Below are 95,990 nucleotides of genomic sequence, written 5' to 3'. Positions count from 1 at the left end.
AGGACATCACCCTTTCACGGTGGCGACCGGGGTTCGAATCCCCGTGGGGACGCCAATACAACGCAGAAAGCCCCGGCAATGCCGGGGCTTTTTGTTTGTATCAGCTGGCGACCGAATGACCCAGCGCAGCGCTCAGCGCTTCGTTCAATTCGGAGGTCAGGTAAGGCTTGGTCAGCACGCCTCCAGCGCGGAACGCCCCTGGCAGCTGAAAGCGCGCCATGCCCGTGGACACGACAAACGGAATACCGCGCGCGGTCAGCGCCTCGGCGACCGGGTCGCTGGTCTCGTGGTGGGCCAACCGGTAGTCGAGCAGCACGATCTGCGGTGCCCCCTCTTCCAGCAGACGCAGCGCCTCGGCCACCGATGCGGCCGGCCCGACCACTACCGCGCCCGACTGCGTCAGCTGCATCTCCAGCAACGATGCGCTCATCTCGTCGTTCTCGACTATCAGTATCCGCAGACCCTGCAACGCGCTCATCACCGTTCCCTGTATGGTTCAGCGCAATGAGTATAGCGTCGCGGCGGAATGAAGGTCCGGGCCGACGTGAACGATTCAGACCTCCCCAATCCGGCCCGGTTTGTATACACTACGCGGCCAGCCAGCCGAAGTGGCGGAATCGGTAGACGCAGCGGACTCAAAATCCGCCGCCTTTAAAAGCGTGAGGGTTCGAGTCCCTCCTTCGGCACCAGTTAAAATTGCAATAAAAACAAAGGGTTAGGCTTATCAGCCTAGCCCTTTTTGTTTTGCCCGGCCCTAGACGGTGTTGCGGCGTGGCCGAACTGTGGCCGAATGCTGCGGAGTGGCCAGCGGCAGGTGGGGCAGTGTCCATGCGACGCTAGAGTGCTTCCGGCACGCCGGGCGTGTACTGGCGCTTCTGCTGCTGGTGGACACGAAACCTTACGTGCATGCTGGCGCCTGCACCATATGGACCGGGGGAATCCACGATGAATAAAGCTATGTGCCATTTCTTCGCAGGTTCGGTAGCCGAGTGGCTCATGCTCGTAGTCACACTGTTCACGGGCATCGCTGTAGCAGTCCTGGCATATCAAGCAAACAACTTCACGAAGCGCACTAAAGCGGAGGTTGACGCATCTAACGCACGTCGTGCCCGGGTATTTGGATACATGATTAGCACAGAAGTTGGTGGTGCGCAGTCCGCCTTTTACAACATACGCAAAGCGCTTGAAATCGAGGTGGACAATGCGCGGATTCCCAACTTGGACAACATCCGACTTGCCGCTCGAAACGTGAGCAAATCCTTTCTCCCTAGCGTGACGCAGAGTATTGGTAACGTCGACTTGCTACCAGAGTCGTGCGCGGTACCACTTCTAGGTGCTGTGGCGAGTATCGAGAACGCACGCCGCTGCCTTGAAATAACGCTGGAAGCTCCGGTTAACGTTGAGGGAAACATCCTTACACCTGTCGGGATGAACAATATTGACCGGGTAGTAAGCCTGCTGATGTCTGCAGAGATTCGCTTTCAGAAAGCACATCGCGCCCTCTGGCAGTTCAACTTCCCCACCGAGCCGATTACCGAATGGCAGTACCCTGCGGATGCCATTTTGCCACCCCCTAGAGGCGCCGACGCCTCCGGGGGGAGTCCTTCTCGCCCTAGGGGCCTAGGGCCGTAGCGCCTCCCAAAGTAGACGCACTTCGGGATGCAGACATCCGGTCAAGCGATACCCAGTAGATCAGTAGAGGGGGAGGCACACCTGCCTCTAGGGGTCACTCCAAAAACCCTTGTTCGGAAGCGAGGCCATGCCCACTATTCACCCATCGACCAGCGGTGACGTGACATGACTGACGCGAAGATCAAGCCCCAGAACGAAACCTCCGAGGTAGAGAAGAAGTGGTCCAAGTCGCTTACCGAAGCAGGCTGGACCGCAATCCCTTCGGTCATCTTCGAACGCCAGCATGCGCTGGGGCTCGATCCGCTGGACGTAAACATCATCCTCCACCTGGCCGGCTACTGGTGGAAGGCTGAGAACGCTCCCCATCCGTCGAAGGCGACAATTGCGGCAGCCATCGGGGTTGACCCCCGTACCGTCCAACGCCGAATCGCAAGGCTTGAGGGCGCAGGATTCATCACCCGCATCGCGCGGCGCTCCAAGAAAGGCGGCACGACGACAAATCAATACTCGTTTGCCGGCCTGATTAAGGCTGCGACTCCCTACGCGCTGGAGCGGATCGAAGAGAAGAAGAAGCGCATCAACGAAGCGACCGAGCGGGCGAAGCGGAAAAAACCGCAGCTCACTGTGGTCAAGTGAACTATGCGGTGTAGCTCAATTGGATAGAGCGGTCACGCAATGGCAACCGCGAAGGCTGCCTAGGACTGGATCGGCAAGTTCATCCTAAAGCGTGACAGGTCCCGGTTCAAATCCGGGCACCGTCCCCAACAAAACAGGGCTGGCAACCTTTCAGGTTGCCAGCCTTGCCGCCCGCCAGCTCGGGCTAGTGCCGGATCGGGAAGGAGGAACCGCCCGGCGACTTCTCATCTGCGCCACTCGACCTTGATATCGCTGGCCCAGTCGATTCGGTGCGCCGTAGCGCATGGCATCCAGCGCGTGGTCTACCCCGCTGCTGTCCACGTCCTCCGGGCGCTTTATGTCACGCCCCGCATAAGGCGCTGTCAGCCACCAGTAGCGACATGCCCGGCTCACATACAGGCCGCGGTGATCGGGTTTGCCGGCATCGGACAGCAGGCGGCGCATTCGCTGCCATCCACTCACTCGGTCGCCCTTCTGCGCAGGGTAAAAATAGATGCCCTCACGCGCGAACTCGTCCGCGATGCAGCCGGCACCGCTGCCGGTTCTGGCGAATATGGCGTCGTCGGCCACACCGTGCGGACCGATCTTCCAGCGCGCGCACATGGCCTTGATCGCGTCGGCCAGTACCGGCACCGTCCAGCCGATGCCTTCGTTTAGCCGGTCGTCGCTGCGGTTCGTCGCCAGTTCGTCAATGGCCACAATGCTTCCGCGCGGATACCAACGACCATCCGGCCCCGTGTCTCCCGGCGACTCCGCCAGGAGATAGGTAACGGAAGGCGCGGCGCTGCCGAAGTCGTGCGCAAGCCACACCGACCATTCGTCGGGTATGTAGCGCCACGGCTCCACTGCGACGCGGCTCTCGTCCAGCACATCCGCGAAGTACGCGCCACGGCACACCGACCAATCGCCGTCCACCCAAGCCCGCAGCAGCTCCGGGTCGTCGGCGCATGCCGCGCCCAATTGGTCGCGGTACTGCGAACACGTCAAGGAACGGGTTGGCTTCAAACGTGCTGGGCGCGTACACACACAGGCGCTTGGACTTGTCCTCGATGAAAGGCGTCCACGGCGTGGCCTGTGTAAAGACGAACCGCTTGGCTAGCCACATGTGGCCAACGCCGCCGGGGTTCGCCGCGTACACGGTGCGAATCGGCATGTCCTTGGGGCCGCGCAAGTTGCTTCGCAGCATGTCGAGCAGGAAGGCGTCGCCGTACTGGCCGCATTCGGCCGCCATCAACAGCGTGAACTATCGGCCCTGATATTTGGCGTGGATGCAGGGCCGGCGATAGCCACAAGCTAGGCCGGCTGCGCCCCAAGGTTAGTCTCAACCTGTGAGATTGGACAATGCTTCACTTGGATAACTGCTGATAGGGGGTAATCCGTGACTACTTTTTGCGTCTCGTACGACCTGAATAAATCTGGCCAGAATTACAGCGCGCTTTACGAAGAACTGAAGAAGTCGCCGAACTGGTGGCATCACTTGGATTCCACGTGGCTCATCGTGACCAGCGAAACGGCCGAGCAACTGCGCGACCGCATTCGCAAGCACTTGGACGATAACGACACCTTGCTCATCATCAAGGTCGTTCGCCCTTATTCTGGCTGGCTCAGCAAGGAAGCTTGGGAGTGGCTGGACAAGAACATTCCATACTCTTGATCTAGCGCAACCCGAACTGTACGGCAGGCGCGTCGGCCGGCTTGGCTTTGTCGGCCGGCGTGTAACCCGCGCCGTTCGTTGACGTCGCGCCGCTGCCCGAAGCACGTGTGCCCACAAGCACATGCGCCCATCGCTTTGTGTCCACTGTGTGCAACTTCGTGTCGCGCGGGCACAGGTATTCGACAATCGCCTTGCCGTCGAACGACAGCGAGCTTTCGTTGCCGTCCGCACCCTTCACCATCACCGGCTTACCGTCCAGCGTTTGGAAACAAGGGCGGCCCTGTTCGTCCAGCGCAAACTTGTGCGCCTCCGCCCACAGGGCTTTGAACAGCTTGGGATCGATGCTGATGCTTTCCACCAACGCATCCGCCGGGCCTTCCAGTTGCAGCCGTTGCAGCGTGGCTGCGGCCGCCGCGTGGTCATCCTGGAGCGTCGCGTAGTCCTATCCACAGGCGCTAGGTGTGCACTAGCCGCAAGCCGTTACCCCGTTACCCTTCGACCAATTGATGAAGGCTAAGCCGTTGAAGCGCCTCCGCTTTCTCGCTCAAAAATGGGGTAACAAAAAGGGTAACGGTGAGGTAACGCGGGTAATAGCGGCCACGTGCCCCGGCTGCCCTTAAGCCGCCGGCTCTCCCAGCGCCTTCCCGCCAGCCGCCTTGCCCTGTCCGCTGCGTACCGCTCGGTAAGTTTGACCTGTGCCATGGTGTGCTCCTGTGGCCGAACTGTGGCCGTTTTTAGTTGGTACTGGGCTGTACCCCAGTTGCACACCAATGTATTGACGATTCTCGATAAAAGGCAACTAAATCAGTGACTTGAGATAGATAATTGCAACAATTGGCTGCGTTCTCAATGACCTACAAATGCTCAAAAGGCAGACTCAAAATCCGCCGCCCTTAAAAGCGTGTGGGTTCGAGTCCCACCTTCGGCACCATGGAATCCAAAAGGCCAGATCGAGAGATCTGGCCTTTTGCTTTTGGCAATCTTTACACCAGTCGCGGTACCGCCGGCCCGCCCTGCACCCCCGACTGCGGGGAAACCCTGGGTGGCAAGGCAGGGTCTACTCTGCGTCACGTGAGGACGTGCGTGCACCGCTGTCCACGTCCATGTCGCCGTCGCCGTCGCCGCCATCCAGCGGGTCGGGCCCGCCATGCACTGGTGCTTCGACCTGCACGTTGTTCTTGCCCAATGCCTTGGCCCGGTAGCACTGCGCGTCGGCGGCGGCGACCGCCACATCCACGCTCATGTGGCCGGCGATCGCCGCGATACCGATGCTGGTGCCGACCGCCAGGCGCTCCACGCGCCACGGCACGCTGAGGTTGCGCACCGATTCGAGCAGGTCGCTGGCGATGCGCCGCGCGCGCCGGAGCGTGCAGCCGGCCAGGATGACCGCGAACTCATCCCCGCCCAGGCGCGCCACGATGTCCGAATCGCGCACGCCGTGGCGCAGCACATTGGCCACCGCCCACAGCATGGCGTCGCCGGCCAGGTGGCCGTGGTTGTCGTTGATCGGCTTGAAGTTGTCCAGGTCGATGAACATCAGCGAGGCCGATTGCCCGGTACGCGCCACCCGGGTGATGGCCTCCTGCAGGTGCGCCTCGAAGCCACGCCGGTTGCTCAGCTCGGTCAACGGGTCGACCTCGGCCAGGTGGCGCGCCTCGCGCTGGCGGGCACGCTGCTGGGTGACGTCGCGGATCACCCAGACCGCGCCACTGACCTGACCGTCCTCGCCCTGCAGCCAGGCCCGGGTCAGGTCCACCGGCACCCGTTGCGCCCCCACCGACAGCAGCAGATCCGAATGCAGGTCCACTGCGTTGCTCTCCGCATCCAGCAGCACCGCCATGTCCAGCGGCGAGCGTGGCGCGTACTCGGTGGTAAGTTCCATCACGTCCTGGACCTGGCTGCCGGTCACCGGTGTCGCGCCCTCCCCGGCCAGCGCCCGCGTGGCCGCCGCGTTGGCGTACTGGATGTTCCCTTCGAGATCGAGGGTGAGCACCATGTCGGCCACCGCATCGAGGGTGACCCGGGTGCGCTGCTCGGATTCGCGCAGCTGCTGGCCACTGAGCCGCTGGGCGGTGACGTCCTGGATCTGCGAGACGAAATGCAGCGGTTCGCCGTGCGGCGCGCGCACCAGCGATACCGACAACCGGCCCCAGACGACGTTGCCGCCCTTGCCAAGGTAACGCTTGTCCATGTGGTAGTGGTCACGGCGGCCGGCCAGCAGGTCGCCGACCAGGGCCAGGTCGGCGTTGAGGTCGTCGGGATGGGTCAAGGTCTGGAAATCGATCTCGAGCAGTTCGGCGCGCGTGTAACCGAGAATGCCGCACAGCGCGTCGTTGACGTCCAGCCAGCGCCCTTCCAGCGAGACCAGCGCCATGCCCAGCGCGGCCGAAGAAAAAGCGCCCGCGAATTTTTCCGCGGCCACATGCGCCTGCTCGCGCACTTCCAGCAACGGTGTGATGTCCATCGCCATGCCGACGTAGCCCAGGCGCTGGCCGTTGCCCGAATCGAGCGGGCTGATCGACAGCCGCACCTGGCGGTGTTCGCCATCCTTGCGCACGAAGGTCCACTGGTGCGACCAGGTACCGTGCGCGGCGCGCGCGGTCAGCGCCTCGAAGATGGTCGGCACCCGGCCATGGGCATCGGCCTGCGGGCGCAGATACTCCTCCATCTCGTGCACTTCATGGAACAGCCCCGGATTGACCCGCCCGATCACTTCGTTCGGGTGATAGCCCAGCAGCTTCTGCGCGCCGCTGTTGAACAGATTGACTACGCCATCAGGATCGGTGGCGATCACCGCGACTTCGTCCGAGGCATCCACCACCGCCTGCAGCCGCTGGCGCATGTTGGCCGCATCTTCAAGCGCGTTCTGCAGGTCGCTGACATCGGCATGCGCGCCCGCCATCCACACCGGTTGACCCTGCGCATCCCATTCGTACACGCGGCCGCGGTCCTGCACCCAGATCCAATGCCCGTCTTTGTGGCGCATCCGGCACAGGCTGTCGTAGTGCGGCGAGCGCCCTTCCAGGTGCTCGCGCAGCAGCGCGTTGGACTGCGCGAGGTCGTCGGGATGGACCAGCCGGAAGAACGTCTCCGGCGTGATCGGCGCCAGTTCCTCGCGGGTATGGCCCACGATCTGCGCCCAGCGCTCGTTGACCCGCATCTGGCCGCTCTGGCAGTTCCACTCCCAGGTGCCCATGGCGGTGCCGTCGATGATCATTTCCAGGCGGCGGCGCTGCTCGGCCGTTTCCTGCAGCGCGCGGGCCAGCTCGGCCGGTTCGTCGCTGTGCGGCGGGGCAGCGTTGCGTTTCATGCGGGCACCGCGTCGCTGCCATGGCTGGCAATGTCGCACTGGCACGGACCCCACTGCCCCGCCTGGTGATCTGTCATCTGGCCTCCCGCCGCCGCCGGTACAGCGTACCGGCATTCAACGGGAAACGGGATCAAGCCATCGTCAATCCCGTGACGACGGCGGTCTCAACCGCCGCGCTTGGCCCGGGCGAAGGCGTCGGCCAAGGCATTGTTGGCTGGCGGCGCGCTGCTGCCCGGGCGCGGGCCGGAGGGCGCACCACGGCCGCCGGGGCGGGCACCGCCGCCATCGCGCCGGCCAGCACCGGCCGGGCGCTGGTCGCGCTCGCCGGGCGCCTTGGCCGGGGCCGGGCTGTCGTCCAGGCGACGAGTCAGCGCAATGCGCTTGCGCGCCACGTCGACCTCCAGCACTTTCACCTTGACGATGTCGCCGGCCTTGACCACGTCGCGCGGGTCCTTCACGTAGGTATCGGACAGCGCCGAGATGTGGATCAGGCCATCCTGGTGCACGCCGATGTCCACGAACGCACCGAAGGCGGCCACGTTGCTGACCACGCCCTCCAGCACCATGCCGGGCTTGAGGTCCTTGATCTCCTCCACGCCCTCGGCAAAGCGCGCGGCCTTGAACTCCGGGCGCGGGTCGCGGCCGGGCTTTTCCAGTTCCTTCAGGATGTCGCGCACGGTCGGCACCCCGAAGGTGGCATCGGTGAACTGTTCGGCCTTCAGCCCGCGCAGGAAGCTGCCATCGCCGATCAGCGTCTTGATCGGGCGCGCGGTGGCAGCCACGATGCGCTCCACCACCGGGTAGGCCTCCGGGTGTACCGAGGAGGCGTCCAGCGGCTGGTCGCCGTCGGCAATGCGCAGGAAGCCGGCGCACTGTTCAAAGGTCTTGTCGCCCAGGCGCGCCACCTTGAGCAGGTCCTTGCGGCGCTTGAACGGACCGTTCTCGTCGCGGTGACGCACGATGTTCTCGGCCACGGTGGAGGACAGCCCCGACACCCTCGCCAACAGTGCCGCCGAAGCGGTATTGACGTGCACGCCGACCGCGTTCACGCAGTCTTCCACGCGCGCGTCCAGCGCGCGCGCCAGGCGGTACTGATCCACGTCGTGCTGGTACTGGCCCACGCCGATGGCCTTGGGTTCGATCTTGACCAGCTCGGCCAGCGGATCCTGCAGACGGCGGGCGATGGAGACCGCACCACGGATCGACACGTCCAGGTCCGGGAACTCCTTGGCCGCAAATTCCGAGGCCGAATACACCGATGCGCCGGCTTCGCTGACCACGATCTTCTGCAGCTTGGCGTCGCCCAGGGCCTGGATCACTTCACCGGCCAGCTTGTCGGTCTCGCGGCTGGCGGTGCCGTTGCCGATCGCGATCAGCTCCACGTTGTGCTTCATGCACAGCTGCCTGATGGTCTGCAGCGACTGCTCCCACTGGCGGCGGGGTTCGTGCGGGTAAATGGTGTCGGTGGCGACCAGCTTGCCGGTGGCATCGACCACGGCGATCTTGCAGCCGGTGCGGATGCCCGGGTCCAGCCCGAGCACGGTCTTGGGCCCGGCCGGCGCAGCCAGCAGCAGGTCCTTGAGGTTGTCGCCGAACACCGCGATGGCCTCGGCTTCGGCCTTTTCACGGGCCTGGTTGAACAGGTCCAGCAGCAGGTGCATGTGCAGCTTGGCGCGCCAGGTCAGGCGGCAGGCGTCGAGCAGCCAGCGGTCGCCCGGGCGCCCGGCATCCCGGATCCCGGCCTTGAACGCCACGCGGCCCTCGGCATACACGTGGCCGGCCTCGGCGTCACTGCCCGGGTCCAGTTCCAGGAACAGGATGTCCTCGCGGCGCGCACGGAACAGCGCCAGCAGGCGGTGCGAGGGAATCTTCGCCAGCCCTTCGGCATGCTCGAAGTAATCGCGGTACTTGGCGCCCTGCTCTTCCTTGCCTTCGGCCACGCGCGCGCGGATCACGCCATGCTCGCCCAGCCAGGCGCGCAGCTCACCGACCAGCGCGGCATCTTCACCCCAGCGCTCCATCAGGATCGCGCGTGCGCCTTCCAGTGCGGCCTTGGTATCGGCCACGCCCTTGTCGGTGTCGACATAGCCGGCGGCGAACACCTGCGGGTCCAGCCCCGGATCGGCCAGCAAACCGTCGGCCAGCGGTTCCAGCCCCGCTTCGCGGGCGATCTGCGCGCGGGTGCGGCGCTTGGGTTTGTAGGGCAGGTACAGGTCTTCCAGGCGCGACTTGGTATCGGCGCCAAGGATGTCGTTGCGCAGTTCGTCGCTGAGCTTGCCCTGTTCGTCGATGCTGGCCAGCACCGCCGCGCGACGCTCTTCCAGCTCGCGCAGGTAGGTCAGGCGGCTTTCCAGGTTGCGCAGCTGGGTATCGTCCAGGCCACCGGTGACTTCCTTGCGGTAGCGGGCGATGAACGGAACGCTGGCACCTTCGTCGAGCAGTGCGATGGCGGCGTGCGCCTGGGCCGTCTGGGCACCGATTTCATCGGCGATGGTCTGGGCAATCTGCTGGGCGAGCTTGAGGTCTGGCATTGCGTCCGGCCGAAGCCACTATGCGGAAAACACCGATTGTGGCAACGCACGGCGGTGGGGGGAACCCATTGACATTTCGCTGCGCCTGTAGTGCCGCACTGGCCTCCAGTTCACCAGAACTTCACCTGTCGCAGGGTATTCACTCCGCCTGACGCGTGCCGACGGGGATTCCGCAAGGAATGACGGCACGTCAGTTTTCATCCGCCTTTGCACGCTGTCCTTCCGTTCCCCGATGGAGACACGCTCATGTCCATACGCGCATCGCGATTCCCGCCGCATTTCCTTCCCGCCCTGCGCCCGTCCCTGCTGGCGGCGCTGATTTCCGCCGCAATGGCAGCCCCGGCCGGCGCCGGCACGGTGCCCCCGTCGGGCAGCCATACCGTCAACCCGGGCGATCCTGTGGAAGCCTGGGACGTGGGTACCGATGCGACGCTCACTGTGAGCCCGGGAGCGGAAACGTTGGGTATCACCGCCAACACTGGCCTTGCCCTGCTTCGCATTACCGGTGGCACCGTCACTGGCGGCACCAATCTCAACGTGATCCAAGTACGCGGCATCGGATTTGTCGAGATCACCGACAGCCTGCTTTCCGGCGACTCCGGCATCACTTACGGATTGGGAGCTTCTGACGATCCTGCCGCCGCCGGGCTTCTGATCCGCGATTCGCGGGTGCTGGTAGGCGACCGCCAAACTCGCCATGCCTTGTCCCTGGAAAGGGGGAATGCCCAGCTGATCGGCAGCGAGCTCGTTGGCAGTTCCGACGGTGTGAGATTGCATAACGATCCCTTTTTGACCGTCGACAGTTCCACCATCCGCGGTAAGACTGGAGCGATGCGCGTCTTTCGCGATGCCCGGATACTCGTGCGCAATGGCAGCCAGCTGTTCAGTGACGACGGGACGATACTCGCCGTGACCGGGCAGGCCGGGAGCGATTCGAAGGCAACCTTCGTCGTGGATGACAGCGATCTGGTCGGAAACATCGACGTCGCCACCCGCGCGACCGCCGACGTCACCCTCCGCAACAACGCAACGCTGCTCGGCCGCATGTTCAATGTCACCGCACTGACCCTGCAGGATGGCGGCCGCTGGACCCTCAACGGCGCCTCCAATGTGGGCACGCTGACACTGGGCAGCGGCAGCAGCGTGCACCTGGGCAATGGCGCCGGCTTCAATACCCTGACCGTGCAGGGCGACCTGATCGGAAACGGCGGGACACTGGTGTTCAATACGGAGCTCGGCAACGACGCCTCGCCCACCGACCGCATCATTGTGGAAGGCACCACACAGGGCCAGGCCCATGTGGCGGTCAACCATGTGGGCGGCACGGGCGCACCGACCGTGAACGGCATCGCACTGATCCAGATCGCCGCCCCGTCCGCCGGGACGTTCGTTCTGGACGGACGCGTCGTCGCAGGCATCCACGAGTATGTCCTGGTCCAGGGCACACCGGTCAATCCCGACGATGGCAGCTGGTACCTGCGCTCCAGCGTGACCGCGCCGCCCGGCGACCCCTGCGTTGGCGACCCTTCGCTGCCGGGATGCACGCCGACCGATCCGGAGGATCCGGTCGACCCCGAGGACCCTGTTGACCCCGAAGATCCCAGTGTGCCGCTGCTGCGCCCCGAACCCGGCGCCTATCTGGCCAACCAGCTGGCCAGCCTGCAGATGTTCAACGTGCGTTTCCACGATCGCCGCGGCGGCACCATGGGTCCAGGCGGACGCTCAGGCTGGGCACGGTTTGCCAGCTACCAGACCGCATTCCGGGCCGTGGCCGGGCAGCTAGATGCGAGGGGCGACACCGAGGTGCTGCAACTGGGTGCGGACGTTCTTGCGTGGGGAGACGGTGACCGTGGCCGGGTCGGGCTGACGGTCGGCAGCGGGCGCTTCCACAACCAGTCCACCTCGCGCGGCAGCGGCTACCACGCCACCGGCCGCGTGCGCGGCAGCGCCGCCGGCGTGTATGCCAGTTGGCAGCAGACGCCGGGGGAGGCCACCGGCCCGTACCTGGACGCGATTGCCCAGTACGCGCGCTTCAACAACCGGGTACGCGGCGACATGCTGGTTGAAGAGCGGTACCGCAGCCGCGCCACGCTGGGGTCGCTGGAAGCCGGTTACGGTCTGGCCGTCGTGGATACCCCGCACACGGAAATCACTCTCCAGCCACAGGTGCAGCTGACCTATTCCAACCTGCGCCAATCACGCCATGTGGAGCAGAACAGCACCTGGATCGATGCCGTCGATTCGGACGGTATGGGTGGGCGCCTTGGCCTGCGCCTGTCCGGCCAGGGCCGCTCGGCGTCTGTCAACCAGGTGCGCCCGCATCTTGAAGTCAACTGGATCCGGGGTGCCGCGATGCAAGCGCTGCGCTTCGACGACGAGGCGTTGGAGGGCGGGCTGCCGCGCAACCGGCACGAAGTGCGCGGCGGGGTCGAGCTGGCGTTCGGCCCACGCTGGAATGCCTGGGGCAGCCTGACCGTGCAGCGCGGCGATGCCCATTACCGCGACACCTCGGCACAGATGGGGGTGAGCGCCAATTGGTAGCAGGCCCGGATTCACAGATGCCGGGCCGGGAAGCGTACCGACCCACGGTCGGTACCTACCGGTAATGCTGCGCTGCGCGCTGCTGCACGACTTCGTCGTGCATCGATTCCAGCGCCATCACCCGGACCTTGCCCAGGCCCTGCAGCTCCATGAAGCGCTCGGTGTAGATCTCCGGGCCCGTGTCGGTATCGGCGCGGGACTTGCTGAATCCGTGGGGCACCAGGCCCTTGTCGCCATCCTTGCTACCACCGACATAAAGAACGATTGCCATGTGATGTGTTCCTCCCGAAACGTCATGCATGTACTACGGGTCACAGCTTAGCGCGCCCAACCTGACTGGTTCGTCAGGAGGCTAATAATGTTTGTTTGCATGCAGATGACGTCGCGTTGTGGATGCGTTTCTTACCGTTTTTTTAACGGCCACCAGCCGTGCCCATGCAGCGCGTACAGATCGGCGGCGCGCTCGAACGGATTGCGTGCGCTCACCCCACCGCACAACAGGTACACCGGCAGGTACAGCGGCCCCAGCACCAGGTACTGGTAGACATGCGCGCGTTCGTGGTCGTGCAGGCCGATCACCGGCTCGGTGCAGTGCCCGGCCTGATGTGCGTAGGTACGGCACGGCACGTCCAGGCGGGCGCCGGTATGCAGGATGACGTTGCCCAGGGTGATCGCCCCACCCGGCCCCCACGGGTACTCGCCGAACACCAGCGCGCAGTCGCGCCGGCTCCAGTACGGACGCGCCCCGGCCAGCATGCCCGCAAGACCACCGAGCACGCCGATCAGGGTGTTGGGCGCGGTCCATACCGCCCCCAGTCCCTGCAGCGCGCGCAGCGCCAGCGGCGGCAGGCTCAATCGGCCTCGTTGGGAATCAGCAGCCACAGCACCAGGTACACCAGGATGCCCGGGAACGCGGCCGAGGCCAGCGACACCAGCACGAACAGGACCCGCAGCAGGGTCGGGCTCCAGCCGAAACGGTGGGCGATGCCGCCCATCACCCCGGCAATCATGCGGTCGTTGAGCGAGCGCGACAGCGTGCGGGGGGCGGTGGTGTTCATGGCGAGGTCCTCCTGCGGTGATGGCGGCACATTAGCGCAACCGGTGTGTAGCCGATGCGTTGACGACGGCGGGGCCCAGGTCGGGGGTCAGCGCGACCGCCGCAGTGCCTGCAGGCGTGCACCGAACCACGCCGCGGCGGTCTGCTCGGGCTGGCCCGGACAGGCGATCCGGTAGGGCTTGCCGCTCATGCTGCTCTGGCTGGCGGCCCGCTCGATGAACTGCTCGGCGGTATCCACCTTGTCCTTCTTGAGCAGGTAGTCGTATTTTCGCTGCAGGTGCGCACGCGCCTCGGCGGCATCGTGCCAGCTGCCGTTGCGCTGGAAGCGGCAGGACGAACCGTCCAGCGCACCGATCAATGAGGCGATCTCGCGGCGCGCGGCCTCACTGGGCGCGGCCGTCACGCTGCCGGCAACTGCGGTGAGTGCCACCACCACGGCCAGGATCGATCGCGTGTCCATCAGGTGCGTTCCGCCAGCCATGCCGAAATGGTACCGGGGACTTCGCGCTGCGCGCGACCAGAGACATAGATGCCGATATGGCCGCCGCGGAAACTGCTCTCGGTGTAGTCGCTGCTGCCGATCCGCCCGCCCATCGCGCGCGACGCATCCGGCGGCACCAGGTGGTCCTGTTCGGCATAGATGTTCAACACCGGCAGCGTCACCTGGCGCAGGTCGACATGTTCCTCGCCGATCCGAACACCGTCATGCATCAGGCCATTGCCCTGGTAGAACTGCTTGATGAAATCACGGAACGCTTCGCCGGCCAGGTCGGGCGAATCGAAGATCCACTTCTCCATGCGCAGGAAATCCTGCAGCGCGGCCTTGTCGTCGAGAATGTCCAGCAGCCCCACGTACTTCTGGATGTTGAGCCGGAACGGCTTGAGCATCAGGTAGCTGGCATTCATCAGGTCGGCCGGGATGTTGCCCAGCGTGTCGACCAGCAGGTCCACATCCACCTGCCGGGCCCAGTGCGAGAGCATGTTGTCTGGGGTCTGGAAATCCACCGGGGTCACCATGGTGATCAGGTTGGCCAGCTTGGGCTGGCGCAGCGCGGCGTAACACAGCGCGAACACCCCGCCCTGGCAGACGCCGAGCATGTTGACCGGCTTGCCGTCGTTGGCGGCGACCAGATGGTCGACGGCGCCGTCGACAAAGCGCAGCAGGTAGTCTTCCAGCGTCTGGTAACGCTCGGAGCGGTCCGGGTAACCCCAGTCCAGCACGTATACGTCATGCCCCAGCGCGAGCAGGCGCTGGACCAGTGAACGGTCGGCCTGCAGGTCGACCATGTACGGGCGGTTGACCAGCGCGTAGACGATCAGCAGCGGCGTGCGCTGCACCGGCGCCTGCCCCCCGACGAAGCGATACAGGGTGACCTTGCCATCGCGCCACACTTCCTCGCGCGCGGTGGCGCCGTAATCCACGTCTTCCACCGATGGCAGCAGCTTCAGCCCGTCCATCAGCTTGCGCTGCATGGACAGGGTTTCCTGCAGCAGGTCTTCGGCATTGAAGCCCAGCGGTCCCTTCATGGGGCCGCCTTGCGCGCACGCGGCTTGGGCGCGGCCTTCTTTGTTGTCTTCTTCGCCGGCCTGGCGGCGGCTGCGGGCGCCGGTGCGGGTTTCGCCGCCGCAGCCATGCGCCGTACCAGCCGTTCCAGTTCGGTGATGCGCCGGTGCGCGGCATCCATTTCCGTGCGGGTCGGCAGGCCTAACGCCTCGCAGATGCGCTCCACCTCCTGTTGCGCGGCGCTGCGCAGGCGCATCTGGGCATTGCCCAGTGACGCGTAGACCTGCTGGAACGGCTCGGACAGCGCGACCTTGGCATAGGCCTCTTCGGCCGCCTCGATCCACAGGTCGAACATGGCGCGCGCGCTGGTCAGCTGGTTGCCCGGCTGCTCATGCTCGGCAAGGCGCTGCTCGAACAGGGCAAACGCATCGTCCAGCGCCTGCTTGATCTGGTCCACATAGGCACGCGCGTGGCCCTGGTACTCCTGCTGGGCGCGCAGCAGCGCCTGCCAGCGTGCCTGGTGTTCGCGGGCCGGGCCAAAGGCCGGACTCTGCAGCCACGGGCCGAGGTCCTGCTGCAGGCGTTCAAGCAGTGCCAGCAGGTCGGGGCCGCCGGCCTGGGTGTGGCCGCGCGCGCCCTGCAGCATCCACTTCAGCAGCCCATCGCCCTGCCCCTCGACGGCCTCGCGCCAGGCCTGGGCGATATCGGCGCTGCTGCTGTCCTGGCCGGCGAAGCGCGCGGCCACCTGCTGCATGGTGCCGTACCAGCCGCCGGCCTGGTCGCGGAAGCGATGCACGGCGTCTTCGGACTGCCGGTTGCCCGGGTTGGACATCAATTGTGCCCAGCCTTCGATGGCCTGCTGCCAGGTGCCCGGCACGCCGCCGGCGGTTTCTCCCCCCGGGGGCACGGCCGCATGCCGCAGGGCGTCGCCCCAGGCGCTGAAGTACTGCCGGGCCAGCGCCTCGAAATCGCCCGCGTCGTGGCCGCCGCCTGCGGTACTCACGGTTCGGCTCCAACGCAGTGGTGCGAGAACGGCAACATCGACAGTCTCCGGGTCACGGCTTGGGAATGCGCAGGGTCTTGCTGATCATCAGGGAGCCGGACAACGCGAACAGCAGCACCAGCGGGTGCAACTGCCACGGCCCCAGCTGCCAACGGCCCAGCCACAGGTCGTGACCGATCGCGCCAACGCTGGCCGCCACCGCAAGCACCACCACCAGCGCCAGGCTGGTGGGAATGGGCGTGCCCTCGAAGTACGGCACCTTGTCGCCTTCGCCAGCCAGCGCCTCGGCGGTCACGTTGTAACGGGCCAGGCGGCTCACCCCGCAGCACACGAAGTAGCTCAGCACCAGCCAGTCCCAGCCGCCCTGCATGCCGCAGGCATAGGCCAGCGCGGCCGGGGCCACACCGAAGGAGATCACGTCCGACAGCGAGTCCAGCTCGCGCCCCAGCGTCGAGCTGGACTTGCGCCAACGTGCGATACGCCCGTCCAGCGCGTCGAAGATGAAGGCCAGCGGGATCAAGGCCATGCCGAACAGCAGGTACCTGCGATCGCCATCCTGCAGGAAGCGCATGGCCGCAAACACCGCACCGGTACCGCAGAACGCGTTGGCCAGGGTGAACCAGTCGGCCAGCTGGAACTCGCGCAGCATCGTGAAGTGACGTTTCATGGAAGCTCGGTGGGCGGCAATGCCGAGAGAGTACCGCGACGGGGCCGAACCGCGACAGCCTTCACGGACGCCGACCTTCTCGCCGTGCTCACGGGACCATGACAAACGGTGAATTTTTCGCCACCCATCTTGACAGCCATGGAGGCTGGTCGCTGCCGTGCGTTATCCACAAACTTACGCACCGGTCATCCACACCCCCTGTGGATAAGCAGGCTCTATCGGAAACGCCGGCATCCCCTGGGTCGGCCAACGGCCGGCACTACCGGTCACCGGGTGTACGACCAGGACTGCATGGCGCCGTCGCGGTACGGCATCACCCCGTGGAAGGGGCGCGGGTCGTCGTCGAACACCAGCGGCAGGAACTGGCGGTCGCCCTCCCACAGCGGCAACGTCTCCAGCTTGTCCACGTCCACCCATTCCAGGGTGCCTTCGGGGTTGGCGGTCAATGGGGTGCCGGTGTAGTCGTCGATGACGAACACGAAGCCGAACCAGTCCTCGCCGTGTTTGCCGAACCCCGGCCAGCTGAGGGTGCCGCGCATGCGCATGCTGCCGCACTCGATCCCGGCTTCCTCACGGATCTCCCGGCGCATGCCGGCGGCCACGTCCTCATCGCGCTCAACCTTTCCGCCCAACCCGTTGTACTTGCCCAGGTGGAGGTCACCGGGTCGTGCGTTGCGGTGGATCATCAAGGCCTGGCGGCCATCGGGTGAGAGCACGTAGCCCAGCGTGGCCACGATCGGGGTATAGGGCATGTCGCACAGGCTCGAAGGACGCAATGGCCGATTATGCGGGAAAGCGTTGCCGGGCGAAGCCCGGCACTACGTCGGTCAGTTGGTGCCCGGGCGCGTGGCGACGCGTTCTTCCATGCGGTCCGTCATTGCCACTGGGGCGTGGCGCAGGGTCGCCACGCCATGGCCGCGCTCGGCCAGGTACTCCAGCCATTTGCCCAGGAAGGTGTTCATCCGCATGCGGTGGCTGATCAGCTCGGCCGGCGGCGGGTACATGCCCACCACATCCTGCCAGCGCCGGCCCACATAGCAATGGGTGGTCTCGACCTGGCGCGCGTCGCGGTACAGGCGCACGTAGGCCGACGGGTCGGGCTGGCCGGTCACCGGATCGGCGAAATCGTAGGTCAGGCGCAGCTCGACCGTGTACGGGTGGCATGCGATCACGTCCAGCCGCACATCCAGGCCATCCCCCACCGAGGACACATAACTGCCCGGTTTCAGCCCCGCCGGCTCGAACAGCCGCACCAGATGACGGTAATTCTCGGCGTACAGGCCCATCAGCCAGCTCAGGCGGCTGAGCCGGGGAATGCGTTCGATACGGGGCGATGCCTGGGCCATGTCTGGATCCTACACGTTGGTCTTCCAAACGTGGGGGTGCGAGTGCAGCGGACAAGGATTGTGGCTGAACACCCCACGGTGGATTGATCTCGATCCCGATGGGCCCGTAACGGTTCGTAGCGCCGGCCGTTGGCCGGCCCACGCATCAATACAATTCTCGTTGCAACCCCAGCGTGGTCAACACCTTGCTCGAAATCTCCTCGATCGAGGTATGGGTGGTGCTCAGGGTCGGGATGCGCTCCATCCGGAACATGGTCTCGGCGGCGGCGACCTCGCGGCGACAGGTCTCCAGGTTGGCGTAGCGCGAATTGGGGCGGCGCTCCTGGCGGATCTGCTGCAGCCGGTCCGGGTCGATGGTGAGCCCGAACAGCTTCTTGCGGTAGGGCCGCAGCCGGGCCGGCAGGCGGTCCTGCTCCAGGTCCTCGTCGGTCAGCGGGTAGTTGGCCGCGCGCACCCCGTAATGCAGGGCCAGGTAGATGCAGGTCGGGGTCTTGCCAGCCCGCGACACCGCCACCAGGATCACGTCGGCATCGTCGTAGTTGATCGCGATGCCGTCATCATGGGTCAGCGCGAAGTTCATGGCGTTGATGCGCCGGTGGTAGGTCTCGAAGTCCACCATGCCGTGCGCCTGGCCCACCCGGGAATGGCGGTTCACGGCCAGCTCGCGCTCCAGCGGCTCGATGAAGGGGGCGAATACGTCCAGCATCAGCCCGCCGCTCTCGGCCAGAATGATGCTCAGGCCGCTGTCCACGCAGGAACTGACCACGATGGGCCGGACCTGGTAGCGCTCCCCTGCCGCCCGGATCCGTTCACAGGCTTCGCGGGCCTTTTCCGGGTCGTCGATGAACGACATTCGATCGGTAATGAAGCTGAATCCGGAGAACTGGGTCAACAGGCTATGCCCAATGGTTTCAGCGGTGATACCGGTTCCATCGGAGACGTAGAACACCGGACGAATCGTCGACATGCGTCTTTTTACCCCTCTGAAGCTTAAAAAGGCCGTCGATACAAGCTTGTGCCAACGGCGGTCTGCCCGGCATCATATCGGCTTCTTCCTACGGACGTGGCCATCCAAGCCCGCCTCGGGCGATGGCCAAACGGAGCATCGCGCTTGAACGAGAATATCCTGTGGTTGCACGAACTGCGCTTGGCCGACCTGGCCCGCGTAGGCGGCAAGAATTCGTCGCTGGGCGAAATGATCGGCAATCTTGCCGGTCTGGGGGTTTCTGTCCCCGGCGGTTACGCAACCACCGCTGAAGCCTTCAAGGACTTCATCGCGCACAACGATCTGTCCAAGCGCATTTTCGACAAGCTGGCCACGCTGGACGTGGAAGATGTCGCCGCGCTCACCGTCGCCGGCAAGGAAATCCGCAGCTGGGTGATCGACGCCCCGCTGCAGCCGCAGCTGGACCAGGACATCCGCAGCGCCTACAAGCAGCTGTGTGACGAGAACGGCGGCGGCGACGTGGCCGTGGCCGTGCGCTCCTCGGCCACCGCCGAAGACCTGCCCGATGCCTCCTTCGCCGGCCAGCAGGAAACCTTCCTCAACGTGACCGGCGCCGACGATGTCGTGCACAAGGTCAAGGAAGTGTTCGCTTCGCTGTACAACGACCGTGCCATCGCCTATCGCGTGCACCACGGTTTCAAGCACGAAGACGTGTTCCTGTCCTCCGGCGTGCAGTTGATGGTGCGCTCGGGCGTGGGTTCGTCCGGCGTGCTGTTCACGCTGGACACCGAATCGGGCTTCCGCGACGTGGTGTTCGTGACCTCCAGCTTCGGCCTGGGCGAAATGGTCGTGCAGGGCGCGGTCAATCCCGACGAGTTCTACGTCTACAAGCCCACGCTGAACGCCGGCAAGCCGGCCATCCTGCGCCGCGCGCTCGGCAGCAAGGCGATCCGCATGGTGTATTCGGATGTCCCCGGTGAGCGCGTGCGCATCGAAGACACCCCGGTCGAGATCCGCAACACCTTCTCGATCAGCGACGAGGACGTGCAGGAACTGTCCAAACAGGCGCTGATCATCGAAAAGCACTATGGCCGCCCGATGGATATCGAGTGGGCCAAGGATGGCGTGAGCGGCAAGCTGTTCATCGTGCAGGCGCGCCCGGAAACGGTGAAGTCGCGTGGGCATGCCACCCAGATCGAACGCTTCGCGCTGAACCAGAAGGATGGCAAGGTGCTGGCCGAAGGCCGTGCCGTGGGTGCCAAGATCGGGGCCGGCGTGGCCCGCGTGGTCAAGTCGCTGGAAGACATGGCCCGCGTGCAGCCGGGCGATGTGCTGATCGCCGACATGACCGATCCCGATTGGGAGCCGGTGATGAAACGCGCCTCGGCCATCGTCACCAACCGTGGTGGCCGTACCTGCCATGCCGCGATCATCGCGCGTGAGCTGGGCGTGCCGGCCGTGGTCGGTTCCGGCAACGCCACCCAGGTGCTGCGGGACGGCCAGGAAGTGACCGTCAGCTGCGCCGAAGGCGATACGGGTTTCATCTACGAAGGCAAGCTGGACTTCGAGCGCACCACCACGGACCTGGGCAACATGCCGCCGGCGCCGCTGAAGATCATGATGAACGTGGCCAACCCGGAACGTGCCTTCGACTTCGGCCAGCTGCCGAACGCCGGCATCGGCCTGGCGCGCCTGGAGATGATCATCGCCAGCCACATCGGCATCCATCCCAACGCGCTGCTGGAATACGACCGCCAGGATGCGGCCACGAAGAAGAAGATCGACGAGAAGATCGCCGGTTACGCCGATCCGGTCAGCTTCTACGTCAACCGCCTGGCTGAAGGCATCGCCACGCTGACCGCGTCGGTGGCGCCGAACCCGGTGATCGTGCGCCTGTCGGACTTCAAGTCCAACGAATACGCCAACCTGATCGGCGGCAGCAGCTACGAGCCGCACGAAGAGAACCCGATGATCGGCTTCCGCGGCGCCAGTCGTTATGTCGACCCGAGCTTCTCGGCCGCCTTCGCGCTGGAATGCAAGGCGGTGCTGCGCGTGCGCAACGACATGGGCCTGGACAACCTGTGGGTCATGATTCCGTTCGTGCGCACGCTGGAAGAAGGCCGCAAGGTCGTCGAGGTGCTGGAACAGAACGGGCTCAAGCAGGGCGAGAACGGCCTGAAGATCATCATGATGTGCGAAGTGCCGTCCAACGCGCTGCTCGCCGATGAGTTCCTGGAGATCTTCGACGGCTTCTCGATCGGCTCCAACGACCTGACCCAGCTGACCCTGGGCCTGGACCGCGATTCGTCCATCGTGGCGCACCTGTTCGACGAACGTAACCCGGCAGTGAAGAAGCTGCTTTCGATGGCGATCAAGTCGGCACGCGCCAAGGGCAAGTACGTGGGCATCTGCGGCCAGGGCCCGTCCGACCATCCGGACCTGGCCGAATGGCTGATGCAGGAAGGCATCGAGTCGGTGTCGTTGAACCCGGACACCGTGGTCGACACCTGGCTGCGGTTGGCCAAGTTGAAGGCCAAGGGCTGATCACGAAAAACCCCGCTTCGACGGGGTTTTTCGTGCCGAACTACCGGGCCACCTGGACGTAGAGCCACGCCCTGCGTGGCTGCTCTTCGTTCGGGCACCGCGAAGCCACGCAGGGCGTGGCTCTACGCTTCGATTGTCTCGGCGGTCGGGTAATCGGTGAACCCGGCTTCGGCTCCGCCAAAGAAGGTGGCCTTGTCGGGCGCGTTCAATTCCAGACCCTGCTGCAGGCGCAGCGGAAGATCCGGGTTGGCGATGAACGGTCGGCCGAAGCCGATCAGGTCCGCCCAGCCCTTCGCCAACGCTTCCTCGGCGCGTTCAACGGTGTACTTGCCTGCGTAGATCAACGTGCCGCGATAGATCATCCGCAACGCTTCCTTGAACGCAACGGGCATCACCGGGGCGTCTTCCCAGTCCGCTTCGGCAATGTGCAGATAGGCCACGCCGATGCTGTCGAGGATGTGCGCGGCGGCCAGGTAGGTCGCCTGCGGGGTGTCGTCCACTGCGCCCTGCAGGGTGGTGAGCGGGGCCAGACGCACGCCGACGCGGTCGGCGCCGACTTCATCGGCGACCGCGTCGGCCACCTCGCGCAGGAAGCGCAGGCGGTTCTGCAGCGAGCCGCCGTAGCCGTCGGTGCGCTGGTTGGCCTGCGAATCGATGAACTGGTTGATCAGGTAGCCGTTGGCGCCGTGCAGTTCCACGCCGTCGAAACCGGCATCGATGGCGCGGCGGGCAGCCAGCGCGTAGTCGCGCACGATCTGCGGGATTTCGGTGACATCCAGCGCACGCGGCATGGAGTGCTGGACCATCTCGCCTACCCCGCCCTGCGGGCCGGTGCCGGCCACGTCGACGAACACCTTGACGCCGTCGGCCTGCAGGGCCGAGGACGACACCGGTTCCGCGCCATTGGGCTGCAGGTCCACGTGCGAGACCCGGCCCACGTGCCACAGCTGGGCGAAGATGCGCCCGCCGGCGGCGTGCACGGCATCGGTCACGCCGCGCCAGCCGGCGACCTGGGCATCGTCGTGGATACCCGGGGTCCAGGCGTAACCCTGCCCCTGCGGGCTGATCTGGGTGCCCTCGCTGACGATCAGGCCAGCCGAAGCGCGCTGGGCGTAGTACTGCGCCATCAGCGGGGTGGCCACGTTGCCGGTGGCGGCGCGCGAGCGGGTCATCGGCGGCATGACGATGCGGTTGGGCAGGGTCAGCGGGCCGAGGCGGTAGGGGGAGAACAGCATGGGGGAGGTCCTTGGTAAACGACTGAGCCAAGGATGGGGACGGCCGGACGTGGCAAAAAGCGCCATGGAGGCAAAACTGTTGTGCCGTGGGTGCAATGATCGCCGTTTGGGACGCCACCTCTCACGTAGAGCCACGCCCTGCGTGGCTGAGGCTGTTCCCGTTCCAATACAGCCACGCAGGGCGTGGCTCTACGGGCGACTGTCCGCGATCAGGGCATACGCCGCACGCACCGTTTCGTAGCCGTACTGGCGCTCCAGGCGGCGCACGATGAAGTGGCCCCGGGCCATGTCCTGGTAGTAGTCGGTGAACATGGTGTTCAGGGTGGCGCCGGCGACGGCGCCGATGATCGGCACGGCCTGGGCGGCGAACTTCTCGGTGACCACCACCCCGAAGCGCGCGGCGACCTTCTCCACGATCTTGGCCAACCACTTGCCGGCTTCCTTCGGGGTCAGCCCGATCATCACCCCGCCGCCACCGACCGCCGCACCCGCCAGTTCGGCCGACAGGTGGCGCATCACTTCGGCGGTGAAGCCGCGGGTGATGTAGTAGCCGGTCTCGCTGGCATCGTCCTGGCCGGAGTTGCCGCCCAGCGCGAACACTTCCAGGCAGGCGTGGCGTGTGCCCATTTCGCTCAGGTCGAAGCCCTCGCTGCGCGCCACGTCGGCCACCGAACGCATCATGATCGTGGTCGAGACCGGCAGTTCGAGGAACAGCGCGGTGAAGCCGAACGCGCCACCCAGCGCCCCCGAGGTAGCGGCCGCGACCTTGTGCCAGCGCGTGGATGCGGCCTTGCCGGGGGTATTGTCCATGCTCCACAGCGCGGCCTGTGCGGACTTGAACAACGCCGCCTCCACCGCCCCGTGGATGCGCCGCGACACCGACTGCGGCAGCTTCTTCACCGCAAACTCCAGCGGCGACCCGATCAGGTTGGCCATCTTGGCGGTGAGCGTGGGCGATTCAAGCAATGCCACCGCCCGCTGCAGATCGGCCCAGTCCTGCGAGGTCGGCAGGATCTGCGTTTCCAGCGGCGGCGGCACGATGCGGACGATATGGCTCATCCCCGGATCATACCGCCGCCGTGTTGAACAAACGTTGTGCCGGCGCTTGCGCACGGGGACTTCCGACAAGAAGCCCCCTTTGTAAGGGGGCGGCCGCGAAGCGGCGGGGGTGTGGATGCTGGTAAGAGGGGCCCGCGGTTTGCGCAGCGAACCGTGGGGCGGCAGCGCGCATGCGGTGACGCGTACCCCGGCCAACGGCCGGCGCTACCGTCACGCTGCCGGAAGCCCTGAAAGTGCGCCCATGAACTGGCGGTAATGGCGCAGTTCGGCGATCGAATCGTGCACGTCGCTCAGTGCGGTGTGGCTGGCGGTCTTGCCCACGCCGGCCGCGACCGATGGCGCCCAGCGCCTGGCCAGTTCCTTGACCGTGGATACATCCAGGTTGCGGTAATGGAAGTACTTTTCCAGGCGCGGCATTTCACGGTGCAGGAAGCGACGGTCCTGGCAGATCGAATTGCCGCACATCGGCGAGGCGCCGGCCTGGATCCACTGCGCCAGGAAGTTCACCGTCTGCGCTTCGGCCTGCCCCAGCGTGACCTGGCTGTCCACCACCCGCTGCCACAGCCCCGAACGCCGGTGCTGGTTGCGGTTCCACTCATCCATCGCCTCCAGGCGCTCCACGGGGTGGTGGATGGCGAACTCCGGGCCTTCGGCCAGCACGTTCAACTGCGCGTCGGTGACGACGGTGGCAATCTCGATGATCGCATCGTTGTCGGTATCCAGACCGGTCATTTCCAGGTCGATCCAGATCAGTCGTTCGCCTTCTGCGCCGTTGTCCGCCATGTCCTGCCCTTGTGCAATGGCCCGCGTCGCGACGCAGGCCGGGTGTGTAAGGCGGCATGATACCGCCTTCGCGGTGTGCCCCTGTCGTGGAGTTACTCCAGCAGCAGCGGCGGCTTGCCGCGTTTGGTCCGGAAATAGTTGGTCAACCGCGTGCTGGCTTCCTTCGCGAGCACCCCGCCGTGCAGCTCCACGCGATGGTTGTGGCGCGCATCGCCGAGCAGATCGAACACACTGCCGCACGCACCGGTCTTGGGATCGGTGGCGGCGTATACCAACCGCGCCACCCGCGCATGCACCACCGCCATCGCGCACATCGCGCACGGCTCCAACGTCACGTACAGGGTGCTGCCAAGCAGACGATGATTGGCCAGCGCCTTCCCCGCCCGCCGCATCGCCACGATTTCAGCGTGGGCACTGGGGTCGTGGTCGGCGATGTTGAGGTTCCAGCCCTCGCCCAGTACCGCGCCGTCGGCGCCGACCAGTACGGCCCCGACCGGAATTTCGTTGAACTCGCGTTCGGCGCGTTCGGCCAGGCGCAGTGCGTACTGCATCCAGTACTCGTCCTGGTCGTGCACCGGCACACCCAGCGGCGGCGGTGGTGGCAGACGCTCAACCATGGCCATCGGCCTTGCGCACGAACGCCTCGAACGCGGCCAGGGTGGCCTCGCTGACGTGGTGCTCGATGCCCTCCGCATCGCGGCGGGCCGAATCGGCATCCACGCCCAGTGCCAGCAGGAAGCGTTCCACGGTCTGGTGGCGGGCGCGCATCTCCCCGGCCAGCTGCTCGCCGGCCGGGGTGAGGAACACGCCCCGATACGGGCGCTGGATAGCCCAGCCTTCCTTGACCAGGCGCTTGAGGGCCTTGGCCACGGTCGGCTGCGCAACGCCCAGGCGTGTGGCGATATCGACCTGGCGGGCCTCGCGGCCGTCGGCGATCAGGTCGGCGATCAGCTCCACATAGTCTTCCACCAGCTCCGAGCGCCGTGCCTCGCGCACCTGCACGAACCCCTCCACATGCACCTGGGCATCGATCAGCGGGGTGGGCGTCTTGGCTCTGGTAGGCGACATGCAGGCTCCAGCAGGCGGCCGCCGGTGGCGGGGCACACAGTTTACCGTAGTGACGGGCCATGCCCGTCACGTGTATGCGAGGCAGCATGAGATCGACACCCCGTCCAAGGCGCAGTACAGCAGCAGCGGCCTGCATCGCTGCCATAATGCGATCCTTCCGACGCATGCATGCCCCATGTCCGATCTGCCTCCCCTGCCCGTCCTTGCCCCAGGTCACTACCGCCACTTCAAGGGCGGCAACTACCGGGTGATCGACGTGGTACGCCACAGCGAGACCTTGTTGCCGATGGTGTTGTATCGCCCGTTGGATGACGACCTTGGGCTGTGGGTGCGGCCGTATGAGATGTTCACCGCGCAGGTCGAGGTGGGCGGTGTGCTGCGGCCACGGTTCGCGCCGGTGGATGAAAGCTGAGCTGGCGCAGACGCTGCCGCTGACACGAAAAAGCGCCCCGTAGGGCGCTTTCTTGTTGACCGGCCAATGCCAAGAACTCAAGGCGTCGCGGTCACCCCCTGTGCCGATGCGCCCGCCACGATGAACGGATCGCGCCCGGCGTCGGCATAGCCGCCACAGCTGGGGTCGCCCGGTGCGACCGGATCGCACGGCCACACCACGCGCGGCACGGTATCGCGCGGCTCGAAGCGCTCGCCATTCCAGACGGCAAAGCCCAGGTGCAGCCGGCCCCATTCGCCATAGCTGCGCGGCTCGGGCTTGTCGGGGGTGCCGACATCCACGTACCAGCGTACGGCCGGACCATACTGCAGCTTGGCCGCGTCCAGCTGCACGCGCGCGCCGTTGGCGGCGTAACGCTTCTGATCGGATTCGGAAAGCAAGGGCTCGGCCGGAAGGGCCTGCTGGGTGATGTCCACCGGCGCGACGCCGGCACTCACGCGGTACACACGCTGCTGTACCAGCCCTTCGCGGCAGCTGCCGGCAGGCAGGCGCACGGTCTCGACCGGTTCAGCGTCGGGGCTGCGGTCATCGGCACAGGCAAACGGGCCGGACACCAGATACACCGTACTGCTCGGATCGGCGCTTTCAAATGAACGCACCCATACATCGCCCTGCACCGCCAGGAAGTCCGGGCGCAGCCCGTACCCGGGCACCGCCTTGAACCAACCCTTCTGCCCAACCTGGCGCTCGCGCCAGGCGCGCGGCAGCAGCAGCTGCTGCTCCGGAATGGCGACCAGCAGCGCCGACAGGTGCGCCGGCAGCGTTCCCTGGCAGGCGCCGATCAGCAGGTCTGCCTGGGTGGCCAGCCGCGCGGCCAGGTCATTCGGGCATCGCGCACCGAGCTGGCGCTCGATCTGGTTGTTGTCGTTGGCAAGTGTGGGAATGAGCAGCGGGCGCGGCGCGACCGGCGCCAGCCCGGCTGAAGCTGCTCGTTCGCTTGGCGAGGTGGCCGTTGCGGGTGTGGCCGCAGCTACGGCTGACGCATCCACGTTCACGGCGGCGGACGAGGTCACCGGCAGCTGGGCCGCCGCAGGTGCCGCCCCGGCGGACGCGGCATGGATCGTCGCCGCAGGCACCACTGCCGGCGCTTCAGAAGTTGTCTCGGCACCCGTCGTCGGCTTCACACCTTCAGCCTCCTCAACCGCAGTGGGTGGTTCCGAGGGCGTCGCTTCAATCGGCCTGGGCGCGATCCCCGGGGTGACAGTTGCAGGCAGATTGACCAGGGCAGGCGGAGAGACAGTCGCCGCTTCCTGCCCGCTGGTCGGCGCAGCGGTTGCGGGCACATCGACCGGGCTCGCAGCACCAGCCGCCTCGTTTACCGCTGGCGCAGCGACCACAACCTCCGGCGCGGCCTGAGCCTGGGCAATGGAAATCCCAAACGGCAACATCAGCAGCAGGGATGCCGGCCACCGAGCAGTCGAACACCGGGAGATAACCGAAGTATTTCGCATCATGTCGTCCTTGAACCAAAAATAAGCAGCAGGAGCCGCGCACCAACCTCCGCGTGCGCGTTCCCAGCATTGTCACGACACTCAAAGCCGCCTTTGGGTGTCAAATTGAGGTGGGGCTATATTCCCTGCGCGAACAAACTACAGCGGCGTTAGGACCTGCAGATTGCGAGAAACCAACATTCAGAAAGACTCAAGCCGGCGGCTGACCCTGTGGGCCGGCAGCTGCCGATCCCCCTATCTGGGAATATGCCATGAAGCTGCACAAAGTTCCCTGGAAGACGCCGAGCAGCCGTGCGCCAGAAATATCGAAGTCTTTCTCATCATGTCGTCCTTGGACAAATAATGGAACTACGAGAGCACGCTGATCCCGTACGGATCCAAGACAGCCAGCTCGTGGTCGACCACGCGTTGCGACCACATCGTCCAGACGCCTAAAGCCAATCTCCCCGTGACGCCGCCGGCGTTCATGAAACCGGCGCAGACAAGCGCTCGGCACCAAGCGCGGAAAATCAACGATATGCCTTGTACTCAGACATGCTGCAGGCAGAGTAGACAATCTCGCAGGTCTGGCCATTCTCGGCGCCTTGGCATTTGGAGAGCGCAGTTTCCTTCGCCTTCTCAACCGTCTCGGCTGAGACCACCATTGACTTCCCACCACCGCTGGCGAGCTGACCGGCGTCTGGATCAGCGATTGCAATGCACTGATTGAAGTACGCCAAGCGAAGCTTGCACTTCTTGCCACCGAGCCTCTTGCATTCCGCGTCGGCCGCCGCAACGGCAAGGCGCTTTGACTTCATTGATATGGATGCGCCGGTCGCCATGCTTTCCGTATCTTCCGACACGGCGCCCCACCTGGTTTCCCATTTCCCATCCGCAACCATTCTCCTCTCGGAGGTACCCGAGCCACCACCCGGTATTGGTGCACAACCCTGAACACCCTGCCCGCCTATGGGATAGGATCCAGGCGGGCAAGCGCCCTCAGCAAATGCGATTTGCGAAACCGCCAGAAGGAAAATGGCTGCTATTAGCTTTCTCATGATTGATTCCAAAAACCACTCAAGGTAGGCGCCTCGGAAGAACTTCAACGACCGTCTGCATTGCCATACTTACCGGAACCGCTAGCAGTATCAGGGGCTGACTGGGAAACTGATCTTCCAACGTGCTGCTGTCCAACCGTGTCTCCCATATTGGTTTCAGGATTCTTGGTCTGCGGCGGCGTATACGAACCCGGCGGCTGGCCTTGCGGGCCTGCGGCTGCCGAGCCACCTATCTGGGAATATGCCATGAAGCTGCCCAGGGTGCCCTGGAAGAACATCGCCGCCATTGGGGGCGCAGTCAGGATCAGCGTCGTGAGGATCAGGCCCATGCCGCCCTGCTGCATGGCCTGGCTGGTCATGCCGTCGCTCATCGCGTCCTTGAGGAAGAAGCTGTTGATCAGCGACGAGGTCCAGAACGCGGCGGAGACGCGTATGACCATGTCCAGCGCGATCGACACCATCGCCGACAGCACCGCCATCGAGAACATGGTGCCTATGCCGTAGAACAACCACTTCTGGAAGAACTGCTTGGTCTGGTCGAACAGTAGACACAATATGAAAAGTGGACCGAATCCGATGAACAGTGCGATGGCCACCTGGTAAAGCAGCAGCATGGCGCCAGCCGTCACCGCCGGGCCACCGGTGCCGATGCCGATGAACCACATGGCGCGGGTCTTTTCCTCGCGCAGGCCGCCGTCGTCGAGCACCTTGATCGCATCGATGCTGGACAACGCCACCTGCATCCAGGCCAGGCTCTTGTCGATCTGGTCCTCGGCCGTGCCACCGTTGCCGGTGACAACGCGGGTAATCAGGCCGCCAACGTCCTTGGTCAGGAAGTCGCTGACACTGCTGCCGAACATCGCCATGGACGTTGCCACGCTGATGATCAGCGCCGCACGGGCCATGTTGGTGACCAGCACCATCATCGAATCGCGGCTCTGGCCGGTCACGATGCGGTAGCCCTGCACCAGCACCCACAACGTCATCAATACCAGGGCAATGCCGCCAACCCAGGCCATCATGCGGCCCATCATCTCGATACCGAAATCGTTGATGCGATCGCGCAGGTAATCAAGAATCAGCTTGAAGAAGACGAAATCACCGATCGACTGGACACGCACCGCGTAGCCCAGAAGATCCTGCAATCCGCCCGAGAAATCAAAAACGTTGGCAATCGACCTGATCGACATTTCCACAATCCCTTGGTGATGCTGCTACTGCATTGGGCCCGGCACTACCTTGCAGGCCCGCTGAACCTGCGTGGGCGCTTACTTGACGCTGAGTGCGCCCTTGAGCGCCGCGGTCTTGACCAGCGTCCCGATGACCTGGTTGGTGGTGTCGCCCTTCAGTGCGTTCTGGGCCACCACCTTCTGGTTGCCTTCCATCACTTCGATGTAGGCGTCATAGGAGCGCATCCGCGACTGCCAGATCTGCGACTGCACGGCCAGGTCATTGGCCATGCGAAGCGATTCGCTATCGGCGCCCTGTACAGTGCCCTGGTTGTTGTTCAGGATGCGCAGCTTGAAGATGCGGTTGAGCGAGGATTCCATCTTAGGCACCGAGTAGGTCATGAACATCACCGCCTCGTTGTACTTGCGGTTCTGCATCATGCGGATGTTCACGCAGATCTGGGTCTGCTGTTCCTTGAAGTCGTCCTGCGGATTGAACACGAAGGTCTTGAACAGACCCGTCGGGCTGAAATCGGTCTTGCTGCCGCAGGTCTCCCTGACCAGGTAGTTCTCGCCCACCGGAGTCAGGGCGATGCCCTGCGGCATCCCGAAGTCATTCAGCACCGCCTGTACTTCAACCAACGCCTGCCTGTATTGCTCCAGGGTGCGAATCCAGTTCAAGCGCTGCTCGACATATTCGGCGGCATCCTGCGCCTTGGCCTGGACGGCCGTGATCTCGGCCTTGTAGGTATTGATCTGGTTCATGATCGACTGGAAGACATTCGGGCCCACTTCCACGACCGGCATGGTATAGGCCGGTGCCGGTGCATTGCACATCAGCACGGTCACCAGCGACAACGCCGCCAGGCGGAAGCTGAAATGACTACGGCGAGTCTTCTTCGGGTTCATAGCGGTATCCATCATTGTCTCCATCGAATGCGGCGAATGCCGGCCCTTGATCGGTCGGCGGACCGTCAGGCAACGGCGTCCTGTCGGGTCCCGGCGGGCTTTCCAGAGCCCTTGCGCTTTTTGTAGAACTCACCAAGCCACTGCTCCGGGGTCAGATCGGCCTGCGATACCTTCTCGCGCTGGGCGGCGTCGAGCAGTACGCGGTGCATTACGTCGATATTGTCGGTGGAGGCCGAAATCACCGACAGGATGTCGTCCATGCCGCGCAGGTTGAGCTGGCATACGCTGGCGGCATGCCCCTGCTTGACCAGGAAGCACCGCGAGCGTTCGTCCAGGGCGGTAACCACCTTGAACTCGGACTCGGTCAGCTTCAGCCCGTCGATGTAATCCGAACGGCTGGCATTGGGGTTGGGCAGCAGGATCAGCGTGGCGGTCTGTTCGATCAGGGCCGCGGCGATGTCGCTCTTGAGCGCGTCCTCCGGGCTCTGGGTGGCGAAGATGCCCAGGCCGTTCTGCTTACGGATGGTCTTCTGCTTGTTCTTGGCAAATTCCTTCAGGCCGCCCTCGCCGTCCAGGATCTTCCAGAACTCGTCCATCACGTAGATCAGCGGACGGCCGTCGATCAGTGATTCCAGGCGGTGCAGCAGGTAGTTGATCACCGGCACGCGCACTTCGGGGTTGTCGATGATGTCGGTGTAGTCGAAGCCGATGATGTTGGCACGGCTCAGGTCGACGGTATCGACCGGGTTGTCGAACACCCAGCCCAGCGAGTTACCCGAGGTCCACTTGCGCAGGCGCGCATACAGACCGTCGTCGCCCATGTTGGGCAGGCTTTTCTGGAAATTGGTCATGCTGCGCAGGTGCATGGGGGTGTCGAGCATGTTCTCGACACCGCGGAAGATGTCCTCTTCTTCGCGGGCGCTGTACTCGTTCTTGTTCGCCAGTACCTTGATCAAGTCCGCCAGGAACTGCACGTTGGCTTCGTTGTTCTCGCACTGGAACGGGTTGAAGCCGGTGGCCTGCCCATTTTCCAGCGCCAGGTAGTTGCCGCCGCAGGCGCGCACGAAGATCTCCGCGCCGCGATCCTTGTCGAAGAAGAAGATGGTTGGCGACGGGTCGTACTTCTGCACCTGGCTGAGCAGGAAGTTGATCAACGCGGTCTTGCCCGTACCGGACTTGCCGATCACCATGGTGTTGGCGATCGCCTTCTCGCCCAGCGAGTTCTCCGACGGATGGGTGGCGTGGAAGTTGAAGTAGTACGGCTGGCCGTTGGTGGTCTGCAGCGTGGTCACGCAGTCGCCCCACGGGTTGTTGTGCTGCTTGCCGGTGGCGAAGTTGTGCAGCGGCGACAGGCCCAGGAAGTTCAGCGAACTGATGTTGGCCAAGCGGGTGCGGTAGCGCCAGTTGGCCGGGAACTGCGAATAGAACGACGCGGTGACGGCCAGGTCTTCCTTGGTCGACACGAACCCGGCGTTGGACAGCTCGGCGCGGGTGGTGGCGATGTTCTGCGACAGCTTTTCCTGGCTGTCGGCATACACGGCCATGATGAAGTGGTACTCACCCAGGACGAAGTTGCCCGAGGACAACTGGTCCATGGCCTGGTCGAGCTCCACGATCTGGCTGACCGCCTTGTCGCCGGAAGAGATCATCATGCCCTTGGTGCGGTCCAGCACCTTGAGCGCGTCCTGGCGGCCCATCGGGCTGAACGAATGGGTGATGACGTACTCGAAATCAAGATACTTCAACCCATTGAGGACGCCGGGATAAGTGCCCTCGGCGTATTCCTTGATGTTGAGGATGGCGCCGAAGTGATTGACGCCATTGGGCGTGCTGATCACGAAATCGCCGGTCTTGGCCGAAAACATGTGGCGGCTGATCGGCAGGTAATCCTTGACCGGTGCGGACAGCACCGGCACCGGCTCGTCCACCCGGTTGAGCAGGTAGCCGAAGAATTCCAGGGTCTCGGAGAACACCATGCCGTTCTTGGCTTCGTACATGCCCATGCGGTACGGCGAGTAGTCGCGGATCACGGCTTCAACGTTGCCGGCCAGTTCCAGCAGCTTGGACACGGCCTGGTCCTGCTCGGCCTGCAGCTGGGTGATGCTGGAAGACTTGTCCATGAAGCGCTTGCCCGACACCACCGGGCGATAGAGCATGGTCAGGTACAGCTCGTTCTGCATGATGCGTTGCGAAGACAGCATGCCCATGTACTGGTCGGACACGTCCTGATTGAAGCGCTGACCGAAGGTGCTGCTGCCCTTGAGCTGGCGGCGACGGCGGATGTCATGCACCCAGAAGGCGACATTGACGAAATCCGGTGCGCGCAGGGTCTGCAGCAGTCGATTGAAGGTGTTGTGGCGGTGTTCAAGCTCCCAATCCTCGCGGCCCACGAACGGCAGGCCTTCCAGATGCCAGGTCAGCAGGAAATCCCCACCCGTGGTCTTGACGACCGTCGGCGCCACATGGGACGACAGGGGGATGAATTCGCTGATCGAGGTATCGGGACTGAACATGACGGCTTCCAATGGGTGCTGCGGGGATGGTGCGGTCCTTGCACCGGGCAGGCGATGTGATCGCCTGCCCGGCCTGTAGCGTGCCGAGGTCAGGCCGACGGCGGCGGCTTGTCGCGGTAATGGTTGGGCGTGAACACCCACATGCCGTCGTGCTGCTGCAGGTTGCGCGCACGGAACTTGAACTGCAGGCGCAAGCCGATCAGGCGGAAGATCATTTCATCGCGCTTGGCCATGTGACGAAGAATGAAGATGGCAATCGGGATGGTGATCAGCAGCCGCATGTCGATGTACATGCTCAGCAACAACAAGCCGCCCGCGACCAGGAAGAACGGGACGTACGGAACGCCCAGAAACATCGCTGGCCGCGTGCAACCGCGAAACAGGACGTTCTTATGCACTGTAGTACTGGACGGCGTTCATGATGGCGCCGGTGGCACTGCCGGCGCAGGAGCTGGCGTTGCCGTCACCGAGCAGCATCTTGGCGATCTGGCCGGCAGCACCGATCAGCAGGCCGCCGATCAGGATCGGCGCCACATCGGCGATGCGCTTGTGGGCAAATGCGATCTGGTAACCGGCGAAGATGACGGCAATGGTGACCACGGCAATCGAGGCGATGTTCAGCAGGCCGTTGATGTTGGAGAAGAAGCCGCAGACCTTGGTGTCGGTGCCACCGAAGTTGGTGGCCTGGGCGAACACGTCCGGCACGAACACGGCAGCGGCGAAGGCAACGGCCATCAGCACGGTCTTCAGCGAGCGCTGGGCTTGGGCGATATCGAGGTTGTTACGCTTCATTGGGGTTTCCTTGTTGATGGTCTAACACGACTGGATCGGTCCTTCAGAACACGAAGGCTTCATCCCCTGCGGGGATGTTCTGTACCGGCATTGCCTGTGCAGGTGCGGCCTGCGCGGGCAATGCCACCGGTGCATTGCGTTCACTCCACGCGCGCACCATGACCGGACCGGCGCTGTTCTGCGCTGGCATGGGTTGCGGTGCAACCGGTTGTTGCACGATGGGCGGCGGCGCGAATGCCTGGGCGGCCTGTGGCTGCGGCACGATCTGGTCCATGGCACCCATGACCACCCGCGACAGCGCCGCGTCCGCGGTGCGCACCAGGCCACCGCGCACCATTGCGGCAGTGGAGGGATATACCTCGTAAGCGCGCGCCGGATCCACCGGCACTGCGGCCTGCGCGTAGGTAGGCGCCAGCGCCTGCATCGCCTGCACGCGGGCTTCGGCCACACCCTGCGGCTGGCCACTGAACTGCGGGTGATGGGCCACGTCGACCACGCGGCGCTGCGCACGGCTGACCACGTCGATCGGCGCCGCGCCGTTGGCGGCGACCATGCTGCCGCGCTGGCGCGAGATGGACGCGAACACCTTCTGCACGTAGCCGTGGCGGAAGCCGGTGGTGAAGTTGCCCGAGTAGTAGCAGCTGAAGGACTTGCCCCAGTCATTGCCCGAGCGGCCATAGCACTCGGCCAGGATGCGCGACGCTGCCTGCAGGTTCGGGCACTGCTGGAAGGCCTTCTCGTACGAGTCCAATCCGTACTTGGCCAGGTTGTAGCGGTTGACCTGGGCCAGGCCCACCGAGAAGTTGTAGCCCTTCTCTTCCAGCATGCGCACCGTGGCCAAGGCCTCGTCCAGCTGCTTGGGCTGGCGCACCAGGGCGCCGCCGACCACGCCGATGGCGTAGGGGTTGCGCGAGGATTCGACGTTGATCACATGCTGCATCACGTCCATGGACACCGCCATTTCCGGACACGCCATGGCTTCCAGGCCGGGCAGCATCAGGCGTCACTCCCTGCGGCGGCCAGGGCACGTTCGGGGCTGAAATCGATGCCGGTGATATAGCGGCTGCCGGCATGCGCCTTGATGTGAACGACCACGTCGATGGTCATCATCAACAGGCGCTTGATGACCGAGAACTCCAGGCCCGAGCCTTCGGCCGATGCCTTCACCATCAGGCCGAGCTGGTCCCAGGTCTGCTCCGGGCTGCCGGCGTGGCAGCTGGTGATCGAGCCGGGGTGGCCGGACGCGCAGTTGCGGATGAAGTAGAACGCTTCGTCGCCACGCAGCTCGGCCAGGATGATCCGGTCCGGTTTCATGCGCAGGCACGCCTCCATGCAGGTCTTGGCGGTAACGTTGCTGGCGCTCTGCCCGCCCTTGGAATACAGCAGGTGCACCACGTTGGGCTGGCTGATGAACAGCTCGCGGGCGTCCTCGATGGTGACCAGGCGCTCGTTGGCCGGAATGTGGTTGACCAGCGATTTCATGAAGGTGGTCTTGCCGCTGCCGGTGGCGCCGGAAACCACGATGTTCTTGCGGTACTGCACCGCCTTGCGGAAGAACTCGGCGTAATCGCGGCTCTGGCGCAGGGCCAACAGTTCCTGGTCCTGCTCACTCAGTGCGGCCCCCTGCTCCAGGATCTGGTTGAAGAACCCGTCGCTCTGGTATTGCTCCAGGGTCTTGGTGTGCTTGGACGGCAGGCGGATGGTGATCGATACCTTGCCGGCATCGCAGGCCGGCGGGATCACGAACTGTGCGCGCTGGCCGGTCGGGAAGGTCAGCGACACCACCGGATCGACGTCGGTGATGCGCTGGCCGGTGTTGCTCTCGTTGACCACGGCGGTACAGAACTGACGCGCACGCTCGAAGGTCAGCGTGGGAACCTCCACACGCTGCCATCCATCGCGCGTTTCCAGGTACACCTCGCCCGGACGGTTGATGCAGATTTCCGTCACATCGGGCGAAGTCATGTACTGGTGAATGCCCAGGACCTCGTATTGGTACCTGAGGAACTCACTGGAAACGTCGGCTACAGGGGCCACTTCGGCGTCCATGTTCTGTCCAGGCGATCAGCGTCGGTGCGGCAGCACGTCGCTGAAATCGACGTCCTTTGCCACGTAGACACTGACCACGGTGCCTTGGTTGATGGTGACGGTGGGCGGGCGACGCTCGCTCATCGCTTCATTGGCCAGGCGCTCCATGCTGCGCGCGGTGGCGCTTTCATAGGGCGACTGCACGGCGAAACCGCTGCTGCTGATGGTGGTGGATTCCGGGCCATGTTCAGCCGCGGCGTACTTGAAGGCGTCGGCGATCAGGCTGATCATCAGCGCCGAGGCGATGCGGCTACCCCAATGCGCGCTGTAATCGCCAGGATGGCCAGCGCCACCGAGCTGGTCGATGCCCGGGCTGGACATGGCCACGTCGATGCCGTTGGGCGTGGTGATGCGATCCCAGATCACTTCCACACGCTTGCCGGTCGGGCCGCCACCGTAGGCGCCGTAGATCTTCGAACCCTTGGGCAGCAGCAGGCTGCGCCCGTTGATGGAATACACCGGTTCGGTCAGCAGGCACGAGGTGAAGCCGGAGACGTCGGTGATGATGCGGGTTTCCAGCACGCAGCGCAGGTAGGTGCCGCGCACCAGCAACGCATCCGGGCTGCGGATGAAGCTCGCGCTGGACACGTCTTCCACATCCGGGCCGCGGCGGACCTTGGCCGGTGCGGCCTGCTGGGCGCCAGGCAGCTGCGCGAGCATGGCGCGGGTGTACTCGTCGGTTGGACGCCCGGCCGGATCGGTCAGCTGACCGCCGCCGCCACCGCCACCGCCGCCCACGCCATTACCCGAGGCCATGCGGCGATCGAGCAGCGAGGGTTCGCGCGGTCCGGTATTCTGATTTGCGTAGTCGCTGACCTGGGCCGGCGGCGTGACGTAAGGATTGTTCTGCGGCGGCGGCGGCAACGGCGGCAGCATTTCAATCGGCTGGGCAGCCTCGGCAGGCGGCGCCTGCGGCGGCGGCTGAGCAGTCGGCAGTTCCGGGGTGGAGACGCGCGCCTGCTCATTGAGCTTGACCGGACCGTCCTGGTCACTGCTCTTGCGCAGCAACAGGAAACCCATGGCGATGACCAGCACCAGGATGCCGCCCAGGAACGCCAACGCCTTGCGGTTCAGGCGCTGTTCCTCGGCCGAACGCAGCTGCGGGGCGGCGGCGTCAAGATTGGGATTGTTATCGGCCACGTTCTGGCCGTAATACGGGTTGCGTGGCGTGTCGCCGTCGTCGCGGCCCTGGTTCGGCTCGTTGCCGGGAGTGTTGTGCTGGCTCATTTCTTCACGTTCCTTCGCAGACCGACGACGTTGTCACCGTGGCGGATGACCAGGTAGGGATAGGTGCCATGCACGATGAGCGAGTTGCCCTCCACTGTCGTGTTGACCACGAAATCCTCACCATATTCACTCTCACGCCCGAACACCGCCGGGAAAATACCCGTCTTGTACTCCGGCGACGCGGGCAGTTTCAGATAGGTGAAACGGCCGTCGTCGTAGGCATTGACCGGGATCAGCCAGCCCATCTTCTTGGCACGGCGGGTCGAGTACGAATAGTCGAAGTTGTACTGACGGTCCTTGGCCAGCTCCGAGCTGAGCAGCGGCTTGACTTCTTCATCCACCGCCTGCTGGGCGGTACCGAACTCGGTATCGCTGGGGTAACTGAAGGCGATCTTGTACTGCACGCCGGCACGGCGCGCCTGCTCGAGCTGGCGCCAGTCGGTCGCCACCACCTTCAGTTCGAAGATGTACGAATGGGTCTCGGTGCGCACCATCATGTTGGTGTCCACGTCGACGTTCTTCGGCTTGAGATAGAACACATTCTCCCGACGGGTCAGCTCCCAGCCACTGCTGAAACCGGTGCTGTAGTCCAGGATCTTCTCGTTCGGGCTCAGTTCGATCTGGGTAGTCAGGCCCAGGCCGGTGCGCACCGGATAGATGCGGTCCTGTTCATATTCGTAGTGGTCGACCACCTGGGCCTTCGCAGGCGCGCAGGCCAGGGACATCATCGGCACCAAGGCCAATGCGGCCCACCAAATTTTGCTACTACTCATCGGTTGCTTGCTCCCTCAGCAGTTCCGGTGGAAATGTTCTGTGCCGGCACGGTGGCCGGTTGCCGCGGCGCGACTTGTCCTGGTATCGCCTGGCCCGGCACTGCCTGCCCGGGGACCTGCTGCTGCATCGGCTGGCCCGGCACCTGGCCAGGCACCGTCATCTGACCCGGCACCGGCTGGCCCGGCTCCACCATCTGGCCGGGTACTGCCTGGGCCGGAACGGCCACCGGCTGGCCGGTGGCCGGATCGATCATCGTGGCGGCGGTCGGATTGTTCGGGTCGTATACCGGCGCCGCAGCGGCTGCAGCCGTCGCCTGTGCTGCCTGTGCCGCAGCGGCCTGGCTTGCCTGCTTGGCCATGTCCGCATCGTCGGGCACCGGCACGCCACGGGCGTAGTCGTTGTCGACGCGGTACTCGGTGACCTGGAAGGCCAGCGGATTGAGGATGCGATCCTGTTCGCTCAACGCCAGGTCGGTGCGGTAGTCAAAACGCAGGGTGACCAGCTTGTTGTCCAGGAACTGCGCGGCACCGGTGGTCTTGTCGAGCAGGCTGCGCTGGATACGCACCGACGCACCACGGAAGCTGCCGTTACCTTCCGAGGCCAGCGGCGTAATGCTCAGGATCTTGATCCGGATCGCCTTGTTGGTACCGTACACGTACACCGGGTTCTGCGGATTGTTGTTCGCATAGCGCTGGCGCTGCGTGGCGGCCACCGGCTCGGCGGACATCGTGAACACCAGGTCCCAGTCGCGCAGGCCCATCACCGCCGAGTCGAACGACTCACGCGCCATTACATACTGGGCGACGTTGCTGCGGTTGATCGCTTCGTTGGCGGTAATCGATTCGGCGCCGTAAGTACCACCCAGGCGGGCCACGGTCGCGTTGCCGGTGTAGGCATCGGCCATCACCAGGAACGGCACCTTCTCCTTCAGCGGCAGCATGTAGTAGTAGCCGCCGGCCAACGCCAACGACATCACCAGCGAACCGGTCGCCACCCACCAGGCGCGGCGCTCGCTGCGGCGCGCCATGTCGGCAACGGTCAACTCATAGCTCACCGCCTTGGCGACCGCCTGGTCGACCTTGGGGTTGTTGCCTGTTTCCTTCTTTCGGAACATGGGTTCATCCGTACTGCTGGAACATCAAGGGGCGCAGCACCCGACGCGTCGCGTGGGCAGCTTCACGTTCGCTGATACCGGCGCGGACTCAGCTTCCGCTGGACGCGTCGACACTGCCGGCGGCAGCGGTCGGCGAGGAAGCGGAAGTGGACTGCACGACGATCTGGTTGCCGACGATGGATACCGACACGCTCTGCCCTGCATAGGCAGCCGTGAGATCGATCATCGCCTGCTGCGGATTGGTGGTACCGATCGTGGAGACCGCGCCGTACAGCGTGTAATCGGAGCTGATGCGGTAATCCAGCGTCATCCCCGAATCCTTGGCCCAGCGTTCGAGCATGGTCTTCAACGTGCCGTCCATGGGCGAGGCCTGGTACACGTAGCTGGTGTACAGCGGAATTTCCATGGTGGTGCTGGCGAAGCGGTTCACAGGCTTCCAGCGACCGCCGAAATCCGGTGCCGGAGGAGTGGCGCAGCCGGCGAGCAGCAGCACGGCGAGCGCGGTGGCAACGCTGATGGATCCCTTTGACAGAAACGCTTGCTTCATACGGACTTCCCTATGACGTACGGAATAGCGGCTTTTAACCCGGAAAAAACGGCAATGCGTCGGCACATCGCGGCCTGTTGTCAGGCCCGATGACGCAACGTTGGATGCAAGCAGCAACACCTTTCACCGGTGCAACCGGGCCCCCGCCCGTCTGGTGTGTAAACGCCCCGAACGCCTGTCCGGCCCCTGCGCCTGCACACCCCAACCCGAGAAAAGCCATCCATGTTCCTCTTGACTACTTCAGTGCATGTCTTCCAGCACTGGTCTCAACGACAAATTCATGACGCACAGAACGTCCATCACAAATACGATGCCACACATTCGCGTCAATTTAACGTCAAAGGCGACAATTTTTTTGCCTTCAACCGTTGATTTCTTGACGAACGTCACACGCCTTCACATGAAACGCCTATAGATCCAGCATCGGCACCGACGTCTTCGGCAACAGACGCGAGGTGAAATAACGATCCTGGTAGTACTTGATCTTTTCGCATTTGACCGGGTGCGGAATGCCCTCGTACAGGAACACTTCGTGGTCGTTGCCCATTGCCTTGAGCTCCTGCGGCAGCATCAGCGCGCGCCGCTCTTCAGTGAAGCTGTGGGTCTTCTCACGGGCGTGGGTAACGTTCTTCCTGCGCACGGTGGTGTAACCGAGCATCTCCGAATAATCGTTCGCGTCCTGCTGCTCACGCGGCGCGTAGAGGATCTGCAGCGCGTGGTTGGTGATGATGGTGCGTGAAACGTCCTTGCCGTAGGTGGCGTCCAGCTGGGCCATGCTCTGGATGATGGGCAGCAGCCGTACGTTGTAACCGGCCATGTAGGACACCGCCGAGGCAATGATGTCCACTTTGCCGATCGCGGTGAATTCGTCCATCAACAACAGGCACTGGTACTTCAGGTCCGGGTTGGACTTGGGCAGTTCCTTGGTGTTGAGGTTGATGATCTGGCTGAAGAACAGGTTGATGATCAATCGGCTTTCGGCCAGCTTGTTGGGCTGGATGCCGATGTAGATGGTCATCTTCTTTTTGCGCAGGTCCGTCAGCAGGAAGTCGTTGGCGCTGGTGGCCTTGTCCAGCACCGGGTTGATCCAGGCGTTCAACGGCTCCTTGAAGGTGCCCATGATCGAAGCGAAGGTCTCGTCGGCCTGCGACAGCAGGTTGGCGAACGCCGAGCGCGCGTTGCCGCTCAGGAACTTCTGCTCGGACAGCGCCTTGAGGTACTTCTTCAGGTCGCTGCCATCGCCGGTGGACAGGCGGAACACCGCGCCCAGCGTCGGCGTTCCCTGCCCGCCGGGGAAGCCCTGGCGGCGCTCGTCGTCCCAGTTCTCGAACAGGTACAGGGTGAAGGCCATGAACGCATTCCGCGCCTGGCTGATCCAGAATTTCTGCTCGTCCGAGCCATCCGGATACAGCATCGCGGCGATGCTCATCAGTTCCGACACGCGGAATGCCTGGTCGTCGGAGACGTAGCTGAGCGGATTCCAGCGATGGGTGCGGCGGTCTTCGGCGAAGGGATTGAACAGGAACACCTCATGGCCCTGGCTGGCGCGCCAGCCGCTGGTGAGGTCGAAGTTCTCCTGCTTGATGTCCAGCACCACCACCGACTCGCCGTATTCGAGCAGGTTGGGAATGACCACGCCCACGCCCTTGCCGGAACGCGTGGGTGCAGCCAGGATCACGAACTGCTGTCCGCTCAGGCGCACCAGCTTTCCGCCGAAGCTGCCGACCACGATGCCGTTGTCGGACTTCTTGAACAGACCGTGTTTGGCCAGGTCTGCGGCAGCGGCGAAGCGCGCATCGCCATGCAGGGATTTTTTCTTCGGCTTCAGCACGAAGAACAGCGCGACCAGGCAGACCACGATCGGCAGGCCGAAACCCACCACGCCCGCGGCTTTTATTCTGGTCAGGTACGGGGCAACCGCCGGCTGGTCCATCGCCTGGACGTATTGGTAATAGGTGTTCCACTTGAACAGCCCGGTATCCAGGCCAAGGAACAACAGCGTGAGGTAGCCGGCAAGGCAGTAGCCAACAAGTGCGGTCAAGAGGATGACGACAGCGGTGACAACGATCTTCTGCGTGGACAAACCCAATCCTCCATGACGCGCCCCAAGGCGCTACGACTGACGCCGGCGCCTGCGTGGCACCGTGCGCGTTTCTTTCGCTTCTTCGCACAACTGCGACCAGTGCAAGTGCGCCTGATCGAGCGACACCACATCGGTCAGCCGCGCGCCGTCGGAAGTTAAAACGGCGAAGCCAAACACATCGGCCGGACTGTAGACCGGCGAATATGTCAGCGCCACCAGCTGAAACCTGCCATCGACCCGCAATGCGTGAGGGAATTCCACCATCGCGCATGCTCCCTCGGCTCGATGCCAATGCGCGCATCCTAATGCACGTTTACATCGCTGCCAATCAGAAATTACTTACAATACAACTGTGTAGACACATGTACCGCGTGAATGGTGCGTGTAGTGGGACAATGGAACGAGATCGCGTCCATCACGTCATGGCAGACCCTGCACATAGCGCGTGCGCCCATCGCGCCGCACGGCCGTCAGCTGTTGTCGTCGATGCTGAGGCCCATAAGACACGTGCACCCATTGCCCGAATTCTTCGATGAGCTGATCGAACGGCAAGCCCAGCGCGGCAATGCGCTGCGCCAGCGCCATCGAGCTCATGCCTTCAACGCGGATGTCGGCCGCCTGTCCCTTGCGATGTTGGCTGGAGGGCACACCACCCACTGCGCGATTCACCGCGGCCGAGCGGAACGCGGAGCTGATGTACACCGGTTTACCCAGGGCATCGCGCAATGGCTGCAGCACGTGCTCTGCCAAGGCAAGCAGCGCGGCGCGTTCGGTGCGATTGGGCACGTTCGGCAAACCCGTCGCGGTGGCGCTCATTTCTTCAAGTGTGAAGTTGGGGGTCAGCCGCATCCGCACGGCGCTCGCAGTGATATGGCTTCAGCGTGCACGCACCGGGCTTGCGCACCGTGAAGATCATGTGAAGAAAGTGCGACGGCGCTCCGCCGCAGGCCAGATATATATGCGTGCCTTGGATCGACCCACAGCTTTCCAGTGGCGAATGCGCCTGTTTCAGGCGCATGTTGCGCCGCAGCAGTACAATGGCCGACCACGTTCTCCGCTTTTCTGGACCCATGAGCCCCACATCCCTTCCCCTGGCCGCGCGGCTGTCTTCACGCCAGCGGGCGCTGATCATCCTGGCGTTGTCGCTGGGCGGCTTTGCCATCGGCACCAGCGAATTCGCCAGCATGGGCCTGATGCTGGAAATCAGCCGCGGGCTGTCGATCAGTGAAACCCAGGTGGGCCACCTGATCAGCGCCTACGCCGTCGGCGTGGTGGTTGGCGCGCCACTGTTGGCCTTCGCGGGCGCCGGTTATGCACGCCGCACGTTGCTGCTCGGCCTGATGGGCTTCTATGCCGTGGGCAACCTGGCCAGCGCATTGGCCCCGGATTACGCCACCATGCTGGTCGCGCGCTTCGTGGCCGGCCTGCCGCACGGCGCCTACTTCGGCGTGGCGATGCTGGTGGCCGCGGCGATCAGCCCGCCGGCACAACGGGGTGCGGCGGTGTCGAAGGTACTGCTCGGCCTGTCGATTGCGATTCTGGTCGGCAACCCACTCACCACCTGGCTGGGCCAGCAGTTGAGCTGGCGCACCGCGTTCGCACTGGTCAGTGTGCTGGCCATTGCCACGGTGGCGATGATCGCGCGCTTCCTGCTGCCCGATCCGGATGAAGTGCGCACCTCGCCGATGCGCGAGCTGCGCGCATTCAACCGCCCGCAGGTGTGGTTGGCGCTGGCGATCGGTTCGGTCGGCTTCGCCGGCATGTTCTGTGTGTTCACCTACCTGGCACCGACACTGGTGCAGGTAACCGGCCTGGCCGAATCGTGGATGCCGGTGGCCGTAGGCATCTTCGGTGTCGGCGCGATCATCGGCAACGTGGCCGGCGGCTGGCTGGTGGACCGCTTCCAGTTCCGTGCGGCGGCCGTGGTGCTGCTGTGGTCGATCGTGGTGCTGCTGGCCTACCCGCTGGCGGCCAACTCGGTATGGACGATCTTCCCGATGATCATCGCCGTGGGCACCATGGGCGCACTGGCCGCCGTGCTGCAGACCCGCCTGATGGACGTGGCCGGCGAAGCGCAGACGCTGGCGGCGGCCTCCAACCACGCAGCGTTCAATACCGCCAACGCACTGGGCCCGTGGTTCGGCGGCATGGCCATCGGCGCAGGCTTCAGCCCGGCGGTGACCGGTTATGTCGGCGCGGCTACCGCACTGGGCGGCCTGCTGCTGTGGGGCGTTGCGGTGCTGGTGGAGCGTCAGTCGCGTGCGAATGAGGCGGTTGCCTGCGAACGCTGACCCGCAAGGTGGCGCGCTGCTGAAAAACCCCGCCCCGGCGGGGTTTTTTCCTCTGGATTTTTCTATCATGGCCGGCCCACTCCTTCGCTGATGCACCGATGACGCACGACTGGTCCCCTTCCCCATGGGGCCGACGCCTCTCGCGCTCGCCCGACTGGCGGCTGCGCCGGATTGATGACCGTTTCGAGCTGACCGTCGACGCGCAGCCATATTCGCTCGCAGTCGCGGCGTCGCAGGCATGGCGCGTGCAGCGCGGGCCGGTCTGGAGCACGCTGTTTTTCGCCACCGAAGATGGCGACCTTGCGCTCGGCGGGCTTGCCAATGCGCAGGCGGCCGGGCTGCAGGCGCTGTGGTCGGCCAGTGCGCACGCCCACCAGCAGGATCAACGGCTCGCCGATGCGAACGACGCGCTGGAACGACTGCGCGGGTGGCTGGACCAGGCTGACGCGGTGCTCGAAGGTGCTGCTCGCTGGATTACCCTGGAACAGCAGCAGACGCTGCTGCAACGCCGCCCCAGCCTGCCGCTGGATGACGAGGGGCTGTGGGCCGTATTTGACGACCCCACGTTGCGCCCACAGCTGACCGGGAGTGCTGCGCAGATCGAGGACGATCTGCTGCGCTGGTCCGAGAACTGGACGGCACGCTGGGCGTCACACAATGAGGCGCACCTGCAGGTCGAGCGCGAGCAGGCTTCCGACCTGCTGGCGCGCGTCGAGCGCCGGCCCCTGAGCGGGGAACAGGTGCGCGCGGTGTTGTGCTTCGACAGCCGCGTACTGCTGGTGGCTGCCGCCGGGTCGGGCAAGACCTCGACCATGGTGGCCAAGGCCGCCTACGCCGTCGAGCGAGGGCTGATGGCACCGGACCAGATCGTGATGCTGGCCTTCAACAAGGAAGCGGCCAGCGAACTGCAGCAGCGCACCGCTGCCGCCTTCCAGCGGCTGGGGCTGCATGGCGCCGAGGTCACGGCCTGCACCTTCCATGCGCTGGGCCGGCAGATCATCGGCAAGGTGACCGGGCGCCTGCCCGAGGTGCCGTCATGGGCCGTAGATGCCACGCAGGGGTTCAGCCACCTGGCCGACATCATCGACCGGCTCAAGGACCGCTCGCTGCATTTCCGCACGCAGTGGGACATGTTCCGGCTGGTGTTCGCGCGCGACCTGCCACCGCAGGGTGAAACCGCGCCGGCCGACGGCTGGGATGGCGACGGCAACCGCTATGTGCGCACGCTGCGCGGCGAACGCGTGGGCAACATCGAAGAATGCGTGATCGCCGACTGGCTGTTCTACAACGGTGTGGATTACACCTACGAACCGCACCCGGTACTGGATACCGCCACCGATACCTGGCAGCCGGGCCGCGCCGATTTCTTCTATGCGGGCACGACGCTTTACCACGTGCACCGGTTGGAAGGCGCTCCGGGCGCGCATGCACGCGGCAACGATGCGGTGCGACTGGAAACCACGGCCGCGCAGTTGCGCAGCGGCGGATTGTTCGAGGCGCTGACCGAAGCGCTGACCGCGCACGGCCTGGAGCTTGACCCCAACCCGGATCGTGAACTGCCCGACGACGGCGCCAAGCCCATGCCGGACAGTGAGCTGATCGGCCTGCTGCGCACGTTCATCAGCCACGCCAAGAGCAACGGGCTTTCCATGGCGGACCTGGCCGAGCGCCTGCGCCAGTTGCCCGAAGACCGTTTCAAGCACCGCTATCGGCTGTTCCTGGAACTGGCCACGCCCATCCTGCATGCGTGGGACGACGCACTTTCGGCCGAGAACGCCATCGATTTCGAGGACATGCTCAACCAGGCCGCAGCGTACCTGGAACAGGGCCGTTACCAGGCGCCCTACCTGCTGGTGATGGCCGATGAGTTCCAGGACGCCTCGCGCGCCCGCGCGCGGCTGTGCCGGGCACTGGTGCAGGCGCCGGGCCGGCACCTGTTCGCGGTGGGCGACGACTGGCAATCGATCAACCGCTTCGCCGGTGCGGATGTGAGCGTGATGACCAGCTTCAGCGACACCTTCGGGCCGTCGCAGGTGCTGCAGCTCACGCAGACCTTCCGCTGCCCGCAGGCGCTGTGCGATGCGTCCAGCCGCTTTGTTTCCAGGAACCCGGCACAGATCACCAAGCAGGTGCGCTCGTCCACGCCGGCGCAGGGCGCAGTGCTGCAGGCGTTCCAGGTCGCCTCGCGCGACAGGCTGCAGGATGCGATCTACCAGTACCTGCAGCGGTTGCAGCAACAGCTGCAGAGCGGCACCCTCGCGCCCGGACGCGATGGGCGGTTGACGGTGTTCGTCCTGGGCCGCTACAACGCCGAGCGTTCCTACCTGCCCGCACATTGGGCGGCACGCTTCGGTGCGCACCTTGAGCTCAGCTTCCTCACCGCGCACCGCGTCAAAGGCGCCGAGGCCGATATCGTGATCCTGCCGGCGATGCTGGAGCGCAGCTTCCCCAGCGCGCGCGCCGATGATCCGGTGCTGGGGTTGGCGATGCCGCATGCTGATGCCTATCCGTTGAGCGAGGAGCGCCGCCTGTTCTACGTGGCGTTGACCCGGGCACGGCGCTCGGTGGTGATGTTCACGGTGCAGGGCAAGCGCTCGGCGTTCCTCGATGAACTGGTGCAAGACGGCGCGGTGGAGATCACCGCGATGAGCGGTGAGCCGGTCCGCGAACAAGCCTGCCCGGTCTGCGATCGCGGGGTGATCGTGCAGCGCTCCGGGCCGTACGGCGAGTTCGCATCATGTTCGAGCTACCCGCGATGCCAGTTCAAGCCGCAGCAGACGGCGGCGGCGACCGCGCTGCGGTAGAGCCACGCCCTGCGTCACGCACATGGGCGCCCGTCGTCAGTCTTCTATCGTGCATGGCGGATTTTCTCCGTCTTCCCTGCCAGCCGACTGAGGGAATCGTAGGCCTCCAAATGAGAGCCATAGCCCATCATCAGCTTTTCAAGATCAAACGGGCTGGCCAGCCGCTGAAGGGCTCGCTGTTCGATGTCCTCAAGAGCGAACCTTGGCTTGGCACCTAAAGACGCTTGCGCGCGAATCAGTGCATGCCATTGCTCTCGAAGATCCTCGGATTTCCGCTGGTCTCCCCGCGCAGCCAGCAGATCCGCTTGGGCGAAGAGAGCACCGGCGACAACTTGAAGAACTTGCCTGTCTCTGTTGGACCGATGAACAAAGAACACGATCGAACCGATCACGAGAATCGCTAGCGGCAGATATCCTTCCATGGTGGCAGACTCCTTCCTGAGAACAGAGAACATTGTCTCAGCTGGGGCATTGGCGAACAATCGGTCGACGCGGGCGTGGAGCTCCTCCTACAGGACCGACGCTTTACTTGCTCTGCGCCAAGCACCGGTCCACCCGTTGCCGCATGGCCTCACCCAGCGTTATTCCTGCATTCCACGCGTCGTCGACCGGGCGCTCGGTGTTTGCTTCAGGGAAAGTAACACTTGAGCAGGAAATCAGTGGACCATTACGCAGGCGCGTCGCCTACGGATACAGAGACGACACGCGTTTCTTCCAGGCAGGTAGCCTTACCCCGTCTTACCAGTTGTCGTCCGCTTTGGCCTTGCCTAGAGCCGCTTGAATTCCCGGGCCGAACAAGAGCAGGGCTGCGCTGATTTTTTCGCGATCCTTCTTGCTATGGATTGGGCCATCATGCGCCGGGGTGGCGATGCCGCTACCATATGCAGCAGGCCATGTCAGGTTGATGTTTGAAAATGTGAGCCTGAATTTGTCATCTTTGGTATCGATGCGAAGCGTGAACCGGACTTTCCAATCGGGTTTGCCCATGCATTCGAATGCGCCTTTGCAGGGATACGCTATCAGTCCGTTACCAATCAGCGTCCCCTCATCCTTGTTTTCGTACTCCATGACTGCTTTCGCTGAACGGAAGTTCTCGGCGATCCAGACCTTTGCCGCGTCGTAAATCTGCGCCTTGTTGTAGCCGGGCACTTCAAAGACTTGTTCAACCGGCTTTTGAACTTCGGCAAGCTGCGCAGGCGTTGCGGCGTTGGCTGCCCCGGTGGCTACTGCAAAGAACGCGATGATGCTGACGATAAGGTGCTTCACAGTTTTCCCCTGTCCATGACTGCCGAGACAGCTTATCCAACTACCCGCCTGAGTGGCTAGTGGACGCGGGCCCGGTCGCACACCCCACCGCAGTCCAGGCGCGAGGACTCCAACTGCGGCAGCAGGTGTTCGGCAAGGAAGTCGATGAACACCCGCACTGCCGGCAGCAGGCCGCGGTGGGAGGCAAACACGGCGTGGCAGATGTCTTGCGGCAGCGACCCTCCCGGGGCAGTATCGGGTCGAGGCTCTTACCCGCCGTCTTGCCCCCAGCTGCGCCATCTGGATTTGTTAGCCGGGGTAGCAGGAGGCGGGTTGAGCGCGGGGGCAGAAGTCGGCTCTCTTGCTGCCGGAAGACTGGCCGGCGCGGGAGACTGAGGCTCTGAAGCAGGATCTTTTGGTGTGGCGGTCGAATTGGCGGGCACGTAGATGGCAACAGCTCGTCCCACCTTGCTGAACTGGGCGGCGGAGTACCCAACGCCGGTTCCGTAGGCCGAGTTTCCATAAGTATTCGCTGTGGCATAGCCGCTGTTAACGGAACCGGTGTATTGAGTACCTATTCCCTGTAGCAGGATTCCATTTGCGCCCAGCTCGGCGGCTTCGGCTTTCAGGCGATTCATGACTTTATTTATACGACTTTGTGCGGAAAATCCGTTTGCCCCCAAATCGGACGCTTCGAGCAGTGCCACAGTTTCATAGCCTGCAGGAGGCTCCAAATACACTTTGACCTGTTCTTCCGGAATTGGCGGCCGGGCGTTACCAACCAAAACCGAAGACGACGCGCATGCCGTTAACGCCAGCGCGGTGAACGCAAAAATCGTCGCCCGAATTGTTCTGACGTTCATTCCTTCCCCCTGGTAGTGTTCTTCCTGAGAATTTACTTTCCAACAGCACTCGAATTCCAACTCATCGCCGCTAGTTCACCTTGATGCAACCAAGCTGACGCTTGGTCACGGCTGACCGGCCAGCGGCCAGCGCTACCGAGCACAGGCGTATGCCTGCTATGCGTCGGAGAGTGTCCCACTTGCCACCTGTTGGGCAGCGGGCTTCTCCTGCTTTCCGACATTTGAACGAAGCGAATTCTTGGCGGCGCGCACAATCTTCTTGCGTGCCTCATCCGCCTTCTCACCCTCCATCACCTCTCGCTTCATAACCTCGTTAACCAGAACTTCCCTGATCTGATCCGCATCGATCCGCACATCCGGGGATACCCTGCGAAGCTCCCTTCGTATGACGTCCAGCACAGGTTGAGTCTGGAGCATCGCCCCTACAAAGAAGCGCGACAACGCCTGTCGCTGAATGTGATATTCGCCCAGCACAGAACGCTGCCAGCCCTCCTTGCACCAAAGGAAAAGCAAGTCTACATCCCCTTCGGAACGAGGGCTCAGCGCGCAGAAATCGATTTCCAGAACCAGTTCCTGATCTATCGGCTTGGCGAAAATAAGGTGATAGACACGCCAGACGATGCCATTGGTGAGCAACACCCAATCGACGCCTTGATTTGCCGCGTAGTCAATCGCCTGCTTCACGTGCTGATCCTTGAGGTCGAGCCCGATGGCCTTGACTTCGATCAGTGTCTGAAGCTGTCCCTCCGCCTTGATGGCAAGATCGCAATAGGTTCCTCGAATAGCATGCTCAGACGTGACATCTGAGTACTTGTCGTACCCGAATACATCAGCAAGCATGTCTTTGATGATCGTAACGGTATCGGCTTCGCCGACATCGCGAGCCTTTGCCGCAGCGAGTACAGGCTGATATCGCTTGATCCCTGCAACCAACCGCTCAGCGACCTTCTTTGGAACTGGCGCCATTTCCTTCCCCTGGATAATCTGCGTGTAGCTGACTGTAGCCCGGGTCATGAGCGCTTACAATCAGACTGTTTGCAGAACCCGTGCAACGCCCCGGAAGGGGCGTTCTCTTTCTGAGAGTGGGTCGGCGGCCCGGGATTGTTGGGCGCATCCACGCGCCCAACCCCTCCGCGCTGCTCCGGGGCCAGCCATTCGGCTGTCCGGATTCGCTCCGCGCCGCAGTGAATACGATGCGCCCGACCTTGAAACGCGTCGCCACGCGTCCGAAAACTGCCGCGCCACCACGTAGCATCTCCGCCAGATACGCAAAACGCCCCGAAAGGGGCGCTTTGCGTATCTGGCGGAGAGAGTGGGATTCGAACCCACGGAAGGTTTGACCCTTCGCCGGTTTTCAAGACCGGTGCCTTAAACCGCTCGGCCATCTCTCCGGAATGTCCCGCGCCGGCCGGGGCCGGGCGCGTATTCTCGCATGGTCGGCCGGGTTTGCCAAAGGCCGTCCCCGCCAACCCCGCCGGCGTTTCAGGCGTCAACCGCCAACGCGCCCAGCCCGCTGACCTGGATCTTCTCCTTGGCCCGCTCGCACGCCCAACCGCAGGCCAGCCGCCAGGCCTCCAGCTGCGGCGGCAGGTGCTCGGCCGGGAAGTCGTTGAGAACCCGGACTGCCGGCAGCAGGCCGCGGCGGGGAGAAACACGACGTGGCAGATGCCCTGCGGCAGCGACCATTCCGGCAGCACGACTCCCAGTTCGCCGCTGCGCACGGCATCTCAGGGTGGTTTTAAGCTGCAGCACTTGGGCCGCTAACGTCGGGCCCAGCTAACGGTGCAGGGCTCATCGGGTCACCAGTATGAACCCGGAGCGGCTTCGCGTGTATTCGCGGCGCGCACACGGCAGAGATGCTGCCGCGCATTTCAATCGCGCACGCGAGTCGGCATGGTCCCGCCTGCCACAGTAAAGGGTGTCCAGGTTGTGGGCGCGCGATGGTGGGCACGCCGTTAGCGACACTGCAAGGAAAGAATTCAAGGCAATCGGGTCCGTGGATCGCCTTTAAGTTGGTGCGACTACGTCGCTCAAATGCCTTTGATTGCAAGTGATTCCAGATGGAATGGATTGGATGATAGAGAACACCAATCGATGATGGATCGATTGCTTGACGTAGGGCACGGATTTGAATCCGAGGCGCAGGAAAAGTCGGCTCTCCAATCCAACAAGGTGCAAGATGATGAAGTTTCTACCCTATCTATTACTGACCTCTTCCTTTGCAGTGAGTGCGAGTGACGTTACCTCCTACCGGGATCGGACTGAAATGGACTCTCTGGGCAACCGGCTCGTGGTCAGGACGAGTTCAATGGTGAGTCCGAGTGGTGACGTGACGTACGTGGAGCAGCGCTTGGATCAAATCGATGAAACGACTTACGTCTACGATCACAACGCGCAGACCGAAGCGACAAAGAGATTCCATGAAGAGTTTTGCGCCCAACGTGGTCTGTTGCCGTCCATCGATGGGGAATCCATTCTCTCTGGACCGGCCGCGGTATCTGGATGGAGCTGTCACCTATCCAAAGATCGGCTAGACGAGCGCTCCGCGACCTGATGGTGCCGGACCATTTGCGCGGAGACCGGTCGTCAGACTACGTCATCACCAGAGCACCTTCAGGCTCCGCAGCCTCCGGAGCGAACTTCCAACTCTACGGAACTGTCCATGCCATCCCGGCCGGCCTCAGCCGGCGTCCACCGCCAGCGCACCCAGGGCGCTGGCCCGGATCTTTTCCTTGGCGCGCTCGCACGCCCCACCACAGTCCAGGCGCGAGGCCTCCAGCTGCGGCGGCAGGTGCTCGGCCAGGAAGTCGATGAATACCCGCACCGCCGGCAGCAGGCCGCGGCGCGAGGCGAACACGGCGTGGCAGATGCCCTGCGGCAGCGACCATTCGGGCAGCACCACTTCCAGTTCGCCGCTGCGCACGGCGTCGGCGCAGACGGTTTCGGGCAGCATGGTGATGCCGAAGCCGTCCTTGACCATGCTCTGCAGCAACGGGAAATCGAAGCCGGCCACACGCGGCTGCAGGTCGACGCGGCGAACGGCGCCTTCCGGGCCGTGCAGCTCCCAGCGCTGACGGGCTTCGTCTTCACTGATGCTCAGGGTGACGTGGTTGGCCAGTTCGTCCGGATCTTTCGGGCGGCCGGCACGGTCCAGGTATTTCGGGCTGGCTACCAGCAGTTCCTGCACCTGGCCGAAGCTGCGCATCACCAGGCTGCCGTCATCGTCCAGCCGCGAGCGCACGCGCAGCGCGACGTCATAGCCTTCGTTGATGATGTCGACGCGGCGGTTGCTGATGTTCAGCTGCAGGCGCACTTTGGGGTACTGCGCCAGGAACTTCGGCAGCAGTTTGGGCAACTGCATCTGCGCCAGGGAGACCGGCACGCTGGCACGGACCAGGCCCCGTGGCTCGGCGCTCAGGCGGTCCACCACTTCGCGGGCGGCCTGCGCCTCGGCCAACATTGTCTGGGCGTGGCGATGCACGCTGGTGCCAACGTCGGTGACGGCAAATCTGCGCGTGGAGCGTTGCAGCAGGCGCACGCCCAGGTCGGTTTCCAGCTGGCTGATGCGGCGGCTCAGGCGGGATTTGGGGATGCCCAGGGCGCGTTCGGCCGCGGCAAAGCCGCCGTGGTCCACCACCATGGCAAAGTAGTACAGGTCGTTGAGGTCGTGCATACCGAAGTTCCAGATATAGAACAATACGTGGTATTCAACCACCTTTATCCCAGCGGCGCAACAACCTAACCTGTTTTCCGTCGGCGGCGCCTTGCCCGCCCCTCCCCCGGATACAGGTGATTGCCATGAAGCTTCTTCACATTGATGCCAGCGTGCTGGGCGACAACTCGGTCTCCCGCCAGCTGTCGGCGGCCGTGGTCGCGCGCTTTAATGAGACCGTCGAGAACCTCGACGTAAGCTACCGCGATTTCGATCGTAATCCCATTCCCCATTTGAGTAGTGGTTCGCTGGCCCAGGTCGATGCGGCCGAAGCGACCGATGCCGAAGCGGTGATGCAGCAGTTCCTGGCGGCGGATGTGATTGTCATCGGCGCGCCGATGTACAACTTCAGCATTCCCTCGACGCTGAAGGCCTGGATTGACCGCGTGGCAGTGGCCGGGCGCACCTTCAAGTACACCGAGAACGGCCCGGTGGGCCTGGCCGGTGGCAAGCGGGTGATCATCGCCAGCTCGCGCGGCGGTATCTACACCGATTCGCCGGCTGACTTCCAGGAACCGTTCCTGCGCCAGGTGTTTGCCTTCATGGGCATCACCAACGTGGAGTTCGTGCGTGCCGAAGGTATTGCCTACTCGCCGAAGCACCGCGAAGAGGCGATTGCCGCCGCGCTGGCGAGCCTGCCGGCTGCGGAATTCGAAGAGCTGGCCGAAGCCTGAGTGTTCCAGGGCAGGCGTTGAGTCCTCGTCGGACGCCCTGCCCGGGCCGGAGTTCCCCTCCCCCTTCCGGCCCACTCGGCGGCCCCGCATCTGCGGGGCCGCTTCTTTTCTGGTGCAGCCACGCAGGGCGTGGCTCTACGGTGGTGGGTTGCCCCTTGCTGGTGCAGCCACGCAGGACGTGGCTCTACGGTGGTGGGTTGCCCCTTGCTGGTGCAGCCACGCAGGGCGTGGCTCTACGGTGGTGGGTTGCCCCTTGGGGGTAGAGCCACGCCCTGCGTGGCTGCGCAGATTCCGGCAACACGTACAAAAAACCCGCCTTTCGGCGGATTCTTTGATTACGCGATGGTGTCCAGGCCGCCCATGTAGGGCTTGAGCGCATCGGGCACGGTGATGCTGCCGTCGGCGTTCTGGTAGTTCTCCATCACCGCGATCATCGCGCGGCCCACGGCTACGCCCGAGCCGTTGAGGGTGTGCAGCAGTTCGGGCTTGCCGGTTTCGGCGTTGCGCCAGCGGGCCTGCATGCGGCGGGCCTGGAAGTCGCCGCAGTTGGAGCAGGAGGAGATTTCGCGGTAGGTGTCCTGCGAGGGCAACCACACTTCCAGGTCGTAGGTCTTCACCGCCGAGAAGCCCATGTCGCCGGTGCACAGCAGCACCTTGCGGTACGGCAGGCCCAGCTTTTCCAGCACCACTTCGGCGCAGCGGGTCATGCGCTGGTGTTCGCTCTCGCTGTCGGCCGGGGCGCACACGGTGACCAGCTCGACCTTCTCGAACTGGTGCTGGCGGATCATGCCGCGCACGTCGCGACCACCACTGCCGGCTTCGGCGCGGAAGCACAGCGAGTGGGCGGTCATGCTCAGCGGCAGGCGCTCGGCGTCGACGATCTCATCGCGCACGATGTTGGTCAGCGACACTTCAGAGGTCGGAATCAGGTAGCGGGTGGATTCGCCGACGGCCGTCTTGAACAGGTCGTCTTCGAACTTCGGCAGCTGGCTGGTGCCGCGCAGCGATTCGGGATTGACCAGAACCGGTACGTTGGTTTCCTGGTAGCCATGCTCTCCGGTGTGCAGGTCGAGCATGAACTGCGCGAGCGCGCGGTGCAGGCGCGCGACCGGGCCACGCAACACGGTGAAGCGCGAACCCGACAGCTTGGCGCCAGCTTCGCCGTCCAGGCCCTGGTTGCGGGCACCGAGCTCGACGTGGTCCAGCACCGGGAAGTCGAAGCGGCGCGGGGTGCCCCAGCGCTTCTGTTCGACGTTCTCCGATTCGTCCTTGCCGTACGGAACATCTTCTGCCGGTACGTTCGGGATGCCCATCGCGATGGTTTCGATCTTTTCGCGAAGCTCGTCAAGGGCCACTTCCGAGGCCTTCAGCTCATCGGCGAAGGCGGCCACCTCGGCCATGATCGCCGAGACGTCTTCACCCTTGGCCTTGGCCTGGCCGATGGCCTTGGAGCGGCTGTTGCGCAGGCTCTGCAGCTCCTGGGTGCGGATCTGGATGCGCTTGCGGTCCGCTTCCAGCGACTCCAGCCCGGAGACGTCCAGCTCGAAACCGCGCGAGGCGCGCAGGCGTTCGGCAAGTTCGGCGGGGTGTTGGCGGAGCAGGGCTGGATCAAGCATGGCGTTTGGACGGTAGCTGCGGGTCTGGAAGGGGATTATCGCCTGTAATCGCCTTTTCTGCCGCCCGGTTCATTCCCGGCGTGGCAGAATCGGGGAGTTCACCATGGTATGGCTCATGTCCGCTTCCCGTTCCTCGTCTGGCAAGAACATCACCTTCCAGCTGCCCCGCCGCAGCCTCATGATCGCCGGGATCGCCTTCGGCGTGGGCGTGCTGCTGTTCCTTGCGGTGTGGCTGGGCAACCGCAACAACGACTTCTACAAGGCCGGCCCCGCCCAGACCCCGCAAGCGGTGGCCGAGGTAGAACCCCTGCCCGAGCCCCTGCCCGCTGCAGCCGGCTCCAGCGACATGCCCGATGCCAAGCCACTGCCGGTGGCGGAAGAGAAGCCGCAGCTGGTCGAAACCACTCCGCCACCGGCGCCCGCCGCCCCGGCCGCGGCCGCGCCGGAATCGGCCCCGGTGGCCCTGGCTGCCGGCGACCGCCCGCAGCCGATCGCTGGCCAGTCGCCGCCGCCGACCTACCCGCCGGCCGCCCTGCGCAATGGCGTGGAAGGCAGCGTGGTGGTGCGCGTGGATGTCGATGCGACCGGTTATCCGATGAACGTCACCATCATCCAGCGCAGTGGCTCGCGTGACCTGGATCGGGCCGCGTCCGACGCCGTGCGTCGTTGGCGGTTCCAGCCGGCGCAGAGCAATGGGGTTGCGGTGCCGGGAAGCATCGAAGTCCCGTTTGATTTCAAAGCGCAATGAAATTGCGCGGGTAGGTACCCACCCGTGGTGGGTACACATTTGAAACAAACGCCGTAGGTCGCCCACCGTTGGTGGGCACACATTTGAAAAACGCGGGTAGATGCCCACCGTGGGTGGGCATTCCGTTTGAAGGCGGCGTCAGCCCCGCGTAAAGGTTCGGCTCATCATGCTGAACCTCGGCGGGAATGCAGTCATCGCGTTGACGGATCGGTGACACACCTGCAACCCACCTCAGGCAAGACTGGCGTCGTCAACTCGACACCAGGAGTCCGCCATGAGTGTTACCCATGCACACGAGATCCCTACGTCGCCGCAGCAGCAGCGCGACATCACTGATGCACCGGGCCACCGCCGTCATACGTCCCCGCTGCTGTGGATCGCGCTGATTGTGGCGATGTTCGCTGCTGCGCTGGTGTGGTTGCGCTACGCCAATCCCGATGAGAGCGCCAGCGCGCCGGTCGGCGAGCGCATGCTGCCGGCCACCGAAACCCCGGTTGCTGCGACGCCGGCGCCGGCCAACCGTGAAGCCACGCGTGCAACCACGCAGCGCCGTGCAGCTCCCGCTGTCCGCGACCGCGATGCACGCCCGCTGGGCAGCAACGCCAAGCCGGTGTATCCGCGCACTGCGCTGCGCAGTGGCGTGGAAGGCAGCGTGATTGCCAGCCTCAACGTGGACCCGCGTGGCCAGGTTACCGACGCCAGCATCGTGCAGCGTACCGGCAGCCGTGACCGCGACCTGGATCGCGCGGTGCTGAGCACCGTACGCAATTGGAAGTTCGAGCCGGCGAGGCATGACGGTCGCGCGGTGGCCAGTGTGGTGCGCGTGCCGGTGGATTTCCGTACGGAACGGTAACTGCCCGATCGAAAAAGGCGAGGGAGCCAGGAGCCGACCGGTGGGTCGGCTCTTTTTTTCTTCGGGCCTGTGCGCAGCCACGCAGGGCGTGGCTCTACCGGGGATTTACCCGAGCGGGTCAGGCGAGGTTGAAGCCTGCGTTGCGGGCGATGCCGTCGAAGTTGGGGAACGAGGTGGCAACGTTGGCGATGTCGTTGATGCGCACGTCGCCGCTGCTGAGCTGGCCGGCGATGGCGAAGGCCATCGCGATACGGTGATCGCCGTGGCTTTCGATGGTGCCGCCGCCCAATGTGTGGCCGCCGTGGATGGTGGCGCCGTCTTCGGTTTCGTCCACCTGCACGCCGAGGCTGCGCAGGCCGGTAGCCATGGCGGCGAGGCGGTCCGATTCCTTGACCCGCAGTTCGGCGGCGCCGCGCACGACCGTGTTGCCCTGGGCCGCCGCCGCCGCAACGAACAGCGCCGGGAACTCGTCGATCATGTCCGGCACCAGCGCTTCGGGAATCTCGGCGCCGTGCAGCGGCGCATGGCGCACAACAAGGTCGGCGACGGCCTCCCCGCCCTGCTCTGCGTGATTCTCCTCGCCGATGTCAGCTCCCATCAGACGCAGCGCGGCCAGCAGGCCGGTGCGGCGCGGGTTGAGGCCTACCTGGCGCAGGGTGAGCACCGATCCCGGAATGATGCTGGCAGCAACAAGGAAGAACGCGGCCGAGGAAAAATCGGCCGGCACCGCGATGTCGGTCGCGCGCAGGCGCTGGCCGCCGCGCAGGCGGGCCTTGCCGGGTGAGAACGCAATCTCAACGCCGAACGCACGCAGCATGCGCTCGCTGTAGTCGCGGGTCGGGTGCGGTTCGGTCACCACGGTTTCGCCCTGCGCATACAGGCCGGCAAGCAGCACCGCCGATTTGACCTGTGCACTGGCCACCGGCGAAGAAAAGTCGATGCCGTGCAGCGGTTGCCCGCCATGCACGTGCAACGGCGGGGTGCCGTCGGCCTCGGTGTCGATCTTCGCGCCCATCTGCGCCAACGGGCCGGTCACCCGGCGCATCGGACGCCGCGACAGCGATTCATCGCCCACCATGACCGAATCGAACGGCTGCGCGGCGAGCAGGCCGGCCAGCAGGCGCATGCCGGTGCCGGCGTTGCCGCAATCCAGCGGGCCACTCGGCGCCTGCAGGCCGTCCACGCCCACGCCGTGGACGATGCGCTGCGACGGCGAGGGGGTGTCGATGCGCACGCCAAGCTGGGAGAAGATCGCGGCGGTGGCGCGGGTGTCCTCGCCTTCCAGGAAACCCTCGATGTGCGAAACGCCATCGGCCAGGGCGGCGAACATCACCGCACGGTGCGAGACGGACTTGTCGCCGGGAATGGTCAGGCTGCCCTGCAGGGGCTGGCCCTTGCGGGCGGTCCAGGAAGCGGAAGCGGTCATCGGTGAATCCTGTAGAAAGCCGCCCGCGAAGGCAGCGATGGTGCGGAATGACGGTAAGCGGCGCCGCGCGCAGTGCGGTGGCGCCGGGGTCTCAGGGCACGGCCACCGGGTAGGAGCCCAGCACCTTGATCTGCGCCGAATGGGCCTTCAGTTCGGCCAACGCGGCCTGCATGGTCGCATCGTCGATGTGGCCAGCCAGGTCGATGAAGAAGCCGTATTCCCACTTGGCGTTGTGCGAGGGGCGCGATTCGATGCGGTTCATGCTGATGCCATGCCGCGCGAACGGGCTGAGCACGTCGAACAGCGCACCCGGCTTGTCGTGGATGAACACCAGCACCGAGGTGCGGTCGTGGCCGGAGGTCGGGAAGAACTGGCGGCCCACCACCAGGAACCGGGTGGTGTTGTCGGCATCGTTCTGGATCGGCTTGGTGACGACCTTCTTCAGGCCGTACACGTGCCCGGCGCTCTCGCCGCCAATGGCGGCGGCATCGTCGGCATTGCGGGCGCGGCGCGCGCCTTCGGCATTGCTCGACACCGGGATCTTTTCGGCCTTGGGCAGGTTCGCGCGCAGCCACGAGGAGGTCTGCATGAACGATTGCGGGTGGCCATACACGCGTTCGACATCTTCCAGCCGGCCGCTGCGCGACATCAGGTACTGCTGCACGCGCAGCTCGACCTCACCACAGATCTTCAGGTTGGAGGTGAGGAACATGTCCAGGGTGATCTGGATGGTGCCCTGCCCCGAGTTTTCCACCGGCACCACGCCGAAATCGGCGTTGCCCGCTTCCACTTCCTGGAACACTTCTTCGATGCTGGCCAGCGGCAGGCCCAGCGCCGAGCGGCCGAAGTGCTTGAGCACGGCCTGCTGGCTGAAGGTGCCTTCCGGGCCGAGATAGCCGATCTTCAGCGGCTCCTGCTGGGCCAGGCAGGCCGACATGATCTCGCGGAACACATGCACCAGCACTTCATCGCTGAGCGGGCCTTCATTGCGGTCCACCACCATGCGCAGCACCTGGGCCTCGCGTTCGGGGCGGTAGTAATCCACGGCGGCGGCAAGCTTGCCCTTGGCCTTGCCGACCTGGTGGGCGAACTGCGCGCGCTCGGCGATCAGCGCCTGGATGCTGCGGTCGATGTGGTCGATCTTGGCGCGCACATCCGACAGCACCGGGGCGGCGACGGCAGGTACGGCGTCGGCCTTGGTCTTGGCGGATTTGGCGGCGGGTGCCTTGGGATTGGCGGGTTTGGTGGCCATCAGGGGTATCCAGTTGCAGTGGGGCGGCGGGCGCCCCGGTAAATTCGGAAGCGTCAGCCGTTGCGCTGCTGGAAATCGCGCATGAAGGCGGTCAGCGCGTGTGCGCCCTCCACCGGCAACGCGTTGTACAGCGAGGCGCGGATACCGCCGACGGCCTTGTGGCCCTTCAGCGCCAGCAGCCCGGCGGCCTTGGACTCGCTGACGAAGCGCGCGGTGAGCGTGTCGTCGGGCAGGAAGAACGGGATGTTCATGCGCGAACGTGCAGCCGGCACCACCTCGTTGCGGTAGAAGCCGCCGGAGGCATCGATGGCGCCATAGACCAGCGCCGACTTGGCCGCGTTGCGGCGGGCGAATTCTTCCACCCCACCCTCAGCCAGCATCCACTGGAACACCAGCCCGGCCAGGTACCAGTTCCAGGTCGGCGGGGTATTGAGCATCGAGTCGCGGGCGACGTGCGAGCGGTAATCGAAGATGTCCGCGCGCGGCTGGCCGCTGCGCTCGAGCAGGTCGCGGCGCACGATCACCACCGACACGCCAACCGGGCCCAGGTTCTTCTGCGCACCGGCGTAGATCAGCCCATAGCGCGAGACATCCAGGGGTTCGCTGGCGATGGACGAGCTGAAATCGGCGAACAACGGCGTGTTGCCGACCTCCGGGGTGTCACGGAACTCCACGCCATGGATGGTTTCGTTGGCGGTGATGTGCACATAGGCGGCATCGTCGGACAGCTGCCACTGGCTGCGCGGGGGGATGTCGTGGAAACCACCGGCCTCGCTGCTGGCAGCCACGTTGACCCGCACGTAGGGGCTGACCTGCTTGATCGCGGTCTTGCCCCAGTGCCCGGTGAGCACGTAATCCGCGGTCTGGCCGGGGGCGGCGAAGTTCAGCGCGAGCAGGGCCTGCTGGGTGGTCGCCCCGCCGGCCAGGAACATCACCGCGTAGTCGTCCGGTACGCCGAGCAGGCGGCGCAGGTCCGCTTCGGCCTGGGCGGCAACGGCCATGAACTCCGGGCCGCGGTGGCTCATTTCAACAATGGAGGCGCCAGCGCCGTTCCATTCCAACATTTCTTCCTGCGCCTGGCGCAGGACCGATTCCGGCAGGGTTGCAGGGCCGGCACTGAAATTGAACGCGCGCGTCATGTCACACCTATGGGGCAAGACCCCTAGTATGCCGCAGCGCACCAGCCTTTAGGCCTTGCAGGACAAGGCAAAATTGGTTGCGTTTGAATCTATCGCCTCAGCGCGCGCCGAACCACAGAAGTAGACTGATCAGGCCTGCCAGCAACAAGGCGCTGCCGAGCAGCCACGGCCAGCGACTCACCCGCTTGGGCGTGGGCTGGGTTTCCACCGGCGTAGGCAGGTCCAGCAGCGCGTCTTCTTCATCGCTGACCACGCGTTTGCGCCCGTCGTGCGGCACTTCCAGCACGAACCGGTGCTGGGCGTCGAACACCAGCTGGTCGCCGGGCTGCAGCCAGCAGTGGCGAACGCTGACGCCGTTGACCCGGGTCGACTCACCCGCGCCCAGATCACGCAGCAGCAGGCGTTCGCCGTGACGTTCCAGGCGCGCGTGCTGTTCGGCGAAGGCCGGATCGTCGATGACGATGTCCGAGTCAGCCCCGCGGCCGATCACGCGTGGGCGGTCCACGGTGAAACTGCGCCCGTGGTGCTGCCCACCGACACCGCGTAGCAGACGCTGATCCTCGCCGCTGTCGTCGCTGCGCGACGGGGCGTGGTTGAGGGCATAGCATTCGCCCTGGATCAGCATTTCCACGCCATCGGCGTAGACCGCGTCACCGGCGCGCAGCAGCGCCATGCGCCGCACCGGCCGGCCGTTGACATGGATGCCGCGCATGCCGGTGGCAACCTGCAGCCACAGGCCGCGATCGTCCAGGCAGAACTGGGCCAGCAGCAGGGTGCCGGCCGCGTCGCCGCCAAGGCGGACGCTGCCCGAGGCATGGCGCACGATGCGCTGTACCCCCGGCTTCAACGGCTGGTCGGGGTGTTGGCGGTGAGTGAAGTGAACAAGCAGGTTCTGCACGCGGCGCAGCCTAGCAGGTTGGATGTCAGGGAAGATAGAACTGTGCACAATGCACGCCCCTTTCCGCTACCGCCCGCCAGGAGCCCGCATGTCCCGCATCGATATCCACCACGCCCACGCCCAGCCCGATGACGCGGCCCGCAAGGTGATCGAAGATATGACGGCAAGCCTCAAGCAGAAGTTCGGTGTAAAGGCCGACTGGGTGGACAATGCACTGAAGTTCAGCGGGTCCGGCGTTGAGGGCCTGATCGAGCTGTTGCCTGGCAAGGTACATGTCGCGGCCGAGCTGGGATTCCCGGTTTCCATGATGAAGAGTCTGGTGGAGGGCGAAATCCGCCGCGTGTTGCAGGAAAAGCTCGCCTGAACCGCCGGCGCGGCGGCGGCAAGCCATCACGCCGCGCAATCGAAGCGCTGGGTAGGATCGGGGGGTGGCCACTCACAGGATCGCCCCATGAACGCACACGACGACGATGACCGCACCCCGGGCGACAAGCCCTCGCTGCAGGACCAGGCCGAGCGCTTCTCACGGAAGCTGACCGATTCGGCCCAGCAGATCTGGCTGGCCGGTGTGGGCGTGTTCGCACGCGCCCAGGCTGAGGGCACCCGCGTGTTCGACGATCTCGTGAAAGAAGGCGAGGCAGTCGATGCGCGCAACCGCGAGCAGGCCGGCGGCACCCCGCGTTGGCGCGACAATGTCGAAGAGCACCTGGGCGAGGCACGCGAAAAGGCCACCGGTACCTGGGACAAGGTCGAAAAGGCCTTTGACGACCAGGTCCAGGGCGTGCTCAAACGCCTGCATATCCCCACGGCCGAGGACGTGGCCGCGCTCAACGCGCGGATCGATGCCCTGAACGCGCGGGTCAACCGTGCTGAAGCCCGCAATGCCTCGCCGAACGCAGACCCGCGCCCGGGTACCCATCAGTCCCCCGGTTCTGACCCCTGACCGGCGACCACACCGCCCTGTACTGCGATTGTTGCAAAGCAGCACAACTTTGTTGACAATCCAGACCGACCCGCCAATTGCTTCTGCGCCGTTTGTTCCCTCCCCTCACGGCTAAGGATTGGCGGGTTTTTCGTATCTGCGATTTGACCAACCGAAACTGAGACTTCTGTCACCAACGACGGCACGTACAGGGCCATACAAACGAAAACGACATCCCGCAGACAGGCGCGGGCGCATATAAACTGTCGTCTGCACTTCCGTGTTCATCTCTAGGCCTCATGTTCTCCTGGATTCTGGCTCTTCTGCTGGCCCTCGTTGTCTGGTCCCTCGCCGCTGCCTACTTCTGGCTGGTGAAACGCCGCCGCAAGGAGACCCGACTGGGACTCAACGCCTTGGCCGGCATGCACTGGCGGGACTTCTCCGAAATCGTCCGGCGCGCCCTGCGCGAGCAGCGCGGGCTGCAGGACGTGACCGGCGAGGCCGATGACAGCCGTGAGCCCAGCAGCGACTTCCTCATGAAGGATGCCCAACACCAGCGGTTCCTGGTGTCCTGCAAGCATGGGCGCGCCTACCGGATCGGTACGGCCGCGGTGAACGAGCTGGGTGCTGCAGCGCGGTTGGCCGGCGCCCGCGGCGGCATCCTCATTACCGAAGGCGTGGTCGAGCGCGACGGCCGCGCCGCCGCCGACAAGCAGAGCGTGGAAGTGCTGGACGGAACCCTGCTGTGGCCAATACTGCAACCCTACCTGGCCGGTGACGTGGAAGCCCGGGTCAAGCACGAGGCCCGCCGCGAAGCCGTGCGGCGTATCTCGATCGCCGCGCTCGGCTCGTTGACGCTGGGCCTGCTGGTGGGCATGGGGTACCTGACCTCACGCCTGGACCAGACCGCGCGCGCGTCGGTGGATGCTCCCGTTGCAGCTGCCCAGGCACCGGCGCCGGCCCCAATGGTGGCCTCCCCGCAGGCCGCCCCCGCACCATCGCAACTGCCCGGCCCCGGGCCGGCTGCAGCGGATGCGCTCCGCCCTGCCCCGCGCAGCACCGACCCGAATCACGTCCTCGGCACGGTGGCCGATCCCGATGCGGCCACGCTGGCCCGCTACCAACGTGAGCTGGCGACGCTGCTGGGCCAGCAGAATGGCGTGCTCAGCGCGTTCTGGCAGACCCGCCAGACACTGGCGATCAACCGTTCGGCCGAGATCGACGAGGTCTGGCCGCAGATCTGCAGCCAGGTCAAACGCTACCCGGCGCTGCGCACGGTGCGCATCCAGCTCAATCCGCGCATCGGCACCGACGAGCCGGTGCGGTGGCGCCAGTGCGCCACCTCGTAACAGGTTGCCGGGCGGGGCCCGGCACTACCGCGCGCCGGGCGCGAACCGGGCGATCAGGTCCCAGGCATCGCCCAGGAACACCTGCCGCACGCAGGTGATGGGTTGTTCGCCGCGCCAGGTGAGGCGGTCGATCACCAGGCACGCAGTGCCCAGCGGCACTTCCAGCAGTGCGGCAGCAGCGGCATCGGCACCCCAGGCACTGATGCGGTGCTGGGCACGGGTCCACGACACGTTCTGCAGCAGCCAGCTGCCCGGTGCGGTCGTGTCGAAATCGATCTCCAGCACCTCGGGTACTCCGACGGGGCTGATCAACCGGTGCTCCAGTGCCAGCGGCTTGCCATCGGCCCGGTGCAGGCAGCGGATGGCCAGCAGCTTCTCGCCGCCAGACAGCGCCACTTCCTCGTCGACCTGCGCGTTCGGGACCCGATAGGCGCGATCGAGCAGCTGGTAACCGTACACGTGGCCCCGCGCGCCCACCGCCATGGCGATATCCGGAATCTCCAGCGCCACCTGCTCCAGGTGCGGCGGCTGGCGCGCCACGAACGACCCGGCGCGGCGGCGACGTTCGATCATGCCGCTCTCGGCCAGCGCAGTCAGCACCTTGTTGACCGTCATCCGCGAGCAGCCATACAGCTCCATCAGCTCGTGCTCATAGGGAATGCGAAACCCCGGGGCCCACTCCCCACTCAGGATGCGGCTCTCGAGGTCGACGCGGATGCGCTGGTTGAGGGTTGCCGCTTTCTTGCCCGTCACTCGGGAATCCTGGAATGGGGTCGGTCGAGCACGCCGCGAAGGGCTTGCGCAAATCGCGCTGCCACGGCATCGCGCTGCAGGTGGCGACCGTGCCGGACCAGCTCGCGCCCCCCGCGCCACACCGACCGGACGGCGCCATTACGGGCGGCGAACACCCAGCTGTCAAGCCAGGCATCGCCCTGGCGGGCGATCAGCGCGGGGTGTTGGGGATCCAGTTCCACGACATCGGCGGGCGCGCCGGGCACCAGGCCAGTACGTACCCCCAACGCCTGCGCCGCACCGTGCAGCGATTGCTCGAACAGCCAGCGGCCGCTGGAAACGGCTTCCTGCGGGGCCAGCACATTGCGCCCACGAAGTTGCAGGCGTTGCCCATATTCGAGCAGGCGCAGCTCCTCGGCCGCATCGATCAGCACGTTGGAATCCGACCCCACCCCGAACCGGCCGCCGCCGCGCGCGAATGCCTGCATCGGGAAGAGCCCGTCGCCCAGGTTCGCTTCGGTGATCGGGCACAACCCGACCACCGCGCGGCTGGCCAGCATGCGCTGCACCTCGTCGGCATCCACATGGGTGGCATGCACCAGGCACCAGTGTTCATCAACCGCCGCATGTTCGTAGAGCCAGCGCACCGGGCGCAGCCCGCTCCAGGCCACGCACGCATCTACCTCACGGGTCTGTTCGGCGATATGGATGTGTACTGGCCCGCTGTTGAGCGGCAGCAGCGCCGCCAGCTCCTCGCCGGTCACGGCGCGCAGGCTGTGCGGCGCGATGCCCAGCACCGCGTCGTCCTGCCCGCGCAGCGCCCGACGGCAGCCATCGAGCAGCGCGGCGAACCCGTCCACGTCATGCAGCAGCCGGCGCTGGGCCGGGTTCGGCGGTGCACCACCGAAATCGGCGTGCGCGTAGAACACCGGCAGCAGGGTCAGGCCGATGCCACTGCCCTGCGCTGCCGCGGCGATGCGCGCGGCCATTTCCGCGCGGTCCGCATACGGCGTGCCCGCCGGATCATGGTGCAGGTAGTGGAACTCGCCGACACGGGTAAAGCCCGATTCGAGCATCTCCACGTACGCCTGTTCGGCAATGGCCTGCACCGCGTCGGGCTGCAGGTGGGCCAGGAACCGGTACATCAGTTCGCGCCAGCTCCAGAAACTGTCGCCGCTGCGCCCGCCGATTTCGGTCAGGCCGGCCATGCCGCGCTGGAAGGCGTGGCTGTGCAGGTTGCCCAGCCCGGGCAGCACGATCGCCAGCGGGGTGTCGCCGGGCTGCGCGGGCACGCCTGCCGTCACCGACTGCAGCGTGCCGCCGGCGCAGACGATGCGCACATCGCGCGCCCAGCCCTGCGGCAACAGGGCGTGTTCGGCATGGAAAGCGAGGGCGGAAGCGGGGTTGGCTGGCATAACTGGACATCCCGGAAGTGGCGCCTATATTGTATAGACATATAAGCCGCCGTGGTTGCTGCCATGCACTGTGACACCCTCTGGACCCATGCCCACCTGATCACCGTCGATGGCCCCGGCCTGGGCGTGATCCGTGATGGGGTGATCGCCGCCAGCGAAGGCCGCATCGTGCATGTCGGGCCCGCCGGTTCCGACGCGCACCTGCAGCCGGCCCGGCGTGTGGACTGCGGGGGGCGCTGGATCAGCCCGGGCCTGGTCGACTGCCACACCCACCTGGTCTACGCCGGCAACCGCGCCAATGAATTCGAGCAGCGCCTGCAGGGCGTGAGCTATGCCGACATCGCCCGCGCCGGCGGCGGCATCGTCGCCACCGTGCGCGCCACCCGCGCCGCCAGCGAAGCCGAACTGCTCGCCGCCAGCCTGCCGCGGCTGGACGCGATGCTGGCCGAAGGACTTACCACCGTCGAAATCAAATCCGGCTACGGCCTCACTCCGGAAGATGAAACCAAGCAGCTGCGCGTGGCCCGCGAACTGGCGCGGCAGCGTGCGGTCGAGGTCGTGCCTACCTTCCTTGGCGCGCATGCAGTGCCACCGGGGCGACAGGCACAGGAATACATCGACGAGGTGTGCAACGTGATGATCCCGGCGGTGGCCGCGCAAGGGCTGGCCGAAGCGGTCGATGTGTTCTGCGAGAACATCGCCTTCAGCACCGCACAGGCCGAACAGGTGTTCGTGGCCGCGCAGGCACACGGATTGGCGGTGAAGATCCACGCCGAACAGCTCAGCAACCAGCATGGCGCCGCATTGGCCGCACGGCATGGCGCGCTGTCGGCCGACCATATCGAACACCTTGATGCCGACGGCATCGCCGCGATGCGTGCGGCCGGCACCGTGGCGGTACTGCTGCCCGGCGCGTTCTACTTCACCCGCGACACCACCCTGCCCCCGATCGAGGCGCTGCGCGCGGCCGGCGTGCCGCTGGCGCTGGCCACCGACAGCAATCCCGGCACTTCGCCACTGACCAGCCCGCTGCTGGCCATGAACATGGCCGCCACGCTGTTCCGCATGACCGTGGAGGAGTGCATTGCCGGCTTCACCCGTGAAGCGGCGCGTGCGCTGGGCCGGCAGTCGCGCATCGGCCGCCTGGCGGTCGGCCTGGACTGCAATCTTGCCGTGTGGGACATCGAGGCGCCTGCCGACCTTGTCTACCGCATGGGCTTCAACCCCCTGCACGCGCGCGTGATGCGCGGCGCATCCGTCTGAACCTTGAGATGTCTGGAGATTCCATGAGCACTACCCTGACCCTGCAGCCCGGTGCGGTGACGCTCGCCCAGTGGCGCGCGATCTTCGACGGCGCGCAGGTCCGCCTGGACCCGGCGTCGGCCGCGGCCGTACAGCGCAGCGCGCAGACCGTGGCCGACATCGTGGCCAAGGGCGAGCCGGTGTACGGCATCAACACCGGCTTCGGCAAGCTGGCCAGCGTGCGCATCGAGCGCGAGGACCTGGAAACCCTGCAACGCAATATCGTGCTGTCGCACGCGGCCGGCGTCGGTGAGCCGATGCCCGCTTCCGTAGTGCGGCTGATGATGGCGCTCAAGCTGACCAGCCTGGCCCAGGGCGCCTCGGGCATCCGCCCGGAAACGCTGGCGTTGCTGGAAGCCTTCCTGCAGCACGACCTGGTGCCCGTGATTCCGTGCCAGGGCTCGGTGGGCGCTTCGGGCGACCTGGCGCCGCTGTCGCACCTGGCCAGCGTGATGATCGGTGTTGGCGAAGCATTCGTCGGCGGTGCACGCCTGCCGGCCGCCGATGCACTGGCGCGGTTCGGCCTGGCACCGCTGGTGCTGGGTGCCAAGGAAGGCCTGGCCCTGCTCAACGGCACCCAGTACTCCACCGCCTATGCATTGGCCGGCCTGTTCGAGATCACCACGGTGTTCCAGGCCGCGCTGGTCACCGGCGCGCTGTCGGTGGAAGCGGCCAAGGGCTCGGACACCCCGTTCGATCCGCGCATCCACCAGATCCGCGGCCAGCGTGGCCAGATCGCCACCGCCGCCGCGCTGCGCACGCTGATGCAGGGTTCGGCGATCCGCGAATCACATCGCGACAACGACGTGCGCGTACAGGACCCGTACTGCCTGCGCTGCCAGCCGCAGGTGATGGGCGCGGCCTTCGATGTGATGCGCCAGGCGGCCACTACGCTGGCGATCGAAGCCAATGGTGTGTCCGACAACCCGCTGGTGTTCACCGACACCAACGAGGCGCTGTCGGGCGGCAACTTCCACGCCGAACCGGTGGCGTTCGCCGCCGACATGCTGGCGATGGCGGTGTGCGAAATCGGTTCGATCAGCGAACGCCGCACTGCCATGCTCGTCGACCCGGCACTGTCGGGCCTGCCGGCGTTCCTGACCCCGAAGCCGGGCCTGAACTCCGGTTTCATGATTCCGCAGGTGACCGCCGCCGCGCTGGTCTCGGAGAACAAGCAGCGCGCCTATCCGGCCAGCGTGGACTCGATTCCCACCTCAGCCAACCAGGAAGACCACGTTTCCATGGCCGCGCACGGCGCACGCCGGCTGCTGCAGATGGCCGAGAACGCGGCCAACGTGGTGGGCATCGAACTGTTGGCGGCTGCGCAGGGCTGCGACTTCCACGGCGGCCTGCGTTCCAGCGATGCACTGGAAGCCGTGCGTCAGCGCCTGCGTGCACAGGTGCCGACGCTGCAGGACGACCGCTACTTCCACCCGGACATGCTGGCCGCCACCGCACTGGTGCGCAGCGGCGCGCTGGCCGAAGGCCTGGCCGGGATCCTGCCGCAGGTGGAACCGCTGGCATGAACACCCGTCCAGAGTGGCTGCAGGTGCACGAGGGTGACGCGCCGCTGATCGTCAGCTTCCCGCACACCGGCAGCGAGCTGCCCGACGCGCTGGTCAATGATTTCGTGTCGCCGTGGCTGGCACGGCGGGATGCCGACTGGTGGGTGCACGATCTGTATGACTTCGCCCAGCGCATCGGCGCCACCACGGTGCGGTCGGCGATCTCGCGTTCGGTGATCGACCTCAACCGCGACCCCAGCGGGGTGTCGCTGTATCCCGGGCAGAACACCACCGGGCTGTGCCCGCTGACCACCTTCGACAACCAACCGCTGTACCACCCTGGCCGCGAGCCGGACGCCGATGCGATCGCGCAGCGCCGCGACACGTATTTCGCGCCCTATCACGACGCCCTGGGTGCGCAGATTGCACGCCTGCGCCAACGTCATGGCACGGTGGTGGTGTACGACGCCCATTCGATCCGCTCGCACATCCCCCACCTGTTCGATGGCGAGCTGCCGCAGTTCAACCTCGGCACCGCCGGCCCGTCCGGTGCGCCGGACACGTCCTGCGACAACGCGCTCAGCGATGTCGTCGAGAACCTGTGCCGGATCAGCGGCCTGCCCCACGTGCGCAACGGCCGCTTCAAGGGCGGCTGGATCACCCGCCATTACAGCGACATTGCCAGTGGCGTGCACAGCCTGCAGATGGAGCTGGCCTGCCGCGGCTACATGCACGAACCGGAGCTTGTCGACATGCACAGCTGGCCCACCCCGCTCGACCCCGACCACGCCGCGCCGCTGCGCCACACGCTGCAGCAGGTGCTCACCGCCTGCCTTGAATTCGCGAACTCCCGGAGTGCTGCATGAGCCGTCACGATTCCACCCGCACCATCATCGCCCCCACCGGCAGCACGCTCACCGCCAAAAGCTGGCTGACCGAAGCGCCGCTGCGCATGCTGATGAACAACCTGCACCCGGACGTGGCCGAGCGCCCGCAGGAGCTGGTGGTGTACGGCGGCATCGGCCGCGCCGCGCGCGACTGGGAAAGCTATGACGCGATCATCGAGACCCTCACCCGCCTGGAAGACGACCAGACCCTGCTGGTGCAGTCGGGCAAGCCGGTGGGCGTGTTCCGCACCCATGTCGATGCACCGCGCGTGCTGATCGCCAATTCCAACCTGGTGCCGCGCTGGGCCAACTGGGACCACTTCAACGAACTGGATAAGAAGGGGCTGGCCATGTACGGCCAGATGACCGCCGGCAGCTGGATCTACATCGGCGCGCAGGGCATCGTGCAGGGCACCTACGAAACCTTCGTGGAAATGGGCCGCCAGCATTACAACGGCAGCCTGGCGGGCAAGTGGTTGTTCACCGGCGGCCTGGGTGGCATGGGCGGCGCGCAGCCGCTGGCCGCGGTGATGGCCGGGGCCTCGTGCCTGGCGGTGGAATGCCGCAAGAGCAGCATCGAGATGCGCCTGCGCACCGGCTACCTGGACACCTGGACCGACAATCTGGATGAAGCGCTGCGCCTGATCGAGGAATCGTGCACGGCGAAAAAGCCGCTGTCGGTCGGCCTGCTCGGCAATGTCGCCGACGTGCTGGACGAACTGCTGGTGCGCGGGGTCAAGCCGGACCTGCTGACCGACCAGACCTCCGCGCACGACCCGGTCAACGGCTACCTGCCGCAGGACTGGACGGTGGAGCAATGGGACGAACAGCGCGTGACCGCGCCGAAGGTGGTGGAGAAAGCTGCGCGCGCGTCGATGGCCAACCACGTCCAGGCCATGCTCGCCTTCCATGCGCTGGGCGTGCCAACCGTGGATTACGGCAACAACCTGCGCCAGATGGCGCTGGAAGAAGGCGTGGAAAACGCGTTCGATTTCCCCGGCTTCGTGCCGGCCTACATCCGCCCGCTGTTCTGCCGTGGTATCGGCCCGTTCCGCTGGGCCGCGCTGAGCGGCGATCCGCAGGACATCGCCAAGACCGATGCCAAGGTCAAGGAGCTGATTCCGGACAACCCGCACCTGCACCGCTGGCTGGACATGGCCGCCGAGAAGATCAAGTTCCAGGGGCTGCCGGCACGCATCTGCTGGGTGGGACTGGGCGACCGCGACCGCTTGGGGCTGGCGTTCAACGAGATGGTCGCCAATGGCGAGCTGAAGGCCCCGGTGGTGATTGGTCGCGATCACCTGGACAGCGGCAGCGTGGCCTCGCCCAACCGCGAAACCGAAGCGATGGCCGACGGTTCGGATGCGGTCTCGGACTGGCCGCTGCTCAACGCCCTGCTCAACACCGCCAGTGGCGCGACGTGGGTTTCGCTGCACCACGGCGGCGGCGTGGGCATGGGCTTCTCGCAGCACGCCGGCATGGTGATCGTGTGCGACGGCACCGAGGCGGCAGCCAAGCGCATCGCGCGCGTGCTGTGGAACGACCCGGCCACCGGGGTGATGCGGCATGCGGATGCGGGATATGAGATCGCGATTGAGTGTGCCAAAGAGAAGGGATTGGATCTGCCGGGGATTCTTCGCTGATCCAGCCACGATCGCCGTGAACCGAGGTAGCGCCGGCCGTTGGCCGGCCCAGGCGGTGCTTGGGCCGGCCAACAGCCGGCGCTACCGATCAGCGCGCCGCCATACGCGGCCGCCGGGTGACGGAATGCGGGCAACCTGTTAACTTTCGCGGCCGCTGTACGGTTTACAGGCATCCGCCTATCTACCGTGTGTCCTGTCCGCATTGATCCCAGACGCATGCCACTCCTTCTTTCGCTGCACCGCCCCACCCTGTCCGCATTGACCCTGGCCCTCTCGGCTGCGCTTTCCGCCACCGTCTCTGCCGCCCCGGCCGACACGCCCACCACGCTCAACGCGGTCAACGTCACCGCCGCCAACGCCACCGAGCAGGCCCGCGCCGCGCTCAAACGCGTGCCCGGCGCCGGCAACGTGATCGACCTGGCCCAGGCCGACGGCCGCCTGGCCGGTACCGCCGATGTGCTGGCTTACCAGCCCGGCATCAGTGCGCAGTCGCCCGGCAATGAAGGCACCAAGGTGTCCATCCGTGGCTCCGGCATTAACCGGGGCCCGGGCGCGCACGCCTCCGGCATTTCGGTGTCGCTGGATGGCCTGCCGCTGACCGGCCCGGGGGGCACGCCCTACGAACTGCTGGAGCCGCTGTGGTTGAGCCGCGTGGACGTGCTGCGCGGAGCCAATGGCTTCGAACGCGGCGCGCTGGCGCTGGGCGGTGCGATCAACCATGTCAGCCGCAGCGGTCGTGACGCCGCCGGCCTGGAGCTGCAGTACGAAGCTGGCAGCCGCGGGTACCAGAAACGCAGCCTGGGTTACGGCGGCATCGCCGGCGACGTGGACTACTACCTCGCCTACACCGACACCGAGTACGACGGCTACCAGCAACACGCGGCCGGCGACGGCAAGGGCGCAATGGCCAATGTCGGCTGGCAGATCACCCCGCAGCTGGAAACGCGCTTCTTCCTGCGCTACCGCGAAACCAACCACGAAACACCCGGGCGCCTGACCCGCGACCAGATCCGCAACGATCCACGCGCGGCCAATCCGGCCAACCTGGCCATCGATGCGCGACGCCCGCAGCCGGGCAGCACCTGGTTTGGCAACATGACCACGCTGCAGATCGATGCCGATTCTTCGCTGCAGGCCGGGCTGGTCTACCACCACTACCCGATGGATCTCAACGAGAGCCTGTACCGCCAGCAGTTGGACTACACCAACCTCAATGCCACGCTCGATTACCGGCGGCAGCACCTGCTGTTCGGGCGCGACAGCGTGACCACGCTCGGCCTGCGCATCACCCACGACCTGGACGCGGACGTGCGCGAAACCCTGCGTTTTCCCAGCAATGGGTATCCCGTCGGCACCCACACCCGCGACTTCTCGCACCACGGCACCAACAGCACGCTGCACGTGGGCAACGACCTGGCGCTGAGCGACACGCTGCGCGTGCAGACGGGACTGGCGCTGATCAACACGCGCCACGACGTGCGCGTGACCTGGCCGAGCACGCCGGAACGGCTGTCAGGCAGCGACTGGGACTACGCGCCCCGGCTGGGCTTCACCTGGCAGCAGACGCCCGGCACGCAGTGGTTCGGCAACCTGAGCCGCTCGGTGGAACCGGCGCACCCGTGGTCGATGATCTGGGGCTCGAACCTGTATTTCGCGCCCGGCAACGGCGCTTCCAGCGGCCGCCAACGCGCACCGGTGGCGCTGGACAACCAGACCGCCACCACGCTGGAACTGGGCGCTCGCGGCGACAGCGTGCTCGGTCGCTGGGAGCTGACCGGCTACTACGCGCACGTGCTGCATGAACTGTTGAGCGTTGAAGTAGTGCCGGTGCCGAACCTGTTCGTGGCCGAGAACAATGCCAGCCCGACCGTGCACCGCGGCATCGAAGCGGGACTGGACAGCACCCTGTGGCAGGGCAGCGAAGGTCGGCTCTCGCTGCGCCAGGCGTATACCTTCAGCGACTTCCGCTACCGCCACGATGACCGCTTTGGCAGCAACCGCCTGCCGGGCCTGCCACGCCACTACTACCAGGGCGAGCTGCGCTTCGATCATCCGACCGGGTTCTACGCGGCAATCAACACCGAGTACGCCTCGGCGATGTTCGTGGATTACGCCAACAGCTTCCGCGCCGACAGCCACCTCATCTTCGGCACGCGTGTGGGCTTCGATGCCCCGAACGGTCGCTGGCAGGCTTGGGCGGAACTGCGCAACCTGGGCGACCGTCATTACGCGGCAACCGTCACGCCGGGCTATGACGACGCTGGCAAGGACGTGGCCCGCTCGACCCCCGGCGATGGTCGCGGGGTGTACGCGGGCGTGCGTTGGCGATTCGAATGAGGGTGTCTGGCGCCAGTAGAAATACTGGCGCCCGGCGCATCTATTGCCGTAGCCGCGCGCGGCGGTGCGGCGGACACTGGAACCTCCCCGGCCGCCCTGCGGAGTTCCCGTGAACCAGTCCCTTCCCCTGCTTGCCTGTGCCCTGCTGCTCGGCTTGGGCGCGGCCACCACCAGCCAGGCGCAGACGCCCGGCGACACCGCCGAACAGCGCTTCGCCGCCCTGGACAAGAACGGCGACGGCCAGGTCAGCGAGGACGAATACGATGGCGCGGCCCTGTTCCGCCTGCTCGATGTCGACCACAACTATCGGGTGTCGGCGGCAGACATCCAGTCCGTGCTCGGTCCGGACCGCGACGGCCAGCTCAGCGCGGCCGACCGCATCCGGGTGGCGGATTTCAACGAAGACGGCGAGCTGAGCGAAGAAGAAGTCAGCCGCGTGACCGACATGCGCTTCCAGTCGCTGGACACCAACCACGACAACAACCTGACCCTGGCCGAACTGCGGACTGGGTTCTGGCGACCCTGAGCGGTCGCGCTGCCGCGCGGCCTTCCCCATGTGGAATGAATTCAGCCACACCTTCCTGGTGATCTTCACCAGCCTGCTGCCGGTGATCAATCCGCCGGGAGCGGCGCTGATGGTGCTGGGCCTGCTGCCCGATGCCACGCCCGCCCAGCGCGGCAGGGTGGCACGTGCGGTGGCATTCAACAGCCTGGTGATGCTCGCTGTGTCGGTCAGTGTCGGGGCGTGGGTGCTGTCCTTCTTCGGCATCTCCATCCCGGTATTGCGCCTGGCCGGCGGGCTGGTGATTGCCGCCACCGGCTGGCGTCTGCTGCAGGCACCGGCGCAGGCGGAACGCAGCTCGGTGGCCGGCGCTGCCGAGGCGGAGGCGCGCCACGACCTGGATGCCACGGTGGAGTCGCAGACCTTCTATCCGTTCACCCTGCCGCTGACCGTGGGTCCCGGTGCGATCGCGGTTGCGACGGCCGTGGGCACCACCTCGCCCAAGGACGGGCCGGAATCGGTGCATGTTGTTGCGGCGGGCTGCGCGCTGATCGCGCTGAGCGTGCTGATCTACCTGTGCATGCGCTACGCCGGCCGGCTGCAATCCTTGCTGGGGCCTACGGGCATGCAGGTGATGCTGCGCCTGTTGGCGTTCGTGATCCTGTGCATCGGTGTCGAGATCGGCTGGATGGGACTGTCCGAGCTGCTGGGGCTGCCAGTGGCGCACTGATCGGCTGGGCTTGACCCAGGTCAGGTCGCCCCGCGGTGACGGGGCGGCTGCGTCGCCTGGTGCAGGCCCAGTCTCGATGCCGCCGCTGAACTCAGACCAGCGAACCCAGCATGAAGTAAGGCAGGTACATCGCAAACAGCACGCCCACCGAGCCCAGCAGGCCTGCGCCAAGGCCCAGCAGCCCGGCCAGGATGCGGCCGGCGATGGGCGGGCCGAAGTACCAGCACGCCCCCACCAGCGCCGGCGCCAGCCAGGCCAGCAGATAACCCTGACTGTAGACGCGGCTGATCCACGGCAGTGCCTGGCCGGCGCTGCCGAACATCTCCACGAACTGCGGCAGCAGCAGTGCCCCGAACAGGGTCACCACGAACGCCATGGCGACACTTGCGGCCAACCCCACCCACGGCAGGATGCCGGCACTGCGCTGCAGGAGCGGATGGGTCAGGTCCATCGCGGCACGGCCCCGTCCATAGCGTTGGCGACGGCCCCGATCCGGTGACCGTCAGGGTCGATCACGGATGCCATGTGATGCAGCATGTCAGTTCGGCCCATACGACGGTGGCAGGGTGGCGGTGCCCCACTGCGTGTTCTTCGTGGTGCCCAGCTCGAATTCCAGCGTGCCGCCCTGCGCCACGACGCTGGCCGGCAGCCAGCTGGCCTCGCTGGGTTTGCCATCCACGCGCAGCGACTGCACATACGGTGCGTCCATCGCCGCGCCCTTGGCCTTGATGGTCAGGGTGGCGCCGGGGCGCTGGATCACCGCTTCACGGAACAGCGGGCTGCCGATCACCAGATCGGCACGGCCCGGGTAGAGCGGGTACAGGCCGAGCGCCGACCACACGTACCACGACGACATCTGGCCCAGGTCGTCGTTGCCGGGCATGCCTTCGGGTGCATTGGTCCAGATCTGGCGCATGGCCTGGCGCACGGTTTCCTGGGTCTTCCACGGCTGGCCGACGAAGTTGTACAGCCACGGTGCCGCCACCGAGGGTTCATTGTCCAGCTCGGCATGCAACGGGCCGGACTTGGTTACCGCCCATGCGCCATCTTCCTTGCGGAAGAACGCATCCAGCCGCTGGATGGTCGCGTCGCGGCCGCCAAGCGTGGCGATCAGCCCGGCCGGGTCGAACGGCACCATCCACAGATACTGCGCGCCGCTGCCTTCGACGAACTCCTCATCCGAGGCCGGGTCGAACGCCGGCCAGCTGCCATCGGCGTTGCGCGGCTGGATGTAACCGGCCTGCGCCGTGGCCTTGGGGTTGTACAGGTTGCGCCACCAGCCGGAGCGCTGGCGGAACAGCGCCGCGCCCTGTTTGTCGCCTGCGGCGTTGGCAAGTTCGGCAAGGCCGAAATCAGCGGCCGCCATTTCCAGCGTGTCCGAGGCGGTGCCCCAGCCCGGCGCACCTACCGGCATGTATTTCAGCGCCATCCACTGGTCCAGGCCCGGCCGCTGGCCGACGCACAGTACCGGGCAGCCGCGCCGGCTGAGGTCGCGTTCGGTCGGCACCGTGGCCGCCTGCTTGAGCGACGCGTAGGCGCGTTTCAGATCGAAGTTGCGGCCACCGAACGCGTAGATCGCAGCGACCGACGGCGGCGACGGATCGCCGTTCATCACACCGGTGGCACCGGTCAGGTGCGTCCAGCGGTCCCACACGCCGCCGTTCTGGTCGGCCTGGTTGAGCAGGGACTGCGCGATGTCCGAACCGACCTGCGGCTGCAGCAGCGTGACCAGCTGCAGCTGCGAGCGGTACACGTCCCAGCCCGAGTAGTTGGCGTACTGCGCACGCTGGCCTTTCGACAGCGCATGCACCTTGCCGTCCATGCCGCGGTAGCGGCCATCACCGTCACTGAACAGGTTGGGCGCCAGCAGCGTGTGGTACAGCGCGGTGTAGAACACGGTGCGTTCGTCGGGGGTGCCACCGGCCACGCGCACCTGGCCCAGGGTCTTGTTCCACTCGGCGCGGGTCGCGGCCTGGGTCGCTTCCACGGTGGTGCCCACCGGGCTTTCACGGCGCAGGTTGGCGCGTGCACCGGCCTCGTCCACGTAGGAAATACCGATGCGCGCGGTCACCTTCGGGCTGCGCTTGGGGTCGAACTGGATCCAGCCGCCTGCCCCCTTGCCTACCGGCGGGTGACCTTGGGTGCCGTAGGTGGTGCCGCCACCACCTTCGCGCGCACCGGCCTGCACGGTCTCGTCGCGCCAGGTGCCGCCGACCTCGAAGGGCTGGTCGAATTCGGCCACGAAATGCAGGGTGTAGTAGCTCTCGCGGCGATCCTCGGCGAGGTAACCGCAGAAATTGCCGGCGGTGACCGTGCCACGCACGGTGCGCGTGGCCGGATCGATGACGATGGTCGAATCGGTGCTGCCCACTTCGCTGTCGGAAGTGCGGAACAGCAGGTTGGCCGGCTTGTCGGCCGGGAACTGGAACTGCCCCACCGCCGTGCGCGCGGTAGCGCCCAGGTCCACCACCACGCCGTTGTCGAGCGTGAGCTGGTACGCACCGGGGCTGGCCGATTCGCGCTTGTGGTCGAGCACGCTGGCATAGCGCAACCCGGCTTCGGCCGACGACGGCGACACCTCTACCTTGGTGGTGACCGGCATGATCGGGACATCGCCGCTGGCCCCGGTGCAGCCGGTGCCTGAAACGTGGGTCAGGCTGAAGCCGCGCACGCCATTGCCGCGCCACTCGTAACCGCCCGGTGCCGCCATCGCGAAGCGCTTGCCCGGCAGCGGGGTCATCTCGGGGCTGAAGGCCACCATGCCGAACGGCACCGACGGGCCGGGATACACGTTGCCGGCGTTGGTGGTGCCGATGAAGGGATTGACCTCGGCGGCAAGGTCGGCGGCCTGCAGGGCGCAGGGCGCGGCGGTCAGGACAAGCGAAACGGCAACCAGCATCGAACGGTGCACTACGAACTCCCATGCAGGAACAACGGAACATCAACCGGTGCCGGGGCCTTGGCGGGCATCCACATGCCCGGCGCCCAGCCGCTCTCTTCCAGGATCGCCTTGGGGTCGTCCTGCAGCAGCAGGCGGCGCAACGCGGCGCGCTTGTCGTCTGCCTTCAGGTAGTAGGCCTTGGCGATCCGGTAGCCGACCCAATAGCCGAGGTCGTAGGGTTCGTCGCTGCCGGGCTGGTAGTTGTACAACCACGGCGTCAGATTGGTGCTGTCCAGGTCCAGCGCGAATGCGCTCTCGATCCGCGCTTCCTTGCCGCGCGTCCACTGTGCATGGCGGCCATTGCCAACCTCGCCGGACACCAGCTCGGTGACGAGCTCGGCGATGCCTTCCACCAGCGACATCCGCAGCACGTTGTTGTCCGGGTCGTTGGGCTCGAAATCGACCCTGGCCGTCTGCTGGATGTGGATGTACTCGTGTGCGATGACGTGGACGAACCGGTCCTGCGCGTTGGGATTCATGAAATCGGCCGCACACAATGCCTCCAGCCCGATGAGCACACCACTGGGCGAGGTCAGGCCAACCGGCCGGCCCCGCCCCACGGCGATGGTCACCGGCGGAAAGCGCGCATCCGGGTACAGCCGCTGCAGGTTGGCAAACACCTGCACCAACCGCTTGCGCACAGCCGGTAACTCGTCGAGGCACTGGCGCGCCTTGTCGTACATGGCCGGATCGGCCGCGATCCTCTCGGCGATGCGCTGTGCGGTCACCCGGCGCAGGGTCACGAACTCCGCCAGGCCCGGCGTGCCGTCGTCCAGGTACTGCTGCAGTTGCGTCACGCTCGGCTTGCCCCCTGCCGCATCGTACATCGCGTAGAAGCGGGTGGCGTCTTCGGTGCGGATATCCGGGCCCGGCGGCGGCGCCGCCAGGGCGGTGGCAGGCAGCAGGGCGGTGGCAAGCAGCATACGGTGCAGAGGATTGAACATGTTCCCTTCCCTTGGGTATCGAACCCATTGAGCAGTTCCGACGGTGGCCATGCAGGTGCGACGTCGCCGCCACGCTACGGAATCTAGCACCCGGAACAGCGCACGAAATGGGCCGAAAGCACTAGTCGTGCGGGATTACCTGCCGGCCGCACCACGGTAAGATGGCACCGTTTGCTCCGCCCATGGGTGCCCCTTGCGTACCGTCCACGCGCTCCGTTACATCACTCCGCTCCGCGAAGGCGGCTCCCTGCCCGCCGTGGTCGAGACCGACGACGATGGCATGGTCGTGCTCAAGTTCCGGGGTGCCGGCCAAGGCCCGAAGGCGCTGATCGCCGAGCTGATCGCCGGCGAGATGGCGCGCACGCTGGGCCTGCCGATTCCGGAGCTGGTGTTCGTCGAACTGGACCGCGAGTTCGCCCGCACCGAACCCGACCCGGAAATCCAGGACCTGATCCGCGCCAGCGAAGGCCTGAACCTGGGCAGCGATTACCTGCCCGGCGCGATCAACTACGACCCGGCGGCGATGCCGGTCGATGCTGACCTGGCCTCGCGCATCGTCTGGTTCGACGCCTTCACCAGCAACGTCGACCGCACCGCGCGCAACCCCAACCTGATGGTGTGGCACCGCAGGCTGTACCTGATCGACCACGGTGCGGCGATGTATTTCCACCATGACTGGGCCAACGCCGGCGACGCCTGCGAAAAACCGTTCGTGCTGATCCGCGACCAGGTGCTGTTGCCGTTCGCCTCGAAGATTGCCGAGGTGGATGGTGAGCTGGCGGCGCGGCTGCCGGATGCGGAGATCGAGCGGATCGTCGCACTGGTGCCCGACAGCTGGCTGGTCAACGAGCCGGCCTTCGATGGCCCGGTGGCGTACCGCCAGGCCTATGTCGATTATCTCAAGCGCCGCCTGCAGGCGCGCGCCGCGTTCGTACAGGAGGCCATCGGTGCCCACACTGCACACGTATGACTATGCGGTCATCCGCGTGGTACCGCGGGTGGAACGCGAAGAGTTCATCAACGTCGGGGTGATCGTGTCCTGCCCGGGAGCGCGGCACCTGCAGGCGGCGATCGAGATCGACCCGGCGCGGATGCAGGCCTTTGCCCCCTCGCTGGACCTGGAGGCGCTGCAGCCGTGGCTGGATGCGATCGTGGCGATCTGCCGGGGCGATGCAACCGCGGGCCCCATCGCGCAGCTGCCGGCGCGTGCGCGGTTTCATTTCCTGACCGCCAAGCGCAGTTCCATCGTGCAGATGTCGAGCACGCATGTGGGCCGGACCGCAGATCCCGAAGGCGTGGTGGAACACCTGATGCGGAAGATGGTGCGGGTGGTGTGATCCCATCTGGGTGATGGCATTTTAGCCATGTGGCCGAGCTCTGCCCGGCGGCCTTTGCGCCGGGCTGCCGATGGCTTCGGACACGGCCGGGCAGAGCCCGGCGCTACGTGTGGTGATGCGGTGACGCTTCGGCCGTAGAGCCGGGCTCTGCCCGGCTGCCTTTGCGCCGGGCTGCCGATGGCTTCGGACACGGCCGGGCAGAGCCCGGCGCTACCTGTGGTGATGCGATGACGCTTCGGCCGTAGAGCCGGGCTCTGCCCGGTTGCCTTTGCGCTGGGCTGCCGATGGCTTCGGACACGGCCGGGCAGAGCCCGGCGCTACGTGTGGTGATGCGGTGCCGCTTCGGCCGTAGAGCCGGGCTCTGCCCGGCTGCCTTTGCGCCGAGCTGCCGATGGCTTCGGACACGGCCGGGCAGAGCCCGGCGCTACGGCCATCGGCACCATGTATGGGGATACTCGCCGACCGACTTTGATAGACCTGCCCGCACTGGATTTTCCAGAATGTACTTTGCCTGCGAGAGCCACTGCCGTTCATCTCGTTGGTATTGGTCATAGTATCCCGGCTGCCAGACTGCACCCCTCGTTCCATTCAAGACATTGATCGCTTTCGCAGCACACGACTTTGTGGTTCGCACGATGGTCTCCAGCGACGTCTCCCGAATCTGGAACATCCAATGCACATGGTCTGGCATCACAACCCACGCATGTGACCACGTACGGCCATCATCGTCGGAAGACCGCAGCCATCGAATCATTTCCAGGGCACTCTCAGGCGCTTCGAACAGGCGTGCTCGCCGCGAGGTGACGGTTGTGATCAGGTAACAACCGTTCGGGCAGGAGAATCGTCCACGTTGCAGTGCAGGGCTGGCCATAGCTAAAGATTCGCCAGCTCGCATGTATGGCGGAAGCAGTCATCACCCCATTCCATACTCAGGGTTTCGCCTTCCCCTTCGGCAACACATACGCCATCACGTAATCCCCTGCCGGGGTTTCCATGAAATGGTGGCCGCCGGCCATGATCACCACGTACTGCCGGCCGTCGTACTCGTAAACCATCGGGTTGGCCTGGCCGCCGGCCGGTAGCTTGGTGTGCCACAGCTCCTTGCCGGTCTTCAGGTCGATCGCGCGCAGCAGGTCGTCGGTGGCGGCGGCGATGAAGATCAAGCCACTGGCGGTAACCACCGAACCGCCGTTGTTGGGGGTGCCGATTTCGATCGGCAGCCCGGAGCGGATGCCGAACGGGCCGTTGCCCCTCGCACTGCCGAACGGACGGTCCCAGAGCAACTGGCCGCTGCGCAGGTCGATGGCACGGATGCCGCCATAAGGCGGCTGTTTGCACAGCAGTCGGGTGAACGGCAGGCGCCAGCCGGCGTTGACGTCGATGGCGTACGGGGTGCCGGCCTGCGGGTCCCCTGCTCCTTCAGCACCGCCCAGGTCGGCACGCACCTGCTCGCGCGGCACCCAGCCCTTGCGGTCTGCCTCGGCACGCGGCACCAGGCGGTTGTAGTTGGGCATGTCGTTGTAGTTGGCCACGATCACGCCATGGCGCGGATCCACCGCCACGCTGCCCCAGTCCGAGCCACCGTTGTAACCGGGGTACTCAATCGAATGCCGGTCGGCCGTGGGCGGTGTGTAGAACCCTTCGTAGCTGGCCTTGCGGAACTGGATGCGGCATACCAGCTGGTCGATGGGCGTAATGCCCCACATGTCGCGTTCGGTCAGGTCGGGCTTGCGCAGCGTGTGGTACAGCGAGAAGCGCTGGGTCGGGGCACGTTGTTCGGGCTCCACGCCGCCACCGGGCACCGCACGCTCTTCCGAAGGCGTCAGCAGTTCGCCCGTGCGCCGGTCCAGTACGTACAGGTCGCCCTGCTTGGTCGGCAGCAGGATCGCCGGCACCTTGCCGGCGGCGGTCGGGTAATCGATCAGCGTGGCCTGTGAGCCGAGGTCGTAATCCCAGACATCCTTGCGTACCGCCTGGAAGTTCCAGACCGGTTTGCCGGTGGCCACGTCCAGCGCCACCAGCGAGGTCGCATAGCGGTTCTGGTTTTCAGTGCGCGAACCGCTCCAGTAGTCGCCGGCCGAGTTGCCCATCGGCAGGTACACCAGGCCCAGCTGCTCATCGCCGGTGGCGGTGGTCCACATGTTCGGGGTACCGCGCGTGTAGGTCTGGCCCTGCGGCGGCAGCCCGCTGCGGTCGGGTGCGTCCATGTCCCACGCCCAGCGCAGTTTGCCGGTCTGTGCGTCGTAAGCCTGGATCACCCCGGATGGGGCATCGCGGCGCTGCCCGTCCAGCACCTGGTGGCCGGTGACGATCACCCCGCGCACGATCGCCGGAGGCGAGGTGATGGAAACATACCCCGGTGGCACCTCGCCCATGCCCAGCGTGATATCGACCTGGCCGTTGTTGCCAAAACCCGGGCACGGCCGGCCGGTGGCCGCATCGACGGCGATCAGGCGGCCATCCAGCGTGCCTTCGATGATGCGGGCCGCGCACAACGCGCGGTTGCCTGGCGCCAACGGTCGCGTACCCATGCTCGGCGATGATTCGGGCAGGGCCAGGTCGGCGGCGACGTCGGCCAATACCGGGTCCACCTGCGGCACGCCGGGCACTTCGTAGTACGCCACTCCGCGGCAGGCAGCCGTGTAGGGAATCGAGGCGTCCTTCACTTTCGGATTGAAGCGCCAACGTTCCCTGCCGGTGGCCGCATCCAGCGCGATCAGCTGGTTGCGGGCGGTGCACAGGTACAGGCTGTCGCCCACCTTGAGCGGGGTGGTTTCGGCGCCCCAGCGCTTTTTGGGCAGGTCGCCGGTACGGAATTTCCAGGCCAGTTCGAGCTCGCCGACGTTGGCCGGGGTGATCTGCTGCAGCGGCGAATACCGGGTACCGGCATTGCTTCGACCCCATGCGGTCCAGTCGCCCGGTGCGGGCTGGTCGGCCGGTTGCGGGCTGGCCTCGCGGGTCGGGGCCAGCCCGGTGCCGGCCACATCGAGCGGGAACGCCTGCGCACCGGCCACCGCACCGTGCGGCACGAACGCCAGCGTGAACGCCACGGCGAACAACAGGCCCAGCAGCCCCGCCAGCGTGCGCGAAACGCGCCGTGGCACCGGCGTGCGCAGGGTTGGCAGCAGCAGCGCGAGCACGAAACCCAGTGCGGTGACCATGCCCAGCCGCGGTACCCAGCGCCAGTAATCGCTGCCCGATTCCCACCAGGTCCACAGGAACGTGCCCACGAACACCAGCAGGTAAGCCCACGCGCCACTGCGACGGTTGCACAACAGCAGCACACTGGACACCAGCAGTCCGAGGCCGGCCAGTGCGTAGTACCAGGAGCCGCCCAGCTGCACCAGCCATGCGCCCAGGCCGCCCAGCACCAGGCCGAACAGCAGCAGGATGATGGCGAGCACAATGATGAGCGGATGGCGCGCGGGCGCCCCCACGGTCGGATCAGACAACGGTGCAGCGGACATCAGTGCTCTCCCCGGGATGGCAGAACCATGTGCCGGCCCCCCGCCGGCCGGTTACTCCGCTTATGCCAGTAGTGGCGTGAATGCTGCGCGTTTTTTGCATCCCCGGCCGGCACGGCGAGGACGGGCCAACGGCCGGCGCTACCGTGGAGCGCATCACGCGGTCCCTGAACGAACAACGCCGGCACTTGGCCGGCGTTGTTCGTTTTACGGTGCGGTTGGATCACCCCTGAGGGGTGTCGTCGCCATCCGCCGCGGCCGGGACCGCATCGACCGGTGTTGCCACCGCATCGATCTCGTCTTCGACATCGTCGATGGACGCGTCCATCCGTTCCACCGCCTGCAGCTTCTCGTCCTTGGACAGGCGGATCAGGGTCACGCCCTGGGTGTTGCGGCCCACGCGCGAGATTTCCGAGCCACGGGTACGCACCAGGGTGCCGCCATCGGAGATCAGCAGGACCTCGTCGCGCGAACCCATCAGCACCGCGCTGACCAGCTTGCCGTTGCGCTCGGTGGTCTGGATGCCGATCACGCCCTGGGTGCCACGACCCTTGCGCGGGTAATCCGGCAGCGGGGTGCGCTTGCCGTAGCCGTTCTCGGTCGCGGTGAGGATGTACAGCATGCTGTCGTCGTCGCCACCTTCGATCACGGCATCGCCGCTCTCGACCGTGGTCTCCTCCACCTGCACCTCATCCTCGTTCTCGTCCTCGCTGCCGCCGGCACGCTCGGCCACGATCAGGCTCACCACTTCCTCGCCCTTGGCCATCTTGATGCCGCGCACGCCGGTGGCGGTACGGCCCATCGAGCGGACCCGGTCTTCGCCGAAGCGCACGGTCTTGCCGTTGGAGGCGAACAGCAGGATGTCGCGGTCGCCGTCGGTCAAGCCCACGCCGACCAGCGCGTCGCCCTCGTCGAGATTGATCGCGATCTTGCCGCGCGCCAGGCGGAACGCGAACTCGCTGAGCGGGGTCTTCTTGACGGTGCCGTTGCGGGTGGCGAAGAACACGAACTGGCCTTCTGCGTACTCGCGTACCGGCAGCACGGCCTGCACCCGCTCACCGGATTCGAGCGGAATCCAGTTGATGATCGGGCGCCCGCGCGCGTTGGACCCGGCTTCAGGCAGCTGGTGTACCGGCAGCCAGAACACCTTGCCCGAACTGGTGAAGGTCAACAGCGTGTCGTGGGTGTTGACCAGCCACAGCTGTTCGATGAAATCCTCTTCCTTGGTCGACGCCGCGCTGCGGCCACGGCCACCGCGACGCTGGGCGCGGTAGGCGCTGACCGGCTGGCGCTTGACGTAGCCGGCGTGCGACACGGTGACCACCACATCTTCCGGTGCGATCAGGTCCAGGATGTCCAGGTCTTCTTCGCTGTGGCGGATCTCGGTGCGGCGCTCGTCGCCGAACTCGGTGCGCACGTTGATCAGCTCTTCGCGGATGACCTGCAGCAGGCGGTCCGGATCTTCCAGGATGTGGATCAACCCGGCGATGGTTTCCAGCAGCTGCTTGTACTCTTCGGTCAGGCGGTCCTGCTCCAGCCCGGTCAGGCGGTGCAGGCGCATTTCCAGGATCTGGGTGGCCTGGATCTCGGTCAGCTGGTAGCCGCCCTCGATCAGGCCCACGCCCTTGGGCAGGTCTTCCGGACGCGAGGTTTCCGCGCCGGCCGCACCCAGCATCGAACCGACCAGGCCCGGTTCCCACAGGCGCGCGAGCATGCGCTCGCGGGCTTCGTTGGGATTGGGCGAGGTCTTGATCAGTTCGATCATCTCGTCGATGTTGGCCAGCGCGACGGTCAGGCCTTCCAGCACGTGGGCACGGGCGCGCGCCTTGCGCAGCTCGAACACGGTGCGGCGGGTGACCACTTCGCGGCGGTGGCGCACGAAGGCCTCGAGCATCTGCTTGAGGTTCATCAACTGCGGGCGGCCATCGACCAGCGCCACCATGTTGATGCCGAACACCGATTCCATCTGTGTCTGCTGGTAGAGGTTGTTCAACACAACTTCCGCCGACTCGCCACGTTTGATTTCGATGTAGATGCGCATGCCGTCCTTGTCGGACTCATCGCGCAGCTCGCTGATGCCTTCGAGCTTCTTTTCCTTGACCAGCTCGGCGATCTTCTCGATCAACCGGGCCTTGTTCACCTGGTACGGGATCTCGGTGACGATGATCGATTCGCGGCCATTGTCGGCTACTTCGATATCGGCCTTGGCGCGGATGCGCACCCGGCCCCGCCCGGTACGGTAGCCGGCAACGATGCCGGCGGTACCGTTGATGATGCCCGAGGTCGGGAAATCCGGGCCCGGGATGTACTCCATCAGGCCGTCGACGTCGATGTCGGGATTCTCGATCAGCGCGATGCATGCGTTGATCGATTCGGTCAGGTTGTGCGGCGGGATGTTGGTTGCCATGCCCACCGCGATACCGGCCGAACCATTGACCAGCAGGTTCGGGAACCGGGTCGGCATGACCGTCGGCTCCAGTTCCTTTTCGTCGTAGTTGGGCTGGAAATCGACGGTTTCCTTGTCGATGTCGGCCATCAGCTCATGGGTGAGCCGCGACATGCGTGCTTCGGTGTAACGCATGGCCGCGGCGGAGTCGCCGTCGACCGAACCGAAGTTACCCTGGCCATCGACCAGCATGTAGCGCAGCGAGAACGGCTGTGCCAGCCGCACCAGCGCGTCGTACACCGACTGGTCGCCATGCGGGTGGTACTTGCCGATGACGTCACCGACGATACGTGCCGACTTGAAGTACGGCTTGTTGCTGTGCGCGTTCAGCTCACTCATTGCGAACAGCACGCGGCGATGCACCGGCTTGAGGCCATCGCGCGCATCCGGGAGGGCGCGCCCCACGATCACGCTCATGGCGTAATCGAGGTAGCTCTTGCGCATCTCGTCTTCCAGGTTGACCTGGATGATTTCCTTGGCGTTTTCTGCCATTCGGGTTCCGTTGTCTGGTAGCGGTCCAGTCCGCCGCGCCGGCCCTTGCGGGGCGGCGGCGTCGGAATCTCGATTAACTGACGGAGTCTACCACAACGGGGGCTTGTCCGCCCGTTTTTGCGGTGATTTTACCGGCAAGAATCAGATACTTACGAGATGGTTCGGGACGATTCCGAACACCACGCATACACCTGGCATCCGGAGGGCCGGCCAACGGCCGGCGCTACCGCGGTCCTCCATTCAACCAAATGCGGCCTGCATGTTGGCCACGGTCGGCTTCAGGATCACGCCCTTCTCGGTCACGATGGCGTCGATCAGCTCGCCGGGGGTGACGTCGAACACCGGGTTCCAGGCGGCGATGCCTTCGGCCACGGTGCGGGTGCCACCCACGCCGTACAGCTCGCCGGGGTCGCGCTGCTCGATCTCGATCTGGTCGCCGTCGGCGGTGTCCATGTCCACCGTGGACGACGGCGCCACCACCATGAACTTCACCCCGTGGTGGCGGGCGGCGATGGCCAGCTGGTAGGTGCCGATCTTGTTGGCGGTGTCGCCGTTGGCGCAGATGCGGTCGGCGCCGACGATCACCCACTGCACCGCGCCGGTCTTCATCAGGTGCGAGGCGGCCGAGTCGGCGATCAGGGTCGCGTCGATACCATCCTGCTGCAGCTCCCACACGGTCAGGCGCGCGCCCTGCAGCCACGGCCGGGTCTCGCCCGCGAACACCCGGCCGATGCGGTGCTGGGCCATGCCCGCACGGATCACGCCCAGCGCGGTACCGAAGCCGGCGGTGGCCAGCGAACCGGTGTTGCAATGGGTCAGCACGCCGCTGCCGGCGTCGATCAGGCCCGCGCCCAATGCGCCCATGTGGCGGTTGGCGGCCAGATCTTCCTCGGCGATGGCCTGGGCTTCACGGGCCAGCACCTGCGCCCAGTCGGCACCGGCCGGGGCCAGCACGCGGCGCATGCGCGCCAGCGCCCAGGCCAGGTTGACCGCAGTCGGGCGCGAGGCGTTCAGGCGCTGCAGCGCCGGCTCCAGCTTGGCCAGCGCCTGCGCGCCATCGCCGGCCTGCACCTGCTGCGCGGCCAGCACCACGCCCCAGGCCGCCGCGATGCCGATGGCCGGCGCACCGCGCACGGTCAGCGCATGGATGGCCTCGGCCACGGCATCGCTGTCACGGCATTCCACATGCTCCACCACGAACGGCAGCTTGCGCTGGTCGAGCAGTTGCAGGGAATCGCCGGTCCACAGGATCGGGCGGATGTGGTCGTAGCGGGCGTAATCGATGTCGGGGGAGGCGTTCATCTCCGCATTGTAACGGGCGCCCCATGACATGCGGGCGCCCACGCGATGAACGCATCGCCATGCGCGCGGAACCTGCCGCCGGGTCGTGTCTTCCGCTTTGCAGCCAGCCGACCGCTGTTCAATTCACCTGGAATTGGGCGCGGCAGCCATTGTCCACCCACACCCCGCGGGCATCCCAGCCCCAGCTGCGACCTTCCTCGCAGGGGCTGCCGGAAAGCTGCTTGACCAGCCTTGCGTACTTGCTGATCCCGGTCCCGCAGAAGCGGCGCTGTCGCGACTTGGATTCGCAGACCAGGGTGCGCGGGACGTCAAGGAAGCCGCTGCCGTCGGCCGCGCCCACTTCGAAATCCCCCTGGCAGCCGCGGGTCACCCACACTTCGTTGCGCTTCACGCCCCAGCTGTGGCCTTCCCGGCACGGCATGGCCGACAACTGGCGCAGCAGGCGCACCGGCGCCCCCTGCAGGATCACCGGGCAGCTTTGCGGACGCCCGTTGGATTCACAGCGCAGCACGCGGCGCACCTTGCGTTCGCCGCCCTTGTCGGCCCCCGGAGCGCCGCGGCTGCGGAATTCGGCCCGGCACCCCAGTGTCACCCACACGCCGGTACGATCAGTCCCCCACTCCGAACCGCGTACGCAGCTGTTGTCGGACAGCTGGCGGACCAGATCGACGCCATTGGCCACTGGCATGTCGCAGTGCACCCATTCCATATCGCGCGACTGGCAGCGCACGACCTCGCCGGCATAGCCGGTCTCGGCCAACGCGGACACAGGGAGGCAGGAAGCGAACAGCGCCAACCCCAAGGCCGGCAGCGTCCAGCCCGGCGCGCTGCGTATCGGCAGGCGCCACGTCGGCACGGACAGGGTTGGTGCAGCAGCTTCCACCCGATTCATCAACTCCATACCCGCCGCCACTGAACGTTTACGTCGCCACCATCCGACATCGGGTGTGATCAGAGCATCATCACGCGACCCGCGCAAGGCAGTTCCATGGCGACTTCACTGCGTTCAGGCACGCGCGAAATCGAAGGCCAGCACATCGGCGATCCGGCCGGTACGGTTCATCGCCATCAACAGGCGATCCACGCCGACTGCGACACCCGCGCAATCGGGCAGCGCGGGCAAGGCGTCGAGCAGGCGTTCATCCAGCGGCGGCAGCACGGCGCCACGCGCCTGCCGCACGGCGTGGTCGCGCACGAAGCGTGCGCGTTGTTCGTCGGCATCGTTCAGCTCGTGATAGCCGTTGGCCAGCTCAACCGCGCCCAGGTACAGCTCGAAGCGTTCGGCCAGCGGCGGCCTGCCAGGTCGCACCCGCGCCAGCGCGGCCTGGCTGGCTGGCCAGTCATGCACGACCGTCATCTGGTCGTCACCGAAGGTGGGCTGGATGCAGTGGGTCATCAGCAGATCCAGCCAGTCGTCGCGGGTCAGTCCATCGGCATCGATGCGCACGTCGGCCAGCGGCGCCTGCAACGCCTCAAGACTGGCGTCGAACGGGTCCAGCCCCGCATGCAGCTGATACAGGCTGCGGTAGTCCAGCACCTGCAATGTCGCTTCGCGCCCGACCTGCGCCAGCGCTGCGCGAACCAGCGCCACGGTTTCTTCAATCAGGCGATGGTGGTCCCAGCCCACCCGGTACCACTCGAGCATGGTGAACTCGGGGTTGTGGCGCCCGCCGGCTTCGCCGTTGCGGAATACCCTGCCCAGCTCGTAGCAATCGCCCACGCCGGCAGCGAGCAGGCGCTTGAGCGGAAACTCCGGCGACGTGCGCAGCCAGCGTTGCGCACTGCCCGCATCGACATGGCCGCTGAAACGGGTGTGGAAACTGTCGATGTTGGGTTCGGTATTGCCGGCTTCAGACAGGATCGGCGTTTCCACCTCCAGTACGTCGCGCTCAGCGAAAAACGCGCGGATCAGTGCGTTCAACGCGGCGCGCTGGCGCAGCGCAGCGATCACGCGCGCGCGTCCCGCAGGCGACCGGCCAGCTGCAGGGTGAGCAGGCTGCGGGTGTCCTCGACATAACCGGTGGCCAGGTACAGCCGGCGCGCCGATTCGTTGTGGTGGTTCACTTCCAGGCGCATGCGCGCCACCCCGCGCGCGTTGGCGCGCTGCTCCAGGATGGCCAGCGCCTGCCTGCCCCACCCGCGGCCGCGCGCGGCATGGCTCAGGTACAGCTCGTCGAGCAGCACGAAGTGACCGCCCTGCTCCAGGCTGAAGCCCATGGCCAGCGCGGCGTGGCCAACCACCTCACCCGATTCGGACAGCCACAGCAACACCTCGCCGTTGCGCGGGTCCTCCAGCAAGGCTGCCAGGGCGCGGCGCACGCGCGCTTCGTCGAAGTCCAGCTGGTCTTCGGCGTAGAACCCGCGCATCAGGCCGATCACCAGTTCGGTGTCGGCGGTGGTGGCGAGGCGGAAATCGAGGGGCGGAGTCTGCATGGGTGATGTGATCCGTTGTGCTTCAGGTGTGCCTGGGCCGGCCAACGGCCGGCGCTACCGGGTCCTGTCAATGGGCGGTGAGGTAGGCAACCAGGCGGTCTTCGTCCCAGACGTCGATGCCCAGTTCGGTGGCCTTGGTGAGCTTGGAGCCTGCCTCGGTGCCTGCTACCACGAACGAAGTCTTTTTCGAGACGCTGCCTGCAACTTTGGCGCCGAGCGCCTCCAGCCGCTCCTTGGCTTCATCGCGTGTCATCTGCGCGAGCGTGCCAGTCAAGACCACGGTCTGGCCTTCGAGCGGCCCGGCACTCTGGTCGGCCAGTTCGGGCGCACGTTCCAGCAGCGTGCGCCGGTACGCATCGGCCTTGAGCAGCATCGGCCCGTGGCCATCGCGGTCCAGCCAGTCGGCCACGCCGATCGCTACTTCGTCGGGCAGGCCGGCCGCGACCAGCTGCACCGGTTCGGCATCCAGCACGGTGGCGGCATCGGGCAGCATGGCCGCCAGCTTCTCCGCACGCAGGCGGGTGATGCCGGGAATTTCGGCTTCCACCAGCAGCTGGGCAAAGTCCAGACCGTCGCGGAGCTTGGCACTGGGTGCATGGGTGTCGCTGATGCGTACCTGCCCCACCTGCAACAGGGCGTCGATCGCGTCCTGGTTGCCGGGCTGTTCGAAGAAGTGGCCGAGCGAACGCGCCACTTCGCCGCCGATGTCCGGCACGCGCTTGAACAGCGGCCACGGCAGGTGGCGGATCAGTTCCAGGTCGCCGAACCAGGTGGCCAACGCCTTGGCGGTGCTTTCGCCGACGTGTTCGATGCCCAGCGCGAACAGCAACCGCTCCAGCGTGGTGGCGCGGCTGGCATCGATCGCGGCGATCAGGTTGTCGGCCCATTTGGTCGCGATCTTCTTCGTGTTCCAGCTGAAGGCCGCTTCCAGTGCGAGGGCACGGGCGCGCCAACTGTCGTCGGTTGCGTCCAGCGCCAACACCTCGCGCAGGTACTGGCCACTGCCGTCCGGCGGCAGGTGCAGGCCGATCTGGTTGGCCAGCGCCTGCGGCGATTCGGCATCCAGCACCAGCTTCAGTTGCAGCAGCTGGTCACGGGTGATCCGGTACAGGTCGGCCACGCCACGGACGATGCCGGCATCAACCAGTGTTTCGATGTACTTGCCCCCCAGTCCGTCGATATCCATCGCGCGGCGCGAGGCGAAGTGGGCGATGGCTTCCTTGCGCTGCGCCGGGCAGCTGAGCTCACCCGAACAGCGCCACGCGGCCGCGCCTTCCTCGCGCACGATCTCCGAGCCGCAGACGGGGCACCGGGTAGGCATGCGCCACGGCGTGGTGCCCGCCGGCCGGCGGTCGGCAATGACGCTGACCACTTCCGGAATCACATCGCCGGCGCGACGCACGATGACCGTGTCGCCCACGCGCACGTCCAGCCGTTCGATCTGGTCGGCGTTGTGCAGGGTGGCGTTGGAGACGATCACCCCGGCCACCGCGACCGGATGCAGGCGCGCCACCGGAGTGGCCGCGCCGGTACGGCCGATCTGGATCTCGATGGCCTCCACCGTGGTGGTCTGCTCCTGCGCCGGGAACTTGTGCGCGATGGCCCAGCGCGGGGCGCGCGACACAAAGCCCATCTGTTCCTGCCCGGCACGGTCGTCGAGCTTGTAGACCACGCCATCGATATCGAAGGCCAGGCCGTCGCGGCGGTCGCCAATGTCACGATAGTAGGCCAGCAGGCCGTCGCTGCCCTCCACCACCTGGCACAGCTCGCTGACCGGGAAGCCCCACGCTTTCAGCTGGGCCAGCGTGGCCGAATGCGTCGGCGGCAGTTCACCGCCCTGTACTTCGCCAATGCCGTAGGCGTAGAAACTCAGCCTGCGCCGCGCGCTCATCTTCGGATCGAGCTGGCGCAACGAACCGGCGGCGGCATTGCGTGGATTGGCCAGCACCTTGCCCTCATGCAGGCGCGCTTCGGCGTTGTAGGCCTCGAAATCGGCACGTGCCATGTACACCTCGCCACGCACCTCCAGCACCTGCGGCCACCCACTGCCCTGCAGCGTATGCGGAATCGCCTTGATCTGGCGCAGGTTGGCGCTCACGTCCTCGCCGGTGGTGCCGTCGCCACGGGTGGCGCCCTGCACGAACCGGCCGTCTTCGTAGCGCAGGCTGATCGCCAGGCCGTCGAGCTTGGGTTCGGCCGAGAAGCGCACTGCATCACGGCGCAGGCGCTCGGCGATGCGGCGTACGAAATCCTGCACTTCCTCATCACTGAAGGCATTGCCCAGCGACAGCATCGGCACCGCGTGGCGCACCTCGGCAAAACGCGAGGCGGCCTTGCCGCCCACCCGCTGGGTCGGCGAATCGGCCTGTACCAGTTCCGGGTGGGCCTGTTCCAACGCTTCCAGTTCGCGCACCAGACCGTCGTAGTCGGCGTCGGGAATCAGCTGCTCATCGCGATCGTAGTAAGCCTTGCCGGCCTCGTCGATCTGGCGGCGCAGGATCTCGGCACGTTGGGCGGGGCTGGGACTCATGCGACGGACATCCTGGAAGGGCTGTGGATTTTAGGCGCTGCGGCTGTGAACGACCACCCGCGTCGTGCTGGACGCATTGCGATTCGTACTCGTCGCGTCGGATCGCAACGCACTGACTGCAAAATGGCTTGCCGACCCCGACCGCTGGCGCTAGCGTGCCGGGATTGTCCCGCCTTCGGTGTTCCCGCGATGTCATCGACCGTCTCGTCCCGCCGTTCCTTCCTGCAGTTGGCCGGTACCGGCCTTGCCCTGTCCGGCATCGGCCTGGCTCCGGCGGCGGCCCGCGCCGCCCTGCCCGCCCGTGCCGGGGCATCGGGCCCGGTGCTGCTCAACTTCAATGAAAGTCCCTATGGACCGTCCCCGGCCGCACAGGCGGCCGCCCGCGCGATCGTGGCCGACAGCGGACGCTACCTGTTCGCGCTGGCCGGCGAGCTGCGCGATGCGTTCGCGCAGCAGGAAGGCGTGGCCCCGGACCGCGTGCGGCTGTTCCCCGGCTCCAGCGAACCGTTGAACCGTGCCGCCGTGATCTGGACCTCGGCCACGGCCGGGCTGGTGGTGGCCGACCCCACGTTCGAAAGCCTGGGCGACCTGGCCGCTGCACGCGGCGCCACGGTGGTGAAGGTGCCGTTGCGCGCCGACGGCGCGCACGATGTGCGCGCGATGGTCGATGCGGCCAAGCGGGTCAACGCCGGGCTGCTGTACCTGTGCAATCCCAACAACCCCACCGGTTCGATTACCCCGGCCACCGACATCGCCTGGTTGCTGGCCAACAAGCCGGCGCAGACCCGGCTGCTGGTGGATGAGGCCTACCTGCAGTTCAGCGCGCAGCGCTCGCTGATCGCGCAGGTGGTGCAACGCGATGACGTGATCGTGCTGCGCACGTTCTCAAAGCTCTACGGCATGGCCGGGCTGCGCCTGGGCGTGGCCGCCGCACACCCGGACCGGTTGCGCGAACTGGCCAGCCTGGGCGACAACCCGCTGCCGGTCACCGCACTGGCGGCGGGCTTGGCCAGTCTGCGCGAGCCGGGGCTGGTCGAACAGCGGCGGGAGCAGAACACCCGCGTGCGCGAAGCGACGGTGCAGTGGCTGGAGAAGCGCGGCTTCCGTTGCCTGCCGTCGGAAGCGAACTGTTTCATGGTGGATGTGCAGCGCGATGGCGCGGCGTTCACCGCAGCGATGGCCGAACACGGCGTGGTCATCGGCCGCAGCTGGCCGATCTGGCCTCAGGTGGTGCGCGTCAGCGTGGGCACCGAAGCGGAGATGGGCGCGTTCCGCGAAGCCTTCGCGGCAGTGGTGGAAACGAACGGGTAATGCCGAACCGGGCCGGCAGGGTCGGCCCCCACCATTGCGCCGCGACGGCTACCAGCGCGGGGCTTTGGTCAGGGGCGGCGCCTGGTGCTGGCGGTCGTAGGCGCGCAGTTCGTCGCGGATATGCGCGATGCGCTGGCGGCCCAGGCTGGCGCGGCTGTCGTCGAGGACCACGCCATCGAGCAGCTCGCCCATGCGCTCCACGGTGGGCAGCATCTTTTCCCAGGCATCCAATGCGGTCATGGGCGCCGGCAGGGTCAGGAAGAAGGCGATCGCCGGGGTCTCCATCTCACGGATGGTGGCCATGTCGAAACTGCCCGGCTTCATGATGCTGGCCATGGAGAAGATCGGGCCGCGCTCGGGGTGGCCTTCCACCAGCCGGTGGAACACGTTCATGTGGCCGAACACCAGGCCGGTCTTTTCGGCCGCCACCACAATGTCTTCGCCACGCAGCTGCTCGCCGGCACGGGCGGCCACGAACAGCGAAACGATCTTGTCGAAATCCTGCGTGGCGCGCTTGCCCAGGTCGCTGGCCGGGCTGGCATCGACTTCGGGCAGGCCCAGTTCGGCCTGGGTCACGCCGTTTTCGTCGGCGAGCCCGGCACCCTCGGCGCCGGCCTCCTGTTCGCCCAGCAGGGGTTCACGGCGCTGACCTGCAGCGCCTTCGGCACCTTCCACGCGGCGGCCCTGCAGCTTTTTCCGCGGCCGGCCAAACAGGAAGATCGCAGCAATCAGCAGCAGGCCGGCGGCCAGGATGCCGATGCGGAGCATTGCCATGTCGGACATTCGAGGGGTCTCCGGCTAAATACGTTCAGGTAAGGATGGCACGTCAGGCCGCGCCCGCCAATCGTGCCGCCTCTTCCAGGTCCACGCTGACCAGGCGGCTGACGCCCGGTTCGCGCATGGTCACGCCCGAGAGCTGGTGCGCTGCTTCCATCGTGGCCTTGTTGTGGCTCACGAACAGGAACTGCACCTTCTCGCTCATTTCCTTGACCATGTTGGCCAGGCGGCCCACGTTGGCTTCATCCAGCGGCGCATCCACTTCGTCCAGCAGGCAGAACGGGGCCGGGTTGAGCTGGAAGATCGCAAACACCAGCGCCACCGCGGTCATCGCCTTTTCGCCACCGGACAGCAGCGAGATGCTGGACACCCGCTTGCCAGGCGGGCGCGCCATGATGGTCACACCCGTGTCGAGAAGGTCTTCACCGGTCAGTTCCAGGTAGGCGTGGCCGCCACCGAACAGGCGCGGATACAGCTGCTGCACGCCGGCATTGACGCGGTCGAAGGTGTCCTTGAAGCGGCCGCGGGTTTCGCGGTCGATCTTGCGGATGGCGTCTTCCAGGGTTTCCAGCGCGGTGGTCAGGTCGGTGTTCTGCGCATCCAGGTACTCCGAGCGCTGCGAGGCCTCGCCGTACTCCTGGATGGCGGCCAGGTTGACCGGCTCCAGGCGGCGCATGCGGCCGTCTATCTGGTGCACGGCCTGTTCCCAGTCGCTGATGCGCGCTTCTTCGGGCAGGGTGTTGATCACATCCTGCAGCACGAAGCCGGCCTTCTCCACCGACGCGGTGAGCTGCTCGGCGCTGAGCACCAGCGCCTGCTGGTCGAGCCTGCGCTGGGAAATGCGCTCGCGCTGGGCCAGGGCCTGCTCGTCGCGCTGGTGGCGGGTCTGTTCGAAGGTGCGCAGTTCGGCATCGATGCCTTCCAGCAGCGTGCGTGCTTCGCCCAGCACGCGGTCGGCGCGCACGCGCTCACCCAGAGCATTCTGGTGTTCGGCTTCCAGCGACTGCACCGGCGAGTCGCCGTCGTCGAGCTGGGAATGCAGTTCGCCCAGGCGCGAATCGAGCTGGCCACGCTGGGCGTTCATGCGCTCCAGCGCCTGGCTCAGCGACGCCACCTGGGTGCGCTGCGATTCCAGGGTCAGGGCCAGCGAATGCGCGCTTTCGCGCACGTTGCGTGCCGCTTCGCGCGCGCGGTCGCGGGCTTCGCCGAGCTGGCGGCGTTCGCTTTCCAGCGCGTGGCGTACCGATTCGAGATCACCCATGCTGTTGACCGCTTCGTCCAGGCGCGCACGTGCTTCGCGCACCTGCTCGCGGCTGGCATCCAGGTTTTCCAGCAGCTGCGAAAGCTCGCCTTCGATGCGGTCGATGCGGTTGCGGGCGGCCTCGACCTTGCCCTGCTGGCTCTGCAGCTGGCCACCCAGCTCGGAAACGCTGCGATGGGCCACGTACAACTGGCGCTGCGCATCTTCGCGCTGCTGTTCGCCGGCCAGCAACTGGT

General features: G+C 65.6%; 85 protein-coding genes, 2 tRNA genes and 3 pseudogenes (1 of these 90 only partly in view). 25 read left to right on the top strand and 65 right to left on the bottom strand.

Annotated features, from left to right (window positions below; translation table 11 throughout):
* Positions 1 to 100: 100 nt before the first annotated feature.
* Positions 101 to 478: a response regulator gene (locus tag WIX41_RS16585; protein ID WP_339449368.1), complete on the bottom strand. Its 378-nt coding sequence runs from the start codon at positions 476 to 478 to the stop codon at positions 101 to 103.
* 124 nt (positions 479 to 602) lie between these two features.
* On the opposite strand from WIX41_RS16585, the gene WIX41_RS16580 reads away from it, so the two are divergent.
* From WIX41_RS16580 to WIX41_RS16570, 3 genes are all read left to right on the top strand, one after another.
* Positions 603 to 689: transfer RNA gene (locus tag WIX41_RS16580), tRNA-Leu, on the top strand.
* Between the two features lie 256 nt (positions 690 to 945).
* Complete coding sequence (locus tag WIX41_RS16575; RefSeq protein WP_339449366.1) at positions 946 to 1,632, top strand: hypothetical protein; 687 nt, start codon at positions 946 to 948, stop codon at positions 1,630 to 1,632.
* Between the two features lie 165 nt (positions 1,633 to 1,797).
* Complete coding sequence (locus WIX41_RS16570) at positions 1,798 to 2,268, top strand: helix-turn-helix domain-containing protein (RefSeq protein ID WP_339449365.1); 471 nt, start codon at positions 1,798 to 1,800, stop codon at positions 2,266 to 2,268.
* Positions 2,269 to 2,418: 150 nt separating this feature from the next.
* Here WIX41_RS16570 and WIX41_RS16565 read toward each other — a convergent pair whose 3' ends face one another.
* The gene (locus WIX41_RS16565) at positions 2,419 to 3,255 is read right to left on the bottom strand and encodes a hypothetical protein (RefSeq protein WP_339449363.1); all 837 of its coding nucleotides are present in this window, start codon (positions 3,253 to 3,255) and stop codon (positions 2,419 to 2,421) included.
* Between the two features lie 391 nt (positions 3,256 to 3,646).
* On the opposite strand from WIX41_RS16565, the gene WIX41_RS16560 reads away from it, so the two are divergent.
* The gene (locus tag WIX41_RS16560) at positions 3,647 to 3,922 is read left to right on the top strand and encodes a hypothetical protein (RefSeq protein WP_339449361.1); all 276 of its coding nucleotides are present in this window, start codon (positions 3,647 to 3,649) and stop codon (positions 3,920 to 3,922) included.
* A gap of 1 nt (position 3,923) precedes the next feature.
* Here the strand turns inward: WIX41_RS16560 and WIX41_RS16555 are convergent, their stop codons facing one another.
* The 3 genes from WIX41_RS16555 to WIX41_RS16545 all read right to left on the bottom strand — a co-directional run bounded on the left by WIX41_RS16555 (position 3,924) and on the right by WIX41_RS16545 (position 9,763).
* Positions 3,924 to 4,280 carry a hypothetical protein gene (locus tag WIX41_RS16555; RefSeq protein ID WP_339449359.1) on the bottom strand — a complete coding sequence of 119 codons (357 nt, stop codon included), beginning with the start codon at positions 4,278 to 4,280 and terminating at the stop codon, positions 3,924 to 3,926.
* Between the two features lie 699 nt (positions 4,281 to 4,979).
* Positions 4,980 to 7,232: a PAS domain S-box protein gene (locus WIX41_RS16550; protein ID WP_339449357.1), complete on the bottom strand. Its 2,253-nt coding sequence runs from the start codon at positions 7,230 to 7,232 to the stop codon at positions 4,980 to 4,982.
* A 164-nt stretch (positions 7,233 to 7,396) separates the two neighbouring features.
* Complete coding sequence (locus WIX41_RS16545; RefSeq protein ID WP_339449355.1) at positions 7,397 to 9,763, bottom strand: Tex family protein; 2,367 nt, start codon at positions 9,761 to 9,763, stop codon at positions 7,397 to 7,399.
* A gap of 246 nt (positions 9,764 to 10,009) precedes the next feature.
* Here WIX41_RS16545 and WIX41_RS16540 point away from each other — a divergent pair, with 246 nt between their 5' ends.
* On the top strand, positions 10,010 to 12,304 hold the full coding sequence (locus WIX41_RS16540) for an autotransporter outer membrane beta-barrel domain-containing protein (RefSeq protein ID WP_339449353.1): 2,295 nt from the start codon (positions 10,010 to 10,012) through the stop codon (positions 12,302 to 12,304).
* Positions 12,305 to 12,359: 55 nt separating this feature from the next.
* On the opposite strand, the gene WIX41_RS16535 is transcribed toward WIX41_RS16540, so the two are convergent.
* The 10 genes from WIX41_RS16535 to ppsR all read right to left on the bottom strand — a co-directional run bounded on the left by WIX41_RS16535 (position 12,360) and on the right by ppsR (position 18,848).
* A complete protein-coding gene (locus WIX41_RS16535; RefSeq protein WP_339449352.1) occupies positions 12,360 to 12,575 on the bottom strand; it encodes a hypothetical protein in 216 nt (71 codons plus the stop codon).
* A 131-nt stretch (positions 12,576 to 12,706) separates the two neighbouring features.
* The gene (locus WIX41_RS16530; protein ID WP_339449350.1) at positions 12,707 to 13,159 is read right to left on the bottom strand and encodes a hypothetical protein; all 453 of its coding nucleotides are present in this window, start codon (positions 13,157 to 13,159) and stop codon (positions 12,707 to 12,709) included.
* Positions 13,156 to 13,362, bottom strand: a complete 207-nt coding sequence (locus tag WIX41_RS16525) for a PspC domain-containing protein (protein WP_068852656.1) — start codon at positions 13,360 to 13,362, stop codon at positions 13,156 to 13,158. The genes WIX41_RS16530 and WIX41_RS16525 overlap by 4 nt, the downstream gene beginning before the upstream one ends.
* 87 nt (positions 13,363 to 13,449) lie before the next feature.
* Complete coding sequence (locus WIX41_RS16520) at positions 13,450 to 13,821, bottom strand: YfeK family protein (protein WP_339449347.1); 372 nt, start codon at positions 13,819 to 13,821, stop codon at positions 13,450 to 13,452.
* Positions 13,821 to 14,888 (bottom strand): class III poly(R)-hydroxyalkanoic acid synthase subunit PhaC, encoded by a 1,068-nt coding sequence (phaC, locus tag WIX41_RS16515; RefSeq protein WP_339449345.1) that lies wholly within the window; start codon positions 14,886 to 14,888, stop codon positions 13,821 to 13,823. Before phaC ends, WIX41_RS16520 begins: the two co-directional genes overlap by 1 nt.
* Complete coding sequence (gene phaE, locus WIX41_RS16510) at positions 14,885 to 15,868, bottom strand: class III poly(R)-hydroxyalkanoic acid synthase subunit PhaE (RefSeq protein ID WP_339449343.1); 984 nt, start codon at positions 15,866 to 15,868, stop codon at positions 14,885 to 14,887. Before phaE ends, phaC begins: the two co-directional genes overlap by 4 nt.
* A gap of 52 nt (positions 15,869 to 15,920) precedes the next feature.
* On the bottom strand, positions 15,921 to 16,535 hold the full coding sequence (locus tag WIX41_RS16505; RefSeq protein ID WP_339449341.1) for a CDP-alcohol phosphatidyltransferase family protein: 615 nt from the start codon (positions 16,533 to 16,535) through the stop codon (positions 15,921 to 15,923).
* A 266-nt stretch (positions 16,536 to 16,801) separates the two neighbouring features.
* Positions 16,802 to 17,287, bottom strand: a complete 486-nt coding sequence (locus WIX41_RS16500) for an NUDIX hydrolase (RefSeq protein ID WP_339449339.1) — start codon at positions 17,285 to 17,287, stop codon at positions 16,802 to 16,804.
* A 75-nt stretch (positions 17,288 to 17,362) separates the two neighbouring features.
* The gene (locus WIX41_RS16495; protein ID WP_339449337.1) at positions 17,363 to 17,881 is read right to left on the bottom strand and encodes a DUF1249 domain-containing protein; all 519 of its coding nucleotides are present in this window, start codon (positions 17,879 to 17,881) and stop codon (positions 17,363 to 17,365) included.
* 145 nt (positions 17,882 to 18,026) lie between these two features.
* Positions 18,027 to 18,848 carry a posphoenolpyruvate synthetase regulatory kinase/phosphorylase PpsR gene (ppsR, locus tag WIX41_RS16490; RefSeq protein ID WP_282247890.1) on the bottom strand — a complete coding sequence of 274 codons (822 nt, stop codon included), beginning with the start codon at positions 18,846 to 18,848 and terminating at the stop codon, positions 18,027 to 18,029.
* Positions 18,849 to 18,992: 144 nt separating this feature from the next.
* Here ppsR and ppsA point away from each other — a divergent pair, with 144 nt between their 5' ends.
* Positions 18,993 to 21,371 carry a phosphoenolpyruvate synthase gene (gene ppsA / locus WIX41_RS16485; protein ID WP_339449333.1) on the top strand — a complete coding sequence of 793 codons (2,379 nt, stop codon included), beginning with the start codon at positions 18,993 to 18,995 and terminating at the stop codon, positions 21,369 to 21,371.
* Positions 21,372 to 21,493: 122 nt separating this feature from the next.
* Here ppsA and WIX41_RS16480 read toward each other — a convergent pair whose 3' ends face one another.
* The 5 genes from WIX41_RS16480 to mntR form a co-directional block, all read right to left on the bottom strand.
* Positions 21,494 to 22,606, bottom strand: a complete 1,113-nt coding sequence (locus WIX41_RS16480; protein WP_339449331.1) for an alkene reductase — start codon at positions 22,604 to 22,606, stop codon at positions 21,494 to 21,496.
* Between the two features lie 189 nt (positions 22,607 to 22,795).
* Positions 22,796 to 23,665, bottom strand: a complete 870-nt coding sequence (locus WIX41_RS16475) for an EcsC family protein (RefSeq protein WP_339449329.1) — start codon at positions 23,663 to 23,665, stop codon at positions 22,796 to 22,798.
* Positions 23,666 to 23,875: 210 nt separating this feature from the next.
* Positions 23,876 to 24,448 carry an oligoribonuclease gene (orn, locus tag WIX41_RS16470; protein WP_339449327.1) on the bottom strand — a complete coding sequence of 191 codons (573 nt, stop codon included), beginning with the start codon at positions 24,446 to 24,448 and terminating at the stop codon, positions 23,876 to 23,878.
* Positions 24,449 to 24,540: 92 nt separating this feature from the next.
* A complete protein-coding gene (gene tadA / locus WIX41_RS16465) occupies positions 24,541 to 25,065 on the bottom strand; it encodes a tRNA adenosine(34) deaminase TadA (protein WP_339449325.1) in 525 nt (174 codons plus the stop codon).
* Positions 25,058 to 25,516, bottom strand: coding sequence for a manganese-binding transcriptional regulator MntR (mntR, locus tag WIX41_RS16460; RefSeq protein ID WP_339449323.1), 459 nt, complete (start codon positions 25,514 to 25,516; stop codon positions 25,058 to 25,060). Before mntR ends, tadA begins: the two co-directional genes overlap by 8 nt.
* Positions 25,517 to 25,691: 175 nt before the next feature.
* On the opposite strand from mntR, the gene WIX41_RS16455 reads away from it, so the two are divergent.
* Positions 25,692 to 25,928: a DUF1653 domain-containing protein gene (locus WIX41_RS16455; RefSeq protein ID WP_339449321.1), complete on the top strand. Its 237-nt coding sequence runs from the start codon at positions 25,692 to 25,694 to the stop codon at positions 25,926 to 25,928.
* Between the two features lie 77 nt (positions 25,929 to 26,005).
* Here the strand turns inward: WIX41_RS16455 and WIX41_RS16450 are convergent, their stop codons facing one another.
* The 17 genes and pseudogenes from WIX41_RS16450 to WIX41_RS16370 all read right to left on the bottom strand — a co-directional run bounded on the left by WIX41_RS16450 (position 26,006) and on the right by WIX41_RS16370 (position 42,520).
* Positions 26,006 to 27,091: a hypothetical protein gene (locus WIX41_RS16450; RefSeq protein ID WP_339449319.1), complete on the bottom strand. Its 1,086-nt coding sequence runs from the start codon at positions 27,089 to 27,091 to the stop codon at positions 26,006 to 26,008.
* 523 nt (positions 27,092 to 27,614) lie between these two features.
* Positions 27,615 to 27,695: pseudogene (locus tag WIX41_RS16445) on the bottom strand (type IV secretion system protein); the annotation flags it as partial.
* Positions 27,696 to 27,927: 232 nt separating this feature from the next.
* The gene (locus tag WIX41_RS16440; protein ID WP_339449317.1) at positions 27,928 to 28,455 is read right to left on the bottom strand and encodes a DUF4189 domain-containing protein; all 528 of its coding nucleotides are present in this window, start codon (positions 28,453 to 28,455) and stop codon (positions 27,928 to 27,930) included.
* Between the two features lie 44 nt (positions 28,456 to 28,499).
* Positions 28,500 to 29,645, bottom strand: coding sequence for a type IV secretion system protein (locus WIX41_RS16435; RefSeq protein ID WP_339449315.1), 1,146 nt, complete (start codon positions 29,643 to 29,645; stop codon positions 28,500 to 28,502).
* 78 nt (positions 29,646 to 29,723) lie between these two features.
* Complete coding sequence (locus tag WIX41_RS16430; protein ID WP_339449313.1) at positions 29,724 to 30,545, bottom strand: hypothetical protein; 822 nt, start codon at positions 30,543 to 30,545, stop codon at positions 29,724 to 29,726.
* A gap of 53 nt (positions 30,546 to 30,598) precedes the next feature.
* A complete protein-coding gene (locus WIX41_RS16425; RefSeq protein WP_339449311.1) occupies positions 30,599 to 33,046 on the bottom strand; it encodes a VirB4 family type IV secretion/conjugal transfer ATPase in 2,448 nt (815 codons plus the stop codon).
* 89 nt (positions 33,047 to 33,135) lie between these two features.
* The gene (locus WIX41_RS16420; RefSeq protein WP_339449309.1) at positions 33,136 to 33,444 is read right to left on the bottom strand and encodes a type IV secretion system protein VirB3; all 309 of its coding nucleotides are present in this window, start codon (positions 33,442 to 33,444) and stop codon (positions 33,136 to 33,138) included.
* Positions 33,437 to 33,838: a TrbC/VirB2 family protein gene (locus tag WIX41_RS16415; RefSeq protein ID WP_339449307.1), complete on the bottom strand. Its 402-nt coding sequence runs from the start codon at positions 33,836 to 33,838 to the stop codon at positions 33,437 to 33,439. The genes WIX41_RS16420 and WIX41_RS16415 overlap by 8 nt, the downstream gene beginning before the upstream one ends.
* Positions 33,839 to 33,881: 43 nt before the next feature.
* Entirely contained in the window at positions 33,882 to 34,835 is a 954-nt protein-coding gene (locus WIX41_RS16410; protein WP_339449305.1) for a lytic transglycosylase domain-containing protein, read from the bottom strand.
* Positions 34,835 to 35,887, bottom strand: a complete 1,053-nt coding sequence (gene virB11 / locus WIX41_RS16405) for a P-type DNA transfer ATPase VirB11 (protein WP_339449303.1) — start codon at positions 35,885 to 35,887, stop codon at positions 34,835 to 34,837. Before virB11 ends, WIX41_RS16410 begins: the two co-directional genes overlap by 1 nt.
* 15 nt (positions 35,888 to 35,902) lie before the next feature.
* A complete protein-coding gene (locus WIX41_RS16400; protein WP_339449301.1) occupies positions 35,903 to 37,153 on the bottom strand; it encodes a TrbI/VirB10 family protein in 1,251 nt (416 codons plus the stop codon).
* Positions 37,150 to 37,926 (bottom strand): TrbG/VirB9 family P-type conjugative transfer protein, encoded by a 777-nt coding sequence (locus WIX41_RS16395; RefSeq protein ID WP_409187421.1) that lies wholly within the window; start codon positions 37,924 to 37,926, stop codon positions 37,150 to 37,152. Before WIX41_RS16395 ends, WIX41_RS16400 begins: the two co-directional genes overlap by 4 nt.
* Positions 37,923 to 39,041, bottom strand: a complete 1,119-nt coding sequence (locus WIX41_RS16390; RefSeq protein WP_339449298.1) for a virB8 family protein — start codon at positions 39,039 to 39,041, stop codon at positions 37,923 to 37,925. The genes WIX41_RS16395 and WIX41_RS16390 overlap by 4 nt, the downstream gene beginning before the upstream one ends.
* Before the next feature lie 88 nt (positions 39,042 to 39,129).
* The gene (locus WIX41_RS16385; protein WP_339449297.1) at positions 39,130 to 39,588 is read right to left on the bottom strand and encodes a hypothetical protein; all 459 of its coding nucleotides are present in this window, start codon (positions 39,586 to 39,588) and stop codon (positions 39,130 to 39,132) included.
* Between the two features lie 409 nt (positions 39,589 to 39,997).
* On the bottom strand, positions 39,998 to 41,671 hold the full coding sequence (locus WIX41_RS16380; protein WP_339449295.1) for a type IV secretory system conjugative DNA transfer family protein: 1,674 nt from the start codon (positions 41,669 to 41,671) through the stop codon (positions 39,998 to 40,000).
* Between the two features lie 30 nt (positions 41,672 to 41,701).
* Positions 41,702 to 41,935 (bottom strand): hypothetical protein, encoded by a 234-nt coding sequence (locus tag WIX41_RS16375; RefSeq protein WP_339449293.1) that lies wholly within the window; start codon positions 41,933 to 41,935, stop codon positions 41,702 to 41,704.
* A 156-nt stretch (positions 41,936 to 42,091) separates the two neighbouring features.
* Complete coding sequence (locus WIX41_RS16370) at positions 42,092 to 42,520, bottom strand: D-Ala-D-Ala carboxypeptidase family metallohydrolase (protein ID WP_339449291.1); 429 nt, start codon at positions 42,518 to 42,520, stop codon at positions 42,092 to 42,094.
* Positions 42,521 to 42,741: 221 nt separating this feature from the next.
* On the opposite strand from WIX41_RS16370, the gene WIX41_RS16365 reads away from it, so the two are divergent.
* The gene (locus tag WIX41_RS16365) at positions 42,742 to 43,962 is read left to right on the top strand and encodes an MFS transporter (protein WP_339449289.1); all 1,221 of its coding nucleotides are present in this window, start codon (positions 42,742 to 42,744) and stop codon (positions 43,960 to 43,962) included.
* A gap of 98 nt (positions 43,963 to 44,060) precedes the next feature.
* The gene (locus tag WIX41_RS16360; protein WP_339449287.1) at positions 44,061 to 46,766 is read left to right on the top strand and encodes a UvrD-helicase domain-containing protein; all 2,706 of its coding nucleotides are present in this window, start codon (positions 44,061 to 44,063) and stop codon (positions 46,764 to 46,766) included.
* Between the two features lie 44 nt (positions 46,767 to 46,810).
* Here WIX41_RS16360 and WIX41_RS16355 read toward each other — a convergent pair whose 3' ends face one another.
* The 8 genes and pseudogenes from WIX41_RS16355 to WIX41_RS16320 form a co-directional block, all read right to left on the bottom strand.
* Positions 46,811 to 47,188 (bottom strand): hypothetical protein, encoded by a 378-nt coding sequence (locus WIX41_RS16355; RefSeq protein WP_339449285.1) that lies wholly within the window; start codon positions 47,186 to 47,188, stop codon positions 46,811 to 46,813.
* A gap of 316 nt (positions 47,189 to 47,504) precedes the next feature.
* Positions 47,505 to 48,032 (bottom strand): DUF4468 domain-containing protein, encoded by a 528-nt coding sequence (locus tag WIX41_RS16350; RefSeq protein WP_339449283.1) that lies wholly within the window; start codon positions 48,030 to 48,032, stop codon positions 47,505 to 47,507.
* 77 nt (positions 48,033 to 48,109) lie between these two features.
* Positions 48,110 to 48,259 (bottom strand): annotated as a pseudogene (locus WIX41_RS16345) (LysR family transcriptional regulator); the annotation flags it as partial.
* Positions 48,260 to 48,280: 21 nt separating this feature from the next.
* A complete protein-coding gene (locus tag WIX41_RS16340; RefSeq protein ID WP_339449279.1) occupies positions 48,281 to 48,874 on the bottom strand; it encodes a hypothetical protein in 594 nt (197 codons plus the stop codon).
* A 156-nt stretch (positions 48,875 to 49,030) separates the two neighbouring features.
* Positions 49,031 to 49,888: a type I restriction enzyme HsdR N-terminal domain-containing protein gene (locus WIX41_RS16335; RefSeq protein WP_339449277.1), complete on the bottom strand. Its 858-nt coding sequence runs from the start codon at positions 49,886 to 49,888 to the stop codon at positions 49,031 to 49,033.
* A 287-nt stretch (positions 49,889 to 50,175) separates the two neighbouring features.
* Positions 50,176 to 50,265: transfer RNA gene (locus WIX41_RS16330), tRNA-Ser, on the bottom strand.
* 91 nt (positions 50,266 to 50,356) lie between these two features.
* Positions 50,357 to 50,601 (bottom strand): annotated as a pseudogene (locus WIX41_RS16325) (LysR family transcriptional regulator); the annotation flags it as partial.
* Positions 50,602 to 51,554: 953 nt separating this feature from the next.
* Positions 51,555 to 52,547: a LysR family transcriptional regulator gene (locus tag WIX41_RS16320; RefSeq protein ID WP_068854691.1), complete on the bottom strand. Its 993-nt coding sequence runs from the start codon at positions 52,545 to 52,547 to the stop codon at positions 51,555 to 51,557.
* Between the two features lie 125 nt (positions 52,548 to 52,672).
* On the opposite strand from WIX41_RS16320, the gene WIX41_RS16315 reads away from it, so the two are divergent.
* Positions 52,673 to 53,260, top strand: coding sequence for an FMN-dependent NADH-azoreductase (locus WIX41_RS16315; RefSeq protein WP_339449269.1), 588 nt, complete (start codon positions 52,673 to 52,675; stop codon positions 53,258 to 53,260).
* A gap of 335 nt (positions 53,261 to 53,595) precedes the next feature.
* Here the strand turns inward: WIX41_RS16315 and serS are convergent, their stop codons facing one another.
* On the bottom strand, positions 53,596 to 54,876 hold the full coding sequence (gene serS / locus WIX41_RS16310; protein ID WP_339449267.1) for a serine--tRNA ligase: 1,281 nt from the start codon (positions 54,874 to 54,876) through the stop codon (positions 53,596 to 53,598).
* A gap of 115 nt (positions 54,877 to 54,991) precedes the next feature.
* Between serS and WIX41_RS16305 the strand changes: the two genes are divergently transcribed.
* Together WIX41_RS16305 and WIX41_RS16300 are read left to right on the top strand one after the other, a co-directional pair.
* On the top strand, positions 54,992 to 55,624 hold the full coding sequence (locus WIX41_RS16305) for an energy transducer TonB (RefSeq protein ID WP_339449265.1): 633 nt from the start codon (positions 54,992 to 54,994) through the stop codon (positions 55,622 to 55,624).
* 274 nt (positions 55,625 to 55,898) lie between these two features.
* Entirely contained in the window at positions 55,899 to 56,477 is a 579-nt protein-coding gene (locus WIX41_RS16300; protein WP_339449263.1) for an energy transducer TonB, read from the top strand.
* A 118-nt stretch (positions 56,478 to 56,595) separates the two neighbouring features.
* On the opposite strand, the gene aroA is transcribed toward WIX41_RS16300, so the two are convergent.
* The 4 genes from aroA to WIX41_RS16280 all read right to left on the bottom strand — a co-directional run bounded on the left by aroA (position 56,596) and on the right by WIX41_RS16280 (position 61,192).
* On the bottom strand, positions 56,596 to 57,903 hold the full coding sequence (aroA, locus tag WIX41_RS16295; protein WP_339449261.1) for a 3-phosphoshikimate 1-carboxyvinyltransferase: 1,308 nt from the start codon (positions 57,901 to 57,903) through the stop codon (positions 56,596 to 56,598).
* Positions 57,904 to 57,994: 91 nt separating this feature from the next.
* On the bottom strand, positions 57,995 to 59,155 hold the full coding sequence (gene pheA / locus WIX41_RS16290; protein ID WP_339449259.1) for a prephenate dehydratase: 1,161 nt from the start codon (positions 59,153 to 59,155) through the stop codon (positions 57,995 to 57,997).
* A 53-nt stretch (positions 59,156 to 59,208) separates the two neighbouring features.
* A complete protein-coding gene (gene serC / locus WIX41_RS16285) occupies positions 59,209 to 60,294 on the bottom strand; it encodes a phosphoserine transaminase (RefSeq protein ID WP_339449257.1) in 1,086 nt (361 codons plus the stop codon).
* A gap of 97 nt (positions 60,295 to 60,391) precedes the next feature.
* Complete coding sequence (locus WIX41_RS16280; protein ID WP_339449255.1) at positions 60,392 to 61,192, bottom strand: FHA domain-containing protein; 801 nt, start codon at positions 61,190 to 61,192, stop codon at positions 60,392 to 60,394.
* An 88-nt stretch (positions 61,193 to 61,280) separates the two neighbouring features.
* On the opposite strand from WIX41_RS16280, the gene WIX41_RS16275 reads away from it, so the two are divergent.
* The 3 genes from WIX41_RS16275 to WIX41_RS16265 all read left to right on the top strand — a co-directional run bounded on the left by WIX41_RS16275 (position 61,281) and on the right by WIX41_RS16265 (position 63,463).
* A complete protein-coding gene (locus WIX41_RS16275) occupies positions 61,281 to 61,556 on the top strand; it encodes a polyhydroxyalkanoic acid system family protein (protein WP_339449253.1) in 276 nt (91 codons plus the stop codon).
* Between the two features lie 87 nt (positions 61,557 to 61,643).
* Positions 61,644 to 62,135 (top strand): phasin family protein, encoded by a 492-nt coding sequence (locus WIX41_RS16270; RefSeq protein WP_339449251.1) that lies wholly within the window; start codon positions 61,644 to 61,646, stop codon positions 62,133 to 62,135.
* Between the two features lie 278 nt (positions 62,136 to 62,413).
* On the top strand, positions 62,414 to 63,463 hold the full coding sequence (locus WIX41_RS16265; protein WP_339449249.1) for a restriction endonuclease: 1,050 nt from the start codon (positions 62,414 to 62,416) through the stop codon (positions 63,461 to 63,463).
* A 24-nt stretch (positions 63,464 to 63,487) separates the two neighbouring features.
* On the opposite strand, the gene hutC is transcribed toward WIX41_RS16265, so the two are convergent.
* Both hutC and WIX41_RS16255 read right to left on the bottom strand, forming a co-directional pair.
* Positions 63,488 to 64,216 (bottom strand): histidine utilization repressor, encoded by a 729-nt coding sequence (gene hutC, locus WIX41_RS16260; protein WP_339449247.1) that lies wholly within the window; start codon positions 64,214 to 64,216, stop codon positions 63,488 to 63,490.
* The gene (locus WIX41_RS16255; protein ID WP_339449245.1) at positions 64,213 to 65,610 is read right to left on the bottom strand and encodes a formimidoylglutamate deiminase; all 1,398 of its coding nucleotides are present in this window, start codon (positions 65,608 to 65,610) and stop codon (positions 64,213 to 64,215) included. Before WIX41_RS16255 ends, hutC begins: the two co-directional genes overlap by 4 nt.
* 63 nt (positions 65,611 to 65,673) lie before the next feature.
* Here WIX41_RS16255 and hutI point away from each other — a divergent pair, with 63 nt between their 5' ends.
* The 7 genes from hutI (at position 65,674) to WIX41_RS16220 (ending at position 74,516) form a co-directional block, all read left to right on the top strand.
* Complete coding sequence (hutI, locus tag WIX41_RS16250) at positions 65,674 to 66,873, top strand: imidazolonepropionase (protein ID WP_339449243.1); 1,200 nt, start codon at positions 65,674 to 65,676, stop codon at positions 66,871 to 66,873.
* Between the two features lie 23 nt (positions 66,874 to 66,896).
* Positions 66,897 to 68,438 (top strand): histidine ammonia-lyase, encoded by a 1,542-nt coding sequence (gene hutH / locus WIX41_RS16245; RefSeq protein WP_339449241.1) that lies wholly within the window; start codon positions 66,897 to 66,899, stop codon positions 68,436 to 68,438.
* Positions 68,435 to 69,283, top strand: a complete 849-nt coding sequence (gene hutG / locus WIX41_RS16240) for an N-formylglutamate deformylase (protein WP_339449239.1) — start codon at positions 68,435 to 68,437, stop codon at positions 69,281 to 69,283. Before hutH ends, hutG begins: the two co-directional genes overlap by 4 nt.
* Positions 69,280 to 70,947 (top strand): urocanate hydratase, encoded by a 1,668-nt coding sequence (gene hutU / locus WIX41_RS16235; RefSeq protein ID WP_339449237.1) that lies wholly within the window; start codon positions 69,280 to 69,282, stop codon positions 70,945 to 70,947. The genes hutG and hutU overlap by 4 nt, the downstream gene beginning before the upstream one ends.
* 216 nt (positions 70,948 to 71,163) lie before the next feature.
* Entirely contained in the window at positions 71,164 to 73,284 is a 2,121-nt protein-coding gene (locus tag WIX41_RS16230; RefSeq protein WP_339449235.1) for a TonB-dependent receptor family protein, read from the top strand.
* Between the two features lie 109 nt (positions 73,285 to 73,393).
* Positions 73,394 to 73,810: an EF-hand domain-containing protein gene (locus tag WIX41_RS16225; protein ID WP_339449233.1), complete on the top strand. Its 417-nt coding sequence runs from the start codon at positions 73,394 to 73,396 to the stop codon at positions 73,808 to 73,810.
* A 28-nt stretch (positions 73,811 to 73,838) separates the two neighbouring features.
* Positions 73,839 to 74,516, top strand: coding sequence for a MarC family protein (locus tag WIX41_RS16220; RefSeq protein ID WP_339449231.1), 678 nt, complete (start codon positions 73,839 to 73,841; stop codon positions 74,514 to 74,516).
* Between the two features lie 91 nt (positions 74,517 to 74,607).
* On the opposite strand, the gene WIX41_RS16215 is transcribed toward WIX41_RS16220, so the two are convergent.
* From WIX41_RS16215 to WIX41_RS16205, 3 genes are all read right to left on the bottom strand, one after another.
* Complete coding sequence (locus WIX41_RS16215) at positions 74,608 to 74,967, bottom strand: hypothetical protein (RefSeq protein WP_339449229.1); 360 nt, start codon at positions 74,965 to 74,967, stop codon at positions 74,608 to 74,610.
* A gap of 87 nt (positions 74,968 to 75,054) precedes the next feature.
* Positions 75,055 to 77,427, bottom strand: a complete 2,373-nt coding sequence (locus WIX41_RS16210; RefSeq protein WP_339449227.1) for a GH92 family glycosyl hydrolase — start codon at positions 77,425 to 77,427, stop codon at positions 75,055 to 75,057.
* Entirely contained in the window at positions 77,427 to 78,401 is a 975-nt protein-coding gene (locus WIX41_RS16205; protein WP_339449226.1) for a DUF2268 domain-containing putative Zn-dependent protease, read from the bottom strand. The genes WIX41_RS16210 and WIX41_RS16205 overlap by 1 nt, the downstream gene beginning before the upstream one ends.
* 193 nt (positions 78,402 to 78,594) lie before the next feature.
* Here WIX41_RS16205 and WIX41_RS16200 point away from each other — a divergent pair, with 193 nt between their 5' ends.
* A complete protein-coding gene (locus tag WIX41_RS16200; RefSeq protein WP_339449224.1) occupies positions 78,595 to 79,371 on the top strand; it encodes a HipA family kinase in 777 nt (258 codons plus the stop codon).
* Complete coding sequence (locus tag WIX41_RS16195; protein WP_339449222.1) at positions 79,349 to 79,738, top strand: DUF3037 domain-containing protein; 390 nt, start codon at positions 79,349 to 79,351, stop codon at positions 79,736 to 79,738. The genes WIX41_RS16200 and WIX41_RS16195 overlap by 23 nt, the downstream gene beginning before the upstream one ends.
* Positions 79,739 to 80,162: 424 nt before the next feature.
* Here WIX41_RS16195 and WIX41_RS16190 read toward each other — a convergent pair whose 3' ends face one another.
* From WIX41_RS16190 to ligA, 8 genes are all read right to left on the bottom strand, one after another.
* The gene (locus tag WIX41_RS16190; RefSeq protein ID WP_409187520.1) at positions 80,163 to 80,609 is read right to left on the bottom strand and encodes an REP-associated tyrosine transposase; all 447 of its coding nucleotides are present in this window, start codon (positions 80,607 to 80,609) and stop codon (positions 80,163 to 80,165) included.
* Positions 80,610 to 80,667: 58 nt separating this feature from the next.
* On the bottom strand, positions 80,668 to 83,205 hold the full coding sequence (locus WIX41_RS16185; protein WP_339449220.1) for a membrane-bound PQQ-dependent dehydrogenase, glucose/quinate/shikimate family: 2,538 nt from the start codon (positions 83,203 to 83,205) through the stop codon (positions 80,668 to 80,670).
* 220 nt (positions 83,206 to 83,425) lie between these two features.
* Positions 83,426 to 86,140, bottom strand: a complete 2,715-nt coding sequence (gene gyrA, locus WIX41_RS16180; protein ID WP_339449218.1) for a DNA gyrase subunit A — start codon at positions 86,138 to 86,140, stop codon at positions 83,426 to 83,428.
* A 240-nt stretch (positions 86,141 to 86,380) separates the two neighbouring features.
* Complete coding sequence (gene mtnA, locus WIX41_RS16175) at positions 86,381 to 87,442, bottom strand: S-methyl-5-thioribose-1-phosphate isomerase (RefSeq protein ID WP_339449216.1); 1,062 nt, start codon at positions 87,440 to 87,442, stop codon at positions 86,381 to 86,383.
* Between the two features lie 118 nt (positions 87,443 to 87,560).
* A complete protein-coding gene (locus WIX41_RS16170; RefSeq protein ID WP_339449214.1) occupies positions 87,561 to 88,334 on the bottom strand; it encodes a DUF3011 domain-containing protein in 774 nt (257 codons plus the stop codon).
* A 114-nt stretch (positions 88,335 to 88,448) separates the two neighbouring features.
* A complete protein-coding gene (gene epmA / locus WIX41_RS16165) occupies positions 88,449 to 89,393 on the bottom strand; it encodes an EF-P lysine aminoacylase EpmA (protein WP_339449213.1) in 945 nt (314 codons plus the stop codon).
* The gene (locus WIX41_RS16160) at positions 89,390 to 89,875 is read right to left on the bottom strand and encodes a GNAT family N-acetyltransferase (RefSeq protein ID WP_339449211.1); all 486 of its coding nucleotides are present in this window, start codon (positions 89,873 to 89,875) and stop codon (positions 89,390 to 89,392) included. The genes epmA and WIX41_RS16160 overlap by 4 nt, the downstream gene beginning before the upstream one ends.
* Before the next feature lie 67 nt (positions 89,876 to 89,942).
* Positions 89,943 to 92,405 (bottom strand): NAD-dependent DNA ligase LigA, encoded by a 2,463-nt coding sequence (gene ligA / locus WIX41_RS16155; RefSeq protein ID WP_339449209.1) that lies wholly within the window; start codon positions 92,403 to 92,405, stop codon positions 89,943 to 89,945.
* A gap of 189 nt (positions 92,406 to 92,594) precedes the next feature.
* Here ligA and WIX41_RS16150 point away from each other — a divergent pair, with 189 nt between their 5' ends.
* Positions 92,595 to 93,716, top strand: a complete 1,122-nt coding sequence (locus WIX41_RS16150) for a pyridoxal phosphate-dependent aminotransferase (RefSeq protein ID WP_339449208.1) — start codon at positions 92,595 to 92,597, stop codon at positions 93,714 to 93,716.
* Between the two features lie 48 nt (positions 93,717 to 93,764).
* Here WIX41_RS16150 and zipA read toward each other — a convergent pair whose 3' ends face one another.
* Positions 93,765 to 94,499, bottom strand: coding sequence for a cell division protein ZipA (gene zipA / locus WIX41_RS16145; RefSeq protein ID WP_339449206.1), 735 nt, complete (start codon positions 94,497 to 94,499; stop codon positions 93,765 to 93,767).
* A 43-nt stretch (positions 94,500 to 94,542) separates the two neighbouring features.
* On the bottom strand, positions 94,543 to 95,990 hold the 3' end of the coding sequence (smc, locus tag WIX41_RS16140) for a chromosome segregation protein SMC (RefSeq protein WP_339449204.1). The gene runs 2,056 nt beyond the window's last position; 1,448 of the gene's 3,504 nt are visible here — the last part of the coding sequence; its start codon lies off the right edge, out of view; its stop codon occupies positions 94,543 to 94,545.

Source organism: Stenotrophomonas sp. AB1(2024), assembly GCF_037482345.1.
Classification (GTDB): Bacteria; Pseudomonadota; Gammaproteobacteria; order Xanthomonadales; family Xanthomonadaceae; genus Stenotrophomonas.
Note: the sequence above shows the minus strand (reverse complement) of the source record. Positions and strands in the feature narration are given on the sequence as shown.

Bases quoted from the DNA above. Each gene is read 5' to 3' on its own strand.
- WIX41_RS16370 (WP_339449291.1), bottom strand. From the start codon at position 42,520: ATGCGGCTGACCCCCAACTTCACACTTGAAGAAATGAGCGCCACCGCG.
- WIX41_RS16170 (WP_339449214.1), bottom strand. From the start codon at position 88,334: ATGAATCGGGTGGAAGCTGCTGCACCAACCCTGTCCGTGCCGACGTGG.
- WIX41_RS16390 (WP_339449298.1), bottom strand. From the start codon at position 39,041: ATGTTCCGAAAGAAGGAAACAGGCAACAACCCCAAGGTCGACCAGGCG.
- ppsR (WP_282247890.1), bottom strand. From the start codon at position 18,848: ATGTCGACGATTCGTCCGGTGTTCTACGTCTCCGATGGAACCGGTATC.
- virB11 (WP_339449303.1), bottom strand. From the start codon at position 35,887: ATGGACGCCGAAGTGGCCCCTGTAGCCGACGTTTCCAGTGAGTTCCTC.
- ligA (WP_339449209.1), bottom strand. From the start codon at position 92,405: ATGAGTCCCAGCCCCGCCCAACGTGCCGAGATCCTGCGCCGCCAGATC.
- WIX41_RS16220 (WP_339449231.1), top strand. From the start codon at position 73,839: ATGTGGAATGAATTCAGCCACACCTTCCTGGTGATCTTCACCAGCCTG.
- WIX41_RS16230 (WP_339449235.1), top strand. From the start codon at position 71,164: ATGCCACTCCTTCTTTCGCTGCACCGCCCCACCCTGTCCGCATTGACC.
- WIX41_RS16535 (WP_339449352.1), bottom strand. From the start codon at position 12,575: ATGGCAATCGTTCTTTATGTCGGTGGTAGCAAGGATGGCGACAAGGGC.
- WIX41_RS16585 (WP_339449368.1), bottom strand. From the start codon at position 478: ATGAGCGCGTTGCAGGGTCTGCGGATACTGATAGTCGAGAACGACGAG.
- WIX41_RS16570 (WP_339449365.1), top strand. From the start codon at position 1,798: ATGACTGACGCGAAGATCAAGCCCCAGAACGAAACCTCCGAGGTAGAG.
- WIX41_RS16415 (WP_339449307.1), bottom strand. From the start codon at position 33,838: ATGAAGCGTAACAACCTCGATATCGCCCAAGCCCAGCGCTCGCTGAAG.
- serS (WP_339449267.1), bottom strand. From the start codon at position 54,876: ATGCTTGATCCAGCCCTGCTCCGCCAACACCCCGCCGAACTTGCCGAA.
- WIX41_RS16300 (WP_339449263.1), top strand. From the start codon at position 55,899: ATGAGTGTTACCCATGCACACGAGATCCCTACGTCGCCGCAGCAGCAG.
- WIX41_RS16160 (WP_339449211.1), bottom strand. From the start codon at position 89,875: ATGCAGACTCCGCCCCTCGATTTCCGCCTCGCCACCACCGCCGACACC.
- WIX41_RS16360 (WP_339449287.1), top strand. From the start codon at position 44,061: ATGACGCACGACTGGTCCCCTTCCCCATGGGGCCGACGCCTCTCGCGC.
- WIX41_RS16375 (WP_339449293.1), bottom strand. From the start codon at position 41,935: ATGGTGGAATTCCCTCACGCATTGCGGGTCGATGGCAGGTTTCAGCTG.
- phaC (WP_339449345.1), bottom strand. From the start codon at position 14,888: ATGAAGGGACCGCTGGGCTTCAATGCCGAAGACCTGCTGCAGGAAACC.
- WIX41_RS16385 (WP_339449297.1), bottom strand. From the start codon at position 39,588: ATGAAGCAAGCGTTTCTGTCAAAGGGATCCATCAGCGTTGCCACCGCG.
- hutH (WP_339449241.1), top strand. From the start codon at position 66,897: ATGAGCACTACCCTGACCCTGCAGCCCGGTGCGGTGACGCTCGCCCAG.
- WIX41_RS16410 (WP_339449305.1), bottom strand. From the start codon at position 34,835: ATGCTGCCCGGCCTGGAAGCCATGGCGTGTCCGGAAATGGCGGTGTCC.
- WIX41_RS16265 (WP_339449249.1), top strand. From the start codon at position 62,414: ATGTTCTCCTGGATTCTGGCTCTTCTGCTGGCCCTCGTTGTCTGGTCC.
- pheA (WP_339449259.1), bottom strand. From the start codon at position 59,155: ATGGCCACCAAACCCGCCAATCCCAAGGCACCCGCCGCCAAATCCGCC.
- mntR (WP_339449323.1), bottom strand. From the start codon at position 25,516: ATGTCGCCTACCAGAGCCAAGACGCCCACCCCGCTGATCGATGCCCAG.
- WIX41_RS16520 (WP_339449347.1), bottom strand. From the start codon at position 13,821: ATGGACACGCGATCGATCCTGGCCGTGGTGGTGGCACTCACCGCAGTT.
- WIX41_RS16480 (WP_339449331.1), bottom strand. From the start codon at position 22,606: ATGCTGTTCTCCCCCTACCGCCTCGGCCCGCTGACCCTGCCCAACCGC.
- WIX41_RS16320 (WP_068854691.1), bottom strand. From the start codon at position 52,547: ATGCACGACCTCAACGACCTGTACTACTTTGCCATGGTGGTGGACCAC.
- WIX41_RS16455 (WP_339449321.1), top strand. From the start codon at position 25,692: ATGTCCGATCTGCCTCCCCTGCCCGTCCTTGCCCCAGGTCACTACCGC.
- WIX41_RS16365 (WP_339449289.1), top strand. From the start codon at position 42,742: ATGAGCCCCACATCCCTTCCCCTGGCCGCGCGGCTGTCTTCACGCCAG.
- zipA (WP_339449206.1), bottom strand. From the start codon at position 94,499: ATGTCCGACATGGCAATGCTCCGCATCGGCATCCTGGCCGCCGGCCTG.
- serC (WP_339449257.1), bottom strand. From the start codon at position 60,294: ATGACGCGCGCGTTCAATTTCAGTGCCGGCCCTGCAACCCTGCCGGAA.
- hutI (WP_339449243.1), top strand. From the start codon at position 65,674: ATGCACTGTGACACCCTCTGGACCCATGCCCACCTGATCACCGTCGAT.
- WIX41_RS16440 (WP_339449317.1), bottom strand. From the start codon at position 28,455: ATGAGAAAGCTAATAGCAGCCATTTTCCTTCTGGCGGTTTCGCAAATC.
- WIX41_RS16425 (WP_339449311.1), bottom strand. From the start codon at position 33,046: ATGTTCAGTCCCGATACCTCGATCAGCGAATTCATCCCCCTGTCGTCC.
- orn (WP_339449327.1), bottom strand. From the start codon at position 24,448: ATGGCGGACAACGGCGCAGAAGGCGAACGACTGATCTGGATCGACCTG.
- mtnA (WP_339449216.1), bottom strand. From the start codon at position 87,442: ATGAACGCCTCCCCCGACATCGATTACGCCCGCTACGACCACATCCGC.
- WIX41_RS16150 (WP_339449208.1), top strand. From the start codon at position 92,595: ATGTCATCGACCGTCTCGTCCCGCCGTTCCTTCCTGCAGTTGGCCGGT.
- WIX41_RS16550 (WP_339449357.1), bottom strand. From the start codon at position 7,232: ATGAAACGCAACGCTGCCCCGCCGCACAGCGACGAACCGGCCGAGCTG.
- WIX41_RS16270 (WP_339449251.1), top strand. From the start codon at position 61,644: ATGAACGCACACGACGACGATGACCGCACCCCGGGCGACAAGCCCTCG.
- WIX41_RS16315 (WP_339449269.1), top strand. From the start codon at position 52,673: ATGAAGCTTCTTCACATTGATGCCAGCGTGCTGGGCGACAACTCGGTC.
- WIX41_RS16500 (WP_339449339.1), bottom strand. From the start codon at position 17,287: ATGCCCTATACCCCGATCGTGGCCACGCTGGGCTACGTGCTCTCACCC.
- WIX41_RS16430 (WP_339449313.1), bottom strand. From the start codon at position 30,545: ATGGATACCGCTATGAACCCGAAGAAGACTCGCCGTAGTCATTTCAGC.
- WIX41_RS16400 (WP_339449301.1), bottom strand. From the start codon at position 37,153: ATGAGCCAGCACAACACTCCCGGCAACGAGCCGAACCAGGGCCGCGAC.
- WIX41_RS16355 (WP_339449285.1), bottom strand. From the start codon at position 47,188: ATGGAAGGATATCTGCCGCTAGCGATTCTCGTGATCGGTTCGATCGTG.
- WIX41_RS16495 (WP_339449337.1), bottom strand. From the start codon at position 17,881: ATGGCCCAGGCATCGCCCCGTATCGAACGCATTCCCCGGCTCAGCCGC.
- WIX41_RS16545 (WP_339449355.1), bottom strand. From the start codon at position 9,763: ATGCCAGACCTCAAGCTCGCCCAGCAGATTGCCCAGACCATCGCCGAT.
- WIX41_RS16335 (WP_339449277.1), bottom strand. From the start codon at position 49,888: ATGACCCGGGCTACAGTCAGCTACACGCAGATTATCCAGGGGAAGGAA.
- WIX41_RS16505 (WP_339449341.1), bottom strand. From the start codon at position 16,535: ATGAAACGTCACTTCACGATGCTGCGCGAGTTCCAGCTGGCCGACTGG.
- tadA (WP_339449325.1), bottom strand. From the start codon at position 25,065: ATGGTTGAGCGTCTGCCACCACCGCCGCCGCTGGGTGTGCCGGTGCAC.
- WIX41_RS16435 (WP_339449315.1), bottom strand. From the start codon at position 29,645: ATGTCGATCAGGTCGATTGCCAACGTTTTTGATTTCTCGGGCGGATTG.
- WIX41_RS16475 (WP_339449329.1), bottom strand. From the start codon at position 23,665: ATGAGCCATATCGTCCGCATCGTGCCGCCGCCGCTGGAAACGCAGATC.
- WIX41_RS16185 (WP_339449220.1), bottom strand. From the start codon at position 83,205: ATGTCCGCTGCACCGTTGTCTGATCCGACCGTGGGGGCGCCCGCGCGC.
- WIX41_RS16205 (WP_339449226.1), bottom strand. From the start codon at position 78,401: ATGTTCAATCCTCTGCACCGTATGCTGCTTGCCACCGCCCTGCTGCCT.
- aroA (WP_339449261.1), bottom strand. From the start codon at position 57,903: ATGACCGCTTCCGCTTCCTGGACCGCCCGCAAGGGCCAGCCCCTGCAG.
- WIX41_RS16525 (WP_068852656.1), bottom strand. From the start codon at position 13,362: ATGAACACCACCGCCCCCCGCACGCTGTCGCGCTCGCTCAACGACCGC.
- WIX41_RS16215 (WP_339449229.1), bottom strand. From the start codon at position 74,967: ATGGACCTGACCCATCCGCTCCTGCAGCGCAGTGCCGGCATCCTGCCG.
- WIX41_RS16255 (WP_339449245.1), bottom strand. From the start codon at position 65,610: ATGCCAGCCAACCCCGCTTCCGCCCTCGCTTTCCATGCCGAACACGCC.
- WIX41_RS16340 (WP_339449279.1), bottom strand. From the start codon at position 48,874: ATGAACGTCAGAACAATTCGGGCGACGATTTTTGCGTTCACCGCGCTG.
- WIX41_RS16540 (WP_339449353.1), top strand. From the start codon at position 10,010: ATGTCCATACGCGCATCGCGATTCCCGCCGCATTTCCTTCCCGCCCTG.
- hutG (WP_339449239.1), top strand. From the start codon at position 68,435: ATGAACACCCGTCCAGAGTGGCTGCAGGTGCACGAGGGTGACGCGCCG.
- hutU (WP_339449237.1), top strand. From the start codon at position 69,280: ATGAGCCGTCACGATTCCACCCGCACCATCATCGCCCCCACCGGCAGC.
- WIX41_RS16275 (WP_339449253.1), top strand. From the start codon at position 61,281: ATGTCCCGCATCGATATCCACCACGCCCACGCCCAGCCCGATGACGCG.
- WIX41_RS16395 (WP_409187421.1), bottom strand. From the start codon at position 37,926: ATGAGTAGTAGCAAAATTTGGTGGGCCGCATTGGCCTTGGTGCCGATG.
- WIX41_RS16305 (WP_339449265.1), top strand. From the start codon at position 54,992: ATGTCCGCTTCCCGTTCCTCGTCTGGCAAGAACATCACCTTCCAGCTG.
- WIX41_RS16190 (WP_409187520.1), bottom strand. From the start codon at position 80,609: ATGGCCAGCCCTGCACTGCAACGTGGACGATTCTCCTGCCCGAACGGT.
- gyrA (WP_339449218.1), bottom strand. From the start codon at position 86,140: ATGGCAGAAAACGCCAAGGAAATCATCCAGGTCAACCTGGAAGACGAG.
- WIX41_RS16575 (WP_339449366.1), top strand. From the start codon at position 946: ATGAATAAAGCTATGTGCCATTTCTTCGCAGGTTCGGTAGCCGAGTGG.